General features: G+C 65.1%; 102 protein-coding genes, 1 tRNA gene, 2 rRNA genes and 1 pseudogene (1 of these 106 running past the window's edge). 43 read left to right on the top strand and 63 right to left on the bottom strand.

The features are described from left to right. The 3 genes from ilvA to J2S97_RS19780 form a co-directional block, all read right to left on the bottom strand. Positions 1 to 1105, bottom strand: partial view of a threonine ammonia-lyase gene (gene ilvA / locus J2S97_RS19790; RefSeq protein WP_307051639.1) — the 5' portion only. Its footprint begins 134 nt before the window's first position; the window shows 1105 of its 1239 coding nt (coding positions 1–1105); it begins with the start codon at positions 1103 to 1105; its stop codon lies off the left edge, out of view. Between the two features lie 3 nt (positions 1106 to 1108). After that, positions 1109 to 2473, bottom strand: a complete 1365-nt coding sequence (locus tag J2S97_RS19785; RefSeq protein ID WP_373460600.1) for an AI-2E family transporter — start codon at positions 2471 to 2473, stop codon at positions 1109 to 1111. Between the two features lie 98 nt (positions 2474 to 2571). Then, complete coding sequence (locus J2S97_RS19780) at positions 2572 to 3576, bottom strand: aldose 1-epimerase family protein (RefSeq protein WP_307051637.1); 1005 nt, start codon at positions 3574 to 3576, stop codon at positions 2572 to 2574. A 180-nt stretch (positions 3577 to 3756) separates the two neighbouring features. Between J2S97_RS19780 and galT the strand changes: the two genes are divergently transcribed. Genes galT through J2S97_RS19765 form a run of 3 tightly spaced genes read left to right on the top strand, consistent with a single transcriptional unit; the run spans position 3757 to position 7333 of the window. After that, a complete protein-coding gene (galT, locus tag J2S97_RS19775; RefSeq protein WP_307051636.1) occupies positions 3757 to 4902 on the top strand; it encodes a galactose-1-phosphate uridylyltransferase in 1146 nt (381 codons plus the stop codon). Continuing rightward, positions 4899 to 6074, top strand: coding sequence for a galactokinase (gene galK, locus J2S97_RS19770; protein ID WP_307051635.1), 1176 nt, complete (start codon positions 4899 to 4901; stop codon positions 6072 to 6074). The genes galT and galK overlap by 4 nt, the downstream gene beginning before the upstream one ends. 20 nt (positions 6075 to 6094) lie before the next feature. Continuing rightward, complete coding sequence (locus tag J2S97_RS19765) at positions 6095 to 7333, top strand: acetyl-CoA C-acetyltransferase (protein WP_307051634.1); 1239 nt, start codon at positions 6095 to 6097, stop codon at positions 7331 to 7333. Positions 7334 to 7442: 109 nt separating this feature from the next. Here J2S97_RS19765 and J2S97_RS19760 read toward each other — a convergent pair whose 3' ends face one another. After that, positions 7443 to 8339 carry a Bax inhibitor-1/YccA family protein gene (locus J2S97_RS19760; protein WP_307051633.1) on the bottom strand — a complete coding sequence of 299 codons (897 nt, stop codon included), beginning with the start codon at positions 8337 to 8339 and terminating at the stop codon, positions 7443 to 7445. 516 nt (positions 8340 to 8855) lie between these two features. Between J2S97_RS19760 and J2S97_RS19755 the strand changes: the two genes are divergently transcribed. From J2S97_RS19755 to J2S97_RS19740, 4 genes are read left to right on the top strand one after another with little or no spacing between them, the layout of a single operon-like run. After that, a complete protein-coding gene (locus tag J2S97_RS19755) occupies positions 8856 to 10139 on the top strand; it encodes a branched-chain amino acid ABC transporter permease (protein WP_307051632.1) in 1284 nt (427 codons plus the stop codon). 9 nt (positions 10140 to 10148) lie between these two features. Next, positions 10149 to 11117 (top strand): branched-chain amino acid ABC transporter permease, encoded by a 969-nt coding sequence (locus J2S97_RS19750; RefSeq protein WP_307051631.1) that lies wholly within the window; start codon positions 10149 to 10151, stop codon positions 11115 to 11117. Then, complete coding sequence (locus tag J2S97_RS19745) at positions 11114 to 12142, top strand: ABC transporter ATP-binding protein (protein WP_307051630.1); 1029 nt, start codon at positions 11114 to 11116, stop codon at positions 12140 to 12142. Before J2S97_RS19750 ends, J2S97_RS19745 begins: the two co-directional genes overlap by 4 nt. After that, on the top strand, positions 12139 to 12909 hold the full coding sequence (locus J2S97_RS19740; RefSeq protein ID WP_307051629.1) for an ABC transporter ATP-binding protein: 771 nt from the start codon (positions 12139 to 12141) through the stop codon (positions 12907 to 12909). Before J2S97_RS19745 ends, J2S97_RS19740 begins: the two co-directional genes overlap by 4 nt. Positions 12910 to 13128: 219 nt before the next feature. Here J2S97_RS19740 and J2S97_RS19735 read toward each other — a convergent pair whose 3' ends face one another. The 24 genes from J2S97_RS19735 to J2S97_RS19620 form a co-directional block, all read right to left on the bottom strand. Next, the gene (locus J2S97_RS19735) at positions 13129 to 14478 is read right to left on the bottom strand and encodes an ABC transporter substrate-binding protein (protein ID WP_307051628.1); all 1350 of its coding nucleotides are present in this window, start codon (positions 14476 to 14478) and stop codon (positions 13129 to 13131) included. A 225-nt stretch (positions 14479 to 14703) separates the two neighbouring features. Further along, positions 14704 to 14777: transfer RNA gene (locus J2S97_RS19730), tRNA-Leu, on the bottom strand. Positions 14778 to 14797: 20 nt separating this feature from the next. Beyond that, a complete protein-coding gene (locus J2S97_RS19725; protein WP_307051627.1) occupies positions 14798 to 15742 on the bottom strand; it encodes an N-acetyltransferase in 945 nt (314 codons plus the stop codon). A gap of 66 nt (positions 15743 to 15808) precedes the next feature. Continuing rightward, the gene (locus J2S97_RS19720; RefSeq protein ID WP_307051626.1) at positions 15809 to 17284 is read right to left on the bottom strand and encodes an NAD(P)/FAD-dependent oxidoreductase; all 1476 of its coding nucleotides are present in this window, start codon (positions 17282 to 17284) and stop codon (positions 15809 to 15811) included. A gap of 53 nt (positions 17285 to 17337) precedes the next feature. Further along, positions 17338 to 18717, bottom strand: a complete 1380-nt coding sequence (locus J2S97_RS19715; protein WP_307051625.1) for a S8 family serine peptidase — start codon at positions 18715 to 18717, stop codon at positions 17338 to 17340. Between the two features lie 114 nt (positions 18718 to 18831). Continuing rightward, positions 18832 to 19779 carry a Ppx/GppA phosphatase family protein gene (locus J2S97_RS19710; RefSeq protein ID WP_307051624.1) on the bottom strand — a complete coding sequence of 316 codons (948 nt, stop codon included), beginning with the start codon at positions 19777 to 19779 and terminating at the stop codon, positions 18832 to 18834. Then, positions 19776 to 20477 (bottom strand): DUF501 domain-containing protein, encoded by a 702-nt coding sequence (locus J2S97_RS19705; RefSeq protein WP_307051655.1) that lies wholly within the window; start codon positions 20475 to 20477, stop codon positions 19776 to 19778. The genes J2S97_RS19710 and J2S97_RS19705 overlap by 4 nt, the downstream gene beginning before the upstream one ends. 127 nt (positions 20478 to 20604) lie before the next feature. Further along, positions 20605 to 21291 carry an FtsB family cell division protein gene (locus tag J2S97_RS19700; RefSeq protein WP_307051623.1) on the bottom strand — a complete coding sequence of 229 codons (687 nt, stop codon included), beginning with the start codon at positions 21289 to 21291 and terminating at the stop codon, positions 20605 to 20607. A 125-nt stretch (positions 21292 to 21416) separates the two neighbouring features. Beyond that, the gene (gene eno, locus J2S97_RS19695; protein ID WP_307051622.1) at positions 21417 to 22697 is read right to left on the bottom strand and encodes a phosphopyruvate hydratase; all 1281 of its coding nucleotides are present in this window, start codon (positions 22695 to 22697) and stop codon (positions 21417 to 21419) included. Between the two features lie 122 nt (positions 22698 to 22819). Further along, positions 22820 to 23440: a MazG nucleotide pyrophosphohydrolase domain-containing protein gene (locus J2S97_RS19690; RefSeq protein ID WP_307051654.1), complete on the bottom strand. Its 621-nt coding sequence runs from the start codon at positions 23438 to 23440 to the stop codon at positions 22820 to 22822. Between the two features lie 79 nt (positions 23441 to 23519). Further along, the gene (locus J2S97_RS19685) at positions 23520 to 24671 is read right to left on the bottom strand and encodes an adenosine deaminase (protein ID WP_307051621.1); all 1152 of its coding nucleotides are present in this window, start codon (positions 24669 to 24671) and stop codon (positions 23520 to 23522) included. A 40-nt stretch (positions 24672 to 24711) separates the two neighbouring features. Beyond that, the gene (locus tag J2S97_RS19680) at positions 24712 to 25440 is read right to left on the bottom strand and encodes a DedA family protein (RefSeq protein WP_307051620.1); all 729 of its coding nucleotides are present in this window, start codon (positions 25438 to 25440) and stop codon (positions 24712 to 24714) included. Between the two features lie 152 nt (positions 25441 to 25592). Next, positions 25593 to 26225, bottom strand: a complete 633-nt coding sequence (locus J2S97_RS19675; protein ID WP_307051619.1) for a DedA family protein — start codon at positions 26223 to 26225, stop codon at positions 25593 to 25595. Between the two features lie 98 nt (positions 26226 to 26323). Beyond that, positions 26324 to 27646: a thymidine phosphorylase gene (locus tag J2S97_RS19670; RefSeq protein ID WP_307051618.1), complete on the bottom strand. Its 1323-nt coding sequence runs from the start codon at positions 27644 to 27646 to the stop codon at positions 26324 to 26326. Next, the gene (locus J2S97_RS19665) at positions 27643 to 28032 is read right to left on the bottom strand and encodes a cytidine deaminase (protein ID WP_307051653.1); all 390 of its coding nucleotides are present in this window, start codon (positions 28030 to 28032) and stop codon (positions 27643 to 27645) included. The genes J2S97_RS19670 and J2S97_RS19665 overlap by 4 nt, the downstream gene beginning before the upstream one ends. Before the next feature lie 83 nt (positions 28033 to 28115). Further along, positions 28116 to 29444: an ABC transporter permease gene (locus J2S97_RS19660; protein ID WP_307051617.1), complete on the bottom strand. Its 1329-nt coding sequence runs from the start codon at positions 29442 to 29444 to the stop codon at positions 28116 to 28118. Continuing rightward, the gene (locus tag J2S97_RS19655) at positions 29441 to 30853 is read right to left on the bottom strand and encodes an ABC transporter permease (RefSeq protein ID WP_307051616.1); all 1413 of its coding nucleotides are present in this window, start codon (positions 30851 to 30853) and stop codon (positions 29441 to 29443) included. The genes J2S97_RS19660 and J2S97_RS19655 overlap by 4 nt, the downstream gene beginning before the upstream one ends. Next, on the bottom strand, positions 30846 to 32459 hold the full coding sequence (locus J2S97_RS19650; RefSeq protein ID WP_307051615.1) for an ABC transporter ATP-binding protein: 1614 nt from the start codon (positions 32457 to 32459) through the stop codon (positions 30846 to 30848). The genes J2S97_RS19655 and J2S97_RS19650 overlap by 8 nt, the downstream gene beginning before the upstream one ends. A gap of 181 nt (positions 32460 to 32640) precedes the next feature. Continuing rightward, a complete protein-coding gene (locus J2S97_RS19645) occupies positions 32641 to 33741 on the bottom strand; it encodes a BMP family lipoprotein (RefSeq protein WP_444875940.1) in 1101 nt (366 codons plus the stop codon). A gap of 241 nt (positions 33742 to 33982) precedes the next feature. Then, complete coding sequence (locus tag J2S97_RS19640) at positions 33983 to 35014, bottom strand: NADP-dependent oxidoreductase (protein ID WP_307051614.1); 1032 nt, start codon at positions 35012 to 35014, stop codon at positions 33983 to 33985. Beyond that, the gene (locus J2S97_RS19635) at positions 35011 to 35442 is read right to left on the bottom strand and encodes an organic hydroperoxide resistance protein (protein ID WP_307051613.1); all 432 of its coding nucleotides are present in this window, start codon (positions 35440 to 35442) and stop codon (positions 35011 to 35013) included. The genes J2S97_RS19640 and J2S97_RS19635 overlap by 4 nt, the downstream gene beginning before the upstream one ends. Positions 35443 to 35491: 49 nt before the next feature. Then, on the bottom strand, positions 35492 to 35956 hold the full coding sequence (locus tag J2S97_RS19630) for a MarR family winged helix-turn-helix transcriptional regulator (protein WP_307051612.1): 465 nt from the start codon (positions 35954 to 35956) through the stop codon (positions 35492 to 35494). Between the two features lie 183 nt (positions 35957 to 36139). Next, a complete protein-coding gene (locus tag J2S97_RS19625; protein WP_104172765.1) occupies positions 36140 to 37339 on the bottom strand; it encodes an amidohydrolase in 1200 nt (399 codons plus the stop codon). A gap of 137 nt (positions 37340 to 37476) precedes the next feature. Then, on the bottom strand, positions 37477 to 38610 hold the full coding sequence (locus tag J2S97_RS19620; RefSeq protein ID WP_307051611.1) for a mannose-1-phosphate guanylyltransferase: 1134 nt from the start codon (positions 38608 to 38610) through the stop codon (positions 37477 to 37479). 257 nt (positions 38611 to 38867) lie between these two features. Between J2S97_RS19620 and sdhC the strand changes: the two genes are divergently transcribed. The 5 genes from sdhC (at position 38868) to J2S97_RS19595 (ending at position 43327) form a co-directional block, all read left to right on the top strand. Next, entirely contained in the window at positions 38868 to 39248 is a 381-nt protein-coding gene (gene sdhC / locus J2S97_RS19615) for a succinate dehydrogenase, cytochrome b556 subunit (RefSeq protein WP_081818859.1), read from the top strand. Between the two features lie 3 nt (positions 39249 to 39251). Continuing rightward, positions 39252 to 39737 carry a succinate dehydrogenase hydrophobic membrane anchor subunit gene (locus J2S97_RS19610; protein WP_307051610.1) on the top strand — a complete coding sequence of 162 codons (486 nt, stop codon included), beginning with the start codon at positions 39252 to 39254 and terminating at the stop codon, positions 39735 to 39737. Between the two features lie 120 nt (positions 39738 to 39857). Next, complete coding sequence (gene sdhA, locus J2S97_RS19605) at positions 39858 to 41666, top strand: succinate dehydrogenase flavoprotein subunit (protein ID WP_307051609.1); 1809 nt, start codon at positions 39858 to 39860, stop codon at positions 41664 to 41666. After that, positions 41666 to 42448, top strand: a complete 783-nt coding sequence (locus tag J2S97_RS19600; protein ID WP_307051608.1) for a succinate dehydrogenase iron-sulfur subunit — start codon at positions 41666 to 41668, stop codon at positions 42446 to 42448. Before sdhA ends, J2S97_RS19600 begins: the two co-directional genes overlap by 1 nt. Positions 42449 to 42556: 108 nt before the next feature. Beyond that, complete coding sequence (locus J2S97_RS19595) at positions 42557 to 43327, top strand: alpha/beta hydrolase family protein (RefSeq protein WP_307051607.1); 771 nt, start codon at positions 42557 to 42559, stop codon at positions 43325 to 43327. Here the strand turns inward: J2S97_RS19595 and J2S97_RS19590 are convergent. From J2S97_RS19590 to glyA, 13 genes are all read right to left on the bottom strand, one after another. Further along, positions 43284 to 44435, bottom strand: coding sequence for a YihY/virulence factor BrkB family protein (locus J2S97_RS19590; protein WP_307051606.1), 1152 nt, complete (start codon positions 44433 to 44435; stop codon positions 43284 to 43286). The genes J2S97_RS19595 and J2S97_RS19590 overlap by 44 nt on opposite strands. Beyond that, positions 44383 to 44928, bottom strand: coding sequence for a 2'-5' RNA ligase family protein (locus tag J2S97_RS19585; protein ID WP_307051651.1), 546 nt, complete (start codon positions 44926 to 44928; stop codon positions 44383 to 44385). The genes J2S97_RS19590 and J2S97_RS19585 overlap by 53 nt, the downstream gene beginning before the upstream one ends. Positions 44929 to 45070: 142 nt before the next feature. Further along, positions 45071 to 46114: a tryptophan--tRNA ligase gene (gene trpS, locus J2S97_RS19580; protein ID WP_307051605.1), complete on the bottom strand. Its 1044-nt coding sequence runs from the start codon at positions 46112 to 46114 to the stop codon at positions 45071 to 45073. A 21-nt stretch (positions 46115 to 46135) separates the two neighbouring features. Then, entirely contained in the window at positions 46136 to 46969 is an 834-nt protein-coding gene (locus J2S97_RS19575; protein ID WP_307051604.1) for an exodeoxyribonuclease III, read from the bottom strand. Between the two features lie 10 nt (positions 46970 to 46979). Further along, complete coding sequence (locus J2S97_RS19570) at positions 46980 to 47543, bottom strand: hypothetical protein (RefSeq protein ID WP_307051603.1); 564 nt, start codon at positions 47541 to 47543, stop codon at positions 46980 to 46982. Positions 47544 to 47601: 58 nt separating this feature from the next. Beyond that, positions 47602 to 48465, bottom strand: coding sequence for an ABC transporter permease (locus J2S97_RS19565; RefSeq protein ID WP_307051602.1), 864 nt, complete (start codon positions 48463 to 48465; stop codon positions 47602 to 47604). Then, positions 48462 to 49346, bottom strand: a complete 885-nt coding sequence (locus J2S97_RS19560; protein ID WP_373460599.1) for an ABC transporter permease — start codon at positions 49344 to 49346, stop codon at positions 48462 to 48464. Before J2S97_RS19560 ends, J2S97_RS19565 begins: the two co-directional genes overlap by 4 nt. Then, positions 49339 to 50262 carry an ABC transporter ATP-binding protein gene (locus J2S97_RS19555; RefSeq protein WP_307051649.1) on the bottom strand — a complete coding sequence of 308 codons (924 nt, stop codon included), beginning with the start codon at positions 50260 to 50262 and terminating at the stop codon, positions 49339 to 49341. The genes J2S97_RS19560 and J2S97_RS19555 overlap by 8 nt, the downstream gene beginning before the upstream one ends. Positions 50263 to 50450: 188 nt before the next feature. Then, on the bottom strand, positions 50451 to 50765 hold the full coding sequence (locus J2S97_RS19550) for an SHOCT domain-containing protein (protein ID WP_307051601.1): 315 nt from the start codon (positions 50763 to 50765) through the stop codon (positions 50451 to 50453). A gap of 133 nt (positions 50766 to 50898) precedes the next feature. After that, entirely contained in the window at positions 50899 to 51570 is a 672-nt protein-coding gene (locus J2S97_RS19545) for a response regulator transcription factor (protein ID WP_307051600.1), read from the bottom strand. Next, positions 51567 to 52736, bottom strand: a complete 1170-nt coding sequence (locus J2S97_RS19540) for a sensor histidine kinase (protein ID WP_307051599.1) — start codon at positions 52734 to 52736, stop codon at positions 51567 to 51569. Before J2S97_RS19540 ends, J2S97_RS19545 begins: the two co-directional genes overlap by 4 nt. A 99-nt stretch (positions 52737 to 52835) precedes the next feature. Continuing rightward, the gene (locus J2S97_RS19535; protein WP_307051598.1) at positions 52836 to 53747 is read right to left on the bottom strand and encodes a bifunctional methylenetetrahydrofolate dehydrogenase/methenyltetrahydrofolate cyclohydrolase; all 912 of its coding nucleotides are present in this window, start codon (positions 53745 to 53747) and stop codon (positions 52836 to 52838) included. An 8-nt stretch (positions 53748 to 53755) separates the two neighbouring features. Continuing rightward, positions 53756 to 55069: a serine hydroxymethyltransferase gene (gene glyA, locus J2S97_RS19530; protein WP_307051597.1), complete on the bottom strand. Its 1314-nt coding sequence runs from the start codon at positions 55067 to 55069 to the stop codon at positions 53756 to 53758. Between the two features lie 321 nt (positions 55070 to 55390). Here glyA and purU point away from each other — a divergent pair, with 321 nt between their 5' ends. Both purU and J2S97_RS19520 read left to right on the top strand, forming a co-directional pair. Next, positions 55391 to 56251, top strand: coding sequence for a formyltetrahydrofolate deformylase (gene purU / locus J2S97_RS19525; RefSeq protein ID WP_307051596.1), 861 nt, complete (start codon positions 55391 to 55393; stop codon positions 56249 to 56251). A 16-nt stretch (positions 56252 to 56267) separates the two neighbouring features. Then, positions 56268 to 56984 (top strand): class I SAM-dependent methyltransferase, encoded by a 717-nt coding sequence (locus J2S97_RS19520; RefSeq protein WP_307051595.1) that lies wholly within the window; start codon positions 56268 to 56270, stop codon positions 56982 to 56984. A 60-nt stretch (positions 56985 to 57044) separates the two neighbouring features. Here the strand turns inward: J2S97_RS19520 and J2S97_RS19515 are convergent, their stop codons facing one another. After that, positions 57045 to 57536, bottom strand: a complete 492-nt coding sequence (locus tag J2S97_RS19515) for a DUF2231 domain-containing protein (RefSeq protein WP_307051594.1) — start codon at positions 57534 to 57536, stop codon at positions 57045 to 57047. A gap of 200 nt (positions 57537 to 57736) precedes the next feature. On the opposite strand from J2S97_RS19515, the gene J2S97_RS19510 reads away from it, so the two are divergent. Beyond that, positions 57737 to 58258, top strand: a complete 522-nt coding sequence (locus tag J2S97_RS19510; protein ID WP_307051593.1) for a gamma carbonic anhydrase family protein — start codon at positions 57737 to 57739, stop codon at positions 58256 to 58258. 6 nt (positions 58259 to 58264) lie between these two features. On the opposite strand, the gene J2S97_RS19505 is transcribed toward J2S97_RS19510, so the two are convergent. Together J2S97_RS19505 and J2S97_RS19500 are read right to left on the bottom strand one after the other, a co-directional pair. Then, positions 58265 to 59995, bottom strand: a complete 1731-nt coding sequence (locus J2S97_RS19505; RefSeq protein ID WP_307051592.1) for a flavin monoamine oxidase family protein — start codon at positions 59993 to 59995, stop codon at positions 58265 to 58267. Continuing rightward, positions 59992 to 61527, bottom strand: a complete 1536-nt coding sequence (locus J2S97_RS19500; RefSeq protein ID WP_307051591.1) for an amino acid permease — start codon at positions 61525 to 61527, stop codon at positions 59992 to 59994. The genes J2S97_RS19505 and J2S97_RS19500 overlap by 4 nt, the downstream gene beginning before the upstream one ends. Positions 61528 to 61628: 101 nt before the next feature. On the opposite strand from J2S97_RS19500, the gene alr reads away from it, so the two are divergent. Further along, positions 61629 to 62837 carry an alanine racemase gene (gene alr / locus J2S97_RS19495; RefSeq protein WP_307051590.1) on the top strand — a complete coding sequence of 403 codons (1209 nt, stop codon included), beginning with the start codon at positions 61629 to 61631 and terminating at the stop codon, positions 62835 to 62837. Further along, positions 62827 to 64560, top strand: coding sequence for a PucR family transcriptional regulator (locus J2S97_RS19490; protein ID WP_307051648.1), 1734 nt, complete (start codon positions 62827 to 62829; stop codon positions 64558 to 64560). The genes alr and J2S97_RS19490 overlap by 11 nt, the downstream gene beginning before the upstream one ends. On the opposite strand, the gene J2S97_RS19485 is transcribed toward J2S97_RS19490, so the two are convergent. Further along, positions 64449 to 65336 carry a nitrilase-related carbon-nitrogen hydrolase gene (locus tag J2S97_RS19485; RefSeq protein ID WP_307051647.1) on the bottom strand — a complete coding sequence of 296 codons (888 nt, stop codon included), beginning with the start codon at positions 65334 to 65336 and terminating at the stop codon, positions 64449 to 64451. The genes J2S97_RS19490 and J2S97_RS19485 overlap by 112 nt on opposite strands. Positions 65337 to 65550: 214 nt before the next feature. On the opposite strand from J2S97_RS19485, the gene J2S97_RS19480 reads away from it, so the two are divergent. The 12 genes from J2S97_RS19480 (at position 65551) to J2S97_RS19425 (ending at position 80046) form a co-directional block, all read left to right on the top strand. Continuing rightward, positions 65551 to 66741, top strand: a complete 1191-nt coding sequence (locus tag J2S97_RS19480; protein WP_307051589.1) for an ROK family transcriptional regulator — start codon at positions 65551 to 65553, stop codon at positions 66739 to 66741. Between the two features lie 130 nt (positions 66742 to 66871). Next, positions 66872 to 68431, top strand: coding sequence for a multiple monosaccharide ABC transporter ATP-binding protein (gene mmsA, locus J2S97_RS19475; protein WP_307051588.1), 1560 nt, complete (start codon positions 66872 to 66874; stop codon positions 68429 to 68431). A 45-nt stretch (positions 68432 to 68476) separates the two neighbouring features. Further along, complete coding sequence (mmsB, locus tag J2S97_RS19470) at positions 68477 to 69748, top strand: multiple monosaccharide ABC transporter permease (protein WP_307051587.1); 1272 nt, start codon at positions 68477 to 68479, stop codon at positions 69746 to 69748. 50 nt (positions 69749 to 69798) lie between these two features. Beyond that, positions 69799 to 70896, top strand: coding sequence for a substrate-binding domain-containing protein (locus tag J2S97_RS19465; protein ID WP_307051586.1), 1098 nt, complete (start codon positions 69799 to 69801; stop codon positions 70894 to 70896). 215 nt (positions 70897 to 71111) lie between these two features. Next, complete coding sequence (locus J2S97_RS19460; protein WP_307051585.1) at positions 71112 to 72569, top strand: ABC transporter permease; 1458 nt, start codon at positions 71112 to 71114, stop codon at positions 72567 to 72569. Between the two features lie 2 nt (positions 72570 to 72571). Then, the gene (locus tag J2S97_RS19455; RefSeq protein WP_307051584.1) at positions 72572 to 73279 is read left to right on the top strand and encodes an ABC transporter ATP-binding protein; all 708 of its coding nucleotides are present in this window, start codon (positions 72572 to 72574) and stop codon (positions 73277 to 73279) included. Positions 73280 to 73433: 154 nt separating this feature from the next. Then, positions 73434 to 74504, top strand: a complete 1071-nt coding sequence (locus tag J2S97_RS19450; protein WP_307051583.1) for a Gfo/Idh/MocA family protein — start codon at positions 73434 to 73436, stop codon at positions 74502 to 74504. 132 nt (positions 74505 to 74636) lie between these two features. Beyond that, entirely contained in the window at positions 74637 to 75635 is a 999-nt protein-coding gene (locus tag J2S97_RS19445; RefSeq protein ID WP_307051582.1) for a hypothetical protein, read from the top strand. Positions 75636 to 75718: 83 nt separating this feature from the next. Then, the gene (locus J2S97_RS19440; RefSeq protein WP_307051581.1) at positions 75719 to 77305 is read left to right on the top strand and encodes a beta strand repeat-containing protein; all 1587 of its coding nucleotides are present in this window, start codon (positions 75719 to 75721) and stop codon (positions 77303 to 77305) included. Between the two features lie 239 nt (positions 77306 to 77544). Further along, entirely contained in the window at positions 77545 to 78756 is a 1212-nt protein-coding gene (locus J2S97_RS19435; RefSeq protein ID WP_373460601.1) for a serine/threonine-protein kinase, read from the top strand. Beyond that, entirely contained in the window at positions 78753 to 79268 is a 516-nt protein-coding gene (locus J2S97_RS19430) for a mucin-associated surface protein (RefSeq protein WP_307051579.1), read from the top strand. Before J2S97_RS19435 ends, J2S97_RS19430 begins: the two co-directional genes overlap by 4 nt. 157 nt (positions 79269 to 79425) lie before the next feature. Next, positions 79426 to 80046: an SRPBCC family protein gene (locus tag J2S97_RS19425; protein WP_307051578.1), complete on the top strand. Its 621-nt coding sequence runs from the start codon at positions 79426 to 79428 to the stop codon at positions 80044 to 80046. A 60-nt stretch (positions 80047 to 80106) separates the two neighbouring features. Here J2S97_RS19425 and J2S97_RS19420 read toward each other — a convergent pair whose 3' ends face one another. Next, a complete protein-coding gene (locus J2S97_RS19420) occupies positions 80107 to 82329 on the bottom strand; it encodes an NADP-dependent isocitrate dehydrogenase (RefSeq protein ID WP_307051577.1) in 2223 nt (740 codons plus the stop codon). Positions 82330 to 82612: 283 nt separating this feature from the next. On the opposite strand from J2S97_RS19420, the gene J2S97_RS19415 reads away from it, so the two are divergent. Next, complete coding sequence (locus J2S97_RS19415; RefSeq protein WP_307051576.1) at positions 82613 to 83584, top strand: trypsin-like serine peptidase; 972 nt, start codon at positions 82613 to 82615, stop codon at positions 83582 to 83584. Positions 83585 to 83609: 25 nt separating this feature from the next. Continuing rightward, positions 83610 to 83747, top strand: a complete 138-nt coding sequence (locus J2S97_RS19410; RefSeq protein ID WP_307051575.1) for a hypothetical protein — start codon at positions 83610 to 83612, stop codon at positions 83745 to 83747. Between the two features lie 122 nt (positions 83748 to 83869). Here the strand turns inward: J2S97_RS19410 and purH are convergent, their stop codons facing one another. Continuing rightward, the gene (gene purH, locus J2S97_RS19405) at positions 83870 to 85555 is read right to left on the bottom strand and encodes a bifunctional phosphoribosylaminoimidazolecarboxamide formyltransferase/IMP cyclohydrolase (RefSeq protein WP_307051574.1); all 1686 of its coding nucleotides are present in this window, start codon (positions 85553 to 85555) and stop codon (positions 83870 to 83872) included. A gap of 172 nt (positions 85556 to 85727) precedes the next feature. Between purH and J2S97_RS19400 the strand changes: the two genes are divergently transcribed. Then, entirely contained in the window at positions 85728 to 87080 is a 1353-nt protein-coding gene (locus J2S97_RS19400; protein ID WP_307051573.1) for an MFS transporter, read from the top strand. A gap of 82 nt (positions 87081 to 87162) precedes the next feature. Here the strand turns inward: J2S97_RS19400 and J2S97_RS19395 are convergent, their stop codons facing one another. Beyond that, positions 87163 to 87771 (bottom strand): hypothetical protein, encoded by a 609-nt coding sequence (locus J2S97_RS19395; protein ID WP_307051572.1) that lies wholly within the window; start codon positions 87769 to 87771, stop codon positions 87163 to 87165. A 474-nt stretch (positions 87772 to 88245) separates the two neighbouring features. Further along, the gene (gene purN, locus J2S97_RS19390; RefSeq protein WP_307051571.1) at positions 88246 to 88809 is read right to left on the bottom strand and encodes a phosphoribosylglycinamide formyltransferase; all 564 of its coding nucleotides are present in this window, start codon (positions 88807 to 88809) and stop codon (positions 88246 to 88248) included. A 39-nt stretch (positions 88810 to 88848) separates the two neighbouring features. Between purN and J2S97_RS19385 the strand changes: the two genes are divergently transcribed. Further along, on the top strand, positions 88849 to 89280 hold the full coding sequence (locus J2S97_RS19385; protein ID WP_307051570.1) for a hypothetical protein: 432 nt from the start codon (positions 88849 to 88851) through the stop codon (positions 89278 to 89280). Positions 89281 to 89360: 80 nt separating this feature from the next. Here J2S97_RS19385 and J2S97_RS19380 read toward each other — a convergent pair whose 3' ends face one another. Together J2S97_RS19380 and J2S97_RS19375 are read right to left on the bottom strand one after the other, a co-directional pair. Next, complete coding sequence (locus J2S97_RS19380; RefSeq protein WP_307051569.1) at positions 89361 to 90677, bottom strand: cell division protein PerM; 1317 nt, start codon at positions 90675 to 90677, stop codon at positions 89361 to 89363. Between the two features lie 74 nt (positions 90678 to 90751). Continuing rightward, positions 90752 to 91420: a hypothetical protein gene (locus tag J2S97_RS19375; RefSeq protein WP_307051568.1), complete on the bottom strand. Its 669-nt coding sequence runs from the start codon at positions 91418 to 91420 to the stop codon at positions 90752 to 90754. Between the two features lie 126 nt (positions 91421 to 91546). On the opposite strand from J2S97_RS19375, the gene J2S97_RS19370 reads away from it, so the two are divergent. From J2S97_RS19370 to J2S97_RS19355, 4 genes and pseudogenes are all read left to right on the top strand, one after another. Beyond that, positions 91547 to 92008, top strand: coding sequence for a DUF4383 domain-containing protein (locus tag J2S97_RS19370; RefSeq protein ID WP_307051567.1), 462 nt, complete (start codon positions 91547 to 91549; stop codon positions 92006 to 92008). Positions 92009 to 92185: 177 nt separating this feature from the next. Beyond that, a pseudogene (locus tag J2S97_RS19365) lies at positions 92186 to 92443 on the top strand (4Fe-4S dicluster domain-containing protein); the annotation flags it as partial. A 268-nt stretch (positions 92444 to 92711) separates the two neighbouring features. Then, the gene (locus tag J2S97_RS19360) at positions 92712 to 94163 is read left to right on the top strand and encodes a flotillin family protein (RefSeq protein WP_307051566.1); all 1452 of its coding nucleotides are present in this window, start codon (positions 92712 to 92714) and stop codon (positions 94161 to 94163) included. Further along, positions 94156 to 94404: a hypothetical protein gene (locus J2S97_RS19355; RefSeq protein ID WP_307051565.1), complete on the top strand. Its 249-nt coding sequence runs from the start codon at positions 94156 to 94158 to the stop codon at positions 94402 to 94404. The genes J2S97_RS19360 and J2S97_RS19355 overlap by 8 nt, the downstream gene beginning before the upstream one ends. 24 nt (positions 94405 to 94428) lie before the next feature. Here J2S97_RS19355 and J2S97_RS19350 read toward each other — a convergent pair whose 3' ends face one another. Both J2S97_RS19350 and J2S97_RS19345 read right to left on the bottom strand, forming a co-directional pair. Continuing rightward, complete coding sequence (locus J2S97_RS19350; protein WP_307051564.1) at positions 94429 to 95220, bottom strand: ZIP family metal transporter; 792 nt, start codon at positions 95218 to 95220, stop codon at positions 94429 to 94431. Positions 95221 to 95293: 73 nt separating this feature from the next. Beyond that, positions 95294 to 95473: a hypothetical protein gene (locus tag J2S97_RS19345; protein WP_307051563.1), complete on the bottom strand. Its 180-nt coding sequence runs from the start codon at positions 95471 to 95473 to the stop codon at positions 95294 to 95296. A gap of 177 nt (positions 95474 to 95650) precedes the next feature. On the opposite strand from J2S97_RS19345, the gene J2S97_RS19340 reads away from it, so the two are divergent. Both J2S97_RS19340 and J2S97_RS19335 read left to right on the top strand, forming a co-directional pair. Next, complete coding sequence (locus J2S97_RS19340) at positions 95651 to 96655, top strand: hypothetical protein (RefSeq protein ID WP_307051562.1); 1005 nt, start codon at positions 95651 to 95653, stop codon at positions 96653 to 96655. An 86-nt stretch (positions 96656 to 96741) separates the two neighbouring features. Beyond that, positions 96742 to 97008 (top strand): hypothetical protein, encoded by a 267-nt coding sequence (locus J2S97_RS19335; RefSeq protein WP_307051561.1) that lies wholly within the window; start codon positions 96742 to 96744, stop codon positions 97006 to 97008. Between the two features lie 71 nt (positions 97009 to 97079). Here the strand turns inward: J2S97_RS19335 and J2S97_RS19330 are convergent, their stop codons facing one another. From J2S97_RS19330 to J2S97_RS19305, 6 genes are all read right to left on the bottom strand, one after another. Further along, the gene (locus J2S97_RS19330; protein WP_307051560.1) at positions 97080 to 97457 is read right to left on the bottom strand and encodes an L-rhamnose mutarotase; all 378 of its coding nucleotides are present in this window, start codon (positions 97455 to 97457) and stop codon (positions 97080 to 97082) included. Next, entirely contained in the window at positions 97454 to 98902 is a 1449-nt protein-coding gene (locus J2S97_RS19325; protein ID WP_307051559.1) for an L-fucose/L-arabinose isomerase family protein, read from the bottom strand. Before J2S97_RS19325 ends, J2S97_RS19330 begins: the two co-directional genes overlap by 4 nt. A 110-nt stretch (positions 98903 to 99012) precedes the next feature. After that, on the bottom strand, positions 99013 to 100077 hold the full coding sequence (gene rhaS, locus J2S97_RS19320; protein WP_307051558.1) for a rhamnose ABC transporter substrate-binding protein: 1065 nt from the start codon (positions 100075 to 100077) through the stop codon (positions 99013 to 99015). 68 nt (positions 100078 to 100145) lie between these two features. Further along, positions 100146 to 101240, bottom strand: coding sequence for an ABC transporter permease (locus J2S97_RS19315; RefSeq protein ID WP_307051557.1), 1095 nt, complete (start codon positions 101238 to 101240; stop codon positions 100146 to 100148). Then, complete coding sequence (locus J2S97_RS19310; protein WP_307051556.1) at positions 101233 to 102282, bottom strand: ABC transporter permease; 1050 nt, start codon at positions 102280 to 102282, stop codon at positions 101233 to 101235. Before J2S97_RS19310 ends, J2S97_RS19315 begins: the two co-directional genes overlap by 8 nt. Next, the gene (locus J2S97_RS19305; protein ID WP_307051555.1) at positions 102279 to 103826 is read right to left on the bottom strand and encodes a sugar ABC transporter ATP-binding protein; all 1548 of its coding nucleotides are present in this window, start codon (positions 103824 to 103826) and stop codon (positions 102279 to 102281) included. The genes J2S97_RS19310 and J2S97_RS19305 overlap by 4 nt, the downstream gene beginning before the upstream one ends. Positions 103827 to 104141: 315 nt before the next feature. Between J2S97_RS19305 and J2S97_RS19300 the strand changes: the two genes are divergently transcribed. The 4 genes from J2S97_RS19300 to J2S97_RS19285 all read left to right on the top strand — a co-directional run bounded on the left by J2S97_RS19300 (position 104142) and on the right by J2S97_RS19285 (position 109700). Beyond that, complete coding sequence (locus tag J2S97_RS19300) at positions 104142 to 105350, top strand: glycosyltransferase family 4 protein (RefSeq protein ID WP_307051554.1); 1209 nt, start codon at positions 104142 to 104144, stop codon at positions 105348 to 105350. Further along, on the top strand, positions 105347 to 106723 hold the full coding sequence (locus tag J2S97_RS19295) for a UDP-glucose dehydrogenase family protein (protein ID WP_307051553.1): 1377 nt from the start codon (positions 105347 to 105349) through the stop codon (positions 106721 to 106723). The genes J2S97_RS19300 and J2S97_RS19295 overlap by 4 nt, the downstream gene beginning before the upstream one ends. Before the next feature lie 159 nt (positions 106724 to 106882). Beyond that, the gene (locus tag J2S97_RS19290) at positions 106883 to 107443 is read left to right on the top strand and encodes a cysteine hydrolase family protein (RefSeq protein ID WP_307051646.1); all 561 of its coding nucleotides are present in this window, start codon (positions 106883 to 106885) and stop codon (positions 107441 to 107443) included. 112 nt (positions 107444 to 107555) lie between these two features. Then, a complete protein-coding gene (locus J2S97_RS19285) occupies positions 107556 to 109700 on the top strand; it encodes a putative bifunctional diguanylate cyclase/phosphodiesterase (protein ID WP_307051552.1) in 2145 nt (714 codons plus the stop codon). Positions 109701 to 109780: 80 nt separating this feature from the next. Here J2S97_RS19285 and J2S97_RS19280 read toward each other — a convergent pair whose 3' ends face one another. From J2S97_RS19280 to J2S97_RS19265, 4 genes are all read right to left on the bottom strand, one after another. Further along, positions 109781 to 110299, bottom strand: coding sequence for a hypothetical protein (locus J2S97_RS19280; RefSeq protein ID WP_307051551.1), 519 nt, complete (start codon positions 110297 to 110299; stop codon positions 109781 to 109783). 137 nt (positions 110300 to 110436) lie between these two features. Beyond that, positions 110437 to 111276 (bottom strand): SDR family NAD(P)-dependent oxidoreductase, encoded by an 840-nt coding sequence (locus J2S97_RS19275; RefSeq protein WP_307051550.1) that lies wholly within the window; start codon positions 111274 to 111276, stop codon positions 110437 to 110439. 546 nt (positions 111277 to 111822) lie between these two features. Beyond that, positions 111823 to 111939 (bottom strand): 5S ribosomal RNA (gene rrf, locus J2S97_RS19270). Between the two features lie 213 nt (positions 111940 to 112152). Then, positions 112153 to 115299, bottom strand: a 23S ribosomal RNA gene (locus tag J2S97_RS19265). Positions 115300 to 115343 lie beyond the last annotated feature (44 nt).

Below are 115343 nucleotides of genomic sequence, written 5' to 3'. Positions count from 1 at the left end.
TGTGGTCCAGGCCTGTGACGTTGGCGTCGTTCTCAGCGATGATCCGGGCGATGGTGGCCAGCGAACCGGGACGGTCATCCAGCATCATGCGGACCGTCATGTAACGGCCTGCCGCCGAAAGACCCCGCTGGATCACTTTGAGCATAAGCATGGGGTCGATGTTGCCGCCGGAGAGGATCACGGCCGTGGTGCCGGGATTCTCGATCTTGCCGTCCATCAGGGCCGCGACGCCCACGGCGCCGGCCGGTTCCACCACCATCTTGGCGCGTTCGAGCAGGAAGATCAGCGCACGGGCGAGGGAATCCTCGCTGACCGTCACCACATCGTCCACGAGTTCGCGGATGATGCTGAACGGCAGCTGGCCCGGGCGTCCCACTGCAATGCCGTCGGCCATGGTGGAGACCCTCTTCAACGGCACCAGGGCGTCCGCGGCGAGCGACGGCGGGTAGGCCGCAGCGTTTTCGGCCTGGACGCCGATGATCCGGATGTCCCGGCCCAGCTCCCTGGCCCTTGCCTTCACCGCGACCGCCACGCCGGCCAGCAGCCCGCCGCCGCCGACACCCATCAGGATGGTGTCCACGTTGGGGATCTGCTCCAGGATTTCCAGCCCTACCGTGCCCTGGCCGGCAACAACGTCCACGTTGTCGAACGGGTGGACAAAGACGGCACCGGTCTCATCGGCATAGCGCTGGGCTTCCGCGAGTGCCTCGTCCACGTTGTGCCCGTGAAGGATCACCTCGGCACCGTGGCTGCGGGTGGCCGCCAGCTTGGGCAGGGCCACACCCAGCGGCATGTAGATGCGGGCCTTGATACCCAGGCTCTTCGCCGCCACGGCGACGCCCTGGGCATGGTTTCCGGCCGATGCCGCCACCACGCCGCGCTTTTTCTCCTCGGCCGCAAGCTTGGCCATGCGGACGTAGGCGCCACGGACCTTAAACGAGCCCGCCCGTTGGAGGTTTTCGCACTTGAAGAAGACGTCGCCACCCACCATGCTGCCCAGCGCACGGGAGGATTCCACCGGAGTCCGCGTAATAATCCCCTCAAGCAGCTTCTGCGCCTCCAGGACATTGTCCAGCGTGACGGGCAGGCTATTGAGGGTTTTCACGAACTAGTCTCCTTTGGGGAATTCGGCTTGGGCGTCCGGGCCGGCATGTCCGGCGGGAGTACCCGTTGACTGTGCGGCTCCATTGCCGCGTCCCGGATTCGCACCGGGAAGGTAGACATCCTTGAAGGTGTTGTCTTGGCTGGATTCGGAGTCCCCGGTTACACCCGGGCCCGCCGCCGCCAGCACTCCTTCATGTTCCCACGTTCTGGCAGCAATATATCGAATCGCCGAGTTTGCTACGGCCAGGATGGGCACCGAAAAGAGTGCGCCCGGGATGCCGGCGAGGTAGGAACCGGCCGCCACGGACAGAATGACCGCCACCGGGTGCAGGGCCACTGCCTTGCCCATAACGAGCGGCTGCAGGATGTGGCTCTCCAACTGCTGGACCAGCAGCACGATCCCCAGCATGATCAGCGCGTTGACCCAGCCGTTGGCCACGAGGGCGAGGAGCACAGCCACAGCTCCGGTGACGAGGGCGCCCACGATGGGGATAAAGGAGCCCATAAAGACCAGCACACCCAGCGGGAGCGCCAGCGGAACTCCGATGATGGCGGCACCGGCGCCGATTCCCACGGCGTCCACAAAAGCCACGAACATCTGGATGCGGGCGTAGCTGACCATCGACGTCCAGCCCTTGCGGCCTGCACCGAACGTGGCGGCGCGGGCTTTCCTTGGTAGCAGCCGGACCAGGAAGCCCCATATCCGGTCACCTTCAAGGAGGAAGAAAATCAGGATGAACAACGCCAGGATCAGTCCCGCGGCAAAGTGACCCGCGGTGCTTCCGAACGACAGGGCGCCGCTGAGGATGCTGCTGCTGTTGTTCTGCAGCGCGGCGGTGGCTTCCTGCAGATACCGGTCGATTTGGGCGGCTGTCAGGTGAAGCGGACCTTCCGCGAGCCAGCCCTGGATCTGCTGGATCCCTGTCAGCGCTTCGCTCCACAGTTCACTGAATCCCCGGACAAGCTGCCGCCCCACGAGCGCCAGGGAGCCGCCGATGAGGCCGAGGAAGCCCAGCACCGTGATGGCGACGGCGCCGCCGTTCGGGACCCGCCGGCCCCTGAGCCAGCGTGTGATGGGGCTCAGCAAGCCAGCCAACAGGGCTGCCACCATCACCGGGATGATAAGGAAGCTGATTTTACTCAGCAGCCAGATCAGCGCGGCGCTGACCAGGAGAATGAGCCCCAGCCGCCAAGCCCACGAGGCAGCGATCCGCACACCGTAGGGAATGTCCTGGTCCAGTTCGCGGTCGGTCAGCACCCGCAACGGAGGCGCGGGTGCGGCCGCTGCGGCGTCGGGCAACCCTACTGTTTTAGCAGCGGGTTGAGCATCGCGGCTATGGTTTGATGCGGCGTCCTCAGCTGGCGTCATAGCCTTATACTTCCCCAGCTGAGCCCCGATGGGAAACCGCCACGGCCACCATCCACCCCGGCACGGGACTTCAGGCAAGGGGGCCTGGAAGCGCCGGACTAGAGGGACGCGCTGATGCCCCAGGTCATGGTGAAGGACTCCCCCGCCGCCAGCCAGCGCAGGCCGTCGCCGCTGTTGAACGCATTCGCCGGACCGGTCATGGGTTCGATTGCCACAGCCTTTGGCCTGCCGGGGAACTTGTCCGTGACGAAGACGTGGACGTAACCGCACGTTTCGTCCTGCCAAAGGCCCACGCTGCGGCCGTCGGACGCCTGCAGCGTTTGGCGCGCCACGCCGCCGTCGAGCGTCAGGTCAGTGTAGGCGACGTCGATATCCAGGTCCGCAACCGTCCGGCCGGCGCGAAGGTCCACATCCCCGCTGACGGGTTCCACGCTGCGGGGTATGAGGCGTTCGTCGGCAACGAGCCGGCTGCCGGCGCCCACCGTAAGGACCAAATCCTCGGCCGGTACATCGCCGATCCTAAGGTAGGGGTGGGACCCGAGGACGAAGGGGGCGGACGCCTGGGAATCGTTGACCAGCGTCTGGCGGACCACCAGGCCCAGGTCCTCGGCCAACTCATACTGCACACGGTGCCGGACCAGGAAAGGGTACCCGTGTTGGGGGAAGATGGGGGCTTCCAGCGTCACTGAAAACTCGGACTCGTCCACGAGCCCGTACGAGGCGTTGCGCAGAAGGCCATGGCTGGCGTTGTTCCGGGACACCTCGGTGATGTCCAGCTGCTGCTTCTTGCCGTCCAGGTACCAGACGCCGCCTTCCACCCGATTGGCCCACGGCGCCAGCGTAATGCCGGTGGCTCCCGGCGGGATGTCCGCGTCCCCGTACGTTTCCGTCAGCTGGACGTCGCCGCGCGTGTAGAGCCGCAGGCCGGCGGCCAGCTCCGTCACCACTGCCAGGGCATCACCGCGGCGGAGCTCATACTGCCGGCCGGACGCAAAGCGGCGGGGCGCGCCGGCTGCCGCGCCGGTTTCGGCATTGCTTGAGCCGGCTGCGGTTTTGCCTGCGGCGGCGTCGCTGTGGCGGGAATGAGGGCTGCTCGAAGTCATGGGCACCACCGTACCTGCTCACGCCTGCCGCCTCATCCTCCGGAACCATCCAAAGCGACTATGTTAACTTTTGTTCGAAACTATTTCTTTTTGATCGCTTTATGGGAGAATTGGAAATGCCAGCCGTTCCGCCCGGGAGGGCAGGGCTCCGATGGCAGCCGCTCGCAAAGGACAAGACGTATGACACACATCACCAGCACCAACCTCGCCGACGGCCGGGAGCTGCTCTATTTCGATGACGCCACGCCCGGAAAGAGCACCCGCACGCCCGAGGAGACCCCCGACCGCCGGGAGCTGCCTGCCAGGAGCGAGCCGGGTGAAGTCCGGTTTGATGCCCTCACCGGCGAGTGGGTGGCCGTGGCGGCGCACCGCCAGAGCCGCACGCACCTGCCCCCGGCCGACCAGTGCCCCATCTGCCCGACGACGCCGGCCAACCCGTCGGAGATCCCGGCGCCGGACTACGACGTCGTCGTCTTCGAGAACCGCTTTCCCTCGCTGGGACCGGCGCTTGGGCCGGTTCCTGGCAACGCCGGCTGGGGAACCTCCGGCACGGCCTTCGGCCGTTGCGAAGTGGTGTCCTTCACCCCGGAGCACACCGGCTCCTTCAGCGGGCTGAGTGAAACGCGGGCACGCACCGTCGTGGAGGCCTGGGCGCACCGCACCGGGGCCCTCAACGCGCTGCCGGGCATCCAGCAGGTGTTCCCGTTCGAGAACCGCGGCGCAGACATCGGCGTGACCCTCCACCACCCGCACGGCCAGATCTACGCCTACCCCTACGTCACGCCGCGCGCCGCAGTGATGGGAGCAGCCGCGCGGAAATTTTACGACGACGGCGACGGCCGGCAGACGCTGACCGGTTCCCTCCTGCGCTCGGAACGCGAGGACGGAAGCCGCATGGTCCTTGAAGGCGAGAACTTCAGCGCCTACGTCCCGTTCGCGGCCCGCTGGCCGCTGGAAGTGCACCTGGTTCCGCACCGCCAGGTGCCGGACCTCGCCGCGCTCAGCGGAGAAGAGAAAGACGAACTGGCGCACGTGTACCTGGATCTGCTCAAGCGGCTCGATGCCCTCTACCCGACGCCCACTCCCTACATCTCGGCCTGGCACCAGGCTCCGCTCGATGAGCTCCTGCGCCCGGCAGGCTACCTCCACCTGCAGCTCACCTCCCCCCGCCGGGCGGAGGATAAGCTCAAATACCTGGCCGGCTCCGAGGCGGCCATGGGTGCTTTCATTAACGACACCACCCCCGAACTGGTCGCGGAGCGGCTACGCACCGTTACCGTTCCCGCTTCAGTACTCAATCCAATCCCGGAAGGCGCACACGCATGACCGCCCCACTCAGCAATGGCGACCTGAGCAGCAGCGACCTCGCAGCACGGTTCCAGGACGCCTTCGGTTCTGCCCCGGACGGTGTCTGGCAGGCGCCTGGCCGCGTAAACCTGATCGGCGAGCACACCGACTACAACGACGGTTTCGTCCTCCCGTTCGCCATCGACAGGACAGCCCGGGTTGCGGTCCGGGCCCGTCCCGATTCAACGCTCCGGCTGTTGTCAACGTACGGCGACCAGGGCATGACGACGGCGGACACTGCGGCGCTGGACGGCCCCCGGGCCAAGGGCTGGACCAAGTACCCGCTCGGCGTCATCTGGGCGCTGCAGGAACGCGGCATTGAGGTGCCGGGCCTGGATCTGCTGCTGGATTCCGACGTGCCCCTCGGTGCCGGGCTCTCTTCGTCCCATGCCATTGAGTGCGCCGTCATCTCCGCCCTCAACGACCTGACGGGCGCCGGGTTGAAGGACGAAGAGATGGTGCTGGCCACCCAGCTGGCCGAGAACGACTTCGTGGGAGCGCCCACGGGCATCATGGACCAGTCCGCGTCGCTGCGCGGCGCCAAGGACCATGCCGTCTTCCTCGACTGCAGGGACCAGAGTGTCCGCCTCGTCCCGTTCGAGACCGAACCGGCCGGGCTGGTCCTGCTGGTCATCGACACGAAAGTCTCCCATTCACACGCCGACGGCGGCTATGCCTCGCGCCGCGCATCCTGCGAGCTCGGTGCCGAAGTGCTGGGCGTCAAGGCGCTCCGCGACGTTGGCGTCGAGGACCTTGACGAAGCCGGCGGCCTCCTGGACGAAGTCACGTTCCGCAGGGTCCGCCACGTCGTCACCGAGAACGACCGTGTCCTGCAGACCGTGGAACTGCTCGGCACTGCCGGGCCGGGCGCCATCGGGCCCCTGCTCGATGCCAGCCACCGTTCCATGCGGGACGACTTCGAGATTTCGTGTCCCGAACTGGACCTTGCCGTGGACACCTCCCGCTCCAGCGGAGCGATCGGCGCGCGCATGACGGGCGGCGGATTCGGCGGCGCGGCAATCGCCCTCACCCCGGTGTCCGCGGAGCAGCAGGTGCGCACCGCCGTCGAACTGGCCTTCTCCCGCGCAGGGTACCGGAAGCCGGACATCTTCACCGTTACCCCGGCGGCCGGGGCGATGCGGCTCGTGTAGCTCGGGCGTAGGCTGGGCGCATGTCAGAAGCCGTCATTGTTTCCGCCGCCAGAAGCCCGATCGGACGCGCCTTCAAGGGGTCCCTGAAGGACGAGCGGCCGGATGACCTTGCCGCGGCAATGGTCACGGCCGCCCTGGACAAGATCCCGTCCTTCGACCCCCATGGCGGGGACGGCAGGGGCCTGGACGACCTCTACCTTGGCTGTGCCGAACCGAGCGGCGAAGCGGGCTCCAACATGGCCAGGGTGGTCACCATCCTCGCGGGCCTGGACGGCGTCCCGGCCGCCACGATCAACCGGTTCTGCGCCTCCAGCCTGCAGACCATCCGTATGGCCTTCCACGCCATCAAGGCGGGCGAAGGGGATGCGTTCGTGGCTGCCGGCGTCGAGGCCGTGTCCCGGTATCCGAACTGGGCCGGGGCCGGCGAAACCGACGCTGGCACCCACAATCCGCTTTTCGACCCGGCCCGGCGGCGTACCCAGGCGCGGGCAGCATCCAACACGCCGTGGACCGATCCGCGGCTGGGCGGCCGCATGCCGGACATCTACATCGCAATGGGACAGACCGCGGAGAACGTGGCCACCACCTACGGGATCAGCAGGGCCGAGCAGGATGCGTGGGCGGTCCTGAGCCAGAACCGGGCGGAGTCCGCCATCGCCTCGGGATTCTTTGCCCGCGAAATCACCCCGTACACACGCCGTGACGGCACCATCGTGGAGCAGGACGACTCCCCTCGGACCGGAGTCACCCTTGAGGCAGTTGCCGCCCTCCAGCCCGTCTTCCGCAGCGGGGGGACGGTGACCGCCGGCAACGCGTGTCCGCTGAATGACGGGGCCGCCGCCGTCGTGGTGATGAGCGATGACCGTGCCCGTGAACTGGGGCTGGAGCCGCTGGCACGGATTGTGTCCACAGGCGTCAGCGCCCTCTCCCCCGAACTCATGGGCATGGGCCCCGTCGAAGCCACCCGAGTGGCGCTGGAGCGGGCCAGGCTGGGAATCGGGGACATCGACCTCGTGGAACTCAACGAGGCGTTCGCAGTGCAGGTGGTGGCCAGCGCCCGTGAACTCGGCATCGATCATGCCAGGCTCAACGTCCACGGCGGGGCCATAGCCCTCGGGCATCCGTTCGGCATGACCGGAGCCCGCATGACCACCACGCTGCTGAACGGACTCCGGGAGCGCGATGCAACTCTCGGGCTCGCCACGCTCTGTGTTGGCGGCGGCCAGGGAATGGCGGTAATTTTCGAGCGGCTTAGCTGACCCGAAAGAGAATCGGGGCCAACGAGGGAACGCGCCGCCAAAGGGAAAGGCCCCGCCGTTTGGCGGGGCCTTTCCAGCTACAGCACGACGGCGTTCGCCGGCTTGGGTTCTATTCGTCGCCGCGGAGGATCGCCAGCAGGCGGATGATCTCCACATACAGCCACACGAGGGTCACCGTGAGGCCGAAAGCAGCGGTCCAGGAGAACCGCTCCGGTGCACCGTTGCGGACACCTTCGTCGATGCTGGTGAAGTCCATGACCAGGGAGAACGCGGCGAGGCCGATGGCCAGGATGCCGATGACGACGCCAATAATTCCACTGCGCAGGCCGAACGGTTCAGTCGTCAGGCCCGTCATCATCATGACCAGGTTCACCACGGAGAACAGGGCGTAACCGACCATGGCGATCAGGAAGAACTTCATGGCCTTGGGCGTGGCGCGAACCTTGCCGCTCTTGAACAGGAGCAGCGTCACGGCGAAGACGGACAGGGTGCCGATCACTGCCTGCAGCCCGACGCCCGGGTACATGGTGTCTAGGACGCGGGTGAGCCCGCCGAGGAAGAGGCCTTCCAGCCCGGCGTACGCCAGGATCAGCGCGGGTGAGGGCTGCTTTTTGAACGTGTTGACGAGAGCCAGGACGAAGCCGCCCAGGGCGCCAACGATCATCAGCAACGAGGCCAGCGGCATGCTCACGAAGAGCGTGACAGCCGCGCCGGCCATCAGCACGCCGAGGCACGCAGCCGTCTTGATGATGACGTCGTCAAAGGTCATCCGCCCGGTTTCGGCCGGGCCGGCTGCCGGCTGGTTGTACATCTGCTGCAGCTGATCATGGGTCATGTTTTGCTGCTGGGCCATCCAGGCGCCCCGCGCGTCCATGACCTGCCCGGGCGCGCGTCCCGGGGCCTGGCCGTAGGGGTTCTGGCCGTACTGAGCCTGCGGAACAGGCGGTGCCTGGGTGGCTCCACGGAAATTCTTTCCGTTGAAGATCGGGTTTCCGCCAAGTGCCATTGCGGGTGTCCTCCAAATAAAGGGGGTAGGTGGTGATCCTTATAGTTCAAGGTACCAATTTCCACGTGCGGGCGGCAGGGATAGTTCCCCCGGAGGGCCACCCGAAACCCAACCGTGACATGGGCCACCGCCGCGAAGGGACGTTTCGCTGGCCCCGCGTCACCGCCAGCAGGCGCGCGACTGTTTAGGGACACGCAGACTCAACAAAAGTTTTCTTTAGCTGAACTGAATTAATTCTCAGGCAGTGCTTCACGGTTGTTATCCGATCGCTATCTTAGGCGTGCCTACACGGGGCTTCTTTGGTGTCTGCTAGCTGTAACATAAGCCCAAGCAGGGTGACCAACATCACAAGATATCCGGTTTGTCTACCGCATATTTGGCGCCACGATCGGTCCCCTGCTCCGTTCGCAGTGGTTGTAAAGGCGCAACCCAGACCACCCCCATGTGGAGGTTTTCATTTTGAGAAGCACACCGAGAGGCCTGTCGCACAGACGGCGCGGCGGATTGCTGAAGGCAGTGGGGGCTATTTTTGCCGCCGTAGTCGCAATTCTGCTCGTCGTTGCCCCGGCATCGCAGGCCACCACCCCCTCGCCGACACCATCCCCGTCGAACCAGCAGTTCCAGAACAGCATCAGCGGCTTCCTGCGGGACGATGCCCGCGCACCTATCGCTGACGTTACGATCACCGCCAAAAGCGGCGATTTCACCGGGACCGCAACATCAGGCGCCAACGGTTCCTGGACCATCGGAGTCCCGGTCCAGGGCACCTATGAAGTGGAGCTGGACGAATCCACCCTCCCCGAAGGCATCAGGCTCGCCGACGGCCAGGAAAACCCACGTACCGTCACCTTCAGCCAGACTTCCAATCTCTCCGTGATCTTCGCCTTCGGCGAAGGCATCGTCGTCCAGCAACAGGACTTCGGCCAGAACCTGCTCAACAGGCTCGTGGCCGGACTCAGCTTCGGCCTTCTGCTGGCGCTGGCCGCCGTGGGGCTCTCGCTGATCTTCGGAACCACGGGGCTCACCAACTTTGCCCATGGTGAAATGGTCACCTTCGGCGCAGTCCTGGTCTTCGCCTTCAATGCCATGAACCTTCCGTTCTGGCTGGCGATCGTCCTCGCCCTGCTGGGCGGTGGCCTGTTCGGTTACGTCCAGGACGCAGGCCTGTGGAAACCTCTGCGCCGCCGCGGGACCGGCCTGGTGCCGATGATGATCGTCAGCATCGGGCTCGCACTGGCAGTCCGTTACGTCATTCAGTTCTACTTCGGCGGATCCACCCAACAGCTGCCGTACGCACAAAGCACTGAGATCCAGATCGGGCCCGTCTCCATCTCGCCCAACAATCTGTGGTCGCTCATCATCAGTGCCGTCGTGATCACCCTGATCGGCATCGTCCTGCTGAAGACCCGGCTGGGCAAGGCGACCCGCGCGGTCGCCGACAATCCTGCCCTCGCGGCAGCCTCCGGCATCGACGTCGACAACGTGATCCGGATTGTCTGGGTCGCCGGCGGCATGCTGGCATCCCTCGGCGGCATCCTCTGGGCCTACTACCGGCCGGGAGTGACGTTCGACATGGGTTCACAGATCCTGCTGCTCATCTTTGCGGGTGTGACCCTTGGCGGGCTTGGGACCGTATTCGGCGCACTGATCGGATCCGTCATCGTCGGCATCTTCGTGGAGCTGACCACCGTGTTCGGCCTCGCCGCCGACCTCAAATACGTGGGAGCACTGTTCATCATGATTGTTGTCCTCTTGTTCCGGCCGCAGGGCATCCTGGGCCGTCGCGAGCGCGTGGGTTAGGAGACAGCCATGGACTTCGGATTTATTTTTTCCAGCGCTGCCGGTGAACTGTTCAGCCCGACGACGGCGGCGTACGCGCTTGCCGCCCTCGGCCTCGCCGTTCACTTCGGCTACTCCGGCCTGCTGAACTTCGGTCAGGCCGGCTTCATGGCGGTGGGCGCCTACGGCTTCGCCATCTCCACGCTGAGCTTCGGGGTGCCGTTCTTTATCGGCCTGCTCATCGCCGTCGTCTGCTCGTCGATCTTCGCCCTGCTGCTGGGTATTCCAACCCTGCGCCTGCGCGCTGATTATCTGGCCATCGTCACCATCGCCGCCGCGGAAATCGTCCGCTATATCGTCACCACCAACCAGCTGACCTCCGTGACGGGTTCCGCCAACGGCCTGGCCGCCTTCGAAGGAGGGTTCTATGCCATGAACCCGTTCCCCGAAGGCTCTTATCTCGGCATGAACAACAGGGACTTCTTCATCCGCGTAGTCGGCTGGGGCCTTGTCATCGTCTGCTGCACGCTTGTGTGGCTCCTGATGCGCAGCCCGTGGGGACGTGTCCTCAAGGGCATCCGCGAGGATGAGAACGCCGTCCGTTCGCTCGGTAAGAACGTGTACGCCTACAAGATGCAGGCGCTGGTCATCGGCGGCGTCCTCGGCGCCCTGGCCGGGATGGTCTTCACCCTTCCCCGCGGTGCGGTCCAGCCCGCAAACTACGGGACGGAGCTGACCTTCTTCCTGTACACGGTCCTGCTTCTGGGCGGACTCGGTACCGTCCTGGGCCCGGTAGTGGGCGCCATGATTTTCTGGGTCGTGCTGTCCCTTACCCAAGGCATCCTGTACGGCCTGATTGAATCCGGCGCCGTGACCTGGCTGAACACCGTCCAGGCCGGTCAGCTGCGCTACATTCTGGTCGGTGTCGCCCTAATGCTGCTGATGATCTTCAGGCCGCAGGGTGTCTTTGGCAATAAGAAGGAGCTGGCATTCGCATGAGCGAACAATTAAATGTGCCCACAGAAGGCAATACCGAAAAAATCGACTACATGACGGACTCCCGGCCGATCGCCGCCGGAGAAGCGACTCCCGGTTGCAAGAAGCGGGACCCCATCGTCGTAGCCGAAAACGTGACCCGCAGCTTCGGCGGCATCAACGCCGTCGACGTCGAGTACCTCGAGATCCCCCGGCACAAAATCACCGCCCTGATCGGACCCAACGGTGCAGGCAAGACCACCCTGTTCAACCTCCTCACCGGCTTTGATATGCCGAACTCGGGCAAGTGGCAGTTCGAAGGCAACAGCCTCGCCGGCGTCTCCCCCTACAAGGTGGCCCGGATGGGCATGGTGCGCACGTTCCAGCTGACCAAGGTCATGGGCAAGCTCACCGTGATGGAAAACATGCGGTTGGGTGGTTCGGAACAGCCCGGTGAGCGGCTCTCCAAGGCCCTGTTCAAGGGCCTCTGGGGCGGCCGGGAAAAGGAGATCACCGCCCAGGCGAACGTCCTGCTGGAGAAGTTCAAGCTGGACGTGAAGAAGGACGACTACGCAGCATCGCTATCCGGAGGCCAGCGCAAGCTCCTCGAAATGGCGCGTTCGCTGATGGTCAGGCCCAAGCTGGTCATGCTGGATGAGCCCATGGCAGGCGTCAACCCGGCACTGACCCAGTCCCTCCTGGACCACATCAAGAACCTCAAGGCGGAAGGCATGACGGTGCTTTTCGTGGAGCACGACATGAACATGGTGCGCCACATTGCCGACTGGGTGGTGGTCATGGCCGAAGGCAAGATCGTTGCCGAGGGCCCGCCGGTCGACGTCATGAAGAACCCTGCGGTGATCGACGCGTACCTGGGCGCCCACCACGATGTGGACCTGGGCGACGCTGAAGGCATCAAGGAGCTGGCAGCAGAACTGGTGGCCGACGAGGAGTCAATCGTCGGCACCGAAGACGCCGGCATCATTGCCATCGACGTCGTCGCCGGAGAGCCGGACGAAACCGAACCCAGGAAGAAGGAGACCGAATGAGCGCCACCAGCGCGGCAGCGGCCGCCACACCAACCGCCGCGGAAGAAGCGGTCGTCAAGGTCACCAACCTGGTGGCGGGCTACATCCCCGGCGTCAACATCCTGAACGGCTGCAGCATCGAAGCCCGTAAAGGCGAACTGATCGGCATCATCGGCCCCAACGGCGCGGGCAAGTCCACGCTGTTGAAGGCGATGTTCGGCCTGGTGAAGGTGCATTCGGGGTCCGTTGTCGTCCGGGGCCAGGACATCACCGGCCTCAAGGCCAACAAACTGGTGTCCAAGGGTGTGGGCTTCGTCCCGCAGAACAACAACGTGTTCGCCACCCTGACCATCGAGGAGAACATGCAGATGGGCATGTTCCAGAGGCCCAAGGATTTCGCCGAACGGTTCGACTTCGTCTCCAGCCTGTTCCCTGAGCTCGCCAAGCGTCGCGCCCAGCGTGCCGGCTCGCTGTCCGGCGGTGAACGCCAGATGGTGGCCATGGGGCGTGCCCTGATGATGGAGCCCGCCGTCCTGCTGCTCGATGAGCCGTCTGCCGGCCTCTCCCCCGTCAAACAGGATGAAACGTTCCTGCGGGTCCACGAGATCAACCGGGCCGGGGTCTCGGTGATCATGGTGGAGCAGAACGCCCGCCGCTGCTTGCAGATCTGCGACCGGGCCTACGTGCTGGACCAGGGCAAAGACGCGTACACAGGCACCGGCCGGGAGCTCATGAAGGACCCCAAGGTCATCCAGCTGTACCTCGGCACCCTGGCGGACGAAGTCTAGGCGCTGTTCTCTAAGCCCTGTCCTGGGGCTGTGGAAGGGCCGTCACCGGTTGGTGGCGGCCCTTCTGGTTGTCTGGGCCATGTGCCGGCTCCGGGTGCCTCCGCAGGCGGTGATAGATGGTGGGGAAGACCGTAGCCGAGGCACAACCAGCGGCTCAGGCAACAGAAAGCCCCCGTCCGGCTGGACGGGGGCTTTCGTGCTGTCTAGGTTAAGGCGGCTTTACAGCTTGCCGAATTCTTCCTTGGACGGCTTGTAGGTGTTGTCATCCTGGTACTCGTAGATGCCGATGTAGGCTTCCGTCGGGTCACCGGCGTCTGAGAAGGTCACCGGACCGGACTGGCCGTCGTAGTCGATGTCCTTGTCGTTGCGGAGCAGCGTGACGCAGGATGCGTAGTCGTTGCACTTCTCGCCGACCTCAGAGACCGCCTTGAGCTGCTTGGCGATATCGGTGCCCTTCGTGCTCTTGGCGGCCTCGGCTGCCAGTGCAATCAGGTTGACGGCGTCGTAGGACTCGCCAGCGTAGCTGTAGTCCTTCAGGGCCGGGTCAATGGCGAGCAGCTTCTTCTTGAAGTCGTCCTTGGCGAACGTGCCCGGGATGGTGCCCTGGGCTCCCTTCAGCGTGCCCGCCTGGAAGTCCTTGCTGTAGTCCGACGTGTTGCCGTCCACCATGAACATCTGGGTTGCCTTGACGCCCTTGCCGGTCATCAGGGGAACGATGCTCTTGGCCTGGTCGAAGGTGATCAGGGCAATCGCGTCAGGCTTGGCGGCGATGACCTTGTCAACCTGGCTGCTGAACTGCGAGTCGCCTTCGTTGAAGAGCTCCTCGGCGACAACCTTGCCGCCGGCAGCTTCAAAGGCTTCCTTGACGTTCTTCGCCAGACCGGTGCCATAGGCATCGTTCAGGACGATCATGCCCACGGTCTGTGCACCACAGGTCGCCATGTAGTTGCCGAGGACCTTGCCCTGCAGCACATCCGAAGGCGCCGTGCGCCAGTAGAGGCCCTTGTCATCCCAGGTGGTGAAGTCCGGGGACGTGTTCGCCGGCGAGAACTGGATAACGCCGGCACCCGTGATCTGGTTGATGACGGTCTTGGAAACGCCCGATGAAGCAGCACCGACGATTGCGCTGACGCCGCTTCCTAGCAGCGCCGTGGTGGACTGGGTGGCGATGTCCGTCTTGGTGTCGCCGGAGTCGCGGTGGATCACCTCGACGGGCTTGCCCAGTACGCCACCTGCGTCATTGACTTCCTTGATGCCAAGGTTGACACCGGCAATTTCGGGCGGGCCGAGGAACGCCAGCGACCCCGTTGTCGGCAGGAGCGAACCAATCTTGAGCGGTGTTTCGGTTGTGGTGGTCGAGGCGGGAACCGAGCCGCCGGCGCCTGGTGCAGTAGTGCTGCCTGCAGTGGCGCTGGGTGCCGGGCAGGCGATGCCGGAGGCTGCCGGGGTGGTGGCGCCTGTCTGGCTCGGGGTGGACGAGCCGCCACAAGCCGTAGCCAGAAGGGCGACGCCGATGCTAAGCGCTGTGAGCTTAGCGACTCGGGGCGCCGCCTGGGGGAGTGAAATCATTGAGAGTCTCCTCGATCGAAAGGTGCGAACGGCCTTTGATGCGAATTACCAGGTGTTCCTGATTTAACTTCAAGCTAGTGCAATTTTCCCGCGAACATAAGTGACTATGGTCACATCCTTATAACAGTCGTTGCATATGGGAAACCACAGCGCGGAGGCGGGGAGACGCGGAAGGTTCCAGCCGAAACCGGGCGCACGGAAGGACGGCGCGTCGAAAAAGGAAAGTACCCCAGGTGGGACTCGAACCCACAACACGCGGATTTTAAGTCCGCTGCCTCTGCCAATTGGGCTACTGGGGCGCCCGGTCTATGATATCCCGTCAGAGCCGTTCGAAGGGTCCGGCATACCGGAACCTCCCGTGGACACCTCCTGGCCACACGGCGAGCGGGAGCAACTGGAAATGGTCGCCCCATCCGACCTCCGGCGGTTCGATGCCCAACGAGACCGACGGCACGAACCCGAAGCGGGAGTAGTACTCCGGACTGCCCAGCAAGGCAATCCCCCTCTCCCCCGCAGCATTGGCACGCGATACGGTCTCCTGCATGAGTGCACTGCCGATGCCGTGGTGCTGCAGCCGGGGAACCACTCCGATGGGGCCAAGCCCCAGCAGCTCGAGGTCACCCACCCAGCCCCGGGTGCTGATGACATGGCCCACCACCTCACCCTCCTGTTCGGCAACGATACTGAACTCGGACAGGTACTCGTCGCAGTCGAAGAGCTCCTTCAGCAGCCCGACTTCAACGGGTTCGCCGTCAACCGGAAGCCCGGTTGCGGGCGATACCGAGAAGGCCGCCGCCGTCAGCTCCAGGATTGCGGGCCTGTCCTCCGGACGCTCGCTGCGCAGGACGAGTTCGGGCGCAGGCTGGTCCGAGCTCTCGGCCGCAAGTTCGTGGAGTGTTTCCAGGGCGCGGTCTGCGTCGGCCACCGGAACCAGGAGGTGATCGTGGTGGAATCCGGCGAGGACGTTGCAGCTGATGCGGGCGTCCGTGAGCGCCGCGCTGACTGCGGCCGTGAGCCCAATGGCCTCCAGGGATGAATGCACCTCCAGCGTGATCCATGCGGCAACAAAGTCGTAGGGAAGCCCGAGTTTGTCCGCCTCGGCACGCGGCAGCACCACCGTGAGTCCTTCCGCTTCGCGGACGGCGGCTTCGATGCCGGCAACAAGCGGCCTGCCATATGGCCAGAGTGCATAGACGTACTCGCCCTCCCGCAGGATGGGGCGGATGGATGCCAAGAGGGTCCGAATGTCCTTTTCACCAGTCATTGGGCCATTAAACAGCAACAGCGGCCGTTCCCCGGGGGAACGGCCGCTGTTGACGGCATCTGCCTGCTACTTGTTGTCAGCCGACACGGTCTGCTTCTGCTGGCTGGTGCTTCCGGCGCCCGACTCTGCCGGCTTTTCAGCGGCCGGTGCGGCCGGAGCTGCTGCCGGCTTGGGTGCCGGAGCGGCTGCGGCGACGAACGCGCCGCGCGGGTTGTCCAGGTCCATCAGCTGGGTGGTGTCGCGGCCCATGATGAAGGCGAGGATCCAGCCGAAGATGACGCGGATCTTACGCTCAACCGTGGGCATGGCCAGGCCGTGGTAGCCACGGTGCGCCAGCCAGGCCAGGGGGCCCTTGAGTCCGATGCGACCCAGGAGGTTGATGTTGGCAACACCCTTCCATTCGCCGAAGCCGGCAACGGCACCCAGGTTCTTGTGCTTGTAATCCTTGAGTTCCTTGTCCCAGCGGGAGGCCCACAGGTTCTTCGCGAGGCGTTTGGCCTGGCGAAGGGCGTGCTGCGCGTTCGGTACGCAGGTACCGTCCGGCAGGCCGCTGCCCGTGAGGTCCGGCACGGCCGCGACGTCGCCGGCGGCCCAGGCGTTCTCAATGATGCCTTCGTCACCCGCGACACGCAGGTCCGGAAGGACGCGGACGCGTCCGCGCGGCTCGAGCGGGAAGTCGGTGGAGCGGACCATCGGGTTGGCCTGCACGCCGGCAGTCCAGACGAGGGTGTCCGCTTCGAATTCCTGGGCCGGGGTCTTGTCCGGAAGGTTGATGAGCTTCAGGGAGCCCTCGGCGTTGTCCAGCGAGGTGTTCAGCAGCACCTCGATGCCGCGGCTGCGCAGGTGCTCCACAACCCACTCGGCCTGCTTGGCCGTGACCTCGGGCATGATGCGGCCCATGGCCTCAACCAGGACGAAGCGGACTTCCTCCTGCTTGATGCGGGGGTTGTTCTTGACCGCCGCGCGGGCCAGGTCTTCCATCTCAGTGATGCACTCGATGCCGGCGAAGCCGCCGCCAACCACCACGAAGGTGAGTGCGCGGGCGCGTGCTGCGGGATCGGTGATGGTGGAACCGGCTTCGATCCGCTCGAGGACCTTGTTGCGCAGGGCAACGGCTTCCTCGATGGTCTTGAGGCCGATGCCCTTGTCCGCCAGGCCCTTGATCGGGAACGTGCGGGTAATGGCTCCTGCGGCCATCACGACGTCGAAGTACGGCACCTCAAAGTTCGGGCCGCCATCGGCCGGGGCAACCACGGCTGTCCGGTTCGCGTGGTCGATCGAGGTGACGCGGCCCTGGATGAGTTCCGTCTGCTTCAGGTGCTGGCGGTGGGAGACGACTGCGTGGCGCGCCTCAATGTTTCCGCCGGCTACTTCCGGCAGGAAGGGCTGGTAAGTCATGTAGGGCAGCGGATCAACGACGGTGACGATGCCACCGGCATTCGCGATCTTGTTCTGCAGTTTGAGGGCTACGTACAGGCCGACGTACCCGCCGCCGACGACGAGTACCCTGGGACGGTCCTGGAGCTGTGGGGTTGTTGCCATGATTTAAGAATACAGTAGTTTGTGAAAATCTTCACTAACTAATAACCGTCCCGTTACGTTCCGCCGGAGTCCACCGCGTCAAGCACTCCGGTTTCCGGCTCGTCGCGAACACCACGGGGATTCCGGGACGCCCTTCGAAGCTGGAACGCGGCACCCGCCACGATGGCCGCGAACAGCAGGCCGAAGCCGATTACCACCATCGCGGGCACAGCGCTGTCCAGCCGTGACGGGGCCTCTGCCACAGGTATCGTGGCGGCGGGCAGGGTGGGCGGCGCACTCGTGGGGCTGTCGCCGGGCGCCGCGGCGGGAGTGCTCGCGGCTGCCTCGCCGCGCCGGTGGATCCTGATCCAGTCACCGACGGTGCCCAGCGGATTCACCTTCGTTTCAGGCACGTCATCCTTCAGCGCGGCTTCGGCGTTGAGTACGCCAAAACCATAAATGGGGTCCTTGCCCGGCGCACCCGCGTCCTTGGCAGTGGTAACAATCCTGTTGATGACCTGGCTGGCTGTCATCTCCGGCCACTTGGAGCGGATCAGCGCCGCCACGCCGGATACGATCGGGGTGGCTCCGGACGTGCCCGCCCACTCTGCGTAGCCGTCTCCGGGCATGCCGCCGATCAGGTTTTCCGCCGGCGCAGCCACGCCGATGCTGATGCCCTGGGAGGACGAGTCGACGCTCGCGGCGCCCTTCCGGTCCAGCCCGGCCACTGTCAGGACGCCCGGGATGGTTGCCGGTGCCCCCACCTGGACGTTGCCGCCCACACGGTTGCCGGCAGCGGCAACGATGACCACGTCCTTTTGCTCGGCATAGAGGAACGCGGCGTCCCAGCTCTGCGGCCACTCCGGCGAGGTGCTGCCCAGGGAAATGTTGATCACGCGTGCACCGTTGTCCACGGCCCAGCGGACCGCGGCGGGAATCTGTTCCTGATCACTCTTTCCTCCGGGATTCGGAGATCCAAGCCAAGTGGAAACCGAGAGGATCTGGGCTTCGGGGGCGACGCCCACTATGCCGTCCGGGCCGGGCGCCGGTTTGGCTCCCGGGGCGGGACTGGCAGTGGACTTCGGCGGCTGGTGGCCGCGTCCGGCCAGCATCGTTGCCACCAGCGTGCCGTGTTCAGGCTTTGACCCGATGCTCTTCTGCCCGTCGGCGCTCCCGGCCCCGGAGGCGTCGCTCCCCCCGACAACCACGCCTTTCAGGTCCGGGTGCTTGGCATCCACGCCGCTGTCGATGACTGCCACTTTGACGTTGGCGCCCTTGGAAACTTCCCACGCCTTGGTGATGCCGGACTCGGCCAGCCAGTACTGCTTGTCCCGCCATGAATCGGCCCGGGCCTCCGGCGCCGCAATCAGCGACGTCGCCAGGCTGCCTACGGCAAGGGCCATCGCAGTCACGGCGGAGGCCGTCCGGCCCCAGCGGGTTGTTGCTCTGGTCATTCGGGTCCAATCGGCTCTGCATCTCGTGGCGCAGCACGTGGCGGGCTGCTGTCTCATGGCACCTGCCGGATACGGAATCCGGCTGATGCTTCTTCTTTAGCTGACGCCAAGTCGCTAACTGATACTCAGGGCAATTCCGTCGAGAATATCGTGTTCACTGGCCACCGCCGAAGTGATCCTGCCGTCCGTTACCTCGGCCAGGCGCTCCAGGACCCGGCGCCAGACCAGTCCCCCGGCGCCGATGACGTCAACCCGGCCAGGATGCATGTAGGGCAGTCCGGCGCGGTCGGCCTTGGACATCTCCAGGAGATCCGTGCAGGCTTCGCCAAACGTTCCGAGGGGAAGTTCCGTACCGTGGATGGCAGCAGGCGAGTATTCCGGCAACCGGAGCGCATGGGCCGTAATGGTGGTGACGGACCCCGCCACGCCGACCACGGCGACGGTGCGGTCCAGCGGAACGGCCAGTCCTGCCTCGCTGATGGCGGCGTCGACGTCGGCCTCCGCCGCAGCGATCTGCTCCGGCGACGGCGGGTCGTTGCGAAGATGGCGTTCCGTCATCCGGACACAGCCGACGTCCACGGATTTGGCGGCGATGACGCCGCTGGCGTCGCCAAGGACAAACTCGGTGCTTCCGCCGCCAAGGTCCACCACGAGCACCGGGTCGGTGCCCCGGGACGGCAGGACGCTGCTGGCGCCGGCAAAGGAAAGGGCCGCCTCTTCATCGCCCGTTATGACTTCAGGTTCCACGCCAAGGATCTCTCGGATGCCGTCCACGAACACCTGCCGGTTGCGGGCGTCGCGGGTTGCGGAGGTGGCAACGAAGCGGACCTTCCCGGCCCCGTGCTCACGGATGAGCCCGGCGTAATCGGACGTTGCCGCAAAGGTCCTGTCGAGGGCCTCCTGCGCGAGTTCACCGGTTGCGTCCACGCCCTGGCCAAGCCTGACCACGCGCATTTCACGCACGACGTCGGTGAGCCGGGAGCTGCTTCCGTTTCCGTCGACATCGGCGATCAGGAGCCGGATGGAATTGGTTCCGCAGTCGATGGCAGCAACTCGGGTCACTGGGCGGCCTCCGTGGAGTCTTCGGTGTTCTCTTCAGCGTGGTGGCTATCAGCGTGGTTGCTATCAGCGTGCCGCTGGGTCTTGCGTACCGGTGCCGGACGGCCCACGATGTCAGGGAGCCCCTGCGGCCCGTGGCGGCTGAGGTCCCGTGAGGGCGCCTCTCCCCCGGTGTCCCAGGCGCCGTCGCAATAGCATCGGTCCGCTGTCCACCATTCACTGATGCCGGCAATGGCTTCATCGCCCAGCGGGTTGACCCCGAGGCCGGCAGCGAGGGAATGCCCCACCAGGACGTGGAGGCACTTCACGCGGGTGGGCATCCCGCCGGCGGAGATCCCGTCAATCTCAGGGACGGGGCCAATGCCTGACCGCTCGCCAATCTCCGCCCGGGATACGAGATACGCATCGTGCGCCGCGCGGTAGTCCGCGGCGAGTTCGGCGTCTTCGGCGAGGCGCTCGTTCATCCGGTTCATCAGGCCGGCGGCTTCGAGGCGGGACACAGCCGAGGTGATGACCGGGTGGGTCAGGTAGAACGTGGTGGGGAACGGCGTTCCGTTGCTGAGCCGGGGTGACGTCGCCGCGACCAGGGGGTTTCCGCAAACGCAGCGCGCCGGGATCTCAACGACGTCCCGTACGGGACGCCCCAACTGGCGACTCAGGACGTCCAGGTCCCGGGCAGACGGGTGGCTGGAAGCCGGCACGGTTGTGCCTTCTGCCACGGGTTTCCCGTCCAGGGCATTTTCGCCCACTGCATGCTGGTCCACTGGCGCGGCCGCCTTCCTGCCCTTGGGGGCTGCCCCGTGGGACAGCCGGCGGAGGGCACCGCCTCTAGTCTGTTGCCGAACGCCTGATGGACTCCCAAAGCGAGTCCACCCATGGCAGGTTGGCCGGGTCCTCTGCTGATCCTGTTCCGGCCTGGCCACTGGCGGTCCCGGCCGGCAGATCGCTGCCAAACACCCAGTAGCCGGTTTCTCCCGGCATAACCATGTTAATGCGGTCGCGGGCCTGCTGTTTCACGTAGTTCGGATCCTGCCACCGGGAGACCTGGAGTTTCAGGTTGTCCCGTTCGGCTTGCCGCGCAGCGATATCCGCCTCCAACGCGGCGATCTCGGCCCGTTTGTCGATAAAGATCTTGACCGTGGGGGCAAGCATGATGGTGATGGCAATCATGACCACGGCCAGGGCCAGCATCCGGCCGGAAAATGCTTTGGCGGGGACGGGATCCTGGTTTTCCCCGGCATTTTTCCCGGACGCCCGCGTGGACGGGCCCTGCCCCTGGCTGCCGGGCGGACGGCCGGCGGCCTGCTTGCCGGCCGCAACCCCTGCTTTGACCGAGGCCCCCAGGCGGCTTGCAGTGGTGGCTTTACCGGGCGCAGCAGGCGGTTTTGCCTCGGCGGCGGGCAGATGCCGAGTCGCGCCGAAATCCGCGCGGATGACTTCAGCGCCGTCGTCGGCGTCCTTGGACTGACGCACCGCGGGCGTAGCCCGGGGAACCTTTGGACGGCGGGTGGCCATGACACTCCTGTAATGAATGGTCCGTGCTGTGCTCAACCCTGGCCGTGAGCCGGTCCTTGGCACAAAACAGAACCGGTGGCCATGGTCTTTCAACCATAGCCACCGGTCAGCTGTTTTTTTGGATGCTAGCCCTTGAAACGCGGGAATGCGCTGCGTCCGGCGTAGCGTGCGGCGTCGTCGAGTTCCTCTTCGATGCGCAGCAGCTGGTTGTACTTGGCAACGCGCTCGGAGCGCGCCGGGGCACCGGTCTTGATCTGGCCCGCGTTGGTGGCAACGGAGATGTCAGCAATGGTGGTGTCCTCGGTTTCGCCGGAGCGGTGCGAGGTGATGGTGGTGAAGCCTGCACGCTGGGCCAGCGACACGGCGTCCAGCGTCTCCGTCAGGGAGCCGATCTGGTTGACCTTGACGAGCAGCGAGTTGGCGGTCTTGGTGTCGATGCCGCGCTGCAGGATGGCCGGGTTGGTGACGAAGAGGTCATCGCCCACCAGCTGGACCTTGTCGCCGATGGAGTCGGTGAGGGTCTTCCAGCCTTCCCAGTCGTTTTCATCCAGCGGGTCCTCGATGGAAACCAGCGGGTAGTCGGCCACGAGCTCTGCGTAGTAGGCGCTCATCTCGGTGGCGGAAAGTGCCTTGCCTTCGAACTGGTAGGCACCGTCCTTGAAGAACTCGGAAGAGGCAACGTCCAGTGCCAGGGCGATGTCCTTGCCCGGAGTGTAGCCGGCGTTCTTGATGGCTTCCTGGATCAGGTCCAGGGCTGCACGGTTGGACGGCAGGTTCGGGGCGAAGCCGCCTTCGTCCCCGAGGCCGGTGGAGAGGCCCTTGGCCTGCAGGACGGACTTGAGGTTGTGGTAGACCTCAACGCCCCAGCGCAGGCCCTCGGAGAAGGTCTCGGCACCGATCGGGACAATCATGAATTCCTGGATGTCCACGTCGGAGTCAGCGTGCGAGCCACCGTTGAGGATGTTCATCAGCGGAACAGGGAGGACGTGTGCGTTGGGGCCGCCGAGGTACTTGTACAGCGGCAGGTCAGCGGACGCTGCAGCGGCGTTGGCCACGGCCAGGGAAACGCCCAGGATGGCGTTGGCGCCGAGCTTGCCCTTGTTGGCAGTGCCGTCCAGGTCGATCATGGCCTGGTCGATGCTGCGCTGGTCGGTGGCGTCGAAGCCGGTCAGGGCCGGAGCAATCTGGTCGATGACAGCGTCAACGGCCTTCTGGACACCCTTGCCGAGGTAGCGTCCCTTGTCTCCGTCGCGGAGTTCGACGGCCTCGTGTTCGCCGGTGGAAGCACCGGAGGGAACTGCTGCACGGCCGATCTGGCCGTCGGACAGCAGAACTTCAACTTCTACGGTCGGGTTGCCACGGGAATCGAGGATCTCGCGGGCGTGGATGGCATCGATAAGCGCCATGAATATGCTCCTTATGGTGAAGCGATTTACTGGGAAACTAGCGGAAAAACTCGACGTCCTCGTCAGGGACTAGCGTAGTCGAGAGTGGTACACGTTACGGAAACCTATCCAGCACCCGGACGTCATGATCCCGTCCGGGGCGTGACCGGGTGAACAGCTCGGTGGCCGTCCTGGTAACGCCGGACGGCCCCGCGGAGGGCGCGTTCGGCGTCGAAATCCCTGGTTCGGGCCGCGGCGGCGAGCCCGAAGAGCAGCTCGCCGAGCTCTTCCTCTGAGGCCAGGGCGCCGACCAAATCGTCCGCTGCAGGGACGGGCGCGGCACTCTCGATACCGGCCCGCTCGGCGCGGTCCTGTGACTTCTGGGCCCGGGCCAGGGCCGGAAGCGCCTGCGGAATTCCCTCGAAGGGATCACCGCGTTCCGGCTTTTCGGCCCGCTTGATGGAGTCCCACTTGCGGACGATCTCCTCCACGCTGGCCGGGAAGCTGTCCTGCAGCGAGCCGTCCGGCCGGAACACGTGCGGATTCCGGCGGACCAGCTTCTCCTCAAGCCCTTGGACAACGTCGTCGAAGCCGAAGCTTTCACGTTCCTCCGCCAGGCGGGCATGCAGCACCACCTGGAGCAGGACATCGCCCAGTTCGCCCCGGAGCTCTGCCTCGCTGGCGCCGGTTTCGATTGTTTCGGCCACTTCAAAGGCCTCCTCAAGGAGGTACTCCACGAGGGACTCATGCGTCAGTGCCCGCATCCAGGGGCAGTGCTCCCGCAGGGCCGCTATCCTGGCCAGCAACACCCCCACATCGGAGGCGACCGGGCCCGAAACGTCGTTAGGCAAGATTGGCGTAGGCGTCGTTGATGTACTCAACGAGGGCTTCCTTTTCCTCCAGCGGCAGGAACGCGGCCTCGGCAGCGTTGAGCGTCAGTTCAAGGAGGTCGTCGAGATCGTAGTCGAAGGTCTCCACGAGCAGTTCGAACTCGTCGGTGAGGGTCACGCCGCTCATCAGCCGGTTGTCCGTGTTGATGGTGACGTTGAAGCCAATCTGGTAAAGCATGTCCAGCGGGTGGCTTTCAATGCCCTCCCCGAAGCCGGCGATGGCACCGGTCTGCAGGTTGGAGGACGGGCAGATCTCCAAGGCGATGCCACGGTCGCGGACCCAACTGGCAAGCTCGCCAAGGGTCACCATGCCGATGCTGTCATCGGCGTTGTCTCCCTCTTCCGAGTCCTCGTCGTCGAATTCGACGGTGATGTCCTCGGCGATGCGTACCCCGTGGCCCAGGCGCAGGGCACGGCCGTCAACAAGGGCGGACTGGATGCTTTCCAGGCCCGCGGCTTCGCCGGCGTGGACTGTGGCGGGGAAATTGTGCTGGGCAAGGTAGGTGAAAGCATCGCGGAAGCGGGCGGGCAGGAAGCCGTCCTCGGCTCCGGCAATGTCGAAGCCCACGGCTCCGTTGTTGCGGTGACGGACTGCCAGTTCGGCAATCTCCTGGCCGCGGTCCGCGTGGCGCATCGCCGTGATAAGCTGCCCCACCTGGATCTCCCGGCCGGTTTCGGCGACGGCGTCCACACCGGCGTCAAGACCCGCCTGGATGGCTTCGACCACCTCATCCAGCGTCAGCCCGTTCTGCAGGTGCTGCTCCGGTGCCCAGCGCACTTCGCCGTACACCACGCCGTCGTCGGCAAGGTCTTCGACGAATTCCTTGGCCACCCGGAAGAGACCCTCTTTGGTCTGCATCACCGCGATGGTGTGATCGAAGGTCTCGAGGTAGCGGACCAGCGAGCCGGAGTCGGCGGATTCACGGAACCACTCCCCCAGCGCCACCGGATCGGTAGAGGGCAGGGTGTGGCCAACCGCTTCCGCCAGATCGATGATGGTGGCCGGGCGCAGGCCGCCGTCCAAGTGGTCGTGCAGGGATACCTTGGGGAGGCTCTTGAGGTCGAAGTCGAGGGCAGGGGCAGCGTCAAGAATAGGCTCAGTCACGGTTCCCACCTTAGGGTCGGCGGCCGCGTAATGCCAGCCGTCAGGCTTCCCTTGCCTCGGCATCTACGGCCGGGGCGGCTAGGACCGTGCTGTGGCCGTGGACAGCCTCCGCGGCGGTGCCGGCTCCGCCGTCCAGCCACTCGTCCACGACTTCGGCGTCATGCCGTCCGAGCCGCTTGTGCCACCAGCGCAGCAGGTGGTCAATGATTATGCCGAGAATGACGGCGAACACCACGGCAATGCCGGCGCCGAGCAGCGGATTGTCATGGAGCAAGGGGAAGGAACTGGCCAGCAGGCCTATCCCGATCGAGTAGCCCACCCAGGTGACGCAGGCAAAGGCATCCAGGATGAAGAACCTACGGTGCGGGAAAGCGGTGGTGCCGGCAACATAGTTAACTGCCACGCGGCCCCAAGGGATGTACCGGGCCGTGAAGATCAGGACGGCGCCGCGCTTCTCCAGCTCATAGTGGGCCCACGCGAAGACTTTCTGGACCTTGGGCTTGCGCATCCAGCGCCACCGTTCCAGCCCGATCTTTCGACCCAGCATGTACGCCATGTTGTCGCCGGCAATGGCGCCAACCAGCGCGGTGGCACCGAGGATCCAGAGGTTGGGTTCGCCGCTCTGCCGGGAGAACGCAGCGAGGGCGACGATAAGGGTTTCGCTGGGGACCACCATCGCGAATCCGTCAACAAAAAAGAACACCAGCAGGATGGGATAGATCCACCATTGGCCTGCGGCATGGAGCACTGCCTCATTGATAAATTCCACGCGGGCCCTGCTCCTATGAAGTGATGGAAATCCTATTTAGTGTCGCATGTCAGAAGCATGATTCGCTACGCTCGGGGAAGAGAAAAACAATTCATTGGAGCCTCCTTCCGGGCGGGCGCGTGCCCATGCCTGTGCTCTTTCACGGGCCCTTTCTAGGGACCTGATGCGGGCTCCTCCGCCGGTTCCTCGGGCAGCCGGCCGCGGAAGCGGCCAATCAGGATGTCCACAATGATGCCGAGCAGGATGGCGCAGACAATGGCAATGGTGGCACCCAGCAGATGGTTGTCCTCGAACCACTGCCCGAAAAACAGCCCGATCGCTACGGAATACGAGGACCACAGCGCGGCGGACAACACGGTTAGCCCCACGAACCGCAAGTGCGGAAATTGCGTGGCTCCGGCCGTGAGGTTCACTGCCACGCGGCCAATCGGAACAAAGCGGGCCACGAGCACAAGGGACGCCGGCCGCTTCCTGAGTTCGTTGCCGGCCCAGTGAAAGGCTGTCTGCATCCGCGGCCCACGCATCCACCGCCACCGCCGCGTGCCTACCCTGCGTCCGATGAGGTAGGCGATGTTGTCGCCGCCGAATGCACCGAGTGCGGCCACGAGCATCAGCAGCCAGGGGTTGGGGACATCGGCGGTTGCTGCCACGGCTGCCAGGCCCACTACCACCGACTCACTGGGGATCGGCGGGAAGAACCCGTCGATCACGCAGCAGGCCAGCACCACAAGGAGGACCCAGGGCTGTCCTGCCGCCGCAAGAATAAAGTCGTTGATAGCCTGCACAGTTTCCTAACGGCCGGGGCCACCCGTTTTCTCCCCGGCCGTTTCCGAAGGCGGCCGGGGCGCCGCCACAGGGACCCCGGCCGGGGAGAATCACGTGGTCAGGCGATGCGGTCGATGATGAGTTTCTGCGCGGGCCGGGAGCCTTCCGGCGCAATCACAACGGCACCTTCGAGGACTTCCTTGGCACGTCCGAACTTCTCCGGGGTGTCCGTCAGCAGTGTCATCAGCGGCTCGCCGGCACGGACCACGGCACCGGGCTTGGCGTGCAGCCTGACGCCGGCCCCTGCCTGGACCCGGTCCTCCTTGCGGGCCCGGCCGGCACCCAGCCGCCAGGCCGCCACGCCCACGGACAGTGCGTCAAGCTCCACGAGGACCCCGTCGGCCGGCGCGTAGATAACCTCGGATTCCTTGGCAACGGGCAAGGCGGCCCGGGGGTCGCCTCCCTGCGCCTCGATCATGCGGTTCCAGACGTCCATGGCCCGGCCGTCCTTGAGTGCGGCGCGCGGGTCGGCGTCGTGCACGCCTGCGCAAGCCAGCATTTCCTCAGCCAGGCGGACGGTCAGTTCGACGACGTCCTCCGGACCGCCGCCGGCCAGGACCTCCACGGACTCCTCCACCTCGATGGCGTTTCCGGCCGTGAGCCCCAGTGGCGTGTTCATGTTGGTCAGCAGCGCAACCGTGTTGACCCCGGCGTCCTTGCCCAGTGCGACCATAGTCTCGGCCAGTTCCCTGGCGCGGGCCTCATCCTTCATAAAGGCGCCGCTTCCGACCTTGACATCCAAGACCAGCGAGCCGGTGCCTTCGGCGATTTTCTTGCTCATGATGGAGGACGCGATGAGCGGGATCGCCTCCACGGTTCCGGTGACGTCCCTCAGGGCGTAAAGCTTCTTGTCCGCTGGAGCCAGACCGGCACCCGCGGCGCAGATCACTGCCCCGACGTCCTGCAGCTGGGCCATCATCTCGTCGTTGCTCAGTGCTGCGCGCCATCCCGGGATCGATTCCAGCTTGTCCAGCGTGCCGCCCGTGTGCCCGAGGCCGCGCCCGGAGAGCTGCGGAACGGCTACGCCAAAAACAGCGACCAACGGCGCCAACGGGAGGGTGATCTTGTCCCCCACACCCCCCGTGGAGTGCTTGTCCGACGTCGCTTTCACGCCGCCGTCGGGACGCCGCAGGCCGGAAAAGTCCATCCGCTCGCCGGAGGCGATCATCGCTGCGGTCCAGCGCGAGATCTCCGCGCGGTCCATGCCGTTGAGCAGGATGGCCATGTTCAGGGCGGCCATCTGCTCGTCGGCAATCGCGCCGCGGGTGTAGGCGTCGATGGTCCAGTCGATCTGTGCCGGGGTCAGGACGCCCCTGTCCCGTTTGATGCGGATGATGTCGACGGCGTCGAACGCCTCGGTGTTGCTTGGGGTTTGTGTCACCGGGGTTCCTCCAGGTGTTGGGGACCAAAGGCATCGGGTAGCACCTGGTCCATGGTTTTGATTCCCTGCGTTGTCATCAGCTCCATGTCAGGAGCACGGAATTCGTACAGCAGCTGGCGGCAGCGCCCGCACGGCATCAGGATGTTGCCGCCGGCGTCCACACAGTAGAAGGCGCGCAGGAGCCCGCCGCCGGTCATGTGCAGATTGCCCACCAAGGCGCATTCGGCGCACAGCGTCAGGCCGTAACTGGCGTTTTCGACGTTGCACCCGCTGACAATCCTGCCGTTCGCGGTGAGGGCCGCTGCCCCCACCGCGAACTTCGAATACGGTGCATACGCGTTCTTCATGGCTGAAACGGCGGCGGCTTCCAGGGCTGCCCAGTCCACGCCCGTGCCTTCCCCCCTACTGCCTTCCGCGTCGTTGCCTTCCCCGCCGGTGGCCGGGCGTGGCGAAACCTCGTCCACGGCCGTCAACCCTTGATGTACGGTATGCCGCTGGCCGCCGGCGGCCTGGAGCGGCCGACCAGTCCGGCGACGGCGAGCACTGTCACCAGGTAGGGCAGCATGGCCATGAACTGGCTCGGAACCGGGGTGCCGATGATGGTTACGATGCTCTGCAGGTTGTCAGCGAAGCCGAACAGCAGCGCCGCGAAGAACGCACCGATCGGGTTCCAGCGGCCGAAGATCAGCGCGGCCAGGGCAATGAAGCCTCGTCCGCCCGAGATCTCCTTGGTGAAGCTGTCGATGGCTACGAGGGTGAAGAACGAGCCGCCGATGCCAGCGACGGCGCCGCCGAGGGTGACGTTCCAGAAACGCGTGGCATTGACCTTGATGCCCATGGTGTCGGCCGCCTGCGGGTGTTCGCCTACCGCCCGCACGCGGAGGCCCCATTTGGTCTTGAAGAGGCCGATCCACACCACGATGACCGCAATGTACATCAGGTACCCCACCACGGACTGCTTGAACAGGATGGGGCCGATCACCGGGATGCTGGAGAGCACGGGGATGTCGATAATGGGCAGCCGCCCCGGGGAGTTGAACTGTGCCTTGTCGGCCTGCATCACGGTGCTGAACAGGAAGCCGGTCAGGCCCGAGACCAGGACGTTGAGCACCACGCCCACGATGATCTGGTTGACCAGGTACTTGATGCTGAAGACCGCCAGCACCATCGAGACGACGGCGCCGGCAACTGCCGCTGCCAGCAGCCCGATGAAGGGGCTCTTGGTCAGGGTGGCCACCATTGCGGCGGTGAACGCACCGCCGAGCAGCTGGCCCTCGATGGCGATGTTTACCACGCCGACGCGTTCGCACAGCACACCCGAGAGGGAGCCGAAAACGAGGGGAACCGCAAGCGTCACGGAACCGGCGATGAGCCCGGCCAGCGAAATGCTGGGGGTGCGGGCGCCGCCCACCACCCAGATCAGGAAGGCTGCCACGAATAGGACGATGAAGACGATGGGGAGCCAGCCGGGAGAGGGTTCGTTCCGGGTCTTGAGGTACACCGCGTAGGCGGCGAGGCCCAGCATCAGGACTGACAGCACGATGCCGCCGAGGAAGGCCGGCACCTGGATGGCCGGAAGCTGGAAGAAATCACCGCTCGAGGAGATCCCGAACCTGGCTGTCTGGTTGGGTCCCATCACGCCAAAGAAGATGAACGCCACGACGCCGAGGACAGAAAGCAGGACCGGCACCTTCCAGGTCACGGGCTTCGCTGAAACTGCGGGGGCCTTTTCGTTGGCCGACTGCGGTGTTCCCGGCTGCGGCGTGCCCGGAACGGGCGACGTTGCTGTTGTGCTCATGCTGCACCTCCGGTGGTTGCTGCCGTCTTGGTCTTGCCGGCTGTGGCGGCCTTCTTCTTGCGGGGATTGAGCCCGAAGAGGGCACGCACCAGCGGCGGGGCCGCGATGAACAGAACGATCAGCGACTGGACCACCAGCACGATGTCGATCGGGGTTCCGGTCTGGATCTGCATCTGCACTGCCCCGGCGCGGAAGGCTCCGAACAGCAGGCCGGCCGCGAAGGTGCCCCACGGCGTCGAGCGTCCCAGGAGTGCAACGGTGATGGCGTCGAAGCCGTACGTGGCGGCCACGCCGTCGGTCAGGACCTTTTCGGTTCCCGCCACCTGCGCCACACCGGACATGCCCGCCAGTGCACCGGCGATCGCCATGACCAGGACGGTGGCGCGGGGAACGTTGATGCCGGCGGTCAGTGCCGCCTTCGGGTTGGCCCCGACAGCCCGGAACTCGAATCCGACAGTGGACCGGTTAAGCAGCCACCAGACGAAGACGGTGGCCGCGATGGCCAGGACAAAGCCCAGGTGCAGCCTGTACTGGGTCCCGAAAATCTGCGGGTACACAGCGGAGGGATCCAGGATCGGAGAGATGGGGTTGGACTCCCCCGGCCGTTGGAACGCCGGGGTGTTGAGCAGGTAGCGCAGGAAGTACAGGGCGATGTAGTTGAACATGATGGTCAGGATGACCTCGTGGGCTCCTGTGCGTGCCTTCAGCAGGCCGACCAGCCCGCCCCAGATGGCACCGCCCACGATGCCGGCGACAAGGACCAGCAGCAGGTGCAGGCCCACGGGCAGGTGCAGCGCGAAACCGACCCAGGCGGCGAGGATGCCGGCCATGATGATCTGGCCCTGGGCACCGATGTTGAACAGGCCGGCACGGAACGCGAGTGCCACGCCCAAGCCTGCCGTGATGAGCGGTGTCGCGATGGTGAGGGTCTCCATCAGCGGAGCAAACTGCACCGCAACGCTGGAGCCGCGGGGGTTGAACACGGAGCCCTGGAACAGCGCGACGTACGAACGGGTCGCAGCAGTCCAGACCGCCGAGAAGAAGTCCGAGGGCCGGGCAAAGAGGTAGCTTGCCGTGGCTCCCACCTGCTTGTCCGTGCTGGCGATGAGGAGTCCGCCAAGGATCAGGGCAAGCAGCACTGCCAGGATCGACACCATGCCGCTGCCCGTGAAGATCCGCCGGACCAGGGTGTCCGGCCCGCCCGGGACGGTGCCGCTCTGGGCCGAGACAGGAACGGCCGAGGGCTGCATGGCGCCGCCGGCTGTGTCCAGCGAGGTGGCGGCTGCTGCGTCATCGGCCGTGGCCTGGGGTTCCTGCGTGTCGCGGTCCTGGGGTTCGAGGTCCCCCGTGTCGCGGTTTCCCTCCGCGCTTTCGTCTGCCATGTGTTGGGGCTTGTCCTGTTCAGTCATGGTCGCCTCCTTCGGCACCGGAGGTGGAAGCCTGTGCGGGCTTCGGCGCGCCAGCGGTGTCTGCGTGGGCAGTGCCCGTGTGGGGGGTGTCTGCCTGGGCGGCGCTTTCCGGCGGAAGCCCGGCCATCATCAGGCCCAGGACGTCGCGTCCGGTGCCGGCTGGGACGATGCCCACCAGCTTCCCCTTGTAGAGCACGGCGATGCGGTCGGCGAGTTCGATCACTTCGTCGAGTTCGGTGGAGACGATCATCACCGGCGTGCCTTGGTCGCGTTCGGCCACGATGCGTTTGTGCAGGAACTCAATGGACCCCACGTCCACGCCACGGGTGGGCTGGGAGGCGATAAAGAGGCGCAGCGGCCGGGACAACTCCCGGGCCATGACCACTTTCTGCTGGTTTCCGCCGGAGAGCGTGCCCGCGGCCAGTGACCCGGACGGGGTGCGGACGTCGAACTCGCCTATCCGGGACTTGGCGTTCTCCAGGATCTTGGCGGGGCTCATACTGATGCCTTTGGCGAATGGCGGCTGGTCGTAGAGGTCCAGCACGAGGTTCTCCGCAATGGAGAAGGTGCCGATGAGCCCGTCGACCGTCCGGTCTTCAGGAACAAAGCCGACGCCGGCCCTGAGCACTTCCTTGACGCTGTGGCCCAGGAGTTCCTGACCGTCAAGCAGGATCGATCCGTCGCAGCGTTCCTGCAGGCCCAGAATGGCCTCGGTGAGTTCCGTCTGGCCGTTTCCCTGCACGCCTGCCACGGCGAGGATCTCGCCGCGGGCGATGTCGAAGCTGATGCCGTCCACAACATGCTGGCCTGTCGGGGCGATTACGGTGAGGTCCTTGACCTGGAACGTCGTTTCCTGCGGCCTGGCCGGTGCCTTATCCAGGGTCAGGCTGACCGCTCGGCCCACCATCATGGAGGCAAGCTCCGTTGTGGACGCACCGGGATCCGCACTGCCCACCACCTTGCCGCGCCGAATGACGGTGATCGTGTCGGACACGGCCTTCACTTCGCGGAGCTTGTGGGAGATGAAGACGATCGACGTGCCGTTGCTTTTCAGCTGGCGCATGATGTCCAGGAGTTCGTCGGTGTCCTGCGGTGTCAGCACTGCCGTGGGCTCGTCGAGGATGAGCACCTTCGCATCGCGGACCAGGGCCTTGATGATTTCCACGCGCTGCTGGACGCCTACCGGAAGGTCCTCAATCAGGGCGTCGGGGTCGACGTCGAAACCGTACTTGTCTGAGATCTCCTTGATCTTCCGGCGGGTGTCATCAAGGTTGAGGAAGCCGCCTGCCTTGGTGGTTTCGGCGCCGAGCGCCACGTTCTCCGCGACAGTAAATACCGGGACCAGCATGAAGTGCTGGTGCACCATGCCGATGCCCGCAGCCATCGCGTCGCCCGGGCCGCGGAAGGTGACGGCTTTGCCGTCCACCAGGATTTCGCCCTCACTGGGCTCGTACAGACCATAAAGGACATTCATCAGCGTGGACTTGCCTGCGCCGTTTTCACCAAGCAGGCAATGAATTTGCCCCGGTTCAACAACCACATCGATGTGATCGTTGGCAACTAGGGAGCCGAAGCGTTTGGTGATCCCTCTGAGTTCAAGTTTCAAAACTCTGACCAATCTCGAAGCGTCCGGGATATGCGCCCGGACGGGATATGTGGCTGCAGCACCAGCCTAGTGCCTGCAACCTCTGGCGGACGGGCAGGGCCCGTCGAAAAGCTGACCCAACGAAAAGCGCCACCGCCCGGAAGTCAATGACCAACCGGGTGGTGGCGCTTTGCGGAGGAATTTAGGCCTTCGGGCTGTCGACCTTCAGCTTGCCGTCAACGATGTCCTTCTTGATCTGCTCCAGCTCGGTCTTCAGTTCCGCGGGGACCTGGGAATCGAGATCGTGGAACGGGGCCAGCTGGACACCCTCATTCGCGAGCGTGCCGACGTAGGGCTCATTGCTGAATTTGCCCTCCTTGTCCTCCTTGACGACAGTCTCCACGGCAGAGCCCATCTGCTTCATGACAGACGTAAGCATGATGTCCTTGTATTCCGGGGCGGTAAGGAAGCCGTCGGAGTCGACCCAGATGAGCTTGACGTCCTTGCCTGCGGCCTTGGCTTCCTTCAGCGCCGCGCCGGCACCCTTGCCCACCGGTCCGGCAACGGGCATGACAATGTCCGCCCCCTGGTCCAGGAAGTTCTGGGTGAGCTGCTTACCCTTGTCCTGCTTTTCGAAGTCGTCGGTGAAGCTGCCGTCCTGCTTGGCCTTGTCCCAGCCGAGGAGCTTGACGTCCTTGCCCTTCTTCTCGTTGTAGTACTTCACGCCGTCCGCGTAGCCGTCCATGAAGTTGGTGACGGCGGGGATCTTGATGCCGCCGAAGGTCGCCACCGTGCCGGTCTTCGAGGTGGCCGCGGCCAGATAACCGGCCATGAACGCAGCCTGCGCCGTGTCGTAGATGATGGGCTTGACGTTGGCAATCGGCTTTTCGTAGCCGACGTCGATGATGGCGAAGTGGCTGTTCGGGTTGGCTTCGGCCTGTGCCTTGGTGGCGTCGCCGAGGAGGTAGCCCACAGTCACAGTGAGGTCGCAGCCCGCGGACACCATGGCGCGCAGATTCGGATCGTAGTCGTTGTTGGTCTTGGACTCGACCTGGCGGACCTGGATGCCAAGATCCTTCTCAGCCTTCTTGAGTCCCTCGTAGGACGACTGGTTGAACGACTGGTCGTCGAATCCACCCGAGTCGGACACGATGCAGCCCGTGTAGTCGCTGGCGGTGGCAGTTGCGGTGCTGCCGGCTTCCGGGGGGGCCCCGCAGCTTGTCAGCAGGAGAGCGGCCGCACCCGCGGTGGCGACACCGGCCATTGAACCGCGCTTGAGGGTTGCACGCAGTGAGTTCTTCAATTTTCCTCCAGGAACAAAGAGATAGGCGCTACGACGGGAGTTCAATGAGTGTCCGTTTCGAATGCTCCACACTGAAATTCTGTTTTCACTGATGGGTTCGCAGCACTGCGCCGAGGCGCACTGATGACAGCTACTGTAGTGGCCTGGAACACGTCCTGATAGCACGCCGGCGCCCGGGCGGGAAGATTGTTGAGAACTTGTTACCTATCGGTAGCCGCCACCGCAAGTCGTGTCCAAATTCCTAGACCCGGACCAGCATCTTCCCGGTGTTGGCGCCTTCGAGGAGGTCCATGAAGGCCTGCGGGGCGTTCTCCAGTCCGTCCACGACGGTCTCGTCGTAGCGGACCGTGCCGTCAGCCACCCAGGCGGATACGGTTTCGACGAACTCGCCCATATGCTGCCAGTAGCCGCCGACCAGGAAGCCCTTGAGGGTCAGCTGCTTGCCGATGGCCTGCATGAGGTTGCGGGGAGCAGCAGTGGGTTCGGTCGAGTTGTACTGCGCAATGGCGCCGCACATGGCCACACGGCCGCCGACAGTGAGCGCGGAGAGCGCAGCTTCAAGGTGTTCACCGCCAACGTTGTCGAAGTACACATCGATCCCGCGTTCACCCGCCGCTGCGGCGAGCTGATCGGCCACCGGGCCGTCGTTGTAGTTGAATGCCTCATCGAAGCCCAGCTCCAGCAGTCGTGCCACCTTGTCCGGGGATCCTGCGCTGCCGATGACCCGGGAGGCGCCCATCGCCTTGGCGATCTGGCCGACGAGGGAACCCACGGCACCCGCGGCTCCGGAAACGAAGACCACCTCTCCGGGCTTGAACTCCGCTACTTTCAGCAGGCCGGCGTAGGCCGTCAGGCCGGTCATGCCCAGCGCTCCCAGGAACGCCGAATCGGGTGCCAGATCGGTACGCGCCGGGGAGGTGGCGGCGGCATCAAGCACGGCATATTCACGCCAGCCAAGGGAATGCACGACGACGTCCCCCACCTTGCGTTGATCCGACCGGGACGCGATCACCTCGCCGACGGCGCCGCCGTCGAGCGCTGCATCCAGCGCAAACGGCGCGGAGTAGGACTTGACGTCGTTCATGCGGCCGCGCATGTAAGGGTCAACGGAGATGAAGCGGTTGCGGACCAGCACCTGGCCGTCCTGCAGTTGCGGGAGTTCCGACTCGGCGAGGCGGAAGTTTTCCGGCACCGGGCGGCCGTGCGGACGGGATGCCAGCTGGATCTCGCGGGTGGTCAGGGGAAGGGTTGCGGTTGCGGTGTTGGCGCTCATGCTGCCACCTCCAGGATCTTGATGTCGACGTTGATGTTGCCGCGCGTGGCATTGGAGTAGGGGCAGATCCGGTGCGCCTTGGCCACGAGAGCCTCCGCTGTGGCCAGGTCCAGTGCCGGAAGGGCGATTTCGAGCTCGGCTGCAAGGCCGTAGCCCACGCCGTCTTCGAGGGCGCCGAAGTGGATCTTGGCTGCGACGGCGGAATCCGTGAGGTCCGCCTTTTCCTTGCGGCCCACCAGGCGGAGGGCGGAGTGGAAGCATGCCGCGTAACCGGCCGCGAACAGCTGTTCCGGATTGGTTCCCTGGCCGTTGCCGCCGAGTTCCACGGGGCTGGCCAATGCGACGTCGAGCTTGCCGTCCTTGGTGCGGGCGTTGCCGTCCCGGCCCTCGCCTGAGGCAAGGGCTTCTGCGGTGTAGAGAGTCTTCACGTGGTTCCGTTCTGTAGTGGATGGAAAGCCTGTTGGAGGGGAAGTCTGCCTAGCGGGAGGAATGCAGGGCGGCAGTGAGCCTGCCCAAGGTCTCCCGGAGCTGGTCGAGCTCTACCGCGGACAGGCCGGCGGCGTCCGCGAGCTGCTGGGGAATTGCGCTGGACTTGGCGCTGAGGGCCGTGCCGGCGTCCGTGAGGAAAACCTCAACGCGGCGTTCATCCTCAGCCGAACGCCTCCGCTCCACCAGCCCCAGCGATTCGAGCCGCTTCAGCAGCGGCGAGAGGGTGCCTGAGTCCAAGGCGAGCTCCTCCCCCAGTTCGCGGACGCTGCGGGGCTGGTCCTCCCAGAGCACCAGCATGACGAGGTACTGGGGATAGGTCAGTCCCAGTTCGTCCAGCATGGGCCGGTACACGGCGGTGGCTGCCTTCGATGCGGAGTACAGCGCAAAGCACACCTGGCGATTGAGCCTGGGGGCGTCGAGGCGGGGGGTGTTGAGGCGGGGTGCACCGGTCATAGAAAAACGATAACGCACAATTGAATTGTGCACAACTTATCTACCCGATAAAGAGCGCGAACGGACACTTGAGGCCCTGCACAAAGCGCGAACGGACACTTGCGGCCCTTGTTCAGGGGCTCAACTGTCCGTTCGCGCCGTGCGGGTGGGGCTCAAATGTCCGTTCGCGCTCTAAGGGGTGGGCTAGAGGTCCCGGATCGTGCGGAGGGCCGCTGCGGTCAGGACCTGGATGCCGTAGCCCAGGGCCCTCTCGTCCAGGATGTAGTCGCCGCGGTGGAGGTCGTATTCCTCGCCGCCGGGGGTCTTGGTGCCCAGCCGCATCATCGCGCCGGGAAGCTCAGCCAGGAACCACGCGAAATCCTCGCCGCCCATGGACTGCGGGGTGAGGACCACAGCCCCTTCCGCGATTTCGGCGCGTGCGGCTGCCTCGATCAGGGCCGTTTCGTGTTCGGAGTTCACTACCGGGGGGACCCCGCGGGTGTGCTCGAGCCGGACGTCCACCCCGTAAGGCGCGGCCACCTGATGGACGACTTCGTCCAGGAGCTTGCCGGCACTGTGCCAGGCATCGCGGTCCAGGCACCGCATGGTTCCTGCCATGTAGCCGGTACCGGGAATGGCGTTGGGCGCCGAGCCGGCGGAAATGTGCCCCCAGACCACGGAGACGCCGCTGCGCACGTCCACGCGGCGGGACAGCACTGCAGGCACGTTCACGGCAATCTGCGCCAGCGCGAACACAAGGTCCTCGGTCAGGTGCGGGCGCGAGGTGTGCCCGCCGCGTCCGGAAAGCTCGATCCTGATCGTGTCCGAAGCCGAGGTGATGGCGCCGATCCGGGTGCCGATCTTGCCGACGTCGATGCGCGGATCGCAGTGCAGGGCCAGGATGCGCGGCACCCCCTCGAGCACGCCCTGTTCAATGCAGGCGTGCGCTCCGCCGGGCATGGTTTCCTCGGCGGGCTGGAAAATGATGCGCACACTGCCGCCGAGCGGCGACTCCTGGTGCATGCGGTGCAGCACCAGGGCGATGCCAAGCATGGTGGTGGTGTGGACGTCGTGGCCGCAGGCATGGGTGACGCCGTGGTTTTTCGACGCAAACGGCAGACCGGTTTCCTCGATGATCGGGAGGGCGTCGATGTCGCCGCGCAGCGCCGTGGCGATGGGGCCTTCGCCGACGTCAACGGTGAGGCCGGTACCTTCGAGCCTGCGCGGCTTCAGGCCGGCAGCCTCCAGCCGCTCCGCGAGCTTGTTGGTGGTGCGGAACTCCTTGAAGGACAGCTCCGGATGCGCGTGGAGGTCACGGCGGAAATCGATGAGTTCCGGCAGGAGCGGCTCCAGCCACGGCCCCACAAGGGCGGTGGGCTCGGCTTCAGTAGTGTAATTGCGCACGGATCAACTCTAGCGAGGGTGCCGCGAATACCCGCATCAGGGTCTGCGGGTTACGGATCCGGGAGTCAGCTTCCGGCGCAGGATACAGATCAGCCCAAGCTGCCCGGCACGCCGGAAAGCTTGGGCTGAGTCCGATATTAGAGGACGTCGGTGTCGCCGCTGGCCTTGAGCGCATCAACGGCGGCTTTGACCCGCTGGGAGTGCGCCATGGTGGTGACCAGCAAAGCATCGGGGGTGTCAACAATGACCACGTCCTTGATGCCGATCAGCGCGATGACGCGCTTGGTGTCCGTGACCACAACGCCGCTGGCGTTTTCCGTGAATACCCGGGCGCCTTCGCCGAGGACGGTGACATCGTCCACTTCCTTGGCGCTGTTGAGCCGGCCCACGGAGGCAAAGTCGCCGACGTCGTCCCAGCGGAAGGCGCCAGGCACGACGGCGACGTCCCCGGCGGCCGCGGCAGGTTCTGCCACCGCGTAGTCGATGGCGATCTTCGGCAGGGTGGGCCAGACGCGGGCGGTGACCTCGTCACGCTCCGGAGTGTCCCAGGCCTGCGCGATCTCCGTGAGCCCCTTGAAGAGTTCCGGCTGGTTTGCTTCGAGGTGCTTGAGCATCAGTGAGACGGGGGCAACGAACATGCCCGCATTCCATACGTACTCGCCGCTGTCCACGTACTGCTGGGCAACGTCCTCGCTGGGCTTCTCAACGAATTCCACCACGGCCTGCGCGCTCGGCGCCTTCGCGATGGAAAGGTTCTCGCCGGACCGGATGTAGCCGAAGCCGGTGGACGGGTGCGTGGGCTTGATGCCGATGGTCACGATCTTGCCGGCTGCAGCCGTGTGGATGGCCTCCCGCACGGCATCCTGGAAGAGATCGTCGGGACTGATCACCTGGTCCGCGGCGAAGGAACCCATGATGATCTCCGGATCCCGCTGGTACAGGATGGCCGCCGCTAGGCCGATGGCCGCGCCGGAGTCCTTGGGCTCGCTTTCGAGAACCAGGTCGGAATCCTGGATCTCGGGAAGCTGGCTGCACACCGCGTTCCGGTGGGCGTTACCGGTAACAACCAGTACGCCCTTTCCGGCAAGCGGCTCAAGCCGGTCGTAGGTCGCCCGCAGCAGCGTGCTGCCGGAACCGGTGAGATCGTGAAGGAACTTGGGGGCTGCTGCACGCGACAGGGGCCAGAGGCGGGTCCCCACTCCGCCTGCAGGGATTACCGCAATAAAACGGTCCAGCGGTGAATCCCGGCTTGTCGCTATGTCTGTAGTCATCAAGGCCTACTTTAGCCGACCACCGCTCGGTGACGGGCAGATGCCGCCCCTGAATGCCCCCAGGGGAGCCACAATGTGGCGTTCGTCTCAATTATGGACAAAAACCGCGCAGGCAGGCGACACCAAGGAGTTCCTAAATTGAATAAGCTGTGGGCGAAGCCTAGATTTAGGCTTGAGCTTACGAGTGCTCTCGCAGCAGGCGTTCCCCCCGCGTGGATCCCATGCCAGCGCCGCTGTGTTGCAGGGAGGTTTATTCAGTGCCGACAAAACCAGCTGGCACCTTGTACCGCGGCCGTGAAGGCATGTGGTCCTGGGTTGGACACCGCATTACAGGTGTAGTGATTTTCTTCTTCTTGTTGGTCCATGTGCTGGACACCTCATTGGTGCGCGTGTCCCCAGAGGCATACACCGCCGTGATCGGCGCCTACAAGAACCCCCTTATGGCCCTGGGTGAAACGGGCCTTGTCGCAGCGATCGTTTTCCACGCCTTCAACGGCCTGCGGATCATCGCCGTCGACTTCTGGAAGAAGGGCGCTAAGTACCAGCGCCAGATGCTGTGGACGGTCCTGATCCTCTGGGTCATCGTCATGGTCGGCTTCTCCATCCGCCACCTTTCCCTCGCCTTCGGAGGTCACTAAGCCATGACTGCAACCCAGATTCAGAGTCCGCGCAGTGGAAAACCGGGCGCCGGACTGATCGCCCCCAAGTACCGCCGGACCGGCGGCTCGAGGGGCAACTTCGAGATGGCGGCCTGGCTGTTCATGCGGCTGTCGGGCGTTGTCCTGGTGGTCCTGATCTTCGGCCACCTCTTCGTGAACCTCCTGGTAGGTGAAGGCATCCACGCCATTGACTTCGGCTTCGTGGCCGGCAAGTGGGCAGATCCGTTCTGGCAATTCTGGGACCTGGCCATGCTCTGGCTCGCCATGCTGCACGGCACCAACGGCGTCCGCACCATCATCAACGACTACGCCGAGAAGGACTCCACGCGCCTCTGGCTGAAGACCGTCCTCTACGCCGCCACCACCGTCATCATCATCCTGGGCACCCTGGTGATCTTCACCTTCAACCCGTGCCCTCTGGACGCCAACGGCGTACCGCTGCCGGGCGGCTTCTGCCCGGCCCCTTAGCGGCACCTTTCCCCGTCCGGGGATCAGCTGCACCCGCACACTGTGCGGGCAACGGTTTTACGGAGCAGGCTCCGCCCGCCCGTCGTTTTATTGCGAATTTTGAGAGAAAGAGCGTCTGGTATGCAGGTCCATAAGTACGACGTCGTCATCGTCGGTGCCGGTGGCGCTGGCATGCGCGCCGCGATCGAATCCGGTCAGCGCGCGCGCACAGCAGTACTGACCAAGCTCTACCCCACCCGCTCGCACACCGGTGCTGCGCAGGGTGGCATGTGTGCGGCACTGGCCAATGTCGAGGAAGACAACTGGGAGTGGCACACCTTCGACACCATTAAGGGTGGCGACTACCTGGTGGACCAGGACGCAGCCGAGGTCATGGCGAAGGAAGCCATCGACGCCGTGCTCGATCTGGAAAAGATGGGTCTGCCGTTCAACCGCACGCCGGAAGGACGGATTGACCAGCGCCGCTTCGGCGGCCACACCCGTGACCACGGCAAGGCCCCGGTCCGCCGTGCCTGCTACGCCGCCGACCGCACGGGTCACATGATCCTGCAGACGCTGTACCAAAACTGCGTCAAGCACAACGTTGAGTTCTACAACGAGTACTACGTCCTGGACCTGCTGACGGTCGAGGAAGACGCCGTTCGCGAAGACGGCACGCCGTACAAGCAGAAGCGCGTTGCCGGCGTCGTGTCCTACGACCTCGCTTCCGGTGAACTGCACGTGTTCCAGGCAAAGTCCGTGGTGTTCGCCTCCGGCGGCGCGGGCAAGGTCTTCAAGACCACGTCCAACGCACACACCCTGACAGGTGACGGCATGGGCATCGCGTTCCGCCGCGGCATCCCGCTGGAGGACATGGAGTTCTTCCAGTTCCACCCGACCGGCCTTGCCGGGCTGGGCATCCTGCTTTCGGAAGCTGCACGTGGCGAAGGCGCCATCCTGCGTAACTCCGAAGGTGAGCGCTTCATGGAGCGCTACGCCCCCACCATCAAGGACCTCGCACCCCGTGACATCGTGGCCCGCTCCATGGCCAACGAGGTCCGCGAAGGCCGCGGCTGTGGCCCGAACAAGGACTACGTCCTCCTGGACCTGACCCACCTCGAACCGGCGCACATCGACGCGAAGCTGCCGGACATCACCGAGTTTGCCCGCACCTACCTCGGTGTCGAGCCGTACACGGAGCCGGTTCCGGTGTTCCCGACGGCGCACTACGCCATGGGCGGCATCCCCACCAACATCACCACCGAAGTGCTGCAGGACAACGACACCGTGGTGCCGGGCCTCTACGCAGCCGGTGAAGTGGCCTGTGTTTCGGTGCACGGCTCCAACCGCCTGGGCACCAACTCGCTGCTGGACATCAACGTGTTCGGAAAGCGCGCCGGGATCGCCGCGGCCGAGTACGCCAAGACGGCTGACTTCGTGGAGCTCCCGGAGGACCCCGAGGCGTACACCATCGAGCTGCTGGATATCGCCCGCAACGGCAACGGCGACGAGAAGGTGGCCGTGATCCGCAAGGAACTCCAGGACACCATGGACGCCAACATGCAGGTGTTCCGCACGGCCGACACGCTGAACCAGGTCCTTCGGGACATCGAGTCGTTTGAGGCCCGCTACAAAAACATCAGCGTCCAGGACAAGGGCAAGCGTTTCAACCTTGACCTGCTCGAAGCCGTCGAACTGGGCTTCCTGCTGGAACTGGCCAAGGTCATGACGGTTGCCGCCCTGCACCGTGAGGAATCCCGCGGCGGTCACTTCCGCGAGGACTTCCCGGACCGCGACGACGAAAAATTCATGAAGCACTCCATGGCGTACAAGGACGACCACGCCCCGGCTGACGGCACGGCGGGAACCGCCAAAACAACTGCCGGCATCCGCCTGGCCACCAAACCGGTTGTCTTTACCCGCTACGAGCCGATGGTGAGGAAGTACTAATGTCCGCCGAACTTGCTGAGCCAGCCTCCAAGATCGAACTGCCCGCACACATCGGTGGCGGCGGCGAGATCCCCACATTCGACGTCACCCTGCGCGTGCGCCGTTACAACCCCGAGGTTTCCGAGGACGCCACCTGGGACGACTTCAAGGTGACCATGTACGGCACCGACCGCGTGCTGGATGCCCTGCACAAGGTCAAGTGGGAAATTGACGGCAGCGTCTCCTTCCGCCGTTCCTGCGCCCACGGCGTCTGCGGTTCCGATGCCATGCGCATCAACGGCCGCAACCGCCTCGCGTGCAAGACCCTCCTGAAGGACCTGGACACGTCCAAGCCCATCACGGTCGAACCCATCAAGGGCCTGCCGGTGGAGAAGGACCTGATCGTGGACATGGAGCCGTTCTTCCAGTCCTTCCGTGAAGTCATGCCGTTCCTCATCAACAAGGGCCACGAGCCCACCAAGGAACGCCTGCAGTCCGCCGAGGACCGTGAGCGCTTCGACGACACCACCAAGTGCATCCTCTGCGCCGCGTGCACGTCCTCCTGCCCGGTCTTCTGGACCGACGGACAGTACTTCGGCCCGGCAGCAATAGTGAACGCCCACCGCTTCATCTTCGATTCCCGTGATGACGCCGGCGACATGCGCCTGGAAATCCTGAACGACAAGGAAGGCGTGTGGCGCTGCCGCACCACTTTCAACTGCTCGGAAGCCTGCCCCCGCGGCATCCAGGTCACGCAGGCCATTGCCGAGGTCAAGCAGGCAATCCTCTCCCGCAAGATCTAGCACCCGTTTACTACGGACTTACCAGCCGACGGCGCCGCTCACCTATCAGGTGTGGGGCGCCGTCGTTGTTTGACAGCACATGCCCGGCACCAAGCGAAAGGGGACGCAATGTCCCGCTCCGAAAAAGTCTCGTTCGAAGGTTCCACCGGAGAACTGCTCTCCGGCATCCTGGACCGTCCCGACGGGCCGGTGAAAGGCTGGGGAGTGTTCTCGCACGGATTCACCTTGGGCAAGGACCACCCGTCCGCGTCACGGATGTGCAAGGCGCTTGCGGACAACGGGGTGGGCATGCTCCGCTTCGACAACCTGGGCCTGGGAGAGTCAGCCGGGCTGTGGTCTGAGGGCTCGTTCAGCCACAAGGTGGCGGACACTGTCCGGGCGGCGGAGTTCATGCGCGCCGGGGGCCGGTCCGTGTCGCTGCTCGTGGGGCACTCGTTCGGCGGCGCCGCCGTCCTGGCGGCGGCGCGGGAGATCCCCGAACTCGACGCCGTTGCCACCGTGGGTGCCCCTTTTTCGCCCAAGCATGTGGCCCACGTGTTTGACGCGGCCCTGGACCGGATCCTGAGCGAGGGCAGCGCCGAGGTGGACCTTGGCGGCAAGCGCGTGGAGATCCGCCGGCACTTCGTTGAGGACCTCGAAAACGCCGACCTGACCGACTGCATCAAACGCCTGCACAAGCCTCTGATGGTGCTGCACTCCCCCACCGACAACACGGTGGGGATCGAGAATGCGAGCACCATTTTCCAGACGGCCCGGCACCCGCGCAGCTTCGTCTCGCTGGAAGGCAGCGACCACCTGCTCACCGGGAAAGGCCAGGCCGCCCGCGCGGCGCTGATTATTTCCGCGTGGGCCGATCAGTACCTCGACGCCGGACGGTAGCTGCCTGGCGCTCCCGCTCCACGGGCGTCTTTCCCGGCTGCACCTGACGTGAACCCCAGCCGGCCGACTTCGGCGCTGGGGCATTCTTGAGGTCTTCTTCGCGGACAGCGGACCATGCAGCCGAGACCAGGTAGACCTGGCTGACCAGGTTGAACCAGATGAGCAGCCCGATGATGATGGCAAAGGGCGCCAGGATGGGGTTGCGGCCGGCGTTGGCAAGGAGCTCCGTGCTGAAGATCTGCAGCACGGTGGTGCCTGCCGCGGAGAGGATGGTCCCCTCCAGCAGCGCCCGGCGGGTCAGCTTCAGCCCCGCCGCAAGACGGAACATGATCACGGCCGTGACCCAGCCCAAGGCCAGCGGGACACCGATCTTGATGGAGGTGGTCAGCGGCCAGGCCATGACCGGGTCGAGCTGCAGCTGCTCAGTGACCCAACCGGCTGCAGTGCCGAATATCAGCGACGCACCCGCGCTCAGCACGAGCGCCACGCCGAGCAGCAGGAGGATGCCGGCGTCGCGCAGTTTTTGGACCACCGGGTTCAACTTCCGCGGACCCAGCCGCATGACTCCCCGCAGGCCTTCCCGGACGCCGGCAATCCAGCCCAAGGAGGTCACAATGGTGACCACGGCCGCGATCACGGCGGTCCAGCCAAGGCCGGCCGGATTCAGCAGTTCCTGCGGGTCCACCAGGCCGTCGCCGCCGTCGACTTTCACAAGCCCCGGCGCGCTAACCGCGACGCTGCTGACGATCCGGTCCAGCAGAGCAGGCTGACTGCTAAGCAGCAGGCCAGCGACGGAAAACCCGGTTGCCAGCAGACCGGTGATGGAAAAGAACATGTTGAAGCCGATACCGGCGGCCATGAGCGGACCGTGCTGCAGGTTGTAGTGCTGGAACGCCCGCATAGGACGAAAGGCGTTCAGCCGGGCAAGCATCCACTGGAACATGGCCGGAAGCCCGGCGGCTGCCCCGCTGCCAGACCTGCGGGCCTTGCTCCACTCGACCTTCTTCCGGCTCACTTCCAGCTGCAGCCGGGCGCGCTCCGTGGGAAGCGGAGGCTCAGCGCCGTTCTGCGCCGGACCTGCCTCGGGCGTGGTCAGTTTCGATGCCAAAGTCGAGCTCTTCCCGTAGCTGCCAAATGCCGTTGATGTCATGCTCGTACAGCCCCATGCTAACCACGGGGAACGTGGCCCGGTAATGCTTGAGCACCGTTTCGGCCTCATCCAGGCTCTCCGGCGCCACGTCATGGGCAATCGTCACATGCGGGTGGTACGCAAACGGCAGTTCCCGTTCCAACGGCCCGGTCTGCAGCTGTTCGTGCAGGTTGACGCAGTCACCGAAGCCGTCCTCGACGTTCAGGAAGACCACCGGGGAAACCGGCCGGAACGAGCCCGTCCCGGCGATGGTGACCGTGAACGGCTCCTGCCTGCGCGCCACCTCGCGCACATGGCTCCGGGTGGCTTCCCAGTCCTTCGTGGGTGTGGTGGTGACCAGCGTGATGTGCGCGGGGATCACACCGGCCATGGGGTCGCCGAAGGAAGCCCGCCAGCGCTGCAGTTCCTCGGCGATGTCCGGCGGGAAACCGAGGATGACGCCGACACTCATGCCGTCGGTCCGGGCCTGGCGGTCACCCGGCGCAGTGCCACGGACCACGGCAGCGTCATCATCGGCGTCAACGAATTGTCCCTCTTCGCGGTACGCAGGGGAGTTTTCGTTTGCAGTGACCTTGCTGACGGATGACATGGGGCTAGCGGACTCCTGCGAGGCTGAGGGACGGCAGGAAGCCCATGCGCTCATAGACCTGGCCGAGGGTCACGGAGGCGATTTCCCGGGCACGTTCGGCACCCTGGGCCAGGAGCCTGTCCAGCTCCGCCGGGTCAGCCATCAGTTCGTTCGTGCGGTCCCGGAGGGGCGTGATGAAGTCCACCATGACGTCGGCGAGGTCCTTCTTGAGGTGGCCGTACATCTTGCCCTGGTATTCCGCCTCGAGCTCGGCCACGGACTTCCCGGTGAGCGTCGAGTAGATGGTAAGCAGGTTGGAAACCCCCGGCTTGGCTTCGGCGTCGAACCGGATCTCCGTTCCGGTGTCAGTCACTGCGGACTTGATGCGTTTGGCGGCGAGCTTGGGGTCCTCCAGGAGCTGGATGGAACCGTGGGGCGACCCGCCGGTCTTCGACATCTTGGCAGTCGGGCTCTGGAGGTCGTAGATCTTGGCGGTGGCCTTGAGGATAGTGGCCTCAGGAACCGTGAAGGTGTGGCCAAAGCGGGTATTGAAGCGCTGGGCCAGGTTCCGGGTCAGCTCCAGGTGCTGCCGCTGGTCCTCGCCGACCGGAACAAGGTCGGTCTGGTACAGGAGGATGTCCGCGGCCATCAGGGTGGGGTAGGCGAACAGGCCGAGGGTTGCGGCGTCCGTACCCGACTTCTGCGTCTTGTCCTTGAACTGCGTCATGCGGGATGCTTCGCCGAAGCCCGTGATGCAGTTCAGTGCCCAGGCCAGCTGGGCGTGCTCGGGCACATGGGACTGCACAAAGAAGATGCTCTTGTCAGGGTCGATGCCCGCGGCAATGTACTGCGCGGCAACCACCCGGGTGCGTTTGGCCAGCTCGGCGGGTTCGAAATCCACTGTGATTGCGTGGAGGTCGGGGATGAAGAACACGGCGTCGTATTCGGCCTGCATGTCGACCCAGTTGCGGACCGCGCCAATGTAGTTGCCCAGGTGCAGCGAGTCCGCTGTGGGCTTGGCACCGGAGAGGATGCGTTTCTTGGTCACGGGGGAAGTCGAGCTAGTCATTGTGAGAAAAACCTTCGGGGCTCAGAGCTGGTAGTCCACTACCAGCGGTGCGTGGTCGGAGAAGCGGGTGTCCCATGACGGTGCCCGGTCCACTACTGCCGAGATTGCCGCGGCAGCCAGTGCGGGGGTAGCCATGTGGTAGTCGATGCGCCAGCCTGTGTCATTGTCAAAGGCTTTTCCGCGCTGGGACCACCAGGTGTAGGGGCCGTCGACGTTTCCCGCCAGGCCCCTGTGAACATCCCTCCATCCGATTTCTTCGCCGAAGAAGCGGTCAAAGTAGGCACGCTCCTCCGGAAGGAAGCCGGCACGCTTGACGTTGCCCTTCCAGTTCCTGATGTCCAGTTCCGTGTGGCCCACGTTCAGGTCGCCCACTACGAGGGCATGGTCGCTGTGCTTTGCGAGCTCGGGGAGGCGGTTGACCATGAGGTCGAGGAAACGGAACTTGTCGTCCTGTTTGGGCGTTCCTGCTTCGCCGGAGTGGACGTAGGCGCTCACCACTGTCAGTGTGGCGGCTTCACCGGCGGCGTCCCTCACCCGGAAGTCCGCCTCGACCCAGCGGCCTGCGGTGGCAAAGTAGTCGTCGCCGATGTGTGAACGGGTGGCCAGCGGATCGGTACGGGAGGCAATAGCCACGCCCGCACGGCCCTTGGCTTCGGCTTCCTCATGGAGGATGAACCAGCCCTCGCCCAGGAGCTGCCGGACGATCGCGTCGGGCGCCCTGACCTCCTGGAGGCAGAGGATGTCAACCTCGCGGGGTTCAAGCCACTCCGCCATGCCGTTCTTGTAGGCAGCACGGAGGCCGTTGACGTTGACTGATGCGATGCGAAGGTGGTCCTTCTTCAATGCCGAGCTCACCCGCTCCACTCTAGTCGATGATGGTTCCGCTGACGGGCTCGTCAGCACCGCCGGAGGACTTGATCATGTCCCTGGCGTTGGTGGCCGTGATTTCGATGGTTTCCAGCGCGCGGCGGATGGTGTCCTGGTCCGCTGCGTCGCCCTTGGCCCGCTCCTGGTCGACGACGCGCACCTGGACCTGGACGATCTTGAAGGAGTGGTCCAGCTTAAGGTCCCGGACTTCGTCCGCCTCACTGCGTGACTGCACCAGGCGCGTGCCGCCGTGATCGGCACTGCCCGACGACGGCGCGCGGCCGGTCGCCGCGTTGAAGGCGTTCTGCGCCTCGTTAATCTTGGCGGTCGCCTTCTTGGCCGCCTTCTGGATGCTGAAGACGACGAACGCGGCCAGCGCGAGCCAGAATCCGGCGATGATGGCCACAACCCAGCCCACGACGTCGTTCTGGTTGGCGGCGAAGATGACGGCAACGACGAAGGCGATGACGAACACCATCATTCCCGGGCCGCTGATCCGGAGCATGGAGAACCCGCCCTTGGCCGGGTTGGACGCAGAGTTAGGGTTACCCAGAGTTCGCATGCCTCCATTGTCTCAAACGCGCGAAGGTGGAAATGGCCGCTTCCACCCCGGGCGAACGCTACTTCAGGAACAGCTTGCGCAGGCGCCCGGCGGTGAGCATGACCCCCAGCACGATCATCACGAGGTAGTACCCCACATGGATGGCGGTGGCGGGGCTGAAAATCCCTACGCTGATCTGCCGGAGCAGCTCCACCCCATGCCACAGGGGCATGGCCTGGATGAGCCACTGGATGTACTGCGGGTACACGCTGAGCGGGTAGAACGTGGCGCTGAAGAGGAACATCGGGAGCATCACGAAGTTGATCCAGTCCATCTGCTGGAAGGTCTTCATGAAGCTGGTGATCCCCATCCCGAAGCTGGCGAAACCAAAGGCGATCAGCACGGACGCCGGAATCATGAGGATGGCCCAGGGCGTGGTGATCAGCCCCATGACTCCCATGACGGCGGTGAACCCGGTGGCGTACAGCAGGCCCCGCAGCAGCGCCAGGAAGATCTCCCCCATGGCCACGTCCAACGGCCCCAGGGACGTGTAGAGCATGCCCTGGTACAGCTTGGCGAAGTTCATCTTGAAGAAGACGTTCCAGGTGGAGTCGTACACGGCGCCGTTCATCGCGGACACGGCCAGCAGCGCCGGCGCAATGTACGCGGCGTAGCTGATTTCCTGGCCGCCGGGACCCTGCACGGCGCCCACGATGGCGCCCAGTCCCACGCCCATGGAGATGAGGTAGAGCACGGGCTCGAAGAAGCCGGAAAGCATCACCATCCAGTTGCTGCTCTTGGTGGCCATGAGCCCGCGGGCGATGACTGCCTTGACGTTCCGTGAGTACATGGGCCCGAAGCGGCGGTTCCGCGCCGCTTCGGTGACGCTGTGGCCTCCCGGGTTGTGACTCCCTGGGTTGTGGCTTTCCGCCAGAGTGCTCATTGGCCCAGCCTCCTGACGAATTGGCGCTTGGTGAGCATCCAGCCGGCAACGGCGAGACCAACCAGGAACACGACGTGGGCGATGGTCAGCAGGGGCGCTTCCTCATAGCCGTAGCTGAAGACCCGGCCCAGCTCCGTGCCGTGCCAGATCGGCGAAATCCAGCCGATCCACCGCACCACAAGCGGCAGCGAATCGAGCGGGAAGAACGTTCCCGAGAACAGGAACAAGGGAGTCACGATGAACCTCATCACCATGGCGAACTGGCCCTTGTCCTCCTTGATGGACGCGGCGTAGGCCATCAGCGGCAGGCCGAAGGAGAGCCCGGCCAGTGTGGCCACCAGGACAGACACCCAGCCCCAGCCGCTCGGCGACGCGCCGAAGAGCGCCACCACCACGAAGTAGATGGCGGACTGCAGCAGGAACCGCAGGGACACCGCCATGATGTGGCCGGAGGCGATCTGTTCCGGGGTGAGCGGTGAAGCATGCGGCCCGTAGTACACGCGCCGCCATTTGAACCCGTCCATGACCGGGAACGTGAATTCGTTGGCTGCCGTCATGACGGCAGCGGAGATGAGCAGTGCAGGGGCGATGAACGCGAGGTAGCTGACGCCGCCGAACGCGGCCCCGCTGTTCGTGTCCACCAGGGTGGCCAGGCCCACCCCCATGGCGAACAGGTACGCCACCGGCTGGCCCACGCCGTACATCACGATGGTCCAGCCGTAGCCCTTCATAACGCGGAGGACCTGCTCGGCATAGTAGAACGAGCCCCAGCGGCGGGCACGGGCCGCGGACACGGCCGGCGAGTGGGCACGAAGCAGGGCGGGCGCGGCGGGACCGCGGCCGCCGGCACCCTGAACGGAAGGCGCGGACTGCTCAGTCAACGAGGCTCCTGCCGGTGAGGCGGAGGAAGACGTCCTCCAGGGATGACCGGCGGACGAGTGAGGTGAGCGGGCGCAGTCCGCGGGCGGAGACCTGCTCCAGGGCGGCTTCGCCGTCGTGGGCGTAGATCAGCACCCGGTCCGGGAGTGTCTCCAGCCGCTCGCCGATGCCCTCGAGCTCGGCACCGATCGTGGCGTTGCGTTCCGAGCCGAAGCGCAGCTCCAGGACTTCGCGGGTGGAGTATTCACGGATCAGGCTGGCCGGCGAGCCCTCGGCCATGATCCGGCCCTTGTCCACGACGATCAAACGGTCACACAGCTGTTCGGCCTCGTCCATGTAGTGCGTGGTCAGGATGAGCGTGACGCCCTGTTCCTTGAGCCGGAACAGCCTGTCCCAGAGAATGTGCCGGGCCTGCGGGTCCAGGCCCGTGGTGGGCTCGTCCAGGAGCAGGATCCGGGGTTCGTTGATGAGTGAGCGCGCAATGGTGAGCCGCCGCTTCATGCCGCCGGACAGTGCGTCCACCTTGGACTTGGCCTTGTCCGTCAGCTGGGCGAATTCCAGCAGCTCATCGGCTTTGGGACGCAGGTAGCTCATGGGGAGCCCGAAGTACCGGCCATAGACCAGCAGGTTGTCGCGGACCTTGAGCTCTTCATCGAGGTTGTCCTGCTGCGGCACAACGCCCAGGTGGGCGCGGACTTCCGGGCCGTGGCTTTCGGGGTCCAGCCCCATGATGGACAGGCTTCCCGAGGTGCGCTGCGAGACACCGCCGATCATCTTCATGGTGGTGGACTTGCCAGCCCCGTTGGGGCCAAGCAGGCCGAAGGCCTCGCCGGCCGGAACGTTAAAGGAAATGCCGTCGACGGCGGTGACGTCGCCATAGGTTTTGGTGAGGTTTTCGGCGCTGATGACGTACTGCATCTGGTCGCCCTGGGTGTGGGTGCGGGATTGTTTGCTTGACAGTTCTTCGTTGGACACAAGTTCAGGCACCCACACAACGTTAGTACTCACGTTCGAACAAAGAAAGAGTTGAATCTCAAAAAATCCATTCGATTTTGTTGGACCTGCCCGGCTCCGGCGCCCTGCCGCGGAGGGCGCCGGAGGAGGACCTACTTTTCCTCGGCGCGGAGGACCTCCAGACGCTGGCGGTACTCCGTTTCGTCAATTTCCCCGCGGGCATATCGTTCGCGGAGCACCCCTTCGCCGCCCTGCCGGGCCGCCCAGCGGTGGTTGGTCCGCCACGTCCGGCGGGCGACGAAAGTGATCAGGCCGATGACCAGGATCCAGAACAGCGGAAACAGCAGGAACCAGGGCGAGAAGCCGCCGTCGTACCACGGGGCGTGGGCGGCCACGCCAGCCGGAACGTGCCCGGCGGCCGCCTGCACGGCCGCGGTGCCCATGACGGTGCCAATTGCTGTCAACATGTCAGCTCCAAACTCTCAACGAGCCGCATCTCGGCTCTGCTTCAAGTCTGGTTTCGGCACTCCCCGCGGTCGTCCCGCGACGGGAGGCACTTGCGGCTGGGGCCGTACTCCCCCGGGAGGCAGCAGAGCCGCGTCAACTGCTCCAGCCGGGCCGGACCAGGCCCGATTCATAGGCCAGCACCACCAGTTGCGCGCGGTCCCGGACCTGCAGCTTCGCCATGATCCGCGAGACATGGGTTTTGGCGGTCAGCGGTGTAATGAAGAGCCTGACGGCGATCTCCGCGTTGTTCAGCCCCTCCCCCACCAGCTGGAGCACCTCGCGTTCCCGGTCGGTGATCCGGTCCAGCACGGCGTCGGCCGGCTTGCCGGCCGCGCGGGGCTGCAGGGCCAGCTGGGCCATGATCCTGCGGGTCACTGAGGGCGACAGGAGGGCGTCGCCGTCGTGCACCACACGCACTGCGCGGAGCAGTTCCTCCGGTTCGGTGTCCTTGACGAGGAATCCGGCAGCGCCCGCCCGCACGGCCTCGGCAATGTACTCGTCCAGCTCGAAGGTGGTGAGGATGATGACCCGCGTTCCGGGAAGGGCGGGATCGGCCAGGATCCGGCGGGTCGCGTCCAGTCCGTCGCCCTGCGGCATGCGGATGTCCATAAGTACGACGTCGGGCCTTTCCCGTGCCGCCAGCCGCACGGCGTCGTCACCGGTTCCGCATTCGGCCACGACTTCCATGTCCGGTTCGGCGTCCAGGAGCGCACGGAATCCGGCGCGGATGAGCGTCTGGTCATCGGCGATCAGGATGCGGATCATCGCTGCCCCTCCCTCTGGCCGCCCGTAATCGGGGTGTCGCCAAGCGGCAGGACCGCCTGGACCCGCCAGCCCGGATGCAGCGGCACGAACCGTACCGTGCCGCCCAGCGCCGCCGCGCGTTCCCGCATCCCGGTCAGGCCGTTGCCCTCCGGCACCCCGGCCGCGCCGCGGCCGTCGTCGTCGACCGTGACGGTGAGCTGCCCGGCGTCGGGCCCGTCTTCCGGTACGTCAAGCACGACGGCGGCCCTGCCGGCACGGGCGTGCCGCACCACGTTGGTGAGCGCCTCCTGCACGATCCGGTAGGCCGCTTCCTCCACGACTCCGGCGACTGGCCTGGCCGTTCCATGCTCCGGGAGCACCTGCAGCTTCACGTCCAGTCCGGCACGGCGCGCGTTCTCCGCGAGTTCGGGGAGCTTGCGCAGCCCCGGCCCCGAAGCCGGACGGAGCGGTGCATCATCCCGGAGCACGCCCAATAGCTGGCGGACCTCGTCCAGGGATTCCTTGCTCGCCGTTTTGATGGCTTCCAGGGCAGGGCGGAACTGATCGGGATCGCGGTCCCCCAGATGGAGTGCCACTGAGGCGCGGACGTGGATCATGGACAACGAGTGCGCCACAACGTCATGGATGTCCCTGGCCAGGGCAAGGCGGTATTCGTCGCGGGCGGCCTGTTCCCTTGTCTCCTGCTGGCGGCGCCTTTCGGCCACGCGTTCATGGCGCAGCCGGGCGCCCTCCCCCAGCAGCACCAGGATCACCAGCCACGATGTGCCAGCCACGGCCCGGATCAAGGCACCTTCGTCGCCGCTGACCGCAAAGTGCGCCACCAGTGCGCCGGCGCCGGCGCCAGCCACAGTCCAAGCCTGCCACCGCCTGCCGGCGGCGGCCGAGAAGACGATGGCCAGCGCCAGGGAGAGCAGCACGGGGCCCCAGGGATAACCGGAGACCAGGTACACGAGTGTTGCCGCGGCAACCGCCGGGAGCATGACGGCCGGGGCCCGCCGCCGGAGGGACAACGCCGCCGGACCGGCGAGCAGCAGCACGAAGGCCAGGGCGTCCAGCGGCCGCAGGTCCGGCTGGCGCGCGGCGGCGAAGAACGTGCCCATCACCTGGACCACAGCCACTGTGATCACCACTACGGCAGTGGTTGGACCTTGGAATCGGCGCGGCATACTGCGAGCCTAGCCGCGCCGGCCGCGCGGCGTCGTCGGCTTAACGCAGTAGGGCGCCTACTCCCACGGGAGTAGGCGCCCCTGCTGCATTTCAGTTGGCTATGCGATGCCCGAAGTGCTGTCCGCAGCCAATTTGCGTTCCGCGGCTTCGACCACGTTGGTCATAAGCAGAGCCACGGTCATGGGACCGACACCGCCCGGATTCGGTGAAATCCAGCCCGCTACCTCGGCAGCGGCGGGATCGATGTCGCCATGAACCCTGCTCTTGCCCGTCTCAGGGTCGGTTTCACGGGTGACACCGACGTCAAGCACGGCCGCGCCCGGCTTCACGTCCGCCGCCTTGACGATGTGCTTGGCACCCGCCGCGCCCACAATGACGTCCGCCTGCCGCAGCAGCTCCGAGAGGTTCTTGGTGCCGGTGTGCGTCAGTGTGACCGTGGCGTTCACGGCCCGCCGGGTGAGCAGCAGGCCGATCGAGCGGCCGATCGTGACGCCGCGGCCGACCACCACGACGTGCTTGCCGGCGAGGCTGAAGCCGTTGCGCTCCAGGAGCTCGATGACGCCGCGGGGCGTGCACGGCAGCGGCGACGTGATCTCACCGTTAACGTTAAGCACCAGCCGGCCAAGGTTGGTCGGGTGCAGGCCGTCGGCATCCTTGGCGGGGTCGATCCGCTCGAGGATGGCGTCGGTGTCCAAATGCTTGGGCAGCGGCAGCTGCACGATGTACCCGTGGCAGGCGGGGTCAGCGTTGAGGTCGTCAATGAGGGCCTCAACCTGGGCCTGGGTGGCATCCGCCGGAAGCTCACGCTGGATCGAGTTCATCCCGATCTCCACAGACTGCTTGTGCTTCATGGACACGTACAGCTGCGAGGCAGGGTCCGCGCCCACGAGCACAGTGGCAATGCCAGGAGTGATGCCGTGGGCCTTCAGCGCCGCGACACGCTCAGTCAGCTCGGACTTGATGGCGGCGGCGGCTGCCTTGCCGTCAAGGATCTTCGCGGTCTGCGCCATGGACGGGTTCACCACTGCTCGTGCTGCGGGTAGAGCGGGAAGTCGGCGGCGAGCTTGTCCACGCGGGCCTGCAGGGCTTCAATATCGACGCTGCCGGCCGTGCCTTTTACCAGGGCGGTGGCGATGATCTCGGCAACCTCGGTGAATTCCTCGGCGCCGAAGCCGCGGGTGGCCAGGGCCGGGGTACCGATGCGCAGGCCGGAGGTGACCATCGGCGGGCGGGGGTCGAACGGAACGGCGTTGCGGTTCACGGTGATGCCCACGGAGTGCAGGAGGTCCTCGGCCTGCTGGCCGTCCAGCTGGGAATTGCGCAGGTCCACCAGGACCAGGTGTACGTCCGTGCCGCCGGTGAGCACGGAGACGCCGGCTTCTGCAACGTCGGCCTGGTTCAGGCGGTCGGCGATGATCTTGGCGCCTTCGAGGACGCGCTCCTGGCGCTCCTTGAATTCCTCGGTGCCTGCGATCTTGAAGGCAACGGCCTTGGCGGCGATGACGTGCATGAGCGGTCCGCCCTGCTGGCCCGGGAACACGTTGGAGTTGAGCTTCTTGGCCCACTCCTGCTTGGCCAGGATCACACCGGAGCGGGGGCCGGCGAGGGTCTTGTGCACGGTGGAGGTGACGACGTCGGAGTGCGGCACCGGGCTCGGGTGCAGGCCTGCAGCCACGAGGCCGGCGAAGTGGGCCATGTCGGTCCAGAGCAGCGCACCGACTTCGTCGGCGATGGAGCGGAAGGCGGCGAAGTCCAGGTGGCGCGGGTAGGCGGACCAGCCGGCGATGATCACCTGGGGCTTTTCGGCGATGGCCTGCTCGCGGAGCTTGTCCATGTCGACGCGGAAGTTGTCCTGCTCCACCTGGTAGGCAGCCACGTTGTAGAGCTTGCCGGAGAAGTTGAGCTTCATCCCGTGCGTCAGGTGCCCGCCGTGGGCCAGGGAGAGGCCGAGGATCTTGTCGCCAGGGGTGATCATGGCAGACAGGGCTGCCGCGTTCGCCTGCGCACCGGAGTGCGGCTGGACGTTGGCGTACTCGGCGCCGAACAGGTCCTTGACGCGGTCGATCGCCAGCTGCTCGGCGATGTCCACGTATTCGCAGCCGCCGTAGTAGCGGCGGCCCGGGTAGCCCTCGGCGTACTTGTTGGTCAGGACGGAGCCCTGGGCTTCCATGACGGCGCGCGGGGCGAAGTTTTCGGAGGCGATCATTTCCAGGGTGCCGCGCTGGCGGCCAAGCTCCTGGTCCAGTACTGCGGCGATCTCGGGATCGAGCTCAGCCAGCGGCAGGTTACTGACGGTGGAGGAAGTGCTGACGGAAGTCGGTGAAGTAGTCACGAAAAGCTCCTGGCTAGGGATGGGCACTGCTAAGGTCAGGCTACCGGCTGGAACGTTGCGCTGCCCCTTGGTTACGGACAAGCCCGCAGGTCACGGGCAGCACGGCGTCACGGGTCGGCAGCGCCTAAGCTGCCTACCGGCAAAACATGACCCTCGGCCCAGGCGTACGATCCGTGGTCTTCGTAGGTGCCGCTCCCTGATGGTTAGCCATCCAACGCCAGTTGCGACCGGTTAAGACTATCAAAGCCTTTCCGAATCCCGTCGAATTCCCGTCCAGCTCCCGTCGAAAACAGAGCCTCCACCGCGGGTAGGCTGTTCTTCGTGACTGAAGACCAGCTGACCTCCGCCTACGTACTGACCCTCTCCTGCCCGGACCGTCCCGGGATCGTGCATGCCGTTGCAGGAGCACTGCTCGTGGCCGGCTGCAATATTACGGATTCGCAGCAGTACGGCAGCCAGTCCACCGGCACGTTCTTCATGCGGGTGGAGGCGACCACTGCCGGTTCGCAGGCTGACGTGTACGCGGCGCTGGAACCGGTGGCGGCTGCGTTCGGCATGCAGTGGAGCCTGAACCCCGAGGGACGCAAGGTCCGCACGCTGCTCATGGCGAGCAAGTCCGCCCACTGCCTCAACGATCTGCTGTTCCTGCAGCGCTCCGGCACGCTGCCCATCGAGATCCCCGCCATTGTGTCCAACCACCAGGACCTGGCCGGGCTGGCGGAGTTTTACGGCATTCCGTTCCACTACATTCCCGTCACCGCAGACACCAAGGTCCAGGCCGAGGACGAGCTGCGCAAGATCATTGCGGAAGAAGGCGTCGAGCTGACTGTCCTGGCCCGCTATATGCAGATCCTGTCCAATGACCTGTGCACGGAGCTCACCGGCAAGGCCATTAACATCCACCACTCCTTCCTGCCGTCCTTCAAGGGCGCGAAGCCCTACCACCAGGCCCACGCCCGCGGCGTGAAGCTGATCGGCGCCACGGCGCACTACGTCACGGCCGCCCTGGACGAGGGCCCCATCATCGAGCAGGAAGTCATCCGGGTGGACCACCGCCGCACCGCCGAACAGTTCGTGCAGATGGGCCGCGATGTGGAGGGCCGCACCCTGGCGCAGGCTGTCCAGTGGCACGCCGAGCACAGGGTCCTGCTGGACGGCAACCGCACAGTGGTCTTCAACTAGCGATGTAACGCCGGCCATGGACCACACCGCTGACGAACACTTCGCCCGGGAACACAGCGGCGAGGACCGGCTGGCCACGTTCTACAACCGGAGGGCGGTCCTCCATCCGGAGCATCAGCTGACTCCTCAGCGTGTGGAGCAGCGGGAACTGTTCATCGCCCGGCTGAAGGCCGAAGGCCGGCACGGCGTGCTGGAAATCGGCTCGGGCCCGGGGCTCGACGGGCTGAAGTTCGTCCAGGCCGGGATCCACTACACCGGCGTTGACCTGTCCGAAGAGCATGTGCGGATAGCAACCTCCAAGGGACTGAACGTCTCGGTTGCCAGCGCCCGGAACCTGCCCTTCGCCGACGGCGCCTTCCCGGCAATATGGAGCATGAGCACCCTGCTGCATATCCCCAACCGGGACATCGACGACGTCGTCCGCGAGCTCGTGCGCGTGGCCGCGCCAGAGGCGCCGATCGCCGTCGGACTCTGGTCCGGGGACGACGAAGAGGTGCTCAACCCCGAAGACGAGATAGAGCCGCCGCGCTTTTTTAGCCGCCGGAGCGATATGGCCCTGCGGCGGATTTTCGGCCGGCACGGCGACATCGAGGAATTTGTCACCTGGCCGGAGGGCGCGGGCGCCGAATCAGGCCCCGGCGCGGGGCACTGGACGCAGCATTACCAGTTCCTGGTCCTCCGCACTCCGAGGTCCCGTCCCAAAGAGGTCCCCTCCCAACTGACTCGCACTTAACGTCGCGAAATCGGTGAATGACGACGTTAAGTGCGAGTCAGTTGGGGAAGCCGGGAGGTCCTAGGTACCCCGACGGGCCCTGCCCATGTAGCCGCCCAGGAATCCCCCCGCGATCAACAGGAGTGCACCGACCCGTGCCAGCCGGATGCCGAGCCTGTGCCTGCCCCGGCGCCGAGCGGTCCAGGATCCGAGGAAGATCAGCACGGCCACGCCGTTCAGCCCGGCATGGACGATGCCAACCCGCTTCGTTGCCCGGCCGGCCAAAGCCCACTCGGCCCATCCGGTGAGCGCGGTAGGCGCCGCGGCCAGGACGCCAAGGCCCACCAGCCGGGTGGCTGCCCGCTGGGTCCCGGGATCCGCGAACAGGTCGAGGTACATGGCCATGAACCAGGCTCCGAAGGGCACATCGGTCAGGACGCCGTGCAGGGGTATTCCGGTTGCATCGCCGTGCAGGAAGCTGCGCATCCGCGGGTTTTCGACCAGGCGGCCGGCCCGCGGCTCAGCCACCGAGACGGCCGGGTCAAGGGCCTCGAGCTGCTCAATCCGCCGCATCAACCGGCGGAACCGGCCGGGCCCGCCCCCTCCGTCCTTCCGCAGGTGAAGTCCTTGCAGCTGAAGCCCGTGAGGGCCAAAACCCCGTAGTTTCATGGGCCCAATGCTAGTGAGTCACGTCAGCGGCGTCACTAGGCACAAAGTCCGCTTGCGGAGCCTGCTTCCAAAGGCTAACGGGAACAGTGTCCTAGGCTGGGCTCATGGCTCCTTTATATCCTTTTGCCGGCACCAGCCCGGACGTCCACCCGTCAGTCTTCGTTGCCCCCAGCGCGTCCGTGATCGGCAACGCCACCCTGGCCGAGGACTCCAGCGCGTTCTACGGCGTCTCCGTCCGTGCCGACACCGCGGCTATCACCGTGGGTGCCGGCAGCAACCTGCAGGACAACGTGGTGCTGCACGCCGACCCCGGATTCCCCTGCACCGTGGGTGCCCGGGTGAGCGTTGGGCACAGCGCCGTCGTGCACGGCTGCACTGTGGAGGACGACTGCCTCATCGGCATGAGCGCCACCATCCTCAACGGCGCAGTGATCGGCGCCGGCTCGCTCGTGGCGGCCGGCGCCGTCGTCCTCGAAGGAACTGTCATTCCGCCGCGTTCACTGGTGGCCGGTGTCCCGGCGAAAGTCCGGCGCGAGCTCACCGACGAAGAGTACGACGGCGTGCAGCGCAACGCCGCGCGCTACCGCGAACTCGCCCAGGCGCACCGGGAACTGCACGCCGGCTAGCAGCGCTCAATCGAGGCTGATCGGCCCCAGCGCGTCGAGCAGCTCGCCCGGACCCGGATTGGCGGCAGCGGAGTGACCGCCGAGGTGGTTCACCACGCCCCACACCGCGTTGAGGCCCGTGGTCACGGCGCCTTCAGCCCAGCCGGCGGTGAAGGAAACGTCGTCGCCGGCCAGGAAGATCCCGCGCTGGCCCTCCGGCAGCTTGTCCTGCTTGAAATGTGTGAACAGCCGCTGCTGGTAGCGGTAGTGCCCGGGCAGGTTCGCCTTGAAGGCGCCCATGAAGTTGGGGTCCGCCTCCCACGAGACCGTGATGGGCTGGCCAATGATGTGGCTGGCAATGTCCACGCCCGGGTAGATCTGCTCGAGCGAGTGCAGCATAAGCTCCACCCGCTGGTCGGCGTCGAGCGCCAACCACTTCAGGGCGTCGTCGTTCCAGGTGTAGGAGAGCAGGATGACGGCAGGCTTGTCCGGCCCGTCATCCAGCAGGTAGGTGGCGCGGTTCAACCGGTCCGTCAGGGTCATGGACAGGACGTCGCGTCCGGTGGCCGGGTCGGTATCCTTCCAGAACGGGCGGTCCACCATCACGAAGGTCTTGGAGGACTGCATGTAGTGCGACCGTTCGATCGCCGTCCACAGCTCCGCCGGGAACAGGGCCTCCTCGGTGTGGATCCGGGTGGACAGCAGCCAGGACTGGCACGTGGTGACCACCGCAGGATAGGACGCCTCCCGGCCCCAGCGTTCGCGGAGGCGCAGGTCTCCGTTGGCGTCCCGGCCGATCCGGTCGACGGCGCCGCGCGGGGAACCTGAGTGCAGCGACGCCAGTGACGTCCCTTCCGGCCAGTGGGCCATGCCCGACGGCGCGTGCTGCCACAGTGCCTCGGGGAGCCGCTGCGCTCCCCCGGCAATCAGGCGGTGCTGGTCGTCGGCGTCGGTATAAACGACGCGCAGGATTTCGAGGATGGAGTTGGGGAAGTCCGTGTCCCAGCCGCCCGTCCCGAAGCCCACCTGACCGAACGCCTCGCGGTGCGCGAAGCCCGCCTCCCTGAAGGACTCGCTGGCGGCGATGAAGCCGTAGAACGTCTGTTCGTCCATGAGGGGCAGGAGTTCGTTCCAGATCTCCTTGATCCTGGCAGTGTCCCGCGCCCGGATGGCGTCCTGCATCTCGCTGAACCTGGCACCGTCGTTCACGGCCGCCTTCCAGGCATCCGCCACTTCGCGGAAGAACGGCGGCAGGTCCGCCGGGGTGCTGGCGTAGTGCTTCTGCCCGGCCAGTTCAATCACGGTGCTGGAGGTGGAGGGCGCCAGCGGGTTGGGGAATTCCTGGGTCTGCAAGCCCAGCAGGTCCACGTAGTGGTAGAACGCCTTGCCGGACACCGGGAACCGCATGCCGCCGAGGTCCGCCACCACGCCCGGTGCCGACGGGAAGCTGGCGGTGCGCAGCCGGCCGCCGATCCGGTCCGCCTCGTAGATGACCGGGCGAAGGCCCAGCTTCATCAGTTCGTAAGCCGTAACCAGGCCGGAGAGTCCCGCCCCGACCACGGCCACTTCGGTCCCGTACAGCTCGGGCGGGACGGAGCCGAGGCCGTCCGGGTGCGCGAGGTAGTGGTCGTAACTGAACGGGAAGTCCGGGTTCAGCATGGTGATGGGGGCGTCGGCTGCCGGGCGCTGTGTCGAGGCGGCTTCGGGGCCGGGTGCGGCCGCGGGATTGTTTGCCGGCAGTTCGGTGGCGATGGTCATGAAAGGTCTGCCTTCGTCGGTTCGGTGGTGGACGGTGTTGAAGTTTCCCGCCCGCTGAGTTCACGGTATTCCCCGTGGCTGAGCGCCGCCACCCTGGAGTGGCGCCGGCCGTAGCCGAAGTAGGCCGCGAGTCCCACCAGCATCCAGATGCCGAAGACCACCCAGGTGTCGGCGCCGAGGTTGGCCATGAGGAACGCACACATAAGAGCGCCGAGGATCGGGGTCAGCGGGAACAGCGGCACCCTGAAGGTGCGCTTGAGCTCGGGCCGGTTGCGCCGCAGGTAGATGACGGCAACGTTGACCAGGGCAAAGGCGAACAGGGTGCCGATGCTGGTGGCGTCCGCCAGGGCCCCGAGCGGCACGAGCCCGGCGGTGACGGCGACGGCGACGCCGACGATCAGTGTGCCGGCAACGGGTGTGCCGGTGCGGGAAGAGACGCGGCCGAAGATCCTGGGGATCAGGCCGTCGCGGGACATGGAGAGCAGGATGCGGGTCTGGCCGTAGAGGACGGTAAGGACGATGCTGGCAATGGCCAGTACGGCGCCGACGGCGAAGACCAAGGCGACCCACGGTTGCCCGGTGGTCTCTTCAAGGATCTTGACGAGGGCGGCTTCGGTGCCGTCGAACCAGCCCCACGGGCGGGCGCCGATTGCGGCGACTGCCACGAGGACGTAGATCGTGGTGACGATCAGCATCGACAGCATGATGGCGCGCGGCAGGTCCCGCTTGGGGTTGCGGGCTTCCTCACCGGCGGTGGAGGCGGCGTCGAAACCGATGTAGGAAAAGAACACCGTGGAGGCGGCGGCCGAGACACCGGCTGCACCCATGGGCAGGAGCGGCTCGAAGTTGCCTGCGTTGAAGGCGGTGAAGGCCACGGCGCAGAAGAAGAGGAGGATGCCGACCTTGACCACAACGATCGCAGTGTTGATCCAGGCGCTTTCCCGGGCGCCGCGGACCAGCAGGATCGTGGCCAGGACCACGATGACCATGGCCGGGATGTTCATGATGCCGCCGTCACCGGGCGGCTGTGAGATGGAGTCCGGCAGGACTTGCCCGAAGACCGCAAGGGTCTCGTTCACGTACTGGCCTGCCCCCACGGCCACGGCGGCGACCGATACGGCGTACTCCAGGACGAGGCACCAGCCGCAGATCCAGGCCATGCCCTCGCCCATGGTGGCGTAGGTGTAGGAGTAGCTGGAGCCCGCCACGGGGACGAGTCCGGCCATTTCGGCGTAGGAGACGGCGGAGAGCAGGGCGGCCAGGCCGGCGATGGCGAACGAAATCCAGATGGCCGGACCTGCGAGGGGCACGGATTCGCCCAGGATGACCAGGATGCCTGTCCCCAGGGTGGCGCCGACGCTGATCATGGTCAGCTGCAGGACTCCGAAGCTGCGGACCAGCTTGGTGCCGCCGTGGCCGTTTTCGGCCTCGCTGACCATCTGGCCGATCGGCTTGCGGCGCAGCAATTGCGCGGCCAGGCCCGGACGGCGGGCAGCTTCCGGCTGCCGGCCGGTGAGTGTAGGCACAGTCATCATTGACGTCCGTTCGTGAGTAGTAGTCGGTTTCCCCCGCTCCAGCTTAGTTTTGTGAGCCACCTCTCACGGTTGTGCAAAATGACCTATAGTGTTCTGGCATGAGACTTAATGCACACATCGAAAGCCCGCAGAACGCGGCGCTCACCGGGCAGGTCAGCGTTGACCTCTCGGCCATTTCGGACAACGTCCGCACGCTCCGGGAGCGCTCAGCGGCACCGCATTTCATGGCCGTGGTGAAGGGCAACGCCTACGGCCACGGGCTTGTTGAGGTCGCCAGGACAGCGCTGGATGCCGGCGCGGACTGGCTGGGAACCGCACAGCTTCACGAGGCGATCGCCCTTCGCCGGGCGGGCATCACCGCACCGGTCCTGTCGTGGCTTTACCTCGCGGCCGCTTCCAGCGAGACGATCCGCGAGGCACTGGAGTACGACGTCGATGTGTCGCTGGGCAGCGTTGCCCAGCTCGACGTCGTGGCCGGCATCGCGCGCCGGCTGGGGCGTCCCGCCGTCGTCCATCTTGAGCTGGATACGGGCCTGAGCCGCGGCGGGGCGCGGGCGGAGGACTGGACCGAACTCGTGGCCGCAGCCCGCTCTGCGGAGCGTGACGGCACGCTCTCGGTAAGGGGCGTTTGGACGCACCTGGCGTGGGCCGATGTTCCCGCGCACCCCGCCAACCTGGCAGCAGTGGACGCCTTCGAAGAAGCCGTCCGCCAGGCCAGGGCAGCCGGGCTGGAACCGGCCCTCCGGCATGTCTCGAGCTCCGCCAACATCCTTGACCGGCCTGAATTCGCCTTCGACATGGTGCGGGCCGGCCTGGCATTCTACGGGCTGGCCCCGGCCGACCACCTGGCTCCGGCCGACTTCGGCCTCCGCCCTGCGCTGACCGTCACAGCCCCCGTCGTGCTGGTGAAGAAGGTGCCCGCGGGAACCGGGGTGAGCTACGAGCACCAGGCCATCACGCACGAGCCGCGGTACCTGGGGCTGATCCCTCTGGGCTATGCGGACGGCATACCCAAGGGCATTTCGGGCCGCAGCCTGATCCTTCTTGGCGGCCGCCGGGTCCCGGTGATCGGCAAGGTCTGCATGGACCAGTTCATGGTGGACCTGGGCCCGGATTCCAATGGCGTGGCCGTTGGTGACACAGCTGTGCTATTTGGCGATCCGCAGACCGGGGCGGCGAGCGCCGATGACTGGGGCGCGGCGATCGGCAGCCATGGCGATGAGATCATCAACCGGATCGCCCCGCGCCTGCCGCGTGCGTACGAGTGCCCCGACTACCAGGAGGCCGGTGATCCCGTTGGCTCCTGAGGCAGCGGCCGAGCGACTCGGTTTCGTCACGCTGGAGCAGTTCCTGCGGAAGTTGCCGCCGGAGCTGAAGATACTCCACGACGGCGGCAACGGCGCCGGGCTGCTCCGCTGGGTGGAACCGAGCGAACTGGAGGACCCGACGCCGTACCTGCTAGACGGCGAGTTCATCCTCACCGCCGGGCTGCCGTTCCTCGGCGACGGCGGCACGGGCGCGAAGGTGGACTCCTACGTCAAGCGGCTGGTCGGCGCCGGCGTGGGCGCGTTGGGGTTCGGGCTGGAACCGTACTTCGATGCCGTGCCTAATGCTGTGATTGACGCGTGCCGGCATCACAACCTGACGCTGGTGGAAGTGCCCAGGACTGTTCCGTTTGCCGCGATCGGGCTGGAATTCTCCCAGCTGCTGGAGTCGGACAACGCCCGGGTTTTCAGGCAACTGGCGGACACCAACCGGCAGCTGATGCGTGCAGTCCTGTCGGCCAGGCCGGAACACGAGCTCCTTGCGGCGCTGGTGCAGCGGGTTCCGGTCTGGGCACTGCTCGTAGGTGCTGACGGCCGGGTCCGCGCCCGCGCCGCCGCGGGCGCGGGCGCGGGCGCGGTCGGAAGCAGCGGAACAGGACGCACCGGCGCATCACGGAACCCGCCCGCCGCCGTCGAACTTTCCGCCCTGCAGCCGATCCTCAAACGGCTGCTGGCCGGCAGCGGCCCCCGGGTGGAGATGGATTCCCTCGACGAGCCCGGTTCCGCGCTGGTGTTCGGCCACCCGCTCCGCAGCACACGGGACGCCAACCTCGGCGCGCTGATCCTGGGGTCCGGCAGTCCCCTTACGCCGGCGCAGAACAGCGTGGTGTCCTCCGTCGTCGGACTCCTGGAACTGCTGGTGCGGCAGCGGACCAGCGGTTCACTCGCGCCGAGCCAGCTGGCGACGGCGCTGCTGCTGCATCCTGACAGCGTTGCGTCCGGCGGGACGAGGCATGTCAACGGGCTCAAGGACCTCCTGGCGCAAAGCATTTCGTCCACACGCTCGGCACCGCTGCGGGTAGTCCAGGGAGTCAAGGCGGACGCTGACTGGCCGGCTGGCGATAGCCCCGTCCGGGAGCTGCTGCAGTGGCGCCGGATGTTCGACACCAAACTGGTGGAGGTCACTGACTACGGCTTCGCTGCCATCACACGCCTCAAGGTGGACGACGCGCTGCTCGCCGAGACGGAGAAGCTGGGCTGGCGGCTGGTGATCGGGGATGCCACGGAGTTCCAGGGGCTGGCGTCCGCCTACCAGCGGGTCACTTCGCTGCGCGCGCGGGTGCAGAGCACCGGGACGAGCGCGCGGGTGGACGAGGTGACGTGGTCCGTCGCCGGGCTGCTCGGCCGCGAGGCCGGGACCATGCTGGCGGCCCGGCTCCTGGAGCCGGTGCTCAGCCAGGAAGATCCCGAGCGGCGGTCCGCCCAGCTGGCGGTGCTCCGGACATGGCTGGGCGAGAACGGGAGCTGGGACGCCACGGCCAAAGCCCTGGGCCTCCACCGCAACAGTGTCCGCCGGCAGATCAACGCCCTGGCCGAGCTGCTGGACACCGACCTCAATCAGGCCCAGGTGCGCGCGGAGCTCTGGTTCGCCCTTCAGTACGTGGACGAATCTCCGGCTGGGGCTGTGTCCCCTGCCGCCCCTGACCCGCGTCCCTCCGCAGAGCCGCGCCCCGCCCCTGACCCGCGCGCTTCCCAGTCCCCGTAGAGGTCCGGCCGGCGCTCCCGGAGGTACGGCACTTCCTCCCGGGCTTCGCGGGCCGCCGCTGCGGAGACCTCGGCGAACAGCAGTTCCGGCGCCGTCCCGGCCCCGGCCAGCAGCGAGCCGTCGGGACCGGCGATGACGCTGCCGCCCAGGAATTCGCAGCCGTCCTCGGTGCCCGAATGATTGGCGTAGGCCACGGTCAGCTGGCTCTCCAGGGCCCGTGCGCGCAGCAGGACCTGCGGAACGGAATCGAACCCCTGCGACAAAGCCGTGGGAACCAGGAGCAGCTCGGCGCCACGGACTGCGGCAGCACGCACGGCCTCCGGGAATTCGACGTCGTAGCAGATCACCATGGACGTCCTGATCCCATGGAAGTCCACGACGGCGGGAGGCTCGGCTGCAGGGCTGAACGCCTTGCGTTCCTCCGCACCGAACAGGTGCACCTTGGCATAGGTCAGCAGCTCTGCACCTTCGTGGTCCACCAGGGTTGAGGTGATCTGCCACCGGCCATCTGCGGTCACGGCCGGCAGGCTGTACACCAGGGCGATGCCGTTCCGCCGGGCGATGTCAGACAGAGTCCGGCGGATGGACGGCAGCCCGGCGGGGTCCAGTTCCGCCTTGATCCTAAGTGGCGCATAACCCACGGGGAACAGTTCCGGGGTGAGCAGCACCTGGGCCCCGGCTGCTGCGGCCCTCCGGGCGGCATCGTCCACTGCGCCGCAGTTGGCTTCCACATCGAGCACGGCGGAGTTCGCCTGCATCAGCGCCAGCAGCACCATTACCACCTCTAGAAGTCTCCGGGATGCCCGCGTGAACCCGCGGACTCTCTGTATTTACCAGCGTAGCCACCAGTGCCGGTGGCGCCCCAGGTGCATTTCCACCCGGAATCCCCAACCTGGGTGCGTAACGTCCGCAGGCGCAGATCCGGCATCGTGATTACCCCTTGCGTTAACTTCTTGACTACAACGGTGCAGATGGTGCACGCTTCTTTGCATGCCCTCAACACCGCGCTCAACGAGGAGCCGAACCAAGAATCCTGGTTCACAGTCCGCATTGAGGCACCTGAACCAGCAACGGATCATCGAGTGCCTTCTGAACGGTCCGTCAACCCAGGCTGAACTCGCACGGCAGACCGGCCTGTCCACGGCCACGGTCTCCAACATCGTCAAGATCATGCAGGACGCCGGACTGGCGTCCACCGAACCCATCACCAGCTCCGGCCGGCGCGCACTGAACGTCCGGCTCAACAGCAACGGCGCCGTCGCCGTGGGAATCGACTTCGGCCGCCGCCACCTCCGGGTGGTGCTGGCCACGCTGAGCTACCACATCATCGCCGAAGAGTCGGTGCTGCTGCCCCTCGGCCACCACTCCGACGAAGGCATCCGCGCCGCCGTCGACCTGCTGGCCAAGCTGCTGGACGAAAGCGGCGTGGAACGCAGCGCCGTCGTGGGTGCCGGCGTCGGAATTCCGGGTCCCATCGACCGCCGCACGGGCACCGTCGCGCAAGGTGCGATCCTCCCCGAGTGGGTGGGAATCAACATCCTCCAGCACCTCGAGGACACGCTGAATTTCCCCGTCTTTGTTGACAACGACGCCAATCTGGGCGCGCTCTCCGAAGTCACCTGGGGACCCCACAGTGGCATCAGTAACCTGATGTTCATGAAGATCGGCTCGGGCATCGGCGCGGGCCTGATCCTGAACGGCGCCCCGTACTACGGCAACGTGGGCATCACCGGCGAAATCGGCCACGCCACCATCCATGAGCACGGCCTCATCTGCCGCTGCGGAAACAGGGGATGCCTTGAAACCATTGCCTCCACAACCACCATGATCGAGCTCCTGGGCCGCGGCGAGGAGAAGCCGCTCAGCGCCGAGGACATCGTCCGCAAGGCGCTGGAGCGGGACTCCGCCACCCTGCGGGTAGTGGACGACGCAGGCCTGGCCGTGGGCCGGGCCCTGGGCAACGTAGCCAACCTCATCAACCCTGAAGTCATTGTGGTGGGCGGTCCGCTGGCCGGGCTGGGAGACCTGCTCCTGGACCCCATCCGACGGGGGCTGGTCCGCCATGCGGTGCCCGTGATCGGTGAGACCACCAAGCTGACCATGTCCTCGCTGGGTGACCGGGCGGAGGCGCTCGGGGCGGCCGCACTCGTCTTCCAGCATGCGGGAATTCGCCGCTCCTGACCTTTTCGTTATCTGGCTGTTGCGTTAAAGACTTGACGACAAGGGCTGTGATCCAGTTTACTTTTTCATCAGACGGCCCTGCGGTTTGCGGGGCGGACAACGAAGTCATGCATTGGAGGCGTAAGGGCATATGACGTCCCAGACCACGCAAAGTGATCCGATCCTTCTCGAGATGCGGTCCATCACCAAGGAATTCCCCGGCGTTAAAGCTTTGTCCGAGGTAAGCCTGCGGGTGAAGGCCGGCGAGATCCACGCAATCTGTGGTGAGAACGGCGCCGGCAAGTCCACCCTCATGAAAGTCCTGTCCGGCGTATATCCGTACGGCAGCTACGACGGCGACATCGTCTACCAAAACGAGGTCCAGCAGTTCAAGGACATCCGTGCCAGCGAGCATGCCGGCATCGTGATCATCCACCAGGAGCTCGCGCTTATCCCCGAGCTGTCCATCATGGAGAACATCTTCCTGGGCAACGAACCCACCAAGCGAGGCGTGATCGACTGGGCCGAGGCCCGGACGCGTTCCACTGAGCTGCTGGCCAGGGTCGGACTTCGCGAAGATCCCGACACCGCCATCAAGGAAATCGGCGTCGGCAAGCAGCAGCTCGTAGAAATCGCCAAGGCATTGAGCAAGTCGGTGAAGCTGCTGATTCTGGACGAGCCCACAGCAGCCCTCAACGAATCCGATTCCCAGCACCTGCTGGACCTCATGCTCGGGCTCAAGGGCCGCGGGATCACGTCCATCATCATTTCCCACAAGCTCAACGAGATCGAACAGATCGCCGACTCCATCACCATCATCCGGGACGGCAAGTCCATCGAGACCCTCGATGTGAAGGCCGACGGCGTCGACGAGGACCGCATCATCAAAGGCATGGTGGGCCGGACCCTGGAATCACGGTTCCCGGACCACGAACCAAAGATCGGCGAGGTTTTCTTCGAGGTCAAGGACTGGAACGTGGGCCACCCGCAGATCCAGGACCGGATGGTCTGCAAGAACTCCAACTTCTTCGTCCGCCGCGGCGAGATCGTCGGTTTCGCCGGGCTGATGGGCGCCGGCCGCACCGAGCTGGCACGCTCCGTGTTCGGCCGCTCGTACGGGCGGTTCATCTCGGGCCAGATCTACAAGGACGGCAAGGAGATCACGCTCCGCACCGTCCGCCAGGCGATCGACAGCGGACTGGGCTACGTCACGGAGGACCGCAAGTCCCTGGGACTGAACCTGCTGGACGACATCAAGACCACCACGGTTGCGGCCAACCTCAAGAAGATCAGCAAGCACAACGTGGTGGACCCCAACAAGGAGTTCACCGTTGCGGAGCAGTACCGGAAATCGCTGCGGACCAAGACGCCCTCGGTGGAAGAAGGCGTAGCCAAGCTCTCGGGCGGCAACCAGCAGAAAGTGGTGCTCGCGAAATGGATGTTCACCGACCCGGACCTGCTGATTCTTGACGAACCCACCCGCGGCATCGACGTCGGCGCCAAGTACGAGATCTACGGCATCATCCAGCAGCTGGCCAACCAGGGCAAGGGAGTGATCGTGATTTCCTCCGAGCTGCCCGAGCTGCTGGGCCTCTCCGACCGCATCTACACCATCTTCGAAGGCGCCATCACAGGTGTCCTGGACAAGGACGATGCCAGCCAGGAAAGCCTGATGAAGCTCATGACATCCGCCCGCAAGACCGCGGCCTGACCCTGTGGATACCTCCAGAACCTTCCAGACACAAGGACCGAAACAATGAACGCGCTCAAGAAGCTCTTTGGCGGCAACACCCGCCAATTCGGCATGATCTTCGCCCTGGTTGCACTGATCGTCTTTTTCCAGATTTTCACTGAGGGCCGCACGCTTACCCCGGGCAACGTCATCAACCTCTTCAACGGCAACTCCTACATCCTGATCCTGGCCATCGGCATGGTCCTGGTGATCATTGCCGGCCACATCGACCTGTCCGTCGGCTCCGTCGCGGCCTTCGTCGGCGTCACCGTGGCCCTGGCGATCCGTGACTGGGGCATCCCCTGGTACGTGGGTGTCCTGCTGGGCCTGGCCCTTGGGGCGCTGATCGGGGCCTGGCAAGGGTTCTGGACTGCCTACGTGGGCATCCCTGCCTTCATCGTGACCCTAGCCGGCATGCTGCTCTTCCGCGGGTTCAACCAGTTCGTCGGCAAGTCCAACACCATCCCGGTCCCCAATGACTTCCAGTACCTCGGATCCGGCTACCTCCCCGAGGTGGGACCCAGCACCGGGTACAACAACCTCACCCTGCTCCTGGGCCTGCTGGCCGTGGCCTTCGTGATCTTCAGCGAAGTCCGTTCCCGTCGCCGGGCCATCGCGCTGGGTGCCGAAGTCCCCGAAGCCTGGGTGATGATCCTCAAGCTGGTCCTGATCTGCGGCGCCATCCTGTACGCCACGTACCTGTTCGCCACCGGCCGCCCGGGCACGTCGTTCCCCATCCCGGGCCTGATCCTGGCCGTCCTGGTCATCATCTACGGCTTCATCTCCTCCAAGACCATCGTCGGCCGCCACATCTACGCTGTCGGCGGCAACCGGCACGCCGCCGAGCTCTCAGGCGTCCAGTCCAAGAAGGTCAACTTCCTGGTGATGATGAACATGTCGATCCTGGCCGGCCTGGCCGGCATGATCTTCGTTGGCCGCTCCACCGCCTCCGGCCCGTTCGACGGCGTCGGCTGGGAACTGGACGCCATCGCGGCTGTGTTCATCGGCGGCGCCGCCGTGACCGGTGGCGTGGGCACCGTGATCGGCTCGATCGTTGGTGGCCTGGTCATGGCTGTACTGAACAACGGCCTGCAGCTCCTGGGCGTTGGGGCCGACCTCACGCAGATCATCAAGGGCCTGGTCCTGCTGATCGCCGTTGCCTTCGACGTCTACAACAAGACGCAGGGCAAGAAGTCGATCATCGGCATGATGATGAAGAACTTCGGGGGCAAGAGCTCGGAACTGCAGCCGGACGAGACCACAGCCACGAAGGACGTCATCCGCAAGGAAGCCTGAGCGCTTCCCCACGATTCTCCGCACACCATCTATAGAAAGTGAACCAAGCAATGCAAATGATTGGTAAAGCAGGAAAGGCAGCAGCAATCGCTGCTATTGCGGCACTGGCGCTGACAGCCTGCGGCCGCTCCGAAACCGGCACCACGGGTGGTGGCACGGGCGGCGAGGCATTCCCCCAGAACTCCTCGATCGGCGTCGCGCTCCCCCAGAAGACCAGTGAAAACTGGGTGCTGGCCGAGAAGCTGTTCAACGACGGCCTGAACGGAGCCGGCTTCAAGGCCGACGTGCAGTTCGCCAACGGCGGCGTCTCCGAGCAGCAGAACCAGATCAGCGCCATGGTCACCAAGGGTGCAAAGGTCATCATCGTGGGTGCCATCGACGGCGCCCAGCTGGGTACCCAGCTCAAGCAGGCCAAGGACTCCGGCGCCACCATCATCGCCTACGACCGCCTGCTCCTTAACACCGAGAACGTGGATTACTACGTGGCCTACGACAACTTCAAGGTGGGTGAACTCCAGGGCCAGGCGCTGCTGGACGGCATGAAGGCCAAGAAGCCTTCCGGCCCGTACAACATCGAACTGTTCGCCGGTTCTCCGGATGACGCCAACGCGAAGGTCTTCTTCGACGGCGCCATGAGCATCCTCCAGCCGAAGATCGACGACGGGACGCTGAAGGTAGTGTCCGGCCAGACTTCGTTCGGGCAGGCCGTTACCCAGGGCTGGAAGGCGGAGAACGCCCAGCGTCGGGCCGACACCCTGCTGACCGGCAGCTACGGCACCGCTTCCCTGGACGGCGTCCTGTCCCCGAACGACACCCTGGCGCGTGCAGTCCTGACGTCCGTCAAGGCTGCTGGCAAGCCGCTTCCGGTCATCACCGGCCAGGACTCCGAGGTTGAGTCCGTCAAGTCGATCATGGCCGGCGAGCAGTACTCCACCATCAACAAGGACACCCGCAAGCTCGTTGAGCACGCGATCACCATGGTCAAGGACATCCAGGCCGGCAAGACGCCTGAGATCAACGATGACAAGTCCTACAACAACACGGTCAAGACCGTTCCGGCCTACCTGCTCGAGCCGGTCATCGTGACCAAGGAGAACGTCAAGACGGCCTACGTCGACGATCCGGTCCTCGGCCCGATCACCAAGTAGTCGATCACTGCATAGGCCGCGTTTCGGCGCCTGCAAGCCAAGGGCCCCGGCCCACCCGACAGGGTGGGACCGGGGCCCTTCGCATTCTCCCCGGACCGCACCGCCGGACCTTCACAGCGCAAACATAGCTTCGGCCCGTCCTCCGCACAGCCGCGCCCGCCACTGTGGGATCAGCAAGCCGGTCATCCCGTCCGGCACGAGATCCTAGGAGTACCGTGAGCGTCCTCGCCCGAAGTGTAGGCAATGCCTTCAGAAACAAGGTCCGAACCGGGGCCGTGGTGGCGGTGTTGGCCGTGGCGATCAGCCTGGCCCTGTCCATGCTGGTAGCCAACCAGGCGGTGGCCGCCAAAGTCACCGAACTGAACGCATCGGTGGGTACCGTACTGACCGTCAACCCGGCCGGCGGCCAGGGCTTCGAGGGCGGCGGCGAGCCGCTCACGGCAGAGCAGGCCGCAACCGCTGCCGCAGTACCCAACGTAAGCTCCGTCGTCGGCACCAAGGCGCTGCGTCTGCGCAATGCCACCGAAGCCGCCGCACAGTCCGCCGCCGGAACCCAAGGAGCCGGAACCCAGGCAGCCGGTCCCGGTGGCGGCCAGGGCGGACCGGGCGGGCAGACCACCACCACGCTGACCACCAGCCTCACCGCCGCCGTCGACGCCGGAACGCTCGGCGGCCGCAACCAGGCCGCTGAAGGAACCACCGGCAGCACCGCTGCCACCCAGCCCGTCCGCAGCCTCCCGATCACGGCGACGGGCATCGGCGCTGAGGTGGACAGCACCGGCAAGGCCCTCGAGATCACGGAAGGCACCGGCCTGGGCGACTACACCGCAGAATCCACCAACGCGCTCCTGGGCACCACCCTCGCCGAAAAGAACGGGCTGAAGGTGGGCTCCACATTCACCATCAACGACAAGACCTACACCGTGGCCGGCCTGTTCGACGCTGGCACCACGTTCGGCAACAACGCCCTGTACATCACGCTTTCCTCCGCCCAGACGCTGGCCGAACTGCCCGGTGAGCTGTCCACCATGATCGTCACCGTCGACACCCTGGAAAACGTCGATTCCACCAAGACCGCCCTGCAGTCCGCGCTCGGCACCGACAAGGCTGACGTCACTCAGGGCCAGAACCTCGAGACGGCCGTCAGCTCGCTGGACAGCGTCAAGAACATCTCGTTCATCGCGTTCGTTGCGGCGCTGGGCACGGCCGGCCTGATCATTCTCCTGATCATGGTGATGCTGGTCCGCGAGCGCCGCCGTGAAATCGGAGTGCTCAAGGCGATCGGCGCCCCCAACCGCACCATCGGATTCCAGTTCGTCCTTGAGGCGCTGGTCCTGGTGGCGCTCGGCAGCGTGGTGGGTGCCGCCGTCGCTTCCTTCGCCAGCGGTGGCATCGCCTCCGCGCTGATCAGCTCCAACAGCAGTACGACGGCGGCGACCACCGGGCGCGGCATGCCCGGCGGGGCGGCCGGTTTCCCCGGCGGCGCTGGTCTTCCCTCTGGGGGGCCGTTCGGCGGAGCGTCCCAGCTGCTGACCACCGTCACCGCGAGCGCCTCGCCCGGTGTGATCGCCGCCGGCATCGCAGCAGTGTTCGGCGTCGCCATCATCGGAGCACTTGTCCCCGCACTTCTTACCGCCCGCATCCGCCCCATCGAAGTCCTCCGAGGAGAGTAGCCATGATCGAAGTCAAGAACCTCGTCCGCACCTTCAAGTCCGGCGACCGCACCATCAAACCCGTCAACGACGTCAGCTTCGAACTCGAACAGGGCACGCTCGCCTCCATCGTGGGCAAGAGCGGCAGCGGCAAGAGCACCCTGCTGTCCCTGCTGGGAGCGCTGGACAAGCCCACCAGCGGAGACGTCGTCGTCAACGGCGTCAGCCTGGCCAGCATGCCGGACGGCAAGCTGACCGAATACCGGCGCCGCGACATCGGCTTCGTGTTCCAGCAGTTCAACCTGATCCCCAACCTGTCGGCGGTGGACAACGTGATGCTGCCGATGGAGTTCGCCGGGATCCGGAAGGCCGCGCGGCTTGCACGGGCCAAGGAACTGCTGGAGCAAGTGCAGCTGGATCCGGAGAAGCACGTGCGCCGCATCAACCGCCTGTCCGGCGGGGAGCAGCAGCGTGTGGCGATTGCCCGGGCACTGGCCAACGAGCCCAAGCTCATCCTCGCTGACGAGCCCACGGGCAACCTGGATGAGCAGACCGGCGAGCACATCATCGAGCTCCTCAGTTCGCTGAGCCACGACCACAACACCACCATCCTGGTGGTTACGCACGACCGCTCGCTCGCCAACAAGACGGACCGCCGGTTCCGGCTGCAGCAGGGGCGCCTTGTCGAAGAGCCGGCTCGTGCCAGTGTCGGAGCGGCCGCCTCTTCGTAAGCGGCGGCTGAGGGAGGGTCGAAGGAACCCTCTCTCAGCTCCTGCTGCCTTTGAACCGACGCTCTCTCACTTCTTGCATGAAATATTCGGACGCTCTCTCAGTACCTGCGCGTATTTCCTGAACGCTCTCCCAGCTGAGTGAGAGGATGGCACAATGAGTGCCCCCATCGCGCAGCCGTGGCTGTTCAGCCAGTCCGACCAGGATCCCCGTTCCGCCACAGGACGCACGCTGCGGTGGGGAGTAGTAGCAACAGGCGGCATTGCCCAGTTAGTGGTGCAGGACCTCGCCCATCTCGCCGATGCGGAACTCTACGCGGTCAGCTCCAGGACCCAGGCTACGGCTGATGCGTTCGCGGCCAAGTACGGTTTTGCCAAATCGTACGGTGACGACTCCATCGGCACAGGCTACCAGCGGCTGTTGGCGGACAGCTCCGTGGACGTTGTCTATGTGGCCACTCCACACGCCCAGCACTACGAAGTTGCACTGGCGGCACTCAAAGCAGGCAAGCACGTGCTGTGCGAAAAGGCCCTGACCATCAACGCGCGGGAAGCTGCCGAGCTCGTGGCCCTTGCCCGTTCCAGGAAGCTCTTCCTGATGGAAGCCATGTGGAGCCGGTTCCTGCCCAGCATGCAGCGTGCGTTCGATATCGCCGCGTCCGGGGAACTCGGAGCTGTCCAGTGGGTCACCGCGGATCTCGGCTTCCCGGCGGTCTACTCCCCCACCGCACGTATCTGGGCCCTTAAGGACGGCGGCGGCGCACTGCTTGACCTGACCGTTTACCCGCTGTTGTGGGCGCTGGGAACGTTGGGCCTGCCCCAGTCCGTTAGTGCCACCGGCACCGTGAACGACGACGGCGTGGATGCCCAGAACGCGTTGACACTCGGATACCACCATGGAGCCCAGGCCCAGCTGACGTCGTCGCTCACTGCCTACGGTCCGCGAACTGCCACCGTCGCTGGAAACCTGGGGTATTTGCAGTCCATCGGCTCAATCAATAACCCCAGGGAGCTGCTTGTAAGAATCGGCATGGATGACCCGAGGGTCGAACGCTTCGACGTGGTGGGCCGTGGCTACAGCTACGAGCTCCGCGAGGTCACCCGATGCGTCCAGCAGGGACTCACGGAGAGCCCGGTCATGCCGCTTGAGGATTCGCTGAATGTCATGAGGCTGTTCGACGGCGTGCGCGCCCAGCTCGGCGTGAGCTACCCGAATGATGCACACTGACCGGATTGATCTCCGCCGGAAAATACTCAATTCGCCGGACTATAAGCCGGAAAGGTCTGGACTCCTGCTCTTGGTCGTGCCTAGGCTGTAGGCAATCGTCGATTTTTCGAGGAGCATCGGGGTGTGTTGCGGATGGAATCAGCACGTTTTCCATGGCGCACGCTCCGTCCGCTGCTTCTTGCAGGCGCGGCAGCAACGGCATGGCTGACGCTTTCAGCACCTGCCGCCAACGCCGATTCGACATCAGATCCAGGTTCACTCTTGGGCGGCATCAGCTCGTCCCTTTCATCGGTGGCCGGCACTGCCGCTACCCCCGTCAACGACACCCTGGCCTCCGTGGTGCACGCTGTCCGTCCCGAGGCGGTGCAGGCACCTAGCGTCGCCGCACCTGCTGTTGCGGCACCTCCGACCCGGCCAGTGGTCCCCGAACCAGCGGGTCTGCTTCAGCCTCTCACCGGGGCGGCAACCGGCACCGTGGACTACCTCATCGAAGCTGTTCCGGTGGTGAACCAAATTGTGCCCAGCGGCACCGTCGGCACGGTCACAGCACCGGCGGTCGCGGCCGCCGACACAATTGCGACTGAAGCCGCCCACACCGTTTTGCCCGCCGCGAGCGAGGCCCTGCCCGTTCTAGAGCCCGTTCTTGAACCGGTAGGCGAGCTGCTTCCGGGCACGCATACGCTCTCACCTCCCATTCCGGGCAGTGAAGCCCTGGCCCCCAGCCTTGCGGCTGTTACGGATTCTTCCGCTTTCGACGGCGGTACCGGAGCCGGGCCGGCCCCGGGAGCGCGGTTTGGCGCTGACCTCCTTAGTTCCGGGCCGTCGGTAACGTCCGAGCACGCGGTGTCGTTGCCGGTCGCCAACCTTGGCTCGGCGCGGTCTTCCACCTCGCCTGCTGGGAACTTCGAATCCCCCGGTAACGCTGGCGGCGCTCCGGTCCCTCATGAGCCTCCGGCTGTTCCCGGCTCCGGTTCGGGGACCAGCCAGTCGTCAGGCGCCGGCCCCGGCGGCTCCGCCTGGCTATCAACTTTCCACCTGAACGTTCCCCTGACTGGTGTATTCCCCGTCAGCGGCCCCCTGCAAAGTTCCCCCGCACCGGTGTCTTTCGACCCCGGTTCATCTCCTGACTAGTTGGGCCCTTCTGCGCCTGTGCGCGGAAAACGGCCATTCGGGCTGCCTTGGGCGCCCAACAACAACTTTCAGGAGAAATCACAATGCACGCAAATATCAGCAGAGGGCTGCTCAGCACCCTCTTTGCCGGAGGGCTATTAGCCCTCGGCACAACCGCTGCCAGCGCAGCGGATACAACGAGCGGGACGGATGGTCTCACATCCGGCACTACCGCCACGGTCTCAGCGGCTGTTGCCGCAAACTCGTCGTTGGGCCTACTGGGTGACTCAACGCCGGAAAACACCACCGCCGATCTTGGCGCAGTTGTCGACATCAATCTCGGCAACGGCAGCGCGGGTACGGCAGGATCGGATACGACCGCTGCCGATGTCGCTGCCGTCGTGGACGTCAACCTCGGCAATGGCAGCGTGGGTACGGCAGGAGCGGATACGACCACCGCCGACGTAGCCGCCGTCGTGGACGTCAACCTCGCCAACGGCAGCGTGGGTACGGCAGGATCGGATACGACCACTGCCGACGTCGCTGCCGTCGTAGACGTCAACCTCGGCAACGGTGGTGGCGGAACGACAGGACCTGACACAACCACCGCCGACGTAGCCGCCGTCGTAGACCTGGGACTCGGAACCAACAACGGCACCGGCGGAACGACAGGAACCGACAACACCACCGCCGACGTCGCCGCAGTCGTAGACCTCGGACTCGGAACCAACAACGGCACCGCCGGAACCGACAACACCACCGCCGACGTAGCCGCCGTCGTAGACCTCGGACTCGGAACCAACAACGGCACCGCCGGAACCGACAACACCACCGCCGACGTAGCCGCCGTCGTAGACCTCGGACTCGGCATCAACAACGGCACCGCCGGAACCGACAACACCACGGCTGACCTCGGCGCAATCGTCGACCTCAACCTCGGCAACGGTGGAACGACAGGAACCGACAACACCACTACCGCTGACCTCGCCGCCGTCGTAGACCTCGGAGTCGGCACCAACAACGGCACCGCCGGAACCGACAACACCACCGCTGACGTCGCCGCCGTCGTAGACGTCAACCTCGGCAACGGGAGCGGCGCCACGGGTACCGACAACACCACTGCCGACGTCGCAGCAGTCGTAGACCTCGGACTCGGCACCGGCACCAACAACGGCACTGAGACCGCTGTAGATCTGGGTGTCGACCTCGGTTTTGGCGGATCAACCGATACGGGCACCGACACCTCGGGCGACCTTGGCATTGACCTGGGGATCGACCTCGGTGTTGACCTGGGGATCGGCGGACCGGCGACCGGCGGTCCTTCAACCGGGGGAACCGTCCCCGGCGGCACGGTCCCTGGTGTGACCGTCCCGGGTACAACCAACCCGGGTGCTCCCGCTACGGGCGTCGAGCCGGGCGGCATCGTCCCAGGCATCAACAACCCCGGCGGCGCGGCTACCGGAACCGGCATGCATGCCACGGCTGCAACGCCGACCGGTACGAACGCCAACACCTCAGCAGCGGCTATCGCCAACACCTCCGCAGCGGCTCTCGCCAACACCTCGGCCGGGGCTGATGCAAAGATGCTCGCCAACACGGGGGCCAACGTTGAACTGTTGACGGCGGCCCTGCTTCTCCTCGCGGCAGGCATGACCATCATGCTGGTGCTGTACCGGCGGAAGAAGGCCTAGTCCGGCAACGGACAGGATGGCGGTCCCTATTCGCGTCCTGTCCGTCCAGGCTTTAGGAATATCCACAGGAACGGCCCGGGAAGCCCCTCAAGGCCTCCCGGGCCAGGCCGCTGCCCGCGGTGATTCCGGTACACAGGCATCCCTTCAATTGGACTACCAAGCACCCTTATGAAAACTCATGCCCCTCCCCGTATCATTCTTGGAGTGCGCTCCGACGGAACGCTGAAAAGGATGGGGACATCGTGGAGAGTTCGCCCAGTGATACGGCGGAGGTCCTAGGCGGCCGCTATCGTCTCGGCGAGGTCATCGGACGCGGCGGCATGGCGTCGGTCTACACGGCCAGGGACGAGAACCTCGGCCGGGATGTTGCACTGAAGCTATTTGCCCCGCAATCCACCGACGCCGACGAGCTCAAGCGCCAAGAGGCGGAGATCGAACTCCTCGCCACGCTGAACCACCCGAGCCTTGTGACGCTGTTCGATGCGGGCATCGATTCCCGTGTGCCTGAAGAGCCGCGCCCGTTCCTCACCATGGAGCTCGTTGAGGGACAGGACCTGCGGACCCGGATCCGGCACAGCCCCGTGCCTCTGGATGAACTGGCGGTGATCGGAGCCGGCGTGGCCGATGCCCTGGCCTATATCCATAACCTGGGCATCATCCATCGTGACATCAAGCCGGCCAATATCCTGCTGGTACAGGTAAGGCCGGGCGAACCCCTGCGTCCCAAACTGACGGATTTCGGGATCGCCAGGATCATCGACGGCACGCGGCTGACCGCAACCGGGACCATGGTGGGGACTGCCGCCTACCTGAGCCCGGAACAGGCGCGCGGCACCGACCTTGGTCCCGCCAGCGACATCTATTCCCTTGGCCTCGTATTGCTCGAATGCATTAAGGGCGCGGTGGAGTATCCCGGAGGTGCCATTGAGTCCGCCGTGGCGCGCCTGCACCGTTCCCCGGAAATCCCCGGCAATGTTCCCGCCGAGTGGTCCCGGCTCATCACCTCGATGACAGCACTGAACCCTCTGGATCGTCCGACGGCCGCTGATCTTGAGGCCGCCCTTCGGCAGGCTTTGGTCTCTCCGGACTCCGCGCCCGGCACCACGGCTGAGGAGCCCACCCGGGTACTTCCCGCACCCCCGTCGCGTCCGCCCCTTGCTGTCCCCGAAAACATCAGGACTAGGGATTGGGAGACAGGCCCGCGCACAACGGCTCCGGTGAATTCCACGGGGCCTAGCCCGGCACGCACCAGCATGGGCCTGCGCATTCGCTCGTTGGGCACACGGGGCAGGCTGGCGGCCACGCTGGCAGTGTTGGCCGCGTTGGCAGTCGCCGCTGTGGTCTTCCTGTCCGTCCAGACACCCGAAGCACCGTCTCCTGTTCGATACCCGACGGTCACCGGCACCTTGGGAGAGCACCTCGACCAACTACAGAAAAGCGTGGAACCGTGAGTTCACCGTCGACGCCCCGCACCGACCGGTCATCAGTCAGCCGCTGGCGAACTGTTCTGGCGGCGGGTCTGATTTCCGTCACCCTGGCCGGCTGCAGCGCCGCAGCCCCCGACCTCCAAAACGATGCCGCCCAACAACTGCAGGCCAAGGTGCTGAATGTTTCCGAGGCCGCTGCCGGCAATGATCCTGTCGCAGCCCTGAAGTCCTTGGACGAGCTTGTCGCGCAGCTTGACGCCTCGGCGGCCGACGGGGGCGTTTCCTTCAAGCGCCACCAGAGCATCACGAAGGCAATCGAAGCAGTCCGCGCCGACTTGGTAGCGGCGCAGGCTCAAGCCGAAGCTGCAGCGGCGGCAGAAGCGGCCGCCGCAGAAACCGCTGCAGCAGAAGCGGCGGCCGCAGCTGCCGCGGCCTCCCAAGCTGCTGAGCCGCCGTCACAGGTCCAGATTCCTGCGCCCGCCCAGGGAGGCTCCGGGCCGGGCAAGGGCGAAAAAGGCAAAGACAAGGACGACTGAGCCGGCGCAGCTTGACCACAACGGACCAGAGGAACGTTCATCAGCAAACTTACTATTTGGCCTGAATATCGCTAGGTTGGTTAAACGGGCCCACGAAGCCCGCAACGAGATCAGAACCGCGGGCCAGCGGCCCGCCAGCTGAAGGAGTGATGTACGCATGGCAACTGTCCAGGAATCCATTAATGTGAACGTCCCGCTGAGCCAGGCCTACAACCAGTGGACCCAGTTCGAGGACTTTCCGCACTTCATGAGCGGTGTGGACTCGGTCCGGCAACTCGACGACACCACCGTTCACTTCAAAACCAGCATCGCAGGCGTCAAGCGGGAATATGACGCCCGGATCACCGTTCAACAGCCTGACCAGCGCATCACGTGGGAAAGCCTGGACGAGCCGCGCAATGCGGGGACCGTATGGTTCGAAGCACTCAACCCGACCGAAACCAGGGTGAGCGTTGAACTCGCGTGGGAGCCGGATTCCGCGGTGGAGAAGGTCGGAGCCGCCGTCGGGCTTGATTCGCACCAGGTGGCCTCGGACCTCAAGCGTTTCAAGAAGTTCATTGAGGAACGCGAAGTGGAGACCGGCGCCTGGCGCGAACGCGTCAGCGACAGCGAGGTCAGCGGCGGCACGGCCGCCGGTAGCGGCGTTCCGCTTGCAGCCACCACCGCGGTTCCCCTCGAGGAGGAAGTCGGCTACGACGCGGAGCCCACGGAGCGGCCCGTGAATACGGACCCAGACATGGCAACCGAACCGCCGTTCGGCAAGCACGTTCAGCGCTGACGAAAAACGTCCTGCCTCCCGAGATGGGAGGCAGGGCGTTTTCGCGCTTTCCGGGTCTGGCTACTTGGCCAGGCCCGACAGCACTTCAGTGAACTTCGCGGACGGACGCATCACCGAGGCAACCTTGGCTACATCCGGGTGGTAGTAACCGCCGATGTCCACCGGGGAGCCCTGGACTGCGAGGAGCTCGGCCACGATGGTGTCCTCGTTGGAGCTCAGCGCTGCGGAGACAGCGGCGAAATCGGCGGCCAGCTCGGCGTCGTCGGTCTGCTTGGCCAGTTCCTGGGCCCAGTACTTGGTCAGGTAGAAGTGGCTTCCGCGGTTGTCCAGCTCCCCCACCTTGCGGCGCGGGGACTTGTTCTCGAGCAGGAACGTGCCGGTGGCGCGGTCCAGGGTGTCGGCGAGGACCTGGGCACGCTTGTTTCCCGTGGTGGTGGCAAGGTGCTCGAAGCTGACTGCGAGGGCCAGGAACTCACCCAGGCTGTCCCAGCGCAGGTGGTTTTCGTTCAGCAGCTGCTGGACGTGCTTCGGGGCGGACCCGCCTGCACCGGTTTCGAAGAGGCCGCCGCCGTTGATCAGCGGGACCACAGAGAGCATCTTGGCGCTGGTGCCCAGTTCCAGGATGGGGAACAGGTCCGTGAGGTAGTCGCGGAGGACGTTGCCGGTCACCGAGATGGTGTCCTCGCCCTTGCGGATGCGCTCCAGTGTGAAGGCGGTGGCCTTCACCGGGGACATGATTTCGATCTGGAGGCCCTCGGTGTCGTGTTCCTTGAGGTATTCCTTGACCTTGGTGATCAGGTTGGCGTCGTGTGAGCGCTCCTCGTCCAGCCAGAACACGGCCGGAGTTTCGGAGGCACGGGCGCGGGTGACGGCCAGCTTGACCCAGTCACGGATCGGCACGTCCTTTGCCTGGCAGGCGCGCCAGATGTCGCCCGGTGCCACCTGGTGTTCGATCAGCACGGCACCCTTGCTGTCCACGAGCTGGACGGTGCCGGCGGACTGGATTTCGAAGGTCTTGTCGTGGCTGCCGTATTCCTCTGCGGCCTGTGCCATGAGGCCCACGTTCGGGACGGTGCCCATGGTGGTCGGGTCGAAGGCGCCGTTGGCGCGGCAGTCGTCGATGACAACCTGGTAGATGCCGGCGTAGCTGCTGTCCGGGAGGACCGCGAGCGTGTCAGCTTCGTTGCCGTCCGCGCCCCACATGTGGCCGGAGGACCGGATCATGGCGGGCATCGAAGCGTCAACGATGACGTCGCTGGGAACGTGCAGGTTGGTGATGCCCTTGTCAGAGTCCACCATCGCCAGTGCGGGGCCTTCTTCCAGGCCCTTCTTGATGGCAGCCTGTACGCCTTCGCGGACATCTTCGGGGAGCTCTTCGAGGCCGCCCAGGATGGATGCCAGGCCGTTGTTGGGGCTCAGGCCGGCGGCGGCGAGCTGCTCGCCGTAGGTGTCGAACAGTTCGGCGAAGTAGGCCTTGACCACGTGGCCGAAGATGATGGGGTCGGAGACCTTCATCATGGTGGCCTTGAGGTGGGCGGAGAAGAGCACACCCTCTTCCTTGGCACGGGCAACCTGGGCGGCCAGGAATTCATCCAGTGCAGCGGCGCGCATCACGGTGCCGTCAACCACTTCGCCGGCCAGGACGGGGAATCCGCGCTTCAGGACCTTGACGGTGCCGTCTTCCTTGACGAGCTGGATCTTGAGGGTGTCGTCAGCTTCGATGACCACGGACTTCTCGTTGGAGCGGAAGTCCTCGGCGCCCATGGTGGCCACGTTGGTCTTCGACTCCGGGCTCCATGCACCCATGGAGTGCGGGTTCTGGCGGGCGTAGTTCTTCACGGACAGCGGCGCGCGGCGGTCCGAGTTGCCTTCGCGCAGGACCGGGTTGACGGCCGAGCCCTTGATCTTGTCGTAGCGGGAGCGGATGTCCGTCTCGGTGTCGGAAGAGGGGTTGTCCGGGTAGTCCGGGAGGTCGTAGCCCTGGGCCTGGAGCTCGGCGATGGCCGCCTTCAGCTGCGGAATGGACGCGCTGATGTTGGGGAGCTTGATGATGTTGGCTTCCGGCTTCTTCGCCAGGTCGCCCAGTTCGGCCAGGGCATCGCTGATCCGCTGCTCTTCGGTGAGGTAGTCACCGAACACGGAGATGATGCGGCCAGAGAGGGAGATGTCGCGGGTCTCCACTTCCACACCGGCAGTCGACGCGTAGGCCTCGACAATCGGCAAGAACGAGTAGGTGGCCAGCATGGGCGCTTCGTCAGTGTGGGTATAGATAATCTTGGCCATTGCTTGGGCGTCTCCTGAAGGTATACATACATCTGGAACTCTGGCGTTATTTCAACATGCTTAACTTACCCGAGTAGGGCGGGTCGACGCCCATCGGGGCCGATGGGGACGCGTAGCATGACCCCGCCTACTGCCGACAGAGGACCCGGTAGCCCCGTCTGTAAATCTGCAATACAAGAGTCGTGTATTGCTTTACAAACTTGTCATGGCTGGGTAGGTTCATCTCCACCACTAACGGCGGCCACCATCTGAGGCCGCCGCATCACGACTGGTTAGGACAACCATGACGAAATCGAAGACTCTGGCCACCAGCCTTTTGAGCCTCTCGGCCGCGGCACTGCTTGCGGTCTGCGCAGCCGGCGGGGCCATGGCCTCACCCGCATCAGCCCAGGACGGCGGGCAGGTTGCCAGCCAGCCGGTGGACAGCACGAATGTCGCCAGCTACTGGACAGCCGACCGCATGCGCACAGCGGTTCCCGGCGATGTGCTGGCCAGCAAGGCCCTCCAGCGCGGCAACGCTTCGTCCGCCGCAGCAGTGGAAAAGGGTTCCAGCACCAAGATCGCGGGCAAGGCCGGCAAGGGCAAGACGCCGCTGCACACCGACGAGAATCCGGTGTCCCACATTGGCAAAGTCTTCTTCACCATGGGCGGCGGCAACTACGTCTGCTCGGGCAACTCTGTGGTTTCCAACAACAAGAACACCGTGTCCACGGCCGGCCACTGCCTCAATGAGGGACCGGGCGCGTTTGCCACCAACTTCATCTTCGTCCCCGCGTACCTCGACGGCGCCGCACCGTACGGCAAGTGGGCCGCCAAGGGCCTGTACACGCCCACCCAGTGGAGCTCTGCCGGCGACATGCAGTACGACACCGGATTCGCGGTGGTTTCCCAGCTCAACGGCCAGAATCTGGCCGACGTCGTGGGCGCATCGGGCGTCCAGTTCAACGCTGCCCGCGGCCTGGCCTACAAGTCCTACGGTTACCCCGCCGCCGCCCCGTTCGACGGCGCATCCCTGGTGAGCTGCACCGGGCCTGCAAGCAATGATCCGTACAGCCCGCAGTACCAGACCCAGGGCATCCCGTGCGACATGACCGGCGGTTCCTCGGGCGGTCCGTGGTTCATCGGCACCGGCTCCAGCGGCTACCAGAACTCGGTCAACAGCTACGGCTACGGCAGCCGGTCCGAGGTCATGTACGGTCCGTACTGGGGCTCCGTCATCCAGCAGGCGTACTCAAGTGCATCATCCGCGAACTGACAACCCGGAGCCTGCCGATGAGTGCGTGAGCCACAGCAGCATCAGCCGGGCCCCGGAGGAGATCATCGCCTACTGGACGCCGGAACGGATGGCCGAAGCGAAACCCCGGGAGGTCCGGTTGCCGGAATCGAACCCCGACACCGGGGCTGAACAGAGTAACTGAATTAACGACGACGGCGACCGTCCCCTTTTCGGGTTCGGTCGCCGTCGTACGTGGGTGGCAGCTGGGCCCACGCCGCCCGGGTTCCCTAGCCGAGCGCAGCGAGGTTAGGGAGGCGGTGGGGACTAGTGGAAGAAGTGGCGCGCACCCGTGAAGTACATGGTGATGCCCGCGGCGTTGGCCGCGGCGATGACCTCGTCATCCCGGACGGAACCGCCGGGCTGGACCACGGCGCGGACGCCGGCGTCGATCAGGATCTGCAGCCCGTCGGCGAACGGGAAGAACGCATCGGAGGCAGCGACGGCGCCGCGGGCACGCTGCGGGGCGGTGCTGGCGCCTGTTGCTGTCGTCCCGACGTTAGTGGCACCGCCGGCACCCTCCACATCCGAGCTCACCGTCACGCCCAGCGTGTTGGCGCGCTCGACGGCCAGCTTGCAGGAGTCGAGCCGGTTGACCTGGCCCATGCCGATGCCGACGGCGGCACCGTCGGAAGCCAGCAGGATGGCGTTGGACTTGGCGGCGCGGCAGGCCGTCCAGGCGAACGCCAGGTCGGCCAGCGTGGCGGCGTCAGCGGCTTCGCCGGCGGCGAGGGTCCAGTTGGCGGGGTTGTCGCCGTCGGCGTCCACCTTGTCGGAGATCTGGACGAGCACGCCGCCCGAGACCTGGCGGATTTCAGCAGGGTAGCGGCCATAGCCCTCCGGCAGGGACAGGAGGCGGATGTTCTTCTTCTTGGAGAGGATCTCCACGGCTTCCGGCTCGAAACCGGGTGCGATGACCACTTCGGTGAAGATTCCGGCCACGGTGCTGGCCATGCCGGCGGTGACCGTGCGGTTGGCCGCGATGACGCCGCCGAACGCGGAGACAGGGTCGCAGGCGTGCGCCTTGGCGTGGGCATCGGCGATGGGGTCGGCAGCATCCGCGGATCCGACGGCCACGCCGCAGGGGTTGGCGTGCTTGATGATGGCCACGGCGGGCTCGGCGAAGTCGAAGGCTGCGCGGAGGGCGGCGTCAGCGTCAACGAAGTTGTTGTAGCTCATCGCCTTGCCGTGGATCTGGTCGGCCTGGGCGATGCCCGCGGGAGCGGCCTTGTCGACGTACAGTGCGGCCTGCTGGTGCGGGTTTTCGCCGTAGCGGAGGACCTCGGAGCGTTCCAGCGCGAGGCCGGCGTAGGCGGGCCAGTCGATGACGCCGTCGCCGTCCTCATCGAGGAACTGGCTGGCGGTCCAGGTGGCCACGGCGTTGTCGTAGGTGGCGGTGTGCGCGAAGGCCTTGGCAGCCAGGCGCTGGCGGGTCTTCAGGTCGAAGCCGCCCTCGGCGGCGGCGCGGACAACGTTGCCGTAGAACGTGGGGTCCACCACGATGGTGACGGCGGCGTGGTTCTTCGCTGCGGAGCGCACCATGGCGGGGCCTCCGATGTCGATCTGCTCGACGACGTCGTCCTGCGCTGCACCGGACTTCACGGTCTCGACGAACGGGTACAGGTTCACGACGACGAGGTCGAATGCCTCGATCTCCATGCCGGCCAGCGTTTCCATGTGGGCCGGGACGCGGCGGTCGGCCAGGATGCCGCCGTGGACGCGCGGGTGGAGCGTCTTGACACGGCCGTCCAGCATCTCAGGGGAGCCTGTGACTTCCTCGACTTCCTGCACCGGGATGCCTGCGGCGGCGATCTTCTTGGCGGTGGAGCCGGTGGAAACGATCTTGACGCCTGCTTCGTGCAGGCCCTTGGCGAGCTCCTCCAGACCGGTCTTGTCGTAGACCGAGATCAGGGCTCGGCGGATGGGAACACGGTCTAGCTGCGTAAAGCTCACAAAGGTCTCCGTCTTTTGACACGGTGGGTGCCGCGGTTGGGTGGGGATGTGGCCAGTTTATCGCGTCCCGCGGGATGCCCTTCCTGCGCGCCCGAGTGTGAAGGCTGCGCAGGGTGCGCAGGCCTGCGCACGGACCCCGCCGTGCAACGTAGAGTTTTCACAGGAGGCCGAGATGAATACTTACACCACTGTGCCCAGCGGCGAACAAGTGGTCCAGGAACTGCCGTGGCGATGGAAAGTCCAGGGGCGGATCTTCCTGATCGGCGGCCTGGGCTTCATGTTCGATGCGTGGGACGTGACGCTGAACGGGATCCTCATTCCGCTGCTGTCCACGCACTGGGCGCTGTCCCCCGGCGAAGTTGCGTGGGTAGGGACGTCCAACCTGATCGGCATGGCGCTCGGAGCCTTTGTGTGGGGCACCATCGCGGACACGATCGGGCGCAAAAAGGCCTTCACGGCCACGCTGCTGATCTTCTCCCTGTTCACGGTCCTGGGTGCCTTCTCCCCCGACTTCGTCTGGTTCTGCGTGTTCCGCTTCATGGCCGGATTCGGGCTGGGCGGGTGCATCCCGGTGGACTATGCCCTGGTGGGTGAGTTCACGCCACGGAAACAGCGCGGCAAGGTCCTCACGGCGATGGACGGCTGGTGGCCCGTGGGTGCGGCCCTCGCCGGCTTCGTTTCGGCGGGCCTGGTGGCCGTATTTGGCGACTGGCGGCTGACCATGCTGGTGATGGTGCTGCCGGCGCTGCTGGTGTTCTGGGTGCGGCGCAGCGTGCCGGAGTCGCCGCTGTTCCTCATCCGCAAGGGCCGCCGCGACGAGGCGGCCAAAGTCATTGACGACCTGGTCAAGGCCACGGGTGCCGAGCCCCGCGCCTACAGCCTCCCGGACGCTCAGGACGCGCCGCGCCTCTCCGCCGGCAGCGCCTGGTTCCAGCTGGTCCGCGTCTGGCGGTTCAACTGGAAGATCACGGCGGCCGCCTGGTCCCTGTTCTTCAGTATCCTGCTGGTCTACTACCTGTCCCTGACGTGGATGCCGAGGATCCTGATCGGCGCCGGCTTCCAGGACTACAAGGCCTTCCTCACCACCGCATCCATGGCCGCCGTCGGCCTCCTCGGCGTGGTGGTGGCAGCAGTGCTGGTCGAGCGCGTGGGCCGCAAGTGGATCCTGGCGATCACCGGACCGCTGTCCGCGGTGACCCTGGTGATTGTGGCGTTCGTAGTGGACATCCCGTCCGCCGCCGTGTTCTGGCTGCTGGTGTTCGGGTTCATCGTGCAGGTCGCCATCCCCGTGCTGTACACCTATGTCTCCGAGCTGTATCCCACGGACCTGCGCGGCACGGGCTTCGGCTGGGCGTCGACGTTCTCCCGGCTCGGGGCAGGCTTCGGTCCGTTGATCTTCGCCTCGGTCCTGTGGCCGCAGCTGGGCCTGGCGACGTCCTTCGCGCTGGCCGGCGGACTGGTCCTGCTGTCGGTGCTGTGGATGGCGTTCTTCTCCCCCGAGACCAAGCAGCAGACGCTGACGTAGGCGGGCTTCGCTTTCCTCTCCCCTTCCCAACTGACTCGCAGTTAACGTCGTCATTCGCGCTTTTCACGACATTAACTGCCAGTCACTTGGGCACCCAGCCGCGGCTGAGGAGTGCTGCGCGGACCTTCGCTACGGCGGACCTCGCTCCGTTCTCCATGTGGCGTTTGGATATCCGGACGAGGGTCCATCCTGCCCAGGCGAAGTCCTCCTCGCGGGCGATGTCCCGGACGATCTGCGCTGCATCGGAATGGCCCTCGCCTTCGTACTCCACTGCCACCTTGTGTTCCGGATAGCTCAGATCAGGTTGACGCACGACGCCGGCATGCAGCTCTGTGGGCATGTTCAGTTCCGGCTCGGGCAGACCGGCACTTTCCAGCGCCAGCCGCAGCCGGGTCTCCGGTGCAGAATCGGCTCCCACCCGTGCCTGTTCCAAGGCAAGCCGGGCCTTTCGAATGCCGGGGGTTCCTTTATGCCGGTCCAGCATGTCCGCCAGCTCTTCCAGCGTGGCATGTGGCTCCGTCCGCCCCTCGAATTCGGGCCGCGGAATCCTCACGAGGTGGTCCGCAACCACGGTCAGTTCGTCAATGCCCATCTTCCGTGAGCAATCCAGCCACGTCCGCGCACGGCTGGTAATCAGCACTCCATCCAGGCTGACAACTTCGTCCGGGAAGAACTGTCCGACATGCCCCACTACGCCTCTCCGTCGCGGAATGGCCATGGCATCGGGCCGCGAGATATGTATCCGACCATCGTCCTGACCAGGGAGAAACCCCGGAAAGTCCCACAGCGTGAAGGCCGTGGCATGGGACGCGGCCGAAAAGGGTGTGACGATCGTGTAGGGCCGGACTACGCCGAGGCGCTCCAAGGGCACAGCATCACTCGGGATGCGAACGCCGCGGCTTGGGACGCGCAGCATTCGATACCTTAATCGCCCTGGGCTCACGCCGGCGTCGGCTGCTTCGTAGACAGTGAAGGGCATTTCGCCCAGCCCGAACGGCAGTGGGCTCGGATCTCGCATTCCTCATGATTGCAATTCCGGAGCACCGACTCAGAAGTTATCCACAGGTTAGCCCCGCTTCACCCAACTGACTGGCAGTTAACGTCGTCAAAACCGCGTTTCACGACGTTAATTGCGAGTCAGTTGGGCTGGAAGGGAAGGCGAAGCTCACGCGGCGGCGAGTTGCGCCAGGGTCGAGACCAGGAGCCTGCGCTCCACCACCTTGATGCGTTCGTGCAGGGTGTCCTCGGTGTCGTCGTCGCGGATGGCCACAGCTTCCTGGGCGATGATGGGGCCGGTGTCCACGCCGGCGTCGGCCCAGTGCACCGTGCAGCCGGTGACTTTGACGCCGTAGGCCATGGCATCGCGGACGCCGTGCGCTCCGGGGAAAGCGGGCAGCAGGGCGGGGTGGGTGTTGAGGTATTTGCCCTCGAACGCGTCGATGAAGTCCGGGCTGACGATCCGCATGAAGCCGGAGGACACCACCACGTCGGGCTCATACGCGGCCACGGCTTCCGTCAGCGCCGCGTTCCAGTCCGCACGATCGGCGTAGGCCTTGAAGTCCACCACGAACGTCGGGATTCCGGCGGCCGCCGAACGTTCCACACCATAGGTCCCCGGCCGGTCCGCACCGACGGCGGCGATCTCCACGTCCAGCTCGCCCGCCTTGACGGCGTCGATGACAGCCTGGAGGTTGGAGCCGGTACCGGATACGAGGACAACGATGCGCATGGCTCTAGCTTATGGGGCCGCTCGCGTAGGCTGGAAAACATGAACCCCCCGAAGGACCCCGCAAGTCCCCAGCAGACCCGGCAACCCCTCAGCGATGCTGCGAAGGCGTCACTGTCGAAGACTCACAACCTGTTCCGCATTTTCATTGTTGCCGTCCTGGGCTCCTTCTTCGTCTACCAGGTGGACGTCGCGTACCTGTGGCTGGCGGCCATCCTCACGGCCGCGAGCATCGTGCTCGGAATCGTGGTCCTGGTCCGCGCCATCAGGCTGAAGGAATCCAAGCTGGTGCTTTTCGGGACCATTTCGGGGCTGGTGGTTTCGGCGGTGATGGTGCTGCTGGTCCTGTTCACCGCCGCGTTCTTCAACCCGGTCCAGGAATTCCAGCAGTGCTCCCGCAATGCGCTCACCCAGCAGGCCACGAGCCAGTGCCAGACGCAGCTTGAGAAGTCACTCCCCACCCAGCTCCGCTGAGCAGCCGGCTGATCGGCCGGCTGATCGGCCGGCTGATCGGCCGGCTGGTCATCCGAAGGTAGCGCCCGACGGCGGGGCCCTCAGGGCTGCGACGGTTCCAGGTCCGCTTCGCGCAGCTTCTGCTGGCGTTCCAGCCAGGGTCCCGCCGCGTAGCCGATGACGACGCCGATGCCCACCTCTGCGGCCACCCACAGCGAGGTGCTCAGCGGGTCCGGGCCGATGTCCGTGAGGCGGCCGAGTCCGGCCGATCCGCGGGCCACCCAGGCCAGGCCGCCGGCCAGCAGTCCCGCTGACGCGCCGATGATCGCGCCAAGGACCAGGGTTGAGGCCGATGCCGTGAACCAGCGGGCCCGGACCTTGATGGACAGCCATTCGTCGAAGTGGTTTTCGCCTTCGCGCAGGAACCACCAGCCGGCCAGGGCACCGGCGAGGACCGGCACCACGAGCGCCACGAAGCCGTAATCCAGCGGTCCGGAGGGCAGCGCGGCGAACACGGGGATGGATGGCAGCGGGCCGACAGCGGTTCCGAGCGGCCCCGCCTGCGAACCGACGCCCAGGGCGAAGCCGGAGCCGGACGTCCAGGCGAGCGCAAAGATGGCCAGGTTGGGGATGAAGCCGAGTTGCGCGATGGTGAGCACGGCACCGCCCATGGCGCCGGCGTCGAGCCCTTCATAGACCGCGATCACCAGGTCCCAGTGGATAAACAGGTCCACGGCGAGAAGCGCCGCGGACATGCTGAACGCTGCCATCAGCGCCACGAACCCGGCCTTGATCGAGGAACCCAGGTAGGACCCTGCCCAGCGGGAATGCTGGCTGGTCCGGGCAATCCAGTCCACGGCGTCGACGCCGATCAGCCGGCTCCAGGATCCGGCTTCACGCCGGGCGCCCACCACCATGCCCAGGCCGAACGGAATCAGGGGCACCAGCCCGGCGAACCACAGGAAGATGGCGACGTCGTCCGTGCGGCACACAAACCCCGTGGCCATGCCGAACCCGCCGTAAACCAGCCACGAACCCAGCAGCGCCTGCCAGAGCTGGTCCGTGTAGGAGGCGCGGGCCAGGCGCCGGCCGGCCCGCCACGCCAGCAGGAACGGTATGAGGGTGAGTCCCAGCGGGATGAGGGACAGCGTGCCCGATTCGGACTGCGCCGCAGCTTCCCCTGCCACTGTGGTCAGGCCCAGCGGCACGCCATGGATCAGGAGCCAGGCCTGGCCGCCGAGCCGTGCCAGTGCATCGAAGTTGTTGTTCTGGAATCCGGCCGTTGCCCACACTGCCACGATGGGTGCCAGCACCACCAGCGCGGAGATGACCGCCGCCTGCGCTGACTCAAGCGCTCCCTGCAGCCACAAGGGCATGGGAATGCCACGGTCTCCGGTCTGATCAGCGCGCAGTTTCATCGTGTTCCATGGTGTCACGGGAGGCGCCCGGGGCCCGTCCGCGACAGGCTCAAACCGCGGAGTTACCAGAGCTGTTACCAGAGCTCGTAGTTGTCCTTGCTGATCATGAAGCCGTGCCCGGTCCGCAGATGCGCGCAGGTCATGGCGGCCGTCGCCCGTTCGCACACCATGTTTCCCAGCCGCACCGTCTGGCCGTCCTGGATCCACGGCCCCGGGAACGCCGGCCCGGCCACTTCCTCGGCCTCCATGGGGGACGTTCCGTTGCCGCACAGTCCGTACTGGGCGCCGCCGTCGAGCGTCACCACCGCATAGCCGCCGTAGTACTCGCTGTGTCCGGTGCACTGGCCCTTGATATCGCCGGGGCGGGGCGCGACGTCACTGAGCAGGTGGCAGGCCGCGCCGTCCGCGTCGATGGAGCACTGCATGTCCTTGCTGGCCGACTGCACCACCACGGGCAGCGGCGCGGCCCACGGCTGTGCGTTCACCTTGGGCAGGAGCTGCTCGGCCCGGTTGAGCGGACGGGAATTGGCCTTGGAGGTGGCCGGCGGCGGCACCGCCGCCTGGGAAGCAGCGTCCGACGGCGGGTCCCCCACCCCGGCCTCGTCTTCGGCCGTCTCGTCGCTCATTCGCAGCGCCCCCAGGGCGGGGGCCTTGCCGGCGGGGACGGCCACGCTGCAGCCGGCGGCGGACAGCAGCACGGCGGCGGCCACGAGGGTTCGGAGAATCACGGTTACAGGGCGCATGGTCCTGCAAGTTCAGCAGAATGGGGCGGTTCTGTCGCTGGGCAGAAGTCCCCATGCCCCGAGCGCTTTTTTCATTACTCAGCCGTAAAATTGGAATGTCCGCAATCAGTGGTTGGAGGCAGAAAAATGACTACCGCATCCCCACATGCACATGGCGTTCACTTTGGGCGTACGGATGTCCAGAACGTTGGCATGGGTGTAGGTATTGTCCTGATGTTGGTGGGTGTCCTGGCGTTCATCCCGGGCATTACCCAGCAGTACAGCGAACTCAGGTTCTTTGGGCCCGATTCGCACGCCATGTTCCTTAGCCTGTTCCAGGTATCCATGCTGCTGAACATCGTGCAGCTGGTCATCGGTGCAACGGGCTGGGCGATGTCCCGCAGTGGAATGGGTGCCCGGAACTTCCTCATGGGCTTTGGTGCGCTGTACATCGTCCTCAGCATCTTCGGGCTCAGTGTCGGAGTGGATTCGGCGGCCAATTTCCTGTCGCTGAACACTATGGATAACTGGACCCACATGGTGCTGGGCGTGCTGATGATTGGCGCCGGCTGGATCCTCTCGAGGCATCTGGCCGAGGACCGCAGGTAACCCGGATCGCGTAAGCCGGGACATAAGGAGCCGCTAATGAGGAACGATTCATAGCAATCTGAAATGTTTTAACCACCGGTTGGTGCAGTTGCCCTGCGTAGTTGCAGGCGGCTGCACCAGCTTTTTGCGTTAAGGGAGCCCCATTGCGCTGAAGGGGCCGACGGCGGACCGTGAGCAGACCAGCTACCCGAGGGCGAACGGTCGCTCTACATCTACCCGTCCGAATGCGTGGACTGCGGCGCGTGCGATCCGGTGTGCCCGGTGGAGGCCATCTACTACGCGGACGATGTTCCGGATGAGTGGGCGGACTATATCCGGGCAAACGTGGAGTTCTTCGAGGAGCTGGGGTCCCCGCAGGGTGCCTCGTCCCTCGGTAACCTGGGTCGCGACCATCCGGTGATCGCAGCCCATCCGGTGGCCGAACCCGCCCACTAGAAGCGCGAACGGACACTTGAGCCCCACCGAAAAGACTGCCGCTTCCTCAGACCCCAACTGAGGGAGCGGCTTTTTCGCGCTTCAAGGCCGTTGCCGCAGGCAAATATCGCCCAGACTCTGGACTCTTGGGCGGGCGCCAATCAGACTGTCTACAACAGCTGGCCCGGCAGGCCGGAATTACCCGCATTCAAGCCGGCAGGGAATATGCAGCTGCATCAATTGGGGCTTTACCGCGATGCCTGTTCCATAACCCCGAAAGGACCTGGTCATGCCGGACTTGTCAGCATTCTTCCCGCTAATTGCCGCCCTCATTGGGGCGATTCTCGTCATTGTTTTTATTTGGGTGGCAATAAAACTGATGTGGAAAGTGGCTGAACCCAACGAGGCCCTCATCATCTCCGGACTGACGCGCGGAACCCTGGAAACCCGGGCCGGAATGGACTTCAAGATCGTCACGGGCAAGGGTGCGTTGGTATTCCCCGGACTTCAGACCGTCCGCACTTTGTCGCTCACGCTGAATGAAACTGAGCTCAAAGTTTCGTGTGTTACCTCGCAGGGCATCCAAGTGACTGTGGAAGGTATCGTGATTTACAAAATCGGTGATGCGCCGCCCTTCATTGCAAATGCTGCCAGGCGATTCCTCGGCCAGCAGCCCAAAATGCAAAGCCAGGTCTACAACGTGTTCGAGGGCCACCTGCGGTCAATCATCGGCAGCATGACGATGGAGGAAATCATCCGCGAACGGGACAAGCTTGCCTCGCTGGTCCGCAGCGCCAGCGGCGTGGAGATGGAGAAGCTTGGCCTGGTGGTGGATTCGCTCCAGATCAAGGACCTGCAGGATCCCACAGGGTACATCCAGAACATAGCCAAGCCGCACATTGCCCAGGTGAAGATGGAAGCCCGCATCGCCGAGGCCACCAGGAACCGCGAGGCCGCGGAGAAGGAAGCGGAGGCGGCGGCGCTCATCGCAGACGCCCAAAGCGTTTCGGCCATCCGGCAGTCGGTGGCGCAGGCCAACGCCGAACGGGCCAAGGCCAATGCCGCCCAGGCCGGCCCCTTGGCGGACGCAACGGCGCGCCAGCAGGTGGTGGTCCAGGAAACCGAAGTGGCCAAGCTTGAGGCGGACCGTGAAGAGCAGAAGCTTCAGACCACCATCCGCAAGCCCGCCGACGCCAAGGCCTACGCCAAACGCACGGATGCCGAAGGCCAGAAGGCAGCCGACATCAGCGCCGCCGAGGCACTTGCCCGCCGCACCGAACTCGAAGCCCAGGTGAACGCCCGGCGGACGGAACTCCAGGCCCAGGCCAATGCCACCGCAGCGGCGGCCGCGGCCGGCGCCACCAAGGTCACCGGCGAGGCTGAGGCCGCAGCCACCCGAGCGCGCGGTGAGGCTGCCGCGTCGGCCATCAAGGCGAAGGCGCTGGCCGAGGCGGATGGCATCAAGGCCCGCGCCGAGGCACTCGGGACCAATCAGGACGCCGTCATTTCGCAGCAGCTTGCCGAGAACATGCCGGCCATCATCGCCGCGGCAGCTGAGCCGTTCTCGCACGTGGGCCAGATGACGGTGCTGAACGGCGGCGAAGGCGTCAACCGGATGCTCGGCGGGATCCTCGCCCAGGTGGGCGACTACCTGCCTGCCCTTTCTTCCGCGCTCAAAAACTCACGGAAAGCCTCCGCTCAAGGCGACGGCAGGCACCCGGCGAAAGCCCCCGATGCGTAAAAACGTTGACCGCAGCCTCACCGGGAAGATCGGGCGGGTGACCGGGCGCATCGGCCCGGGCACCATCGGCGAAGTCATGCTGCCTTATCTCGGCGGCATCATGGCCTTCCATGCACACCCGTTCGACAAGGTCAGTGAGTTTCCGGTGGGCGACGAAGTGCTGGTCATCTACTATGATCCGCCGCAGACGGTCTACGTGGACGAGCTTCCGGAGGTGTTAAGGCACGACGGCGGGCGGTGAGTCAGGCTTCGCGTCAGCTTCACTTCACGCCAGCGAAAGGACGAAGGAGAGGACAAAGCCGGCGGCTGTGCTGAGCGCCACGGCCGGACCGCCGTGTTCGAACGCCTCGGGCATCAGCGTGTCGGCGAGCGAGGCGATCACGGCACCGGCGGCGAACGCCAAGGGCAGCGAGATGGTTCGCGGGTCGCTGCCGGACAACGGCCCGGCACCGACCACGACGGCGATCACCAGCAGGGCGGCGCAAACCGACCAGAGACCCATGATGGAGCCCGCGGACCTGCCCTGGCTGCGCATCGACGAGGCTCCCACCAGCGCTTCGGGCAGGTTCGAGACGAAGATGGCCGCGAGCAAGGCAAGCCCCCCGGTGCCTTCACCCAGGGAGACGCCAAGGGCTATGTTCTCGGGAACACCGTCAAGGGTGACGGCGGCGAGCAGTGCCATGCCGGCAGCGCCTCGGGTGGAGACCTTGCCGGCCGGGCGGTCGGAAGCGGCAGCGTCCGTGTCCAGTTTGGCACTGCCCCTGAACTCATCTGCCGGCGTTGCCTGGGAACCGGGCTGTGCCCAGCGGTCGAGGATTGCGCTCAGCGCGGTGAACACTATGGCGCCCACCATGAGACCAATCGCGGCCCGGACGATCCCGCCCCGCTCGTAAGCGTCCTCAAAAAGCTCGAAAGTCAACGCTGTTATCAGGGCGCCCGCGGCGAAGGACAGGAGGATGGCAAGAAGGCGCTTGGGGAGCTCGAACCGTGCACCGATGAATGCACCCAACACCAGCGCGCTGGATGCCACAACACCGAACAGCAGCGATGTCGACATCCCGTCAGTATAGGAGCCGTGCTGTCCGTGCAACAGGGCCGTGACGTTGCGGCTTTACCCGTGTCAACCGAGGTCAGAACCGCCACACGGAGTAGGGAACGCTGGGCAGGTTTCCGGCCATCCACGGGCGGTCGGACTGCTCACGCGGAAGCTGCCCGCGGCCGTCGCGAATGACCACCACCACCGTTCCGATGACCCCTACGAGGGCAACAACGGCGAGGAAAAGAAGGACGACGACGATTGGCCCGGACATTTCTGTAACACCTCTATTTACAATTTTACGTCCGTCTGATCCGGCTGCCGATGGACCAGAGCCCAGCACAGCGGCACGGCGCCCGACAACAATCCTGGGCCCGTAAGCGCGGAGGTCTGGACGGCGGACAGCACCGGGCGTATCCTGATCTTCCATTGCCACTGGGGGGTGATCTGGATGGGCGGCACTTTGCGTGATTGTTGCCTGGTTGCCCTGCGCCCATTTCTGTTCGCCGTCCTGCTGACCGTTGCCTGGTTAGCGTGGGCCGCTGGCTCCGCGAACGCCGCATCCGAAGACCCGAACCCGCTGGCCGCGATCGAGCAGGGAACAGTCTCACTGCTCCAAGAGACCGGCAGCACGCTTGCACCGGCAATCAAGGATGTTCCAGCCCCGGTCGCCGCTGTGCCGTTTCCGGTCTCCGGCACAGCGACGGCCGTGGTTGACGTCGTGGACCCGGTACTCGGCGAGGCTAGTGACGCGGTGGCCGCTGAAGTGAACAAGGCCGCTCCGCCGCCCAGCGACACCGACAAGGTGCCTGCCGACACAGTCACCGACACAGTGAGCGACACGGCCGACACAGTCGTCTCAGGGGTGGATTCGCTGGCACCGTCGTTGCCGGGCGTTCAGCCGACGCTGCCGGTTCCCACGGTGCCAATTCCTACTGTTCCGGGACCACAGGTTCCGCTGCCGGAGACACCGGTGCACATACCGGAAGTGACTGTCCCCGGGCGTTCGCCCGTGACAACCGTGCCGCGGCCGGGCTTTGACGCGGTGACGGAGGCACCTGCCGGCATCGACCTTGAGACAACCGCCCGGTCCGTTTCGCATACGGCCAGGCACACCGGCGCCGCCCAGCAGCCGGCACGGCGCGCGGTTTCGCCGCTGGAGTTCCTGGCCAATACGCAGGCGCTACGTGCGATGGCGGCAACCATCGGCTACGCGGTTTCTGCAGCGCCGGCGCCGGCCAACGCGCCGGAACCCGAACGGGTATTCCGCTTCGCCGTGCTGCAGAACCAGTCCGGTTCCGCAGCGGCAGGTACCGGCAGTGCCGGTGCCGAGGCTTCGTCCGATGTCGCGGAGTTCTGGAGCAATCGGCACGATGACCTCTGCGGCCTCATGCCCGACGCGGCCCTGATTCTTGCCGCCAGCCCGTCATTTGATCCGGGGTCTTCCCCCGACTGAGAAGGTCATCTCTGCCTCTTTTAGGCAGAGCATGGCCACCGACGCCGTCGGCGTACGGAATTAAAAACTCAGTCAGGAGAAAAGTCATGTCCACCTACAGCCAGCTCTTCAGTGCAACCCCGATCGTCCGTTCCGCACCTGCCAAAGCATCCATCGGCAACTGGCCCGACCCCATGAACGCACGCATCGGTTGGTGGCCCAACACCATGAAAGCATCCATCGGCAACTGGCCCGACCCGATGAACCCCGGCCCCATGAACGCACGCATCGGCTGGTGGCCCAACACCATGAAGGCATCCATCGGCAACTGGCCCGACCCGATGAACCGGGCCGGCTCGGCGGCCGGCCGCTGACCCGGGACCGGTCCGGATGCTCTCCCGCGCCCGTCTGGGGGTGGTACGGGGCAGCATCCGGGCCTTGGGGGTCAGGTTCCAGGGGATGCCTCAGCGGCCGAAGCCAGTTGGTCTTCAAGATGGAAGACCTCGGTCAGCTGGAGGAAGCCTTCGTCCGGGGCGCCGCTGAGCTCCTCGAAGAACGGGGCCATCTCCGCCTGCCAGCGGGAGTTGACCTCCAAGGCTGCCATCCCCGCCCGGGCTGCCTCGAGGTCTTCCGTCTCGAAGTAGCCGATCAGCAGGCCGTCGGCACGAAGGAAGAGCGAATAATTGTGCCAGCCTGTGTCCTTCAGCGCCCGGAGCATCTCCGGCCAGACCTCGGCGTGACGGCGCGCGTATTCGTCGATGAGCCCTGCCTTGACCTGGAGCTGGAAGCAGACACGCTGCAGGCGGGGAGCCCCGGCTGTCATCGGAGCGCCACGTGCCGGTGTTCGATGCCCAGCAGGGACGCCGCGGCCTTGATGTCGGCGGCACGGTGTCCCACGCACAGAGCCCAGTGGTGCCCGATGCCCGTCTGGCTCCACTCGTCCACCCAGAGTCCGGGGTCGCCGCCGAAGTCCACACGGGACGTCGTGTTGCCGATGGCCAGGTGCGGGCCGGGGACCACCTCACCTTCAGAGGTGACGAAGACGTAGCTGCCGTCGCGGTCCTGGCCGAGGCCGAACGTGGTGACGGGTCCGTGCCGGACGTCGAACTCGACCGAGACGCCCCAGCCGCGCTTGCCGTGGTAGACACCTAGGCCCCGCAGCAGCGGGTCCTTCGCGGACACGGCCAGATGTGCCGGGCCGTCGTGCCCCATTTCCACTACATTGTCGACGAAGTTGAGGGCCTGAATTTCAGTAAAGGAGCCGCCGGCCCCGATGGCCTGCGCCGCGAGCATGGCGATGGAGGTCCGCAGCTCATACTCGCCCGCCATCGGGATGCCCCGGGCGGTGAGGATGGAGGAGCCAAGGATCATGCCTGCTCCCAGCCGCTCGTGCTGTTCCCCCGCGAGCCCCCGGTGATAATAGGCAACCGAGTCAAGGTCGAAGTCCTCCACGAGGCGGTCGAGGCCCACCGAGACCTTGGCGCCCCAGGCGAAGTCGTCGTCGTTCACGGAGTCATCCAGCACGAACAGTTCGCGGGCCAGCGCGAGCCGCCCGGCCACTTCCGAATCGGTCACCGCGTTCACCCGTTCGCGCAGGTCGTCGAATTCCAGCACCTCCACGTGGGATCCGAAGGTGGTGGACACGGTGGTCAGATCGGTGGCTACATCCAGCATGCCGGGATAGAGGTGGCCCATGAGCCCGTGCCGGGCGTTCCGAAGCCGGCCGCGGACGCCTGCCGCGTGGACCCATTGGTTGATCCGCTCCCAGGCGGCTTCCTGCTTGAGGTGCCCGGAGACGGAGCGGAAGTCGATCCCTGCCCGGCGGAACACGTTCGCCACCTCAGGCACCGGACACTGCCCGCAGTAGGCAAGCCATTTCCCGGTGTCGAAGTTCGCGTGGTCCATCGCTTCTGTGGGCTGAAGATCGATCACCAGCACGGGCGTCCGGGAACGCTGGGCGATGGGCAGCACCATGGAGGAGGTCAGGTAGGTGGTGAGGAAGATGACGATCAGGTCGCAGTCCGCGATGCGCAGCTTTTCGCTCGCCGCTGCAGCTTCCTGGGCGTCGGAAATGAAACCGGCGTCAATGACATCCGCGTCGAGATCCTGGAAACGGCCGGTGACATACCGTGCTGATTCCTGCAGCTGGGGCAGGAGCTCCGGGAACTGGGGCCAGTAAGCGCCCAGCCCTCCGGACACCAGACCGATGCGGGTGGGGCGGCGCCGGTGCGGCTGCAGGAGCTGGGCGGCGGAGACTTTCTGGTTCATCGCAAGGGGCCTTTCGGAACGGAAAAGGAACCGCGGGAACTGCCGGGCGGGCTGTCAAGGCCCGCCCGGCAGGATCCCGCTCGAGGTCCCGCTGACTGGACGCCGTACCGCTAGAAGTCGTACTTGTCGATGTTCTCGGTGTTGAAGACCGTCGGTGGTCCCACAATCACCAGGCCGCCCTCTTCAACCGTGCGGTCGCCAAGTTCCCCGGCAGTGAACTTGTCGCCCGGCGCTCCCGTGATCTTGCCGTCAGTGAGCGCTTTTCCGGCAAAGGCAGCAATGTAGCCAAGCTGGGCCGGATCCCACAGCGCGAACTCCTTGACGGTTCCGTCCTTGACGAACGGGCGCATTTCATTGGGCAGGCCCAGCCCGGTCAGCGCCACCTTGCCCTTGTAGGCGGACGTGGAGAGGTACCGGGCGGTGGCCGCAATGCCCACCGTGGTGGGCGAAATGATGCCCTTCAGGTTCGGGTGGGCCTGCATCAGGCCCTGGGCTTCCTGGAACGACTTGGTGTCATCGTCATCGCCGTAGACCTTGGCAACGAGTTTGATGTCCTTGTAATCCGGATTGGACTTCAGTTCCTCCTCCATGAACTTGATCCACTCGTTCTGGTTCGTGGCGTTTGCCGTGGCGGACAGGATGGCGATTTCGCCGCTGCCCCCGATCTGCTCGGAGATCAGTTTTGTCTGGATGAGGGCCACATCCTTGGCGACCACCTGGCTGATGAAGACGTCGCGGCAGTCGGGGTTGGCGTCGGAGTCGAAGGCCACGATTTTGGCGCCCGCGGAGCGCGCTTCGCCCAGGGCCGTGCAGACGGCGTCGGGATCGTTCGCGGCAATCACAATGACGTTCGTACCGGCCTGTGTCTCGGCGTTGATGAAGGAAACCTGGCTGGAGGCGGATGCCTCCAGCGGGCCGACCACCTGGGAGGAGGCGAACCCTGCTTCCGTGGCACCCTTTTTGCCGCCGCCCAGGACGACGTCGGTGTAGGGGTTGTTCAGCTGCTTGGGGATGAAGGTGATTTTCTGGTCCCCTCCCGCTGCGGGGCTGGTTCCCCCGCCGGTTCCCCCGCCACCGCCGCCGCAGGCGGTCAGGGCCAGCGCGGCTGCGGCTGTGAGGGCGACAAGACTCGCCAGACGGGGGGCCTGGCCTGTTTTCTTTCGGTTCAACATCATTGTTCTTCCTTTGTTCCTCGTGCGGGTTTGGCTGCTGGTGGGGTTAGCAGGTGAGGTTAGGCAGCAGGTCAGGTCGTGGTGCGGCTGAAGTTTCGGCGGACCCGCCTGGTGTGCCGCCATTCCCTGATGGCGGCTCCGACACTGGGTGCCACCACTGAGAAGATGAGCAGCAGCCCGGTCACGGTGATCAGGACGACGTCGGACACCCGTCCCAGCCGAAGGGCATAGTTGAGCGTGCCGATGAGCAGGACGCCGGCGATAACGCCCGGGATGGATCCCTTGCCGCCGAAGATCGACACACCGCCGAGCAGCACCGCGGCGATGACGGCAAGTTCCAGACCGGAGGCATTGTCGCTGCGGGCGCTGGTGTAGCGCAGCGTCCAATAGATGCCAGCCAGGGCGGCAACGGCCCCTGATCCCACATAGAGCCAGAATTTGCTGCGTGCCACGTTGATTCCCACGAAGGTGGCGGCTTCCTTGCTGTACCCCATCGCAAACAGGCCCCGCCCAAAGGGCGTGAAATGCAGCAGGATGCCGAAGAACAGCATCACAAGAACGACGCCGATCATCACCGTGGGGATGCCGGTGCCGCCGAGCTTGGAGGTGAAGAAGGCGGTCAGGTCCTTCGGGAAGTTGGCCACCGCGTTGTCTCCGATCACCACGAGGGCCAGCCCGCGGAAGAGTGCCAGGGTGCCGATGGTGACCGCGAGCGACGGCAGGCCGAGGACGGCGATGAGGAAGCCGTTGAACATCCCGGCCGCCACTCCTGCCAGCAGGCTGATGGCGAGTACCAGCCAGATGTCCATCCCGCCTGCCCAGAGCACGCCCATCAGGGCGCTGGTGAGGCCGGCTGTGCTCGCCACGGAGAGGTCTATCTCCCCCGTGATGATGATCAGCGTCATTGGCATTGCGATCAGCAGGACCGGGATAACGTCCAGGAGGAGGAATCCCGTGGTGACCGGCGAGGCAAAACGCGGGATGGCGATGGCCGCATAGATCAGGAACGCGATCAGGGCATAGATGGTGATCGCGTCGCGGCTGGCCAGGATGCGCGCCGCGCCCGTCCGGCCTTTGGGCTCGGACGCGAGCGGTTTGCTGCTGTCCGCAATGGGCCCCGGGGCCGCCGCCGGAGCGTCACTCCGGGGGGTGGTGGTCTCAGACATTCCGGGCCTCGCTTATCCGTAGTTTCTTGGCTGTTCGAAGGCTGGCCACACGGTCGATGATGATGGCCACGAGGATCAGGATGCCCACGATGGCCTGCTGCCAGAACTTGTCCACCCGCAGTGCTGTGAGGGAGCTGGTGATTGTGGTGAGGAGCAGGGCGCCGAGGGCTGCGCCGGCCACTGAGCCGCTGCCGCCAAAGATGGCCACGCCGCCAACTACGGCTGCTGCGACGACGTCGAGCTCCATTCCTGCGCCGGTGGTGGCGCCAACGGAGTTGAAGCGGCTTGCGTAGAGCACACCCGCGAGGCCGGCAAGGGCCCCGTTCGCCAGGAAAGCCAGGAACACCCGCTTGGACACCTTGATGCCAAACACCTTTGCCGCTTCGGGATCTGAACCGATGGCGTAGAGGTCCCGGCCGGGGCGGGTGCCGGACATGTAGACGGCCACTGCGATGACCACGGCGATGGCCAGCAGCGTGATGATGGGAAAGCCCAACACAGTGTCCACGGACAGCGCCCCAAAGGCGTCCGGCCGGTCCCCGGCGAAGTACTGTTTGCCGCCCGCCCACGCGTTGTTCAGCCCCCGGAAGACGTAGAGCGTGCCCAGGGTGATCACCAGGGCGGGCACTTTGGCCACGGTGACCAGCAGGCCATTGAAGGTTCCGAGGAGGGCGCCAAAGGCCATCCCGATTGCCAGGACCGCAATGATCGGCAGATCCGGCATCGCGGCGAAGAGGGACCCGGTTCCGAAGGCGACCAGTCCCAGCATGGAGCCGACGGAAAGATCGATGTTCCGCGTGATGATGAGCAGCGTCTGCCCGGCGGCCAGGATCATGATGATCGTGGCGTTCAGGAGCAGGTCCTTCACGCCCTGGGGTGAGAGGAACAGCGGGTTGTTCAGGTAGGTGATCAGCACCAGCAGGGCCAGGGCGATCAGGACGGGCAGTTCGCGCAACCGCAGCAACGAGGCCAGGGCGCCGCGGCTGCGGCCGGCGCCCGCCGTCGTCGTACCTGTTTTCCTGTTGTCCAGCGCCGAGCTCATTCGGTGACTCCTGTGGAAGATGTGGCCGCGTGCATGACGGATTCGGGGTTTGCCTCGGCGCGGCTCAGGTGGGCGGTGATCCGGCCCTCCCGCATCACCAGGACACGGTCTGCCATGCCGAGGACCTCGGGAAGTTCGGACGAGATCATCAGGATCGCGATTCCGCGGCCGGCAAGGTCCGAGATCAGGCGGTGAACCTCGCTTTTGGTGCCGACGTCAATGCCGCGGGTGGGTTCGTCAATGATCAGCAGCCTGGGGTCGGTGGCCAGCCATTTGGCCAGCACCACCTTTTGCTGGTTGCCGCCGGAGAGTGTGGAGACGGCGTGTTCCTGCGAGCCCGCCTTGACCTGCAGGCGCCGGCTCCATTCCTGGGCGGCGCGGCGCTCTTTGGCGCCGTTGATGAGTCCCGCTGTCACGAATTTGTTGCGGAGGGTGAGCGTGACGTTCCGGGCAACGGACAGGTTCATGACCAGGCCCTGCTTGCGGCGGTCCTCCGGGACGAATCCCAGGCCGGCGGCGATGGCGGCCTGCGGGTCCCGGGGTTTCAGGGGCTTGCCCTCCACCGTGATGTGGCCCGAGTCGTAGGAGTCGATGCCGAATACGGCGCGGGCCACTTCGGTGCGGCCGGCCCCTACCAGCCCGGCCAGGGCCACAATCTCCCCGGCGCGGACCTCGAAACTGATGTCCCGGAAGACGCCGGCGGAACTGATCCCGTCCACGTTCAGGACTGTCTTCCCGATCTCCGCCTCGGTCTTCGGGAACAGCGTGCCGATGTCACGGCCCACCATTTCACGGACAATCCGCTCCACGGTGACGTCGGCCGTCCGGTGGGTGGCGATGTAGCGTCCGTCCCGCATGACCGTGATCCGGTCGCACAGATCGAAAACCTCGTCGAACCGGTGCGAGATGAACAGGATGCCGGTCCCCTTGTCGCGGAGGGCGCGGGCAACCGCGAAGAGCCGGTCCACCTCCACGCCGCTGAGTGCGGCGGTGGGCTCGTCCATGACCAGCACTTTGGCCTCCATGGAGATGGCTTTTGCGATCTCGATGATCTGCTGATCGGCGATGGACAGTCCCTCCGCCACACGGGAGGGATCGATTGGCACCCCGAGCCGCTGGAACAGTTCGCTGGCCTGGCGCCGCATTTGCGCGCGGCTGATCAGCCCGGAACGTCCTTTGGGCTGGCGTCCGATGAAGATGTTTTCCGCCACCGTCAGGTCCGGGAACAGTGTGGGTTCCTGGTAAATGACGGAAATGCCGGCGGCCTTGCTCTCCGCCACGTTGCGGAAGTGGACGGGCTCGCCGCTGAGCCTGAAGTCTCCGGAGTCGGGGTTGTGAAGGCCGGCGAGGATCTTCACGAGGGTGGATTTCCCGGCGCCGTTCTCGCCGACGAGTGCATGGATCTCCCCTGGCCGGATTTCGACGGTGCCGTCAGCAAGCGCGACCACCGGGCCGAAGGTTTTGGCCGCGTGGGTGAGTGAGAGGACCGCCTGTTCCTGCTTTTTCCCGGATTCTGCCGGTTCGACGTTGGAGATCTGCTGCATAAAATAAACCGCACCTTTGGGGTTTGCTGAGCTAAGAAATGAATCGTTTCATTGACCTGTGATTTGAATCATAGGCTCCTCATGTGGCGTCGTCAATAGAGGCCTTCGGGGCTTTGGCGGATTGTGATTGATTCGTTTCAATAGCCGGGCTGCAGGAACATCCGCCGCGACGGTTTCGTCGCGGACGGCGCCCCGGCGGCGAGCGCCGCCGCCGTCGTCGTCGTGCTTCAACGCGGCCCCGCTGTTAACCCAACCTTCTACTCCGCGTCATTCCCGCTCCCCCGTTAGGCAACGCGGCCCCCGCACCGTGGAGGGGTGAGGATCGCAATTGTTGCCGAATCATTCCTGCCACTGATGAACGGGGTTACGCACTCCATCCTTCGGGTGCTAGAGCATCTGCAGGAACGGGGCGATGACGTCATGGTGATCGCCCCGTCGACGCAGGACACAGAGGTCCTGGATGTGGTGCACGGCGCGTTCGTGCACAGGCTTCCGTCGGTGCCGCTGGCCGGGTACACGAACGTGCGGGTGGCGTTGGGCGGTGTGAACCGGGTCAAGAGAATCCTTGCCGATTACGCGCCGGACGTTGTCCACCTCGCGTCCCCGTTCGTGCTCGGCTGGCGGGCGGTGCAGGCGGCACACCAGCTGGGGATCCCTACTGTGGCCATCTACCAGACCGAGGTTCCCAGTTATGCGGCGCGCTACGGGGTGCCGTTCATGGAGAACTGGGCCTGGAACCGGGTGGAGAACATCCACCTGCTGGCTTCCCGGACGCTGGTGCCGTCCACTTTCGCGCTGAACCAGTTGCGCGGCCGTGGTGTACTGCGGGTGGACATGTGGCGGCGCGGTGTGGATACCGCGCGCTTTGCGCCGGGAAAGCGCGACGACGGGTGGCGGGCCTCCGTGGCCCCTGGCGGCGAGCGGATCATCGGCTACGTGGGCCGGCTTGCCGTTGAAAAGCAGGTGGAGGACCTGGCCGTGCTGGCCGACGTACCGGGCACCAGGCTGGTGATCGTCGGCGACGGCCCCCAGCGGGAGGCGCTGCAGGAAGCACTGCCGAACGCCGTGTTTGCGGGTTTCCTGGGCGGCGAGGAGCTGGCTAGGGCCGTGGCGTCCTTCGACCTGTTCGTGCATCCCGGCGAGTTCGAAACCTTCTGCCAGACCATCCAGGAGGCCATGGCATCGGGCGTGCCGGTGGTGGCCACAGGGCGCGGCGGCCCGCTGGACCTGGTGGAGAATTCCCGGACGGGCTGGCTGTACAAACCCGGCGACCTGGCCGGGCTGCGTGCACACGTCATGGACCTGATGGGCGACGACGCCAAGCGCCGTGCGTTCGCAGCGGCAGCGCACGCCTCGGTCCAGGGGCGGACGTGGCCGGCGTTGAGTGCGGAGCTGGTGCGCCACTACCGGGCGGTGATGGCCGGTGAACCGGTGGTGGAGCCCGTGCACAGTGAAAGCCGCCGCGTTCCGGTGGTTGCGCCGCTGGCTACGCCTGTTCAAACCAAACGAGGAGTGTCCCTGTGAGAATTTCCGTGATCGGCTGCGGCTACCTCGGTGCCGTGCACGCAGCAACCCTGGCGTCGATGGGCCACACAGTGGTGGGCATCGACGTCGACGCGGCCAAGGTGGACCAGCTGGCCCGCGGCTTCGCCCCGTTCTTCGAGCCGGGACTGGACGAGCTCCTGCAGGACGGCCGGGCCAGCGGCCGGCTCACCTTCTCCACGGCTTTCGCTGACGCGGCCGGCGCGCAGGTACACTTCCTCTGCGTGGGCACACCGCAGTCCAAAACGTCCGACGGCGCCGACCTCAGCTACCTGGTGTCCGCCACCGAAAGCCTTCTTCCGCATCTGGCCCGGCGCTCCGCCGTCGTGGGTAAGTCAACGGTCCCGGTGGGGACGGTCGAGATGCTGGCCGGCCTGCTGTCCGGACGCCCGGACGTGCTGCTGGGCTGGAACCCGGAGTTCCTGCGGCAGGGCACCGCGGTGAAGGATTCGCTGGTGCCGGACCGCCTGGTTTACGGCGTACCGGGCGGGAAGGCTGCAGCGTTAGACGGCACAAGCGGGGCCGGCCGCGGCGTGACGGCGGCGATGGATGCCGTCTACGAGCCGCTGCTGCGCGCCGGGATTCCGCGGCTGGTGTGCAACTTCGCCACAGCGGAGCTGATCAAGTCGGCGTCGAACGCGTATCTGGCCACGAAAGTCAGCTTCATCAACGCGATGGCCGAGCTGTGCGATGCCTCCGGCGCGGACGTCACCGAACTGGGTGAGGCGATGGGCATGGACCCGCGGATCGGCGGCCGGTATCTGCATGCCGGGCTGGGGTTCGGCGGCGGCTGCCTGCCCAAGGACATCCGCAGTTTCCGGGCTCAGGCTGCAGCCCTCGGAGTGGGTTCGGTGGACGAGTGGATGGGCGTGGTGGATGCCATCAACCTGGGCCAGCGGCAGCGGACCGTGGAGATCGCCGCCGAGCTGTGCGGCGGCTACCTGGCCGGCCGGACGGTGACGGTGCTGGGGGCTGCGTTCAAGCCGGCAACCGACGACATCCGCGACTCCCCCGCCCTGGACGTCGCCCTGCAACTGGCCGCTGCCGGCGCCCATGTGACGGTGACTGATCCGAAGGCGATCAACAACGCGTGGATGCGGTACCCGCAGCTGCGGTTCGAGAAATGCACGGACCGCGCCCTCGAGGGCGCCGAGCTGGTGTTACTGCTGACTGAATGGGACGAATACCGTTCGCTGTCTCCGGCGGTTGCGGGCGCGCTGGTACGACGCCGGACGGTGCTGGACGCGCGCAATGTGCTGGACGCTGCAGCTTGGCGGGCGGCGGGCTGGACCGTGAGGGGGCTCGGGACGGGGGCCAACGCGGTGATGGATGTTCCCTCGGCCAGCAGGGCGTAACTGTCCGGATCGTTCGCGGCGGGGCGCGGGCCATGCCGTTCACTATCGAGGCGGCAACACACTCAGCGGTAAGATTCACGGGAGCCGGGCGATCACCCTCTCCCGAGGCGGTGATCCCGCGGCACCCTGATGTTTTGCCGGACGGCGGGAGGGTCAATGGTGATCACGGTTGTTGTTATCGACATGCAGAATGCCTACTTTGAGGATCCTGCCCTGGGCCGGCGCAAGGATGAACTCGTCGAGGCCTGCAACGCACTCATGGATGCGGCCCGCCGCAGCGGCGCAAAAGTCCTGCTGGTGAAGACGGAACACGAACGCGACAAATCGACCTGGACGCTCAACATGCTTGAGGACGACCAAGGCTTCATTTTTCGGGGCTCGGAGCAGGCGGACTTCGTCCCAGGTCTCGTGACGGCCGGCTTGCCCCAACTGGTCAAGACCCGGGACAGTGCCTTTCTGGGAACCGACCTCCTGTGGCGACTGCGGAACTGGGAGTCGGACACGATTGTGCTCGCCGGGGTGTCCACGCACAACTGTGTCGCCCAGACCGGCGCCGATGCGTTCGGGCACAACATCCGCGTCATTTATGCCACGGATGCCACTGGCTCGGAGGATCGCGAATCCGCAGAGGCGCTGCTGTCAATACTGTCCAAGGAGTACCGCCAAGAAGCACTCAGCCTTCCGCAGATTGAGGCCCTACTCGACGGGCCCCAGCGTTGAGACTTCAGTTTTCCATATGACAAGCGGTTCTGGTCTTCGCCCTCTATGATGTGCGGAGGGGAGGACATTCTATGAAGAAATTGCGGTCTCACGTGGTCTTTAGGGTCCTGTGATGGTGGTGCACGAAAGCCAGGAACCAAGGACCTTCTCGGGCACTGATTATCAGGCCATCATCGATTCACTTCCGGACGCCCTGCTGGTGCTTGCCCAGAACGGCACCATCATCCTTATCAACGCCGCGGCCGAGTGTCTTTTCGGTTACTCCCGCCAGGAACTTGTCGGTGGGGACCACCGGGTCATTCTTGCCGAGGGATACCGCATGGGCTTCCAGCGCCTGTTCAAGCTTCTCCGAACGGAACAGGCATCCGCATACAGCTCGCCGTTCGAGGCGTACGGTCTCAGGAAAGACGGCACGGAATTCAAGGGCGAGATCGCATGCGCTCTCCTGGAAACGGCCGCGGGCCTGTGCATGTCTGTGTCGGTCCGGGCCATGCAGCATCGTGAGGAACCCGACGACGGGCTGCGCGAAGCAATGTCCCTGCTCAGCGCCACGCTCGAGTCCACCGCTGACGGCATCCTGGTGGTCGGTACAGATGGCCAGATCGCCGGTGTCAACGAACAGTTCGTGTCCATGTGGGGCATTCCGCGCGAGTTGCTGGCCACACACGACGACGAAGCCGTGATCGGCTATGTGCTCGGGCTCCTGGAGGATCCTCAAGGCTTTCTGGATAAGGTCCACGAGCTCTACTCCCACCCGCTGGCGGAGAGCAACGACATTCTGAAATTCATCGACGGCCGGACCTTCGAACGGTACTCGCGCCCGCAGAAGGTGGCGGATAAGGTGGTGGGTCGCGTGTGGAGCTTCCGCGACGTTACGCCGCGCCTCGCGGCGCAGGACCAGGCAAAGCGGGCCATGGCCGATCTCGCAGAGCAGGCAGCGCAGCTCAAGGCGCTGGCGTTCCAGGACCCGTTGACCGGGCTCGCCAACCGCAAGCTCTTCAACGACCAGCTCGCCGAAGCGCTCCGCGGCGACCGGGCCATCTCCGTGGACGTCCTGCTGCTGGACCTGGACGACTTCAAGGAGGTCAACGACATCCTCGGTCACCATGCCGGCGACGAAATGCTGACGGAGGTGGCACGCAGGCTCCGTTCGTGTGTCCGTCCCGATGACACTGTTGCCCGCCTGGGTGGAGACGAATTCGTGGTGCTGCTGACAGCTTCACCGGAACCGGATGCCGTCGCGGAGCGCATCGTCGCGTCACTAAATGTGCCGATGTGGATTGACGGCACCATGCTGCGGCCCAGCCTCAGCCTGGGCCTGGCTTCGCTGGGCAGCGAGACGGTGGCGGTCTCCGAGCTGCTCCGCCAGGCCGACGTCGCCATGTACGCTGCCAAAGCCGCCGGCAAGAACAGGTACATGCGGTTCGAGCCGGACATGATGACGGCGCTCGTGCAGCGCACGGACATGGAGGCCGGGCTGCGGATGGCTGTCGACAGCGGCCAGATTTTTGTCCACTACCAGCCGGTCATCTCACCACGGCACGGTGATGTAGTCCAGTTCGAGGCGCTGGCCCGTTGGAAACGGGACGGGGAGATGGTGTCGCCCGGACAGTTCATCCCGACGGCGGAGCGCAGCGGGCTGATCTCGGCCATTGGCCTGCAGGTTTTACGGCACAGTTTCACCGAGCTGCAACCGTGGCTTGCTGCCGACGCCACACGCTCCGTAGCCGTCAACGTTTCGGGTGTGCAGCTGAAGGAGTGCAAGTTTGCCGACGACGTTCTGCAGCTGGCAGCCACCTGCGGTGCGGATCCGAGGCAGCTGGTCCTGGAAGTGACGGAGAGCGTCTTCTTCGATCCGGATGTGCATGTGATCCGGCAGTTGGACCTGCTCCGTGACGCCGGAGTACGCGTGGCGCTGGACGATTTCGGCACCGGATACTCCTCGCTTGGGCGGCTGCAGGATCTTCCCGTGGACGCAGTGAAGATAGACCGCTCCTTCGTCTCCATGGTCCGCACCGGTGCCGAGAAGCTGCCCATCCTGAACTCCATGATCAACATGGCCCACAGCCTGGGCCTGACGGTTACTGCGGAAGGCATCGAAACCTCAGCCCAGGCGACTTACCTGACCAATCTGGACTGCGACTCCCTACAGGGGTATCTGTTCTCCCACCCTGAGCCTGAGTCCGGCCTGGAGCTCACGCTGCTGCGCTCAGCCGACGCCATCGACGAGATGCGGGGCGTCCGGCTGGAAGGCTGACCACGCCGACGGGCGACGGGATACGGGGTCGGCGAGGCTACGGGGTCGGCGAGGCGACGGTCCCGGCGCGGTGCGCGGCACTACTCGTCGAGCCCCTCGACCACATCGATTCCGGTCAGGTCGTAACAGGCCTGACGCAGTGCCGCGAGATGCCCCATCGTCTCCGCCGATGCCGGCTGATTGCTGGGATACAGGATCTGGCCCCAGAGGATCCGCGTCGCGATGCCTGATTGGACCCGGATTTCGGGAGGGGCTGCTGCGGTTGCCTCCTCCAAGGCCGCCATGGACTCCTTGGCCGGAACGCTGCCCTCGTTGAGGACCTTGAAGCCTTGTTTCCATGCACTGCAGACCTCGTCAACACTCATAGCGGGAACAGAAGGCACAGACTCCTGATCGCCCGGCGCCGGCCTTTGGACGATGATGTTGGGTGGATCCGAAGACGCTTCGGTGGGCTGCTCAAGACCCTGCGCCGGTTCGGAAGAAGGAGCGGAGACCGGTTCGGATGCAGCGGTGGACGACGCCGCCGCCGCCACCGGCAGTGAGCACCCAACCAGCCCCAATGCGGTAGCGATAGCCAGCGCAGCGATGAACTTCTTCATGGTTCCCCCTCATAGCGAATGACATCACGCTATGGGGGGCCAGGGGCAAGCGGAACGGAGGCTGGGCGCTATGTGGATATCCCGGCTCGGGAAGCGCACGCTCTGCCCGTAGGCCTAGAGGTCGGACCACAGCGGGGTTAATGTCGCTGGTCGATCTTGTCCGTGCTGACGAGTGCTTCACTTCGATCCCACAGCTGCCGCGCTAGCTGGGCGTCGTAGGCCTGCTTGTTGGCTTTGGCCATCGCCCGCTTGGCATAGTACGCACCGGAGACCCAGTCCTGCCCGGGCGTGGTGGTGGCGAGCCAGACGAGAGTATCGGCCCCCTGCTCCGGGGTGAGCATGAACCGTTTGATGAATGTCTTGTAGGCGAACCGGAACCAGCTGGTCGATTCCGCCGCGAAGTTGGTGGCCACGCCGCCGGGGTGGAAGGCGGCCGTGGAGAGGCCGGCAGCGTTGTACCGGTGGTGCAGTTCAGTGGTGAACAGGATGTTTTCGAGCTTGGCAGTGCCGTATGCCTTGTTGGTGGAATACTTGGCTGCGGCGTCAAGATCATCGATATCCACGTACCCGAACGCGTTTGCCGCGCTCGACGTGTTGATCACGGTCGCATTGCTGGCCGTCAGGACGTCCATCAGCTCGTTGGTCAACAGGAACGGTCCCAGGTGGTTCACCTGGAAAGTCTTCTCGTGGCCGTCCACGGTCAGCTCTCGCCTGCCCATGATCCCGCCGGCATTGTTCGCCAGGACGTCGATTCGCGGGTACTTCTCCCTCAGCTGCGCGGCGAGCGTGCGCACCTGGGACAGATCAGCGAAGTCGCTGACGAAATAATCAGCGCCGATCTCTTCCGCCACCGCCTGGGTCTTTTCCGCGGAACGGCCGACGACGACGACCCGCTCCCCTGCCTTCGCCAGCGTCCGTGCACCGGAGGCTCCAATGCCGTCGCTCGCTCCGGTTATGACGATGGTCCGTGCAGCCATGAAGTGTCTCCCAGTCAATGGTGGAGCATGCCGATGCCCGGCGTACCGAAGCCCGATCAGTACAACGAGGGTGGCGCCGCTGGTGTTCCGAGCATGCTCTCTCACTTCCTGGGTGAAAAATCCGCGACGCTCTCTCACTTCCGGGGTGAAATTCACCGACGCTCTCTCACTTCCTGGGTGAAATTCGTGGATGCTCTCTCACTTCCTGGGTGAAATTCACCGATGCTCTCTCAGTTTGTGCTGAATTACGACGGCGGTGTGGGGCTTGGGTGCCGCTGGCCGGTCTTTTGCGGGAAGTGAGAGAGGGTCTGCCCGGAGCGTGCAGGAAGTGCGAGAGCGTCTCGGTTTTCACTGCATGAAGTGCAGAGCGTCCGCCCGGGAACGTGCAGGAAGTGCGGGAGGGTGCGCGTTTGGCTGCAGGATGTGCGAGAGCGTCCGCCCTGGAACGTGCAGGTTGTGGGATTGGGTCGCTGTGGGGTGTGTTTGGGTGGTTAAAGTGGGAGAGCCCCGACCAGTTGCCTGGTTGGGGCTCTCGACCTAATGGTTGTCCGGCGGTGACCTACTCTCCCACACCCTCCCGGGTGCAGTACCATCGGCGCTGTGGGTCTTAGCTTCCGGGTTCGGAATGGGACCGGGCGTTTCCCCCACGCTATGACCGCCGTAACCCTTTGACCCGGACCCCCGTGTGTGCGGGGGTTGGGAAATCTGTGGTTACAACATTAGTGGTGTTGTTATTTAGTTGTGGTTTTGTTCCCTGCAACAAGCCGTGTAACGGGTTTGTTGTTTGGGAACCACATAGTGGACGCAAGCAGTCTTGTTTCTTTGTACCGCCCCCTGGGTGCGAACCCCTTTTGAATGGGTTTGCGGGGGTGGTGTGTGGTGTAAGTTATCGGCCTATTAGTACCGGTCAGCTTCACGAGTCGTTAGTCCTCGCTTCCACATCCGGCCTATCAACCCAGTGGTCTGGCTGGGGGCCTCTCACACACAAGGTGTATGGAAATCTCATCTCGAAGCGAGCTTCCCGCTTAGATGCTTTCAGCGGTTATCCCATCCGAACGTAGCTAATCAGCGGTGCACTTGGCAGTACAACTGACACACCAGAGGTTCGTCCGTCCCGGTCCTCTCGTACTAAGGACAGCCCTTCTCAAATTTCCTGCGCGCGCAGCGGATAGGGACCGAACTGTCTCACGACGTTCTAAACCCAGCTCGCGTACCGCTTTAATGGGCGAACAGCCCAACCCTTGGGACCTACTCCAGCCCCAGGATGCGACGAGCCGACATCGAGGTGCCAAACCATGCCGTCGATATGGACTCTTGGGCAAGATCAGCCTGTTATCCCCGAGGTACCTTTTATCCGTTGAGCGACGGCCATTCCACAATGTACCGCCGGATCACTAGTCCCGACTTTCGTCCCTGCTCGAGATGTCTCTCTCACAGTCAAGCTCCCTTGTGCACTTACACTCGACACCTGATTGCCAACCAGGCTGAGGGAACCTTTGGGCGCCTCCGTTACTTTTTAGGAGGCAACCGCCCCAGTTAAACTACCCATCAGGCACTGTCCCTGACCCGGATTACGGGCCGAAGTTAGATGTCCAAAGTGACCAGAGTGGTATTTCAACGATGACTCCACCCGAACTGGCGTCCGGGCTTCAACGTCTCCCACCTATCCTACACAAGCCACTCCGAACACCAATACCAAACTATAGTAAAGGTCTCGGGGTCTTTCCGTCCTGCTGCGCGTAACGAGCATCTTTACTCGTACTGCAATTTCGCCGAGTTTATGGTTGAGACAGCGGGGAAGTCGTTACTCCATTCGTGCAGGTCGGAACTTACCCGACAAGGAATTTCGCTACCTTAGGATGGTTATAGTTACCACCGCCGTTTACTGGGGCTTAAATTCTCAGCTTCGCCTTGCGGCTAACCGGTCCTCTTAACCTTCCAGCACCGGGCAGGAGTCAGTCCGTATACATCGTCTTGCGACTTCGCACGGACCTGTGTTTTTAGTAAACAGTCGCTTCCCCCTGGTCTCTGCGGCCCCGATCCCCTCCGGACAGCATGTGTCCATCAAGGTTGGGGCCCCCCTTCTCCCGAAGTTACGGGGGCATTTTGCCGAGTTCCTTAACCATAATTCTCTCGATCGCCTTAGTATTCTCTACCTGATCACCTGTGTCGGTTTGGGGTACGGGCGGCTAAAACCTCGCGTCGATGCTTTTCTAGGCAGCATAGGATCACCGAATCCCCCCTACGGGGGTCCCGTCAGGTCTCAGGCATCATGAACGGCGGATTTGCCTACCGTTCGCCCTACATCCTTGGACCGGGACAACCATCGCCCGGCTCGGCTACCTTCCTGCGTCACACCTGTTAATACGCTTACCTCCCAGGATCAGGTCCCGCGCTCCACCAAAACCCTTCACCCACAAGGGGTGTCGGGCAGGTCTCGGGCGGTTAGTATCCCCTGTTCAGCATGGGCGGTTTTTCGCCGGTACGGGAATATCAACCCGTTGTCCATCGACTACGCCTGTCGGCCTCGCCTTAGGTCCCGACTTACCCAGGGCAGATTAGCTTGACCCTGGAACCCTTGATCATTCGGCGGACGGGTTTCTCACCCGTCTTTCGCTACTCATGCCTGCATTCTCACTCGTGTAGGCTCCACCGCTGGTTTACACCGCGACTTCACTGCCCACACGACGCTCCCCTACCCATCCACACTCCTGAACCAACCCCACAAGGAGGCGGCTTGGATAAAATGTGAATGCCACAACTTCGGCGGTGTACTTGAGCCCCGCTACATTGTCGGCGCGGAATCACTTGACCAGTGAGCTATTACGCACTCTTTTAAGGATGGCTGCTTCTAAGCCAACCTCCTGGTTGTCTTCGCAACTCCACATCCTTTCCCACTTAGCACACGCTTAGGGGCCTTAGTTGGTGGTCTGGGCTGTTTCCCTCTCGACTATGAAGCTTATCCCCCACAGTCTCACTGCTGCGCTCTCACTTACCGGCATTCGGAGTTTGGCTGACGTCAGTAACCTTGTAGGGCCCATTAGCCATCCAGTAGCTCTACCTCCGGTAAGAAACACGCAACGCTGCACCTAAATGCATTTCGGGGAGAACCAGCTATCACGAAGTTTGATTGGCCTTTCACCCCTACCCACAGCTCATCCCCTCCATTTTCAACTGAAGTGGGTTCGGTCCTCCACGACGTCTTACCGTCGCTTCAACCTGGCCATGGGTAGATCACTTCGCTTCGGGTCTAGATCACGCCACTGCAACGCCCTATTCAGACTCGCTTTCGCTACGGCTGCCCCACACGGGTTAACCTCGCGACGTAACACTAACTCGCAGGCTCATTCTTCAAAAGGCACGCCGTCACAGTAACTTGCGATAAATCGCGACTGCTCCGACGGATTGTAAGCACACGGTTTCAGGTACTGTTTCACTCCCCTCCCGGGGTACTTTTCACCTTTCCCTCACGGTACTGGTCCGCTATCGGTCATTAGGGAGTATTTAGGCTTATCAGGTGGTCCTGACAGATTCGCACGGGATTTCTCGGGCCCCGTGCTACTTGGGATACTTCCCAGGCGGTACACAACATTTCAGTTACGGGGCTCACACCCTCTCTGGCCGGCCTTTCAAGACCGTTCACCTATGCCTGTACTACTCACCTCACCAGTCCGGCAGAACTGGAACGGGAAGTCCCGCAACCCCGACCATGCAACGCCCGCCGGCTATCACACATGGAACGGTTTAGCCTGATCCGCGTTCGCTCGCCACTACTAACGGAATCACTATTGTTTTCTCTTCCTGCGGGTACTGAGATGTTTCACTTCCCCGCGTTCCCTCCACGCACCCTATGTGTTCAGATGCGGGTCACCAGGCAGCTCGCGCCCCTGGCGGGGTTTCCCCATTCGGACACCCTGGGATCACAGTCCGGTTATCGACTCCCCCAGGCTTATCGCAGATTCCTACGTCCTTCTTCGGCTCCTAATGCCAAGGCATCCACCGTGTGCTCTTAAAAACTTGACCACAAAAGATCAAAAAACTAATTTTCGAGAGAACCACAGAAACCA

It is taken from the genome of Arthrobacter oryzae (assembly GCF_030812315.1).
Taxonomy (GTDB): Bacteria; Actinomycetota; Actinomycetes; order Actinomycetales; family Micrococcaceae; genus Arthrobacter; species Arthrobacter oryzae_B.
Note: the sequence above shows the minus strand (reverse complement) of the source record. Positions and strands in the feature narration are given on the sequence as shown.

Coding starts and splice junctions, on each gene's coding strand:
- J2S97_RS19630 (WP_307051612.1), bottom strand. CDS start 35,956: ATGACCGGTGCACCCCGCCTCAACACCCCCCGCCTCGACGCCCCCAGG.
- J2S97_RS19380 (WP_307051569.1), bottom strand. CDS start 90,677: ATGAAACTGCGCGCTGATCAGACCGGAGACCGTGGCATTCCCATGCCC.
- J2S97_RS19535 (WP_307051598.1), bottom strand. CDS start 53,747: ATGGCGCAGACCGCGAAGATCCTTGACGGCAAGGCAGCCGCCGCCGCC.
- J2S97_RS19720 (WP_307051626.1), bottom strand. CDS start 17,284: ATGGCAACAACCCCACAGCTCCAGGACCGTCCCAGGGTACTCGTCGTC.
- J2S97_RS19690 (WP_307051654.1), bottom strand. CDS start 23,440: ATGCGGGCACTGACGCATGAGTCCCTCGTGGAGTACCTCCTTGAGGAG.
- J2S97_RS19275 (WP_307051550.1), bottom strand. CDS start 111,276: ATGGCTGCACGGACCATCGTCATAACCGGAGCGAGCGACGGCATTGGA.
- J2S97_RS19740 (WP_307051629.1), top strand. CDS start 12,139: ATGAGCGCCACCAGCGCGGCAGCGGCCGCCACACCAACCGCCGCGGAA.
- J2S97_RS19280 (WP_307051551.1), bottom strand. CDS start 110,299: ATGAAGAAGTTCATCGCTGCGCTGGCTATCGCTACCGCATTGGGGCTG.
- J2S97_RS19385 (WP_307051570.1), top strand. CDS start 88,849: ATGAACCCCCCGAAGGACCCCGCAAGTCCCCAGCAGACCCGGCAACCC.
- J2S97_RS19515 (WP_307051594.1), bottom strand. CDS start 57,536: ATGCGGCGGATTGAGCAGCTCGAGGCCCTTGACCCGGCCGTCTCGGTG.
- J2S97_RS19345 (WP_307051563.1), bottom strand. CDS start 95,473: ATGTCCGGGCCAATCGTCGTCGTCCTTCTTTTCCTCGCCGTTGTTGCC.
- J2S97_RS19545 (WP_307051600.1), bottom strand. CDS start 51,570: ATGATCCGCATCCTGATCGCCGATGACCAGACGCTCATCCGCGCCGGA.
- purN (WP_307051571.1), bottom strand. CDS start 88,809: ATGCGCATCGTTGTCCTCGTATCCGGTACCGGCTCCAACCTCCAGGCT.
- J2S97_RS19655 (WP_307051616.1), bottom strand. CDS start 30,853: ATGACTGAACAGGACAAGCCCCAACACATGGCAGACGAAAGCGCGGAG.
- J2S97_RS19520 (WP_307051595.1), top strand. CDS start 56,268: ATGGACCACACCGCTGACGAACACTTCGCCCGGGAACACAGCGGCGAG.
- J2S97_RS19565 (WP_307051602.1), bottom strand. CDS start 48,465: ATGAGCACTCTGGCGGAAAGCCACAACCCAGGGAGTCACAACCCGGGA.
- J2S97_RS19440 (WP_307051581.1), top strand. CDS start 75,719: ATGCACGCAAATATCAGCAGAGGGCTGCTCAGCACCCTCTTTGCCGGA.
- eno (WP_307051622.1), bottom strand. CDS start 22,697: ATGGCGCTTATCGATGCCATCCACGCCCGCGAGATCCTCGATTCCCGT.
- J2S97_RS19480 (WP_307051589.1), top strand. CDS start 65,551: ATGCCCTCAACACCGCGCTCAACGAGGAGCCGAACCAAGAATCCTGGT.
- J2S97_RS19785 (WP_373460600.1), bottom strand. CDS start 2,473: ATGACGCCAGCTGAGGACGCCGCATCAAACCATAGCCGCGATGCTCAA.
- sdhA (WP_307051609.1), top strand. CDS start 39,858: ATGCAGGTCCATAAGTACGACGTCGTCATCGTCGGTGCCGGTGGCGCT.
- J2S97_RS19425 (WP_307051578.1), top strand. CDS start 79,426: ATGGCAACTGTCCAGGAATCCATTAATGTGAACGTCCCGCTGAGCCAG.
- J2S97_RS19745 (WP_307051630.1), top strand. CDS start 11,114: ATGAGCGAACAATTAAATGTGCCCACAGAAGGCAATACCGAAAAAATC.
- J2S97_RS19415 (WP_307051576.1), top strand. CDS start 82,613: ATGACGAAATCGAAGACTCTGGCCACCAGCCTTTTGAGCCTCTCGGCC.
- trpS (WP_307051605.1), bottom strand. CDS start 46,114: ATGACTAGCTCGACTTCCCCCGTGACCAAGAAACGCATCCTCTCCGGT.
- J2S97_RS19450 (WP_307051583.1), top strand. CDS start 73,434: ATGAGTGCCCCCATCGCGCAGCCGTGGCTGTTCAGCCAGTCCGACCAG.
- J2S97_RS19445 (WP_307051582.1), top strand. CDS start 74,637: ATGGAATCAGCACGTTTTCCATGGCGCACGCTCCGTCCGCTGCTTCTT.
- J2S97_RS19285 (WP_307051552.1), top strand. CDS start 107,556: ATGGTGGTGCACGAAAGCCAGGAACCAAGGACCTTCTCGGGCACTGAT.
- J2S97_RS19330 (WP_307051560.1), bottom strand. CDS start 97,457: ATGACAGCCGGGGCTCCCCGCCTGCAGCGTGTCTGCTTCCAGCTCCAG.
- J2S97_RS19585 (WP_307051651.1), bottom strand. CDS start 44,928: ATGAGTGTCGGCGTCATCCTCGGTTTCCCGCCGGACATCGCCGAGGAA.
- J2S97_RS19750 (WP_307051631.1), top strand. CDS start 10,149: ATGGACTTCGGATTTATTTTTTCCAGCGCTGCCGGTGAACTGTTCAGC.
- J2S97_RS19540 (WP_307051599.1), bottom strand. CDS start 52,736: ATGCCGCGCCGATTCCAAGGTCCAACCACTGCCGTAGTGGTGATCACA.
- J2S97_RS19700 (WP_307051623.1), bottom strand. CDS start 21,291: ATGGCCACCCGCCGTCCAAAGGTTCCCCGGGCTACGCCCGCGGTGCGT.
- J2S97_RS19610 (WP_307051610.1), top strand. CDS start 39,252: ATGACTGCAACCCAGATTCAGAGTCCGCGCAGTGGAAAACCGGGCGCC.
- mmsA (WP_307051588.1), top strand. CDS start 66,872: ATGACGTCCCAGACCACGCAAAGTGATCCGATCCTTCTCGAGATGCGG.
- J2S97_RS19505 (WP_307051592.1), bottom strand. CDS start 59,995: ATGACCATCGCCACCGAACTGCCGGCAAACAATCCCGCGGCCGCACCC.
- J2S97_RS19315 (WP_307051557.1), bottom strand. CDS start 101,240: ATGTCTGAGACCACCACCCCCCGGAGTGACGCTCCGGCGGCGGCCCCG.
- J2S97_RS19350 (WP_307051564.1), bottom strand. CDS start 95,220: ATGTCGACATCGCTGCTGTTCGGTGTTGTGGCATCCAGCGCGCTGGTG.
- J2S97_RS19355 (WP_307051565.1), top strand. CDS start 94,156: ATGCGTAAAAACGTTGACCGCAGCCTCACCGGGAAGATCGGGCGGGTG.
- rhaS (WP_307051558.1), bottom strand. CDS start 100,077: ATGATGTTGAACCGAAAGAAAACAGGCCAGGCCCCCCGTCTGGCGAGT.
- J2S97_RS19500 (WP_307051591.1), bottom strand. CDS start 61,527: ATGACTGTGCCTACACTCACCGGCCGGCAGCCGGAAGCTGCCCGCCGT.
- J2S97_RS19765 (WP_307051634.1), top strand. CDS start 6,095: ATGTCAGAAGCCGTCATTGTTTCCGCCGCCAGAAGCCCGATCGGACGC.
- J2S97_RS19715 (WP_307051625.1), bottom strand. CDS start 18,717: ATGACCAGAGCAACAACCCGCTGGGGCCGGACGGCCTCCGCCGTGACT.
- J2S97_RS19595 (WP_307051607.1), top strand. CDS start 42,557: ATGTCCCGCTCCGAAAAAGTCTCGTTCGAAGGTTCCACCGGAGAACTG.
- alr (WP_307051590.1), top strand. CDS start 61,629: ATGAGACTTAATGCACACATCGAAAGCCCGCAGAACGCGGCGCTCACC.
- J2S97_RS19760 (WP_307051633.1), bottom strand. CDS start 8,339: ATGGCACTTGGCGGAAACCCGATCTTCAACGGAAAGAATTTCCGTGGA.
- mmsB (WP_307051587.1), top strand. CDS start 68,477: ATGAACGCGCTCAAGAAGCTCTTTGGCGGCAACACCCGCCAATTCGGC.
- J2S97_RS19735 (WP_307051628.1), bottom strand. CDS start 14,478: ATGATTTCACTCCCCCAGGCGGCGCCCCGAGTCGCTAAGCTCACAGCG.
- J2S97_RS19325 (WP_307051559.1), bottom strand. CDS start 98,902: ATGAACCAGAAAGTCTCCGCCGCCCAGCTCCTGCAGCCGCACCGGCGC.
- J2S97_RS19400 (WP_307051573.1), top strand. CDS start 85,728: ATGAATACTTACACCACTGTGCCCAGCGGCGAACAAGTGGTCCAGGAA.
- J2S97_RS19465 (WP_307051586.1), top strand. CDS start 69,799: ATGCAAATGATTGGTAAAGCAGGAAAGGCAGCAGCAATCGCTGCTATT.
- J2S97_RS19305 (WP_307051555.1), bottom strand. CDS start 103,826: ATGCAGCAGATCTCCAACGTCGAACCGGCAGAATCCGGGAAAAAGCAG.
- galT (WP_307051636.1), top strand. CDS start 3,757: ATGACACACATCACCAGCACCAACCTCGCCGACGGCCGGGAGCTGCTC.
- J2S97_RS19360 (WP_307051566.1), top strand. CDS start 92,712: ATGCCGGACTTGTCAGCATTCTTCCCGCTAATTGCCGCCCTCATTGGG.
- J2S97_RS19600 (WP_307051608.1), top strand. CDS start 41,666: ATGTCCGCCGAACTTGCTGAGCCAGCCTCCAAGATCGAACTGCCCGCA.
- J2S97_RS19555 (WP_307051649.1), bottom strand. CDS start 50,262: ATGCAGTACGTCATCAGCGCCGAAAACCTCACCAAAACCTATGGCGAC.
- J2S97_RS19725 (WP_307051627.1), bottom strand. CDS start 15,742: ATGACTGGTGAAAAGGACATTCGGACCCTCTTGGCATCCATCCGCCCC.
- J2S97_RS19780 (WP_307051637.1), bottom strand. CDS start 3,576: ATGACTTCGAGCAGCCCTCATTCCCGCCACAGCGACGCCGCCGCAGGC.
- J2S97_RS19570 (WP_307051603.1), bottom strand. CDS start 47,543: ATGCGAACTCTGGGTAACCCTAACTCTGCGTCCAACCCGGCCAAGGGC.
- J2S97_RS19550 (WP_307051601.1), bottom strand. CDS start 50,765: ATGTTGACAGCAATTGGCACCGTCATGGGCACCGCGGCCGTGCAGGCG.
- galK (WP_307051635.1), top strand. CDS start 4,899: ATGACCGCCCCACTCAGCAATGGCGACCTGAGCAGCAGCGACCTCGCA.
- J2S97_RS19455 (WP_307051584.1), top strand. CDS start 72,572: ATGATCGAAGTCAAGAACCTCGTCCGCACCTTCAAGTCCGGCGACCGC.
- J2S97_RS19310 (WP_307051556.1), bottom strand. CDS start 102,282: ATGAGCTCGGCGCTGGACAACAGGAAAACAGGTACGACGACGGCGGGC.
- J2S97_RS19510 (WP_307051593.1), top strand. CDS start 57,737: ATGGCTCCTTTATATCCTTTTGCCGGCACCAGCCCGGACGTCCACCCG.
- J2S97_RS19660 (WP_307051617.1), bottom strand. CDS start 29,444: ATGAGCACAACAGCAACGTCGCCCGTTCCGGGCACGCCGCAGCCGGGA.
- J2S97_RS19485 (WP_307051647.1), bottom strand. CDS start 65,336: ATGGTGCTGCTGGCGCTGATGCAGGCGAACTCCGCCGTGCTCGATGTG.
- J2S97_RS19340 (WP_307051562.1), top strand. CDS start 95,651: ATGGGCGGCACTTTGCGTGATTGTTGCCTGGTTGCCCTGCGCCCATTT.
- J2S97_RS19370 (WP_307051567.1), top strand. CDS start 91,547: ATGACTACCGCATCCCCACATGCACATGGCGTTCACTTTGGGCGTACG.
- J2S97_RS19620 (WP_307051611.1), bottom strand. CDS start 38,610: ATGACTACAGACATAGCGACAAGCCGGGATTCACCGCTGGACCGTTTT.
- J2S97_RS19335 (WP_307051561.1), top strand. CDS start 96,742: ATGTCCACCTACAGCCAGCTCTTCAGTGCAACCCCGATCGTCCGTTCC.
- J2S97_RS19640 (WP_307051614.1), bottom strand. CDS start 35,014: ATGAGCGCCAACACCGCAACCGCAACCCTTCCCCTGACCACCCGCGAG.
- J2S97_RS19420 (WP_307051577.1), bottom strand. CDS start 82,329: ATGGCCAAGATTATCTATACCCACACTGACGAAGCGCCCATGCTGGCC.
- J2S97_RS19375 (WP_307051568.1), bottom strand. CDS start 91,420: ATGCGCCCTGTAACCGTGATTCTCCGAACCCTCGTGGCCGCCGCCGTG.